Here is a 112039-nt window from a genome sequence, read left to right as displayed (position 1 = left end):
ATCCACGAATGCGTCGCGTTCGCCTGCCCGCACGCCGGCTGACGCTATATAGGTACCCGCAGGCAGAATACTACGGGCAATCGCCTCGGCGATCGGCGAGCGGATGGCATTCATGCCGCACATGAAGAGTATGGCGCCAGGCACTTTCTTCCAGTGGGTTGTCGCCGGAGCCTCCATCGCCGCTACCCACGCCAATAGAGCACGCAGACCAGCGTGAAAAGCCGCCGGGCCGTGTCGAAATCGATGCTGATCTTGCCCTGCAGCCGGTCCATGAGCGTCTGCGAGCCTTCGTTGTGGATGCCCCGGCGTCCCATGTCGATCGCCTCGATCCTGCTCGGCGTCGCGGAACGGATCGCTTCATAGTAGCTTTCGCAGATCATGAAATAGTCCTTCACGATCCGGCGGAACGGCGTCAGCGACAGGATGTGCGTGGCCACACTGCCGTCGTCCTCCGTGCTGATTGCGAAGACGAGCTTGGAATCCACCAGCGAAATCTTCAGCCGGTAGGGGCCGCCGGCATGGCCGACGGGTTCGAAACGGTTCTCCTCAATGAGGTCGAATATGGCGACGGCGCGCTCGTGCTCGATGTCGGGCGTGGAACGGCCTATCGTATCGTCGAGGACGACATCGAACAGCCGGTGATCGCCTCCCCTCGCCATTCGCTCACCTATCGAGATTGAGTCGGATCGCGACGGAGCGAGCATGCGCGTCGAGCCCTTCGGCATTGGCGAGCGCAATCGCCGCCGGACCGAGCGAGCGCAGTTGCTCCGTGCCGAGCCTGAGGATCGAGGTGCGCTTGACGAAGTCGAGCACCGAGAGGCCTGAGGAGAAGCGCGCCGAGCGTGCCGTGGGCAGCACGTGGTTGGAGCCGCCCACATAGTCGCCGATGACTTCCGGCGTGTGCCGGCCCATGAAGATCGCGCCGGCATTGCGGATGCCGGGGAGAAACGCGTCGGGATCGTCTACAGCGAGCTCCAGGTGCTCGGCGGCGATACGGTTTGCCAGCGGCAAGGCGTCGTCGAGATGCTTGACGATGATGATCGCGCCGAAATCCTGCCAGCTTGCGGCGGCGGTCTCCGAGCGGCCCAATGTCTTCAGCTGGCGTTCCACGGCAGCCTCGACCGCCTTTGCAAGCCCGACATCGTCTGTAATCAGGATGGATTGGGCGCCGCGGTCATGCTCGGCCTGGGCAAGAAGATCGGCAGCGAGCCAGTCCGGATTGTTGTCCCTATCGGCAATGACTAGCACTTCGGACGGGCCGGCGATCATGTCGATGCCGACGGTGCCGAAGACTTGGCGCTTGGCGGCCGCGACATAGGCATTGCCCGGCCCGGTGATCTTGGCAACGGGGGCGATCGTCTCCGTGCCATAAGCGAGCGCGGCGACAGCCTGCGCACCGCCGATGCGATAGATCTCCTCGACGCCGGCCATGCGGGCGGCAGCCAATACCGCAGGATTAAGGACACCGCCGCTCGTCGGCACGACCATGACAATGCGCTCGACGCCGGCGACCTTGGCCGGAACGGCATTCATCAGCACCGAGCTCGGATAACTCGCCGTGCCGCCCGGCACGTAGATGCCGACGGCCTCGATCGCGGTCCAGCGCGAGCCGAGCCCGACACCCATGTGGTCTTCGTATATGTCGTCCTTGGGCAATTGCCGGCGGTGGTGCGCATCGATACGAAGTGCCGCGACCTTCAGGGCGCCCAACACCTCGGAGGGCACTGCCTCGACCGCCGCATCGATTTCCGCCTCGCTGACCCGCATCGGAACCTTGGCGAAATCGACGCCATCGAAACGCAGGGAGTACTCGGCTACAGCCGCATCGCCACGCGAGCGCACATCGTCGATGATGCCGCGCACCACGGCATTGACGTCCTCCGAGACCTCGCGTTTGGTCGTCAGGAATGCGGCGAACCGCTCTTCAAACCCTTCCGATGCTTGTTCGAGCCAGATAGCCAAGGGTGGTGTTCCTTTCAGATGCGATGCTGACGGGCCGAAGCCGAACCTATTCCGCGTCGGGGTGTTTCGGCTTGTGGGCCGTTTCCCACGCTCCACCGATATCGGCAAGCTGAACCTCGATGCATTCCACATCGAGGGCAATGGTGGCGTCTCCGGCAAGCGCGAGTTCGATGGTGCCCTCCGGTCCTTCGCCCTTCTGCTCGAAGCTGATCGCCAGCAGGGAGAGCACGTCATCGTCCTTCCCGCGGTCGAAGCCGAGCGAACGGACGGACTGGACACGCTTGAAGACGAGAGCAGCGCGATGACGCTCAAAGGGCTTGCCCTTCTCATCGGCCGATTCCCAGACAAAGCGGTTCGCCGTTATGGAAAACTGCCCCGAACGCGGCGTCCAGGCGATATCGCCGACCTTGAGGACGCTATCCTGCATATGCGCGGAAATGACAGCGAGATCCTCGCCGTCGAGCGCCACGAGCTTGAGATTGGTCATTCCCACTTCCCCGATCACCATCGCACCTGCCTTCAAGGCACATAGCAACAGGAGATAGGACGCTGCGCGACAATACGCAACGGCGAAGTATCCGCGACGCGCCGTTACTGACGCGCAGGCGCGACAGGCAAGCGGCGCGGCGGGCGCGGAAAAGCCCCTATTCGCTGACGCGTTCGACGATCGCGCCGCAGCGGGTCAGCTTTTCCTCCAGGCGTTCGAAGCCGCGGTCGAGGTGATAGACGCGGGAAACCATCGTCTCGCCTTCGGCCGCCAGGCCCGCGATCACCAGCGAGACCGATGCCCGCAGGTCGGTCGCCATGACCGGGGCACCCTTCAGCCGGCCGACGCCCTCGATCTTTGCAGTCTGACCGGAAAGCGAGATCTTGGCGCCGAGACGGGCAAGCTCCTGCACATGCATGAAGCGGTTTTCGAAGATCGTCTCGGTGATGTGCGAGACGCCGGAAGAGCGCGTCATCAGCGCCATGAACTGCGCCTGCAGGTCCGTCGGGAAGCCCGGGAACGGATCGGTGACGATGTCGACCGGCTTGATGCCAGCGCCATTGCGCACCACGCGGATGCCGTTGTTCGTCGGCGTAATCTCGGCGCCGGCGCGGCGAAGCGTTTCGAGCGCGGTGTCGAGCAGGGAGGCATCGGTATTCTCGAGCCGGACGTCGCCGCCCGCCATGGCGACGGCCATGGCATAGGTTCCCGTCTCGATGCGATCGGGCAGCACGCGATGACGCGCGCCGGAAAGCGAGGTCACTCCCTCGATTGTGATCGTGCTCGTGCCGGCGCCGGAAATCTTCGCGCCCATGGCGTTCAGGCAGTTGGCGAGATCGACGATCTCCGGCTCGCGGGCGGCGTTGCCGAGCACGGTCGTGCCGCGGGCGAGCGTCGCCGCCATCATCAGCACGTGGGTCGCGCCGACGGATACCTTCGGGAAGGTGTAGCGGGCGCCGATCAGGCCGCCGGTCGGGGCCGTCGCATTGATGTAGCCGCCATCGATCTCCATGTTGGCGCCGAGCGCCTCGAGGCCGGAGATGAAGAGGTCGACCGGACGCGTGCCGATCGCACAGCCGCCCGGCAGCGAGACGCGTGCCTTGCCTTCGCGGGCAAGCAGCGGACCGATGACCCAGAAGCTCGCGCGCATCTTGGCGACGAGTTCGTAAGGTGCGGTCGTATCGACGATCGTGCGGCAGGTGAAATGGATGGTGCGCGAATAGCCGTCTTCCTGGCGTTCGCGACGGCCGTTGACGGCAACATCGACGCCGTGATTGCCGAGGATGCGCATCAGCAGCTCGACATCGGCCAGATGCGGAACATTCTCCAAAGTCAGCGTGTCGCTGGTCAGGAGCGAGGCGATCATCAGCGGGAGGGCAGCATTCTTCGCGCCGGAGATGGGAATGACACCACTGAGCTCATTCCCGCCGACGATCCTGATACGATCCATGTGCAGCTTACGGGCAAGGCCCGCCTTTCGTGAAAGTTCTTTACCTTAAAAGATGGAGGGTCCTTAGACGAATTCCCCGGACGCTTCAATTCGTCCGCGAAGCTTCATTACGATTCGTCCATTTTTGCGGCAGGCAGGCCATTTGCTTCATCTGCCTCCCCCGCACGCCGCGCGCGCGTCTGATGTTTGCGGCGCTGGAGATTTTCGCGCAACTTCTGTGCAGCGCGCTCGCGTCGCATGTCTGCCTGGGTGGGAGGGGGCGGCGCGGTGGTGCCCGTCGCGTCCATGTCGGAGGAAGCCGGCTCGCCGCTGCCCCTGCGGTCGTTCGTAACGTCGTCGTTCATGACCACATCAATAGCCGAAATCTCAGCTTCCCAAAAGTGGGCGCAGCTTTTCATCGTCTGTTCGGGAGAACTTCGAATTTGCAGCTTGCGCTCGGGTCCAAGCTGTGGCAATAGGCCCCCCGTTCACGCGATTTGAGCGAACCGCTCCGCGTCTGGTCCTGCTGCCGTAGCTCAGTGGTAGAGCACACCCTTGGTAAGGGTGAGGTCGGTGGTTCAATCCCACTCGGCAGCACCAGTTTTCCTCAACGAAAACAGGCCTAAAACTGGACTGGCAGCGACCGCAATCCTGAGTAAACCGACACGAGAATGCGGAACTGAACACGAATTGCACAGCAAATCCGTGCTGCTTGTTACCGTGACGCTCTCCTATTACGAACACTAAAAGAGGATTCTTCCCATATGGTTGAGCTTTCCCAGCCCCAGATCGCCGCACTGAAACTCGCTCGAGATGGGGATCTGTATCCACAACCATCAAGCAAGTGGACGCATCAGAACGCGACAGTGACCTACGCGAAATCTGATCGCTGGAAGGAGCGGCCTCAGAAAGTGAAATCGGTAACCGCCAAGACGCTGGTTGAGCTTGAGGAGCCAGGCTTCCTGGAAAGGCGGCATCTGAACGATGAGAAATCAAAAGACGTCTACGGCATCACGATGGCCGGGAAGATATGGCTTCTGAAGAACAAGTAGGCTTGCACTAGGGCCTGCAGCGAGCCCTTTTCGGAAGGGCCGCACCCACACCTCCCCTTATCCTCCGGCCTCCACGCTCCTCAGCTCAACCGCCAGCTTCGCCTTCAACGCATCCACCTCTGCCGGCGCAATCTGCGGATCGGTCACCGCGACCCACCCATCTATGTAGTGTTCGGGGGCATAGACATGGCCGTATCCCATCGGCGAGGTGGTGGCGGTCGCCATATCGAAGAGGAGCTGCAGCATCGTCAGCACGGGGATCCATCTGAGGCGCGGCGAGACGTCCGGGCCGCGCTCGCCCTTCATCCAGGCGGGCTCCCGATAGGCCGACCGCGGATCGAAGAAGGTCACGGCATCGCTGGCATATTGGAGATAGACGATCCGCACCGGTCCCCAGGTGGCTCCGGGCAAGTCGAGTTCGTTTTCCTGGTTGGTGAAGCGGATGATCGAGCCGTCCCTGAAGCGCGGCAGCCAGGCCGGGGATTGCGGGTCCCGGCCTGCGGTCACCGTCCGCCACATCGCACTTTCGAAGGGCGGGCCGCTCCACAGCGCGCCCTGGAAGGGATCGGCGATCACGTCCAGGAGGTCTGCTGTGATCTGCGAGTTCAGCGCCCCCAGGCTCAAGCCGTGTAGGTAGAGCTTCGGCCTGCTGTCGCGCGGCAGCGTCGTCCAGTAGCCATAGACCTCGCGGAACAGCGCCCGCGCCGAGTCGGCCCCGTATTCCGGCTCGACCAGCAGCGAGAGCCAGCTCGTGAGGTAGGAATATTGCATCGCGACGCTCCCGACATCGCCACGATGCAGATATTCGAGCGGGTCCATGGCCGCGGGATCGATCCAGCCCGTGCCCGTCGGGACGACAATGACGAGTAGCGAGCGCTCGAAGGCGCCCTGACGCTGCAGCTCGCGCAGGGCGAGCTTGGCGCGCTCCTCGATGGTCTCCGCATTGTTCAGGCCGACATAGACGCGGATCGGTTCGCGCGCCGCGCTCTTCCAGAAGTCGCCGATTTGCGCCGCATGCGGCCCTGTCGTGATGAAGTTACGGCCCTGGCGGCCGAGCCCGTCCCAGGCGACGAGCGACGACGGACTGCCGGTTTTTCCAGGATCGGCGGGCGTCGGCACGTCGTCCTCCAGCAACGCATCCACCCTGCGGAACGATGAGTCGGCCATATGCAGCGCGCTTCTCAAAAGCACGCCTTCGACGACCGACCAGAACAGCGCCACGGCGATCACCGTGCCGACGACCCTCGAGACCCGAGGAGGGATGAAGCGGGAGAGCCAGTCGGAAATCGCAAGGCAGGTCAGGCGGAAGAGCCGGCCGATCAGCACGGCCAGCAGGAACACGATCGCCGCGACGATGGCGAGCTTGTAGGGTTCGGCCGTATCCAGCGGTTCCATGTGCCAGAGTTCGCGGATCGAATTCTGCCAGCCGGCGGCCCGCCAGAGGAAGGCGATCGCCACGACGACGCCGAGGACCCAGACCGCCACCTTCATGACGCCTTGGCCGGTCTTCGTGACGGGCAGCTGGAGATAATTCCAGACCCAGACGAGGATCACGCCGATCAGGTAACCGACGGCGGCGCATACACCGGAGAGCGCGCCCTGGACGACAAAGGAACGCGGCATCAGGCTCGGAGTCAGCGAGGCAGCAAAGAAGGCGAAGCCAAAAAGCAATCCAATCGAGGAGAAGGAGGCAAAGAGACCGACCAGCCAGCGTTTCATGGGCTTCCTCTGCAGCGTCCGCTTCGCAAGGCCGCGGGAGCCACAGATTGATGCGACCTCCCCTTCGCCCGGCCACTAACTTACTATCAAGAGGCGCAAAATCAACAGGAAGCACGCCGCGGCGTCCGTTCTGGCGCTTGCCGTCCGTTGCCGACCCGAACAGCACGGGGCAGCATCACGAACAACATGGGTGGCCCGTCCAGCGGCCGCAGCAATTGCCAGGGAAAGGATGGCACCACTGGAAATTCGATGCACAGCGGCGATGCCAACCGGACACCTTTCCAAAGCCTGCCCGGATTGATTTCGGGTTGCATCCAAGGCGGACATCAATAGGTCTTCCATGGCCGGGGTGGCGGCGGCTCTTCCGGCCTTCGTCGTTGTTAGGTGACGAACTCTTTCTTGAAATTCGCGCAGCACGCGAGATTTGTAAGTGAGCGTGAGAGAATATATGATCGGAGCGCAACGAGGGGACTGTTGAATGAAATCGCGTCTTGCCATTGTCCTTGCCGCCGGCTTGCTGGCGGCCTGCCAGTCCCAGCCGCTGGAGCCGATTCCGGGCAGTCTCACCTATGGCGGGCAGCCGAGGACGCAGCTTACCAAATCGCCGGTCGGCTCGATCGTGCCGTACAACTTCGTCGACAGCTGGGGCAACTGGGTCGAGGAGACGTATATCATCCAGCCTGACAGGAGCCTCAAGCTGGTCAGACGCACCACCTTTGATAACTGGCCGCCTGGCAGATAGACCTATCTCTCGCGGACCTGCCCTTCCTGGGATCGAGCGAGCGCGACGCTGGTCGCGCTTACTTGCGGCTTGACAGGAATCAGCATTTGAGAACATTCAATGAACGATCCATTGCCTTCAGCGGTGCTGATTCTCTTGCGGCATCGTATGGGATGAGCCTGCGTCGCAGCTCGAAGGCGCAGGTGCGGACGACCGGATGTATCTCGAAAAGCTCAATCCCGAACAGCGCATGGCCGTGGAATACGGAACGCTCGATGGCGAAAGCCATATCGGCGGTCCCCTGCTCGTGATTGCCGGTGCCGGATCCGGCAAGACCAACACGCTGGCGCATCGAGTGGCGCATCTCGTCGTCAAAGGCGCCGATCCGCGCCGCATTCTCCTCATGACCTTCTCCCGTCGGGCGGCCACCGAGATGGCCCGTCGCGTGGAACGCATCTGCGCTCAGGTGCTCGGCGCCAATGCGGGCGTCATTTCCGATGCGCTAGCCTGGACCGGTACGTTTCATGGAATCGGCGCAAGGTTGCTGCGTGACTATGCGGAACAGATCGGCCTCGACCCCGCCTTCACCATCCACGACCGGGAAGACAGCGCCGACCTGATGAACCTCGTCCGGCACGAACTCGGCTTCTCGAAAACGGAAAACCGCTTTCCGACCAAGGGCACCTGCCTCGCGATCTATTCGCGCGCCGTCAACTCGGAGGCCGCGCTTGCGGAGGTTCTCGCCGACGCCTTTCCCTGGTGCGCCACCTGGGAGAAGCAGCTGCGCGAGCTCTTCTCCTCCTATGTCGAGGCGAAGCAGAACCAGAACGTGCTCGACTACGACGACCTGCTCCTCTACTGGGCGCAGATGGTCGGCGAACCACTCCTTGCCGAGGATATCGGCAGCCGCTTCGACCACGTCCTAGTCGACGAATACCAGGATACGAACCGCCTGCAGGCCTCGATCCTCATGGCCCTTAAACCGGACGGCCGCGGACTGACCGTGGTCGGCGACGACGCCCAGTCGATCTACTCGTTCCGCGCGGCGACGGTGCGCAACATCCTCGATTTCCCTCAGTCCTTCAGTCCGGCTGCGAACATCGTCACGCTCGACCGCAACTATCGCTCTACGCAGCCGATCCTCGCGGCCGCGAACGCGGTCATCGACCTTGCCCGCGAACGCTTCACCAAGAACCTTCGCACCGAGCGGGAATCTGCCGAGCGCCCACGGCTCGTCACGGTGCGCGACGAGGCCGACCAGGCCCGCTACATCGCAGACCAGGTACTGGAAAACCGCGAGGTGGGCACGCAGCTCAAGCGGCAGGCGGTCCTCTTCCGCGCGTCACATCACAGCGGCCCGCTGGAAATCGAACTGACGCGACGCAACATCCCCTTCGTGAAGTTCGGCGGGCTGAAGTTCCTCGACAGCGCCCATGTGAAGGACATGTTGGCTGCCCTGCGTTTTGCGCAGAACCCGCTCGACCGCGTCGCCGGCTTCCGCCTGATGCAGCTTTTGCCCGGCGTCGGGCCGTCGACTGCGCAGCGGGTCCTCGACCAGATGAGCGACCAGCCAAGCCCTCTTTCCGCCCTTGCGGACATTCCCGCACCGCCGCGCACCGGCGACGACTGGGCCAGCTTTGTTTCGACATTGAGCCAGCTTCATGCCGGCAATGCCGGCTGGCCCGCAGAAATCGGACTCGTGCGCAGCTGGTACGAGCCGCACCTCGAGCGCGCGCATGAGGATGCCGCCTCGCGTCTCGCCGACCTCATCCAGCTCGAGCAGATCGCATCGGGCTACCCTTCGCGGGAACGCTTCCTGACGGAGCTGACGCTCGACCCACCCGATGCCACCAGCGACCAGTCGGGCGTTCCGCACCTCGACGAAGATTACCTCATCCTTTCCACCATCCATTCCGCCAAGGGCCAGGAATGGACGAAGGTGTTCATGCTGAACGTCGTCGACGGCTGCATACCCTCCGACCTCGGCACCGGTACGACGGCGGAAATCGAGGAGGAGCGGCGGCTTCTCTATGTTGCCATGACGCGCGCCCGCGACAACCTAGACCTCGTCGTGCCGCAACGCTTCTTTGTCCATGGGCAGAATGCGCAGGGCGACCGGCATGTCTATGCCTCGCGGACACGCTTCATTCCCGCAACGCTGCTGCAGTTCTTCGAGGCCTGCTCCTGGCCGCCGGTGAGATCGGAGGCGGCCGTGACTGCCCAGGCCCGCCAGATGCGTGTCGATGTCGGCGCACGCATGCGCAACATGTGGCGCTAGCTCGCCGATCCCGAGCTCAAGGAAAAAGCGGAGGCTCGGGCTTCCTGAAGAAGCGTTCGATCATCGCGTCGCTGACATCCTCTATCCGCGCCGGCACCCATTTCGGGTTCCGATCCTTGTCGATGACTGCAGCCCGCACGCCTTCGAAGAAATCGGGATTGTGGAGGATCTGCATGCAGGCCCCCAACTCGCGCTCCAGGCATTCAGCAAGCGAGCGGCTTTCTCGGCCAGCTCTCAGCAGTCTCAATGTCAATTTCAGGCTTGTCGGCGACCGGCTTTCGATAGTCGCGCGGGTCCTCGCGGCAAAGTCCCCCTTCTCCCTTGCGAGGGCAGCCAGGATTTCCTCGACGCTGTCGAAGCGGAATGCGCGGTCGATCAGTTCGGCATGTGCGGCGAGCGCGCTTTCACCTGGCACGGCCGCGAATGCCGTGATGGCGGCGTTGACCTGCCTCGGCGAGGCCGTTGCGGGCAACTCGCCTATCGCCTTGAGAATCTCGGGAAAGGTGCTGGCGGAAACGCAATAGTCGGCGAGCCCTGCATGGAGCGCATCGGCCGCATTGATGTCGAGGCCCGTGAGGCCCATCCATGTTCCTGTTTCGCCACGCGCTCGCGGTAGAAGCCAGGTCGCACCTATGTCGGGGAAATAGCCGATACCGGTCTCCGGCATTGCGAGCCGCGTGCGCTCGGTCACGATGCGATGACTGCCATGGGCGGAAATGCCGACCCCGCCGCCCATGGTAATGCCGTCCATGAACACGACGTAGGGCTTCGGATAACCTGAGATGGCGTGGTCGAGGTGGAATTCCTCGCGCCAGAAGGTTTCAGCCTCTCCAGTGCCCGCCCGGCCGCTCTCGTGCAGGACGCGGATGTCACCGCCGGCGCAGAGCCCGCGATCCCCCTCGCCCAGGACGACGACGCTCGCGATGCCTGGGTCGGCCGCGAAGCGCTCGAGAGCGCCCGCCATCTCCCGCACCATCGCGGTTGTCAGGCTGTTCAGTGCCCTCGGTCGATTTAGCCGGATGACGCCTGCAGCCCCGCGCCGCTCGACGATCACCTCGCTCATGCCCGTTGCGTCATCCTGCATATTCCACCCGCTATGCCTTCTGCCGAACAATGCATAGACCGGCATGTTTCACCGATCCAGTGAACTATCGGCCAATTGACGACGGGCGCAAGGCGGTGGCGCGCAATCAGGCTCGGAGGGAGCGTCGGCCGATGGCCGTGCGATCCCGCCCAGCCGCGAAGGCGATCGCCTCGCCAAGCGGAAGCGGCCTGGAGAAATGGTAGCCCTGCGCCAGCTGGACGCCCATGCGGCGTAGCGCCTCGGCAATCTCCGCACTTTCGACGCCCTCGGCCACGGCCGCGATGCCGAGATTCTGGCAGAGGCTTGCAACCGAGCGCGTGATACTTACGCAGCGCGGCTCACGATCGAATTTCATGACGAAACCCTTGTCGATCTTCAGCTTGTCGAATTCCAGCCTGTGGATATGGCTGAGGCTTGAATAGCCGGTGCCGAAGTCGTCGAGGGCGATCGAGATGCCGGCCGCCCGCAGCACGCCGATGACGTCATAGGCCGTGTCGAAATCCGAAAGCAGTGCGGTCTCGGTGATCTCGAACTCGATCCTGTGGGGGTCGACGCCGGCCCGGCTCACCATGGCGATCAGCGCCATCGAGGTCTCGTGGTCACAGACGTCACGCGCGGAGAGATTGAACGAGAGCCTCAGTTGCGCCGGCATGACGGCAAGAGCCTCAAGCGCCTGCGCGAAGAGGATGCGCGTCATCTTGCCGATCATCGCCGTGCGTTCGGCGGCAGGGATGAAGGCATCGGGGCTGATGCGGCCGAGACGGGCGCTGTCCCAGCGGGCAAGCGCCTCGAAGGCAACGACACGGCCGCTCGAAAGGTCGACGACCGGCTGGTATTCGAGGGAAAGCTCCTTGCCGAAGTCGTTCGCCTGCAGCTCGAGTTCGATCACGTGCCGCTGCGAGAGGATCTTTTCGTGATCCGGTGAGAAGAACTCGACGCTTCCGTTTCGCTTGCTCTTGACCTGGTAGAGGGCGAAGTCCGCCTTCTCGTAGAGCTCTTCGGCGGTGTGCCGGCGCTTCTCCGGATAGACGATCCCGCAGGAGCCGGAAACGCGTACCGAGCCGCCCGGGATGTCATAGGGTTCGCGCACGGCGCTGCAAAGGGCAATGCCGAGATCCGCCACCTGCCGACGCTCCAGTCCGCGCGGAAGGATGAGACCGAATTCGTCGCCGCCAAGGCGGGCGACCAGACCGTCCTCACCAACAAGATGCAGGAAGCGGGCAGCGGTTTCCTTCAGCACATGGTCGCCGGCGGAATGGCCGAAAAGGTCGTTGACCGGCTTGAAGCCATCAAGGTCGATCAGGCCCACGATGGGCGGTTCCTCCGGCCTTTCCGCCAACATGGCCTGCAATTCGACGAAGAAGCTGCGCCGGTTGGCAAGGCCCGTCAGCTGGTCATGAAGTGCGTTCGTGCTGTTGACGACATTGAGCTCTTCAGCTTCGGCCTGCTTCTTCTTGAGCTCCTCGGCGAGATGCACGAGACCGGAGAAATTCTGGAAGTAGCTGTTGATCACGCGCACGAAGGGAACAGAAAGGAAGATGACGCTCGTCGCGGTCGCCACGAAGACGGCGTTGCCGGAAAACATGAAAGTCGCGACCATGGTCGAGAAGCAGACCGCGGTTGTCGCAATCGCTGCCATCGGCAGATGCATCAGGCAGAAAATGCAGGATGTGCCGGTGACGACGAGGAAATAGGCGATCTGGCCCTGCTGGTAGGCATCGCCATAGCGGTAAAGCGCGACCGCCCAGGCGCCGAAGGCGAACGACAACACGACGGCAAGCACGGTGGTACGCCGCATGATCACGTAGACCGTCGCGGGATCGGTTACCCGCTTGCCCTGCAGTTCCCACCAGCACAGGCGGAAGAGACAGATGATGCTCAGGGAGACGGGAATATAGAGGGCCAGCCACTGCGGCGCGGTGCCGATATGCGTGATCGCAACGGCAAGCGCGTTGATGACAAGGAGGACATAAAGGACGGGAATCTGCGAGGACAGCGCACGGTACTGCGCCATCAAGAATGTCGGATTGTCCCTTTGAAGATGCAGACCCGCCAGAAAGCTTTTCATGGTTCCCTTTTCCCCGCGCTTATGGAAGCCATAGAAAGCTTGATTTTTCCTTATGTGCCGGCATTTGCGGCCGCAAACGACCGCCCGAGAGCGTCATGGCCGGGGAACATCATAGGGCAGCCTGCGCGAGCGCCCTGCCGACCACGTGCAGGTCCGCTGCGCCCCTGCTCGCCAGATGGGCTTCCCAGTCGAGCGATGTCCGCACGATGGTCTCCAGATCGTCATATCGCGGCGTCCATTCCAGGACGTGGCGCGCAAGCGAGGCGTCTGCAACGATGCTGACAGCGTCGCCCGGGCGCCTTGCGGCCATGCTGATCCTGAAGGACCTGCCGTGGAGGCGCGTCACCATGTTGAGGACGTCGAGAACCGAGTAACCGGCGCCATAGCCGCAATTCGCCACGAGCGAACTGCCGCCCCTGCGCAGGTAGCGCAGCGCCTTCAGATGCGCGTCGACGAGATCGCTGACGTGGATGTAGTCACGCACGCCCGTTCCGTCATGGGTCGGATAGTCGATGCCGTAGACGGTGACGGCATCGCGCTTGCCCAGCGCCGCCTCGCAGGCGACTTTGATCAGATGCGTCGCCCCCTGCGTCGACTGGCCGGCGCGACCGCGCGGATCGGCCCCTGCGACATTGAAATAACGCAGTGCGGCGTAGCGGAAGTCATGGGCCGCGGCCGCGTCGCGCAGCATCAGCTCGGACATCAGCTTCGACTGGCCGTAGGGGTTTTCCGGATTGAGCGGGGCGCTTTCCTTTACCGGCTTCGTGCTCTTCTGAGGGCCATAGACGGCCGCAGTCGAGGAGAAGACGAAGAAGCGAATGCCGGCGCGGATCGCCGTATTCATCAGGATCTGCGTCTTGCCGGTATTGTTCTCGTAGTAAGCCAGCGGATCAGCGATGGAAGCCGGCACCACCGTCGAACCGGCAAAGTGGATGACGGATTCGATCTCGTTCTCTGCGAAGATCTTCTGCAGCAGCGACTGGTTGCCGATGTCGCCGAGATAGAAACGTGCGTCGGGAGCGACAGCCCAGCGCGAACCGGTCGAAAGCCGGTCGATCACGACCACGTCCTCGCCGGCCTCCAGCAGCGCCCACACCATGTGGCTGCCGATATAGCCTGCGCCCCCCGTCACCAATACTGCCATCGTCCCAGTCCCCTACGCATTCCACAGGGACCATTGGCGCCGGGCTTGTTTCAGAATTTCTTATCGAAGGGCTTCCCGCGAGCATTTCCAACGGGAAGTTTGGATCTATGGTTAGGTGGGCATTTTTCGATCGGCTAAAGTTTTATCGGTCTGCCCATGCGAGGTGCCGAAGCCCAGTTTCAGCGGCTGAGAATGTAGTCGCACAGGCGTTCGGCGGCGGTGGTGACCTGGGTGGGATCGCGCAGGAAGCAGGCACGCAGGAAGAGTTCGCCGCCCTCACCGAATGCCGTTCCGGGTGCCAGGCCCACGCCCGTCTTGTCGACGATGTCGAGTGCCGCGCGGCGGCTGTCGGTCACGCCGTCGATCTTCAGGAAGGCGTAGAGCGCGCCGTCGGGCTTCAGCGTTTCGACGCGGTTCGTCTCGATCAACGCGTCGCAGAGGATATCACGCGAACGCAGAGCCTTCTCGACGTTCGATTGAATGAAGGCGTCGCCGTGGTCCAGCGCGGCGACCGCTCCCCTCTGGGTGAACTGAGGGACGCCGGAGGTCGAATACTGCACCAGGTTCTCCAGGATCTGACCGGTCTCCGGGGGCGCCACGATCCAGCCGACACGCCAGCCTGTCATCGACCAGTTCTTGGAAAAGGAATTGACGAAGATGACCTTGTCGCCGGGCTCCATCACGTCGAGGAAGGACGGCGCGCGATGGCCACCGGAGAAATAGTAGAGTGCGTAGATCTCGTCCGCCATGATCCACAGGTCATGCCGCCGTGCAAGCGCGAGAATGTCCGCAAGATCCTGCCGGGTTGCTGTCCAGCCCGTCGGGTTGGATGGCGTGTTGACGAAGAGCGCCCGCGTCCTCGACGTAATCGCCGCGGCAAGCCGCTCGGCATCAAGCGCCCACTTTCCGCCCTCGAAACGCAACGGGACCCCTACGCGCCGGCCGCCCGCAATTTCGAGAGCCGCGGAAATGTTTGGCCAGGCCGGCGTCAGATAGACCATCTCGTCACCGGGCGAGGTGATGGCCTGCAGCCCGAGTTGGATGGCCTGCATGCCCGAGCCCGTGACGTAAAAATGCTCCGGTGGCAGCGTCGTGCCGAAATGTCGGGCGTAGTAGTCGGCAAGCGCTTGCCGCAGTTCCGGAATGCCGCGCTGCCAGGTGTAGAAGGTTTCCCCCGCGCCAAGCGCCTCCATGGCTGCCCGGCTGATGAAATCCGGCGTCGGCGTGTCGCCCTCGCCCACCCACAGCGGCAGGAGCCCCTCGCGTCCTCGAGCATAATTTACGAGTTCGACGATGCCGCTTTCCGGCGCCGCAAGCGCTCGGGGGCTCAGACTCTTCAGAATCGACATTCATATCTCCGGGTTTTGGCTTTCATAGATGAATTCCAGCCGCAAATCCCATCATTTTAGCTTAGAGACAGATCGATTCCGGTGATGGATGAGGCTCGCCCGCGAGCGGCAAGCCTCATTGGAAGCGTCAGGCCGCCGGTCGTCCCGCCAGCAGATCGCGGATTTCCGTCAGCAGCAGCACATCTGCCGGCGGCGGAGCGGCCTCTGCCGCCTTCTCCTCCTTCTTCTCGATCTGCTTCCGCAGCGTATTTACCCCCTTGATCATCAGGAAAATGATCCAGGCGAGGATCAGGAAGTTGATGACGACCGTGAGGAAGTTGCCATAGGCGAAGACCGCGCCCTGGGCGCGCGCGGCTGCGAGCGATGTCGCGTTCACGTTGGCGCTCAGTGGCAGGAAGTAGTTCGAGAAGTCGAAGCCACCGAAGATCGCGCCGACGATGGGCATGATGATGTCGTCGACCAGCGATTTGACGATCCCTCCGAATGCGCCGCCGATGATGACACCGACCGCGAGGTCCATAACGTTGCCGCGGGCGATAAAGGCTTTAAATTCGTTGAGCATCCGATCCGTCTCCCTCTGATGCGTTGCGATGAACAGGCCCTTGATTTCATTAGCTACATCTTTGGAACGAAGATTCAATTCGCAATTGGAAAAAATTCAAATCGCAATCGGTCGGGCACTTCGTCTTTGACTATAGGCCAATACCCCGGCCGATGTTCAAAGCGGCGGATTTGACCTAAGCTCATGCCGTTGCGCAATCCATTGCCGCGGCACGTATGGAGGGTCAATGCTTCCCGGCTGGGTCATACTCACTTCGTCGCTTGGCTATCTGCTGCTGCTCTTTGCAGTTGCAAGCTATGGCGACCGCAAGAGCCGGAAGGCGGGTGCGCCGAATCGTGGCCGTCCGGTGGTCTATGCCCTTAGCCTGGCAATCTACTGCACCTCCTGGACCTATTTCGGCAGCGTGGGGCTCGCCTCGCAGAAGGGGCTCGAATTCATCGGCATATACATCGGCCCGATCCTGGTCTTCACGCTCGGCATGCCGGTGCTTCGCCGCATCATCGAGCTCGCCAAGGCCGAAAAGCTCACGTCCGTCGCCGATTTCATCGCGGCTCGCTACGGCAAGAATTCCGCAGTCGCCACCATCGTCGCCCTTATCTCCCTCGTTGGCGCCATCCCCTACATCGCGCTTCAACTGAAGGCGGTGTCGAGCACGGTCACTGCAATGGTGAACCCCTCCGACTACGGGATCGGCAGCGGCAATCTCTACTTCTTCGACCTGCCGCTGATCGTCACCCTCATCCTTGCCTGCTTCGCGGTGATGTTCGGCACGCGCCACACCGACGCGACGGAGCACCAAGACGGGCTCATCCTGGCGATCGCGATGGAATCGCTCGTCAAGCTCTTCGCGTTCGTGACCGCCGGCATCTGCGTCGTCTGGCTGCTGTTCGACGGGCCAGCGGACCTCTGGCGGCAGGCGGCCGAAAACGAACTCGTCACGTCGGCGCTCAGCTACCATACGCCGATCAGCCGGTGGATCACCCTGATCGTGCTTTCGGCCTTCGCGATCATCATGCTGCCGCGGCAATTCCATGTCACCGTCGTCGAAAACCGCACGCCCAACGAACTGCGCCTCGCCGGATTGCTGCTGCCGCTCTACCTGATCGCCATCAACATCTTCGTGCTGCCCTTCGCTGTAAGCGGCATCCTTACATTCGGCGGCACGGGCAATGCCGATCTCTACGTGCTTTCGCTGCCGCTCGTCGGACAGATGCCTGTCATCTCGCTCATCACCTTTATCGGCGGCTTCTCCGCAGCGACTGCCATGGTGATCGTCGCCTCGGTCGCACTTTCGATCATGGTGTCGAACGACATCATCATGCCGATATTCCTGCGCCAGAAGCTCATCGGTCGCGGCGGCCAGCGCGACGATTTCGCAAAGACGATCCTGCATATCCGCCGCAGCGCGATCTTCGCCGTGCTGTTGCTCGGCTATGCCTACTACCGCTCCACGGACAGCTCGACCGGGCTTGCCTCTATCGGCCTGCTTTCCTTCGCTGCGATCGCCCAGATGGCGCCGGCCTTGTTCGGTGGGCTCGTCTGGCGGCGAGCGAACGCCAGAGGCGCGATCATGGGGCTAACCTCCGGTTTCGTGGTGTGGGTCTACCTGCTCTTCCTGCCGAGCCTTGGTGGACCCGACTACTCGCATGTCGCGGCGGCGGTTCTCGGCTTCATCTTTCCCGGTGCCAGCGTCTTCAGCGGTCCGGAGGCGGACCCGCTCGTCAACGCAACGGCGCTCAGCCTGCTCGTCAACACAGCGGCCTTCATCGTCGGAACGCTGACGCGCAATGCCCGCCCGCTCGAACGCATCCAGGCCGGCATCTTCGTAAAGCGTCATTCGCGCTCGCAGTTCGCCACCCGCGGATGGAAGACCGGCGTCACGGTCGGCGACCTCAAGGCCACCATCTCGCGCTATCTCGGCGAGGAGCGCATGCAACGCTCGTTCGCGAGCTACGAACAGGGCGCCGGGCGAAAGCTTCTCGACGAGCAGCCGGCTGACATGGCGCTCATCCACTTTTCCGAACAGCTGCTCGGCAGCGCGATCGGCTCATCCTCGGCGCGCCTCGTCCTCTCACTTATCATGCAGAAGATGGAGGATGCCTCGGCCGACACGGCCTGGCTGCTCGATCAGGCAAGCGAAGCGCTGCAATACAATCAGGACATGCTGCAGACGGCACTCTCGCAGATGGACCAAGGCATCGCCGTCTTCGACTCCTCGAACCAGCTGACGATCTGGAACAGGCGTTTTCGCCAGCTTCTCGACCTGCCGGAGCATGTCGGGCGAGTGGGCTTTCCGCTCGCGGACATCGCAGCAATCCTGAACGACCGAGGCGACCTTCCCGCCCGCGAGGACGATCAGCTGGTCAGCCATCTCCTGACGCTCGACAAACCATTTTCGCTCGCCCTGCGCGGAGGCGAACGCATCATCGAAGTGCGTTCCAATGCCATGCCCGACAAGGGCATCGTCGCGACCTTCACCGACGTCACCCATCGCGTCGAGGCCGACCTGGCCCTGAAGCAGGCGAACGAGACGTTGGAGCAGCGTGTCGCAGAACGCACCGCCGAGCTGACGCGGGTCAACCACGCGCTTGCCGAAGCGCGCGCCGCCGCTGACGAAGCGAATATCGGCAAGACGCGCTTCTTCGCCGCGGCAGGCCACGACATTCTGCAGCCGCTGAACGCGGCACGGCTCTACTCGTCGGCGCTCGTCGAGAGGATCGGCCATTCGGAAAACAGCACCATGGTGCGCAACATCGATTCCGCGCTCGAATCGGTGGAAACCATTCTGGGAGCCGTGCTCGACATATCCCGGCTCGATACCGGCGCCATGAAGCCTCGCGTCAGCTCGATCGCGCTTTCCGGACTGCTGGAGCGCATCGAGACCGATTTCGCGCCGATCGCACGCGCAAAGGACCTCAAGCTCGTCGTCATGCCGACCTCGCTGCGGCTGCGTTCAGACCCCAACCTGCTGCGGCGGCTCGTGCAGAACCTCGTCTCCAACGCAATCAAGTACACCATTACCGGCAAGGTGCTCGTCGGCGCGCGGCGGCGTGGCAACCGTGTCGTCATCCAGGTCATGGATTCCGGGATCGGCATTCCGTCATCGAAATTCCGCACGGTCTTCAAGGAATTCGCCCGGCTCGACGAAGGCGCGAAGACGGCATCGGGCCTAGGCCTCGGCCTCTCGATCGTCGATCGTATCGCAAGGGTCCTGAACCACCCGGTAGAACTGCGCTCCACCCCCGGCAAGGGCAGCGACTTCCGCATTTCGGTGCCGATCGACCTCACGCAGCCCCTTCAGGCAGAACCGGCGACCGGCAGCGTAGGCGACAGGAGCGAAAAAGCCCTGGGAGGCCTCAGGGTATTGTGCATCGACAACGAGCCGAAGATCCTCGAGGGCATGAAGCTTCTCATCGCCGGCTGGGGATGCGAGGCCGAGACGCTTGATTCTCTCGCCTCGGCCGTCGCCTTCGAGGCGCGAGGGGCGTTTCCGGACCTCATCATCGCCGATTACCACCTCGGCGACGGCACCGGGATCGAAGCGATCCTGAGCCTTCGGGAGAGGTTCGGCGGCGATATTCCCGCGCTGCTGATTACGGCCGACAGGACGCCGGAGGTGCGCGCGGAGGCGGAAAGTCACGGCATCGCCCTGCAGCACAAGCCGGTACGCCCGGCGGCGCTACGTGCCTTCATCACGCAGATTTCGGGCCAGCGGCGTGCCGCCGCGGAGTGAAACACGGCGGCCTGCCGCATCAACGCGTCATCAGCCGGCTTCGCGCGGCAGGTCCTTGGGAACCGACATCAGCCTTGCAGCCGCCGCCATCGGATTTTCCCCCTCCCGGACGTGCACGGTCGGATAGGGGATCTCGATGCCGTTTTCCTCGAAGGCCCGCTTGATCGCGACGAGTGCCTTGCGCCTGAGCACGAACTGGCCACCCGGCTTCGTCTTCATCTTGACGCGCAGCTCGATGCCGTAATCGCCGAAATTCTCGACGCCCTGCATCTTCAGCGGTTCGATGATATCGGCCGCAAATTCGGGATCGGCCGCGAGGTCCTGGCCGATCTTTTTCACGAGCTTGCGCGCCTGGTCGATGTCGGTCTTGTAATCGACCTTGATGCTGAACTTGTCGATGACCCAGTCGCGGCTGAGGTTCTGCACGGCGCCCAATTCGCCGAAGGGGACAGTGAAGAGTGGCCCGCGATGGTGCCTGAGCTTGACGGAACGCAGGCTGAAGGCTTCGACAGTGCCCTTGTAGCTGCCGCTGACGATATATTCGCCGACGCGGAAGGCATCGTCGAGCAGGAAGAAGACGCCCGAGATAATGTCCTTCACCAAAGTCTGCGCGCCGAAGCCGATCGCAACGCCGACAACGCCGGCACCGGCGATCAGCGGCCCGATCTCGATCCCCAGCGACGACAGGACCATGAGGATCGCGATCACCAGGATCACCGCAAAGAGCATGTTCTGGAAAATCGGCAACAAGGTTCTCAGTCGCGCGTGGTGAGCCGAAACCTGACTGTGGCCTTCTTCGACATCACCCACGTGGGTCTCGGTACCCTCGGTAAGCTTGCGCGCGATCAGCGCCTTGATAAGGCACCATCCGAAATCGGCGGCAAGCAGGATCACCAGCGCCTTGACCCCGCCACGCAGCAGGCGGGCGGCCATGGTCTCGCTCGCGGCCATCATGGATGTGTCAACGCCGGAAAGATGTGCGACGAGGGCAACGACGCCGACGATCAAGGCAACCCTGATGCCGCGATCTATGACCGCCAGGAGTACCGGCGTTACCGGCTTCTCGGTGGAAGGCGGCTCCGGTGCCCGCAGCAGAAAGTAGACTGCCCGGTGGGAGATGATGATGATCGCCGGCAATAGGAAAGCTGCGACCGCGAAGCGGAAGACCAGCGGGGCGATCAACCAAAGCAGCCAGAGCACGACGAAATAGGCAGACAGCAACCAGACCTTCGGCCCGTTGAAATGCTCGGTGCCGTTTTGGGCCGGTGCCGGCCGAAGCCATATGGCAAGTTCGACGAGGACGAGCTGCACGAAACCCACAGGGAGGCTGAGCAGCCGACGGGCATCGACATCGAATCCGAAGGTCGGCAACAACGTGAAGGTTGCCCCCACGACGGCGAACCAGGCGACATTGATCGCGATCCAGCGGTACCAATGGGCTGCACTCTCGTCGCTCATCGGAAGGACACGGAACTCCTGGGCATGGGTAAGGGGCACGCTGGGCGGGATCAGCAGCGCCCGGCCCAGCATCAAACTGCCCCGCGTGATCACCGCGGCAATCAGATATGCAATGACGACTTCGCGCAGCAGCGGCGGCCATTCGAAACTGAGGAACAGGCCCGCGCTGCCGAGCGTGAAGAGGAGCAGCATGATCGCCGCATAGGCTACGCGACCGAGGAGCGCCCGTGCCCGGCCATGCGGCGAAGACCAGGACTGGGAATTCAGCCAATGCCTGAAGCTGCCGGTCATCCGGTAGGCGACCCAGTCGAGACCGAGACCGACCAGGATGAAACCCGCGATAAGGCCGAGGATCTCGAACGATCCCCGCTCCTCGAACTCGACAGCGATGATATCGGAGGCGCGCATGGCCTGGGTCGGCAAGGTGGGGGCGGCCGCTATCATCGACTGCAGATGGCGGCGGAGCGTGGACGCGAACAGCGAAACAGCCGACCCATCGGCCGAAGGGGCCGCATTCTCGGGCGCGGGCGGCGACGCAGTCTTGTATTGCGCCTGCAGCCAGTCCCTCACCTCGGGATCGGCAAGCAGCTTGACGAATTCGTCCACCTTGGCATTGGTCGCCGGTGCGGTCTGGGCCAGGACAGGCGCCGGCCAAACGGCAAGCAGGAGCATGACCGGGGCAAGGAGGCACAAACACCTCCGCAGCCGCGAAAAGAAACGAAGCATTGCGAAGCCTGCCGACATCTTTGCCCTCTTCCGGCAAGCGCGGCTGAGGGACACTTGCGACGCAACCCCCAGACAATACAACGCATTTGCCTGTTGCGCGCAGCCTACGTGCAGAGCGGCGCCTTCGCAAACAGAATCATCTGGCGGCGGAGCCTACTGCGGCTGCAACTTGAAGTCCGGTCCGTTGCGGCTGTTCCGGCATCACCACATCGATCAGCGCGTGATAATGCGCCGGCGCCGGCACGTCGTCGAAAAGAATGCGGTACATGATGGGCGCCACGACGTAGTCCATCAGGACATCGACGTCGGCAAAGGGCTCGCCCCGCGCTTCCGCCCTTTTTGCGATGATCGCCAGTTGCTGCTTCGTAAAGGAGCAGCATTTGCCGGCGTTGGTCGCATCGGGGGTCGCCAGCACATCGCGGACCAGAGCGCGGCCCGGCGCTGACGACATCTCATCGACGAATTGCTCGACCCACGCCCGCAGATCGGATCTGCCCGTGCCGGTATCGAGCGGCTCCCCATCCGGCTGAAGCCTTTCGACTGCAACGTCGCCCAACAGTTCCTGCAGATCGCCCCAACGGCGATAGATCGTCGAGGGCGTGACGCCTGCCCGCGTTGCGACCAATGGGATCGTCAGGTCGGACCGGTCCATCTCCTTCAGCAGTTCACGCACCGCCTTGTGCACGGATGACTGAACGCGTGCGCTGCGGCCACCGGGACGAATATTCTCCTTCGCAATCATGAGGCTAACCCAGTCCTTCCTTCCTGTCGCATCGCGCCAGCTTGCACGCAATTTTCTGGCTTAACGCAAAATATTTGCTTTTAGCGGCATTCGCGGCTAAAAGCCATTAACGCAATCTCTTAGCTTTAAGGTATTTCATATATGTCTGCCACCATGAAATCCATAACGAATCCACCACCGCGAGCGGGTGGACCTGCGGCACTGGCCTTTCACGCAGCGACGCTCGGCACCTTCTTTGCAGCTTCCTCCGCCCCTACGCCCCTCTATCGGCTCTACCAGCAGGCCTTCGCCTTTTCGCCGGTCCTCATCACCATCATCTTCAGCGCCTACGCTTTCAGCCTGCTTCTGGCCCTCCTGATCGCGGGATCAATTTCCGACCATCTCGGACGCCGGCCGGTCATTTTCGTCTCGCTGATCGGGCAACTGGCGGCGATGGCGCTCTTCATCGCGGCCGACGGGCCGAATTGGCTGATTGCGGCGCGGATCGTGCAGGGGCTTGCAACCGGCATCGCCGGTGCCTCGATGGGTGCCGCGCTCGTCGATCTGGACCAGGCACGTGGCCCCGTGATCAACAGCATCGCGCCTCTCAGCGGCATGGCGATCGGAGCACTCGGCACCAGCGCACTCGTGCAATATGCACCGGCGCCCACTCAACTCGTCTATGCCATCGTTTTCGTGGTGGCCATCGTTCAGGCGCTCATCATCTGGAAGACGCCGGAAACGACGAAGCCTCGGCCCGGGCTCCTCAATTCGCTCCGGCCGGAAGTCGCCGTGCCGTCGCAGGCGAGGCGCAGCCTGCTCTCGATCACGCCGATCAATATCGGCGGATGGGCGCTCGCCGGCTTCTACCTTTCCCTCGTTCCCTCGCTCGTCAGCACCATCACCGGGAGCAAGGCACCACTGACAGGCGGCTCGGTCGTTGCGGCGCTCACGATCAGCGGTGCAGCAACCGTCTACCTGTTGCGCAAGAGGAGCGGGGCCGGCGCGCTTTCGTTCGGTGCCCCGATGCTGATCGCCGGCATCGCCCTCGTCATCATCGCCGTGCATGTGGCCTCCGTGCCGCTGCTCGTTGCCGGCACGCTTGTGGCAGGCTCGGGGCTCGGTGCCAACTTCCTCGGCAGCCTGCGCAGCATCATGCCGCTCGCACGGCCGGAGGAGCGCGCCGGCCTGCTATCCGCCTTCTACATCCAGAGCTACCTCGCATTCAGCCTGCCGGCCATCGGCGCGGGCTTCCTGGTCGGCGCCGTCGGCTTCACCTATACCGCCGACATATACGCAGCGATTGTCGCCCTTCTCATCGGAGCCGGACTGCTCGCGCTCCGCGCCGGACTGAGAACTGTCGAAGGCGCCGCCTGAGGCTCATCGCAACATCGCCAACGCCCGGCCATACTGCCGGGCGTTGGCGTAACGCACAATGCGCCTCCCCTATCCCTCGACGAGCTTTGCAAGCTGGGCCGCGACCGTGCCCCATCCATCATAAAAGCCCATCTCCGCATGCATGTTGCGGGTGGCATTGTCCTTGTGCATCACATGCGCGCTGTAATCTGTGCCCTCCGGATGGTCGGTGAAGGTGATCACGGCGGTGATGAAGGGATCCGGCGCAGGCCGCCAGCCGCCGAGCAAGGCATTGGTGAAGACGATGCGGCTGCTGTCGTCGACCGCCAGGAAACAGCCGCTGAGATGGGGCTGGAAGGCGCCGCCATCTTCGCTCATTTCGGTCTCGAAGGCGCCGCCGGGCTGCAGATCCATTACCGCAACACGGCAGCGTGCCGGTTCGGGAATCCACCACTTCTCGAAGCTCGCCGGGACGGTCCAGGCGTTCCAGACGGCAGATCGCGGCGCCTTGATGATGCGCGAGATGGTGAGATCGAGTTCCGGGTTGACCTGTCCTATCATTGCTCTTCCTCCTCCTTTGACTGGCCGTTCGTGACGAACGCCTCGAGCCGGTCGGTACGGGCCTCCCAAATCGCGCGCTGGGCGGAAAGCCAGCCTTCAACCAGGGCGAAGCGTTTTTTCTCCAGCGTGCAGGTGCGCACGCGGCCCTGCTTCCTCGTCTCGATGAGACCGGTCTCCTCCAGCACGTGGATATGCTTCATGAAGGAAGGCAAGGCCATCTCGAAGGGCCGTGCGAGATCGGTAATGCTGGCCGGGCCCCGGCCGAGCCGCCCGATGACGGCACGGCGGGTGGGATCCGCAAGTGCGAGGAAAACGCTGTTGAGCTGCTCGGAATACTTATCCATAAAGCTAAGTATCACGCCGAAACACTTAGCGCAAGGGCTAAGTTTTTCATGACGAGAAACGTGCCGCGCGGTCGGCACTTGTGTCTCTCCGCGTCGATGCCCTACCCGCGCCTGGTCGTGACGTCATTCGGCCATTTCGCGCCAGGTCGCCTGCCCGGTAAGGCGGCTCATCTCGGCGCGATATTCATCCTCCGATGTCGACCAGCGCAGCCGGGCGTATTCTTCGACATCGGGTCCCACAATATAGCGCAGGCGGTTCGAGGGATCGGTTGCCGCGCGGTAGACCGTTTCGACCACCGCCTGCTCTTCGGTCGAAGGAAAGGGATAGTCGAGCATCGACTGCAGCGCGTGATTAAAATAGTCCTTGTAGCTCTCCGGTACGGGCGCCTGCTGCGACAATGCCATGCCGCTTGCGGTGAAATTGGTGGTGCGGATTGCGCCCGACTCCACGATTTTCATGCGAATCTTCTGGGACTCCAGCTCATAGGACAGGGATTCCGAAAGTCCTTCAACGGCCTGCTTGGAGGCGACATACAGGGAAAGCAGTGGCATGGCCGCGATACCGACGCCCGAGGTGACATTGACGATCGTTCCTCCCCCCTGCTTCCTCAGCCGCGGCACCGCCTCGCGAACGACATTCATCACGCCGAAGACGTTGGTCTCGAAGATCTGTCGGACGGCACTCTCGGGCGTCGCTTCGAAAATCGAGACCATGGTGATGCCTGCATTGTTGACGACCGCATGAAGATCGCCGAAGCGCCTTGTGGCCGCGTCAAAGGCTGCTTCAACGCTGGCAGGATCGGACACATCGAGCGCCTGGACAAGGATGCGATCGGGATGTTCGCTTGCAAGGTCCGGCTGTGGCCTTCGCATTGTCGCGACAACATTCCAGCCCCGGGAGGCAAAGAACCTCGCGGCGGATTTGCCTAGTCCGGAAGAGCATCCGGTGATGAGGACGGTTTTCGTCATGTCTTGTCTCCGTTTCGTGATGGAGAATGACTAGGCTGCCCGGCACAGTTGATCTATAATGATTTGTCTCCATTTTGTTACGGATCGTCTCAATGGACGCCTTGACCGACATCATTCAACTGCTTCGACCCCAGACCGTCCTGCTTGGCAGGATGGCGGCCTCCGGGCGCTGGGGAATCCGCGTGCCGCCTCAACCGGGCCCGGTCTTCTACTTCGTGACAGAGGGAAGCTGTCTGTTTCAGGGGTGCGAGGGCACCCTGCTCGACCTGCGGGAGGGGGACTTCGTGCTTTCGGCCAGGCCGACGGCCGACGCTTTCCTCAGCGAGCCGACCGCGGAGACGGTGCTTTCCGACGAAGCCTTCAAGGCCATCCATTCCGTGGATGGCGAGGTGCGGATCGGTGGTCCGGGCGACAGGCCTACAACCAGAATCGTGGGTGGGCTGATCGTCTGCGATCCTGCAAACGCCGAACTGCTCGTCGAGTTGCTCCCCCGCTACATCCACCTGCGCGCTTCCGACGATGCGGCCACCAGACTGCGTTCGCTCGTTCACATCATCCGCGAGGAAGCCGGTGAAGCGCGCCCCGGACGCAATGCGGTGCTCTCCCGCCTTATCGAGGTGATGCTCATTGAGACGCTGCGCCGCGAGACGGAGTCGTCCTTGCCGCATCGCGGCGTATTGGGCGGCCTAGGCGACTCCAAGCTGGCCAAGGCACTTGCGAACATGCATGCCGATGTCGCCCGTGGATGGACCGTCGAAGAACTTGCCCGGCACGCCGGAATGTCGCGTGCCGTCTTCGCGCGGCGGTTTTCCCAGGCAGTGGGGTCCGCACCGGTCGAGTATCTGCTTGGCTGGCGGATGGCGCTCGCGAAGGATGCGCTGCGGCACGGGCGCGGCACATTGGAGGAGATCGCGTTCAAGATCGGCTACAAGTCTGCCAGCGCGTTCAGCACCGCCTTCAGCCACAGGGTGGGCTGCCCGCCCAGCGAATACGCCGCAACCATGCGCGCACGGGAGTGAGCGAACCGCCCAGCCCCTCACGCCCGACGAAATTTGGCCGCGCCGGCGCAAGGCAACCTGCCAGCGGTCAGGAGCGGTTTACGCCGCCTCCTTCGCGCCGGCGTAGGGATCGAACCGTCCGTAGAAGGTCTCGCCCTTGGCGGCCATATCCTTCAGAAGCGCTGTCGGCTTGAAGTGCATTCCGTAAGTCTTTGCCAACGTATTGCAGAGGTCCACGAACTTGCCCGCTCCCATGCCGTCGATGTAGGAGAGCACGCCGCCGGTATAGGGCGCGAAGCCGAAGCCGAGGATAGAACCGACATCGGCCTCACGCGGATCGGTGACGATGCCTTCCTCCACGGTGCGGGCGGCCTCCAGCGCGATGGTGGCAAGGAAGCGCTGCTTCAGCACATTCACATCGACCTCCTCTGCAGGCTTCTGCGGATAGAAAGTCTTCAATTCCGGCCAAAGCGTCTTCTTGGCCGGTTTCGGCGGATAATCATAGAAGCCCTTGGAATTCTTGCGTCCGAAGCGACCTTCCTTTTCCACCATCCGGGAGATCAGCTTCATGTGGCGCGGGTCGACGGCCTTCTCGCCCAGATCGGCGACGGTAGCCTTGAGGATCTTGAGCGACAGATCGAGAGCGACCTCGTCGTTCAGCGCAAGCGGCCCGACCGGCATGCCGGCCATCTTGGCAGCGTTCTCGATCATGGCCGGCGGCACGCCCTCGATCAGCATGTCGTAGGCTTCCGACATATAGCGCAGCACGCAGCGATTGACAAAGAAGCCGCGGGTGTCGTTGACGACGATCGGCGTCTTCTTGATGGCCGCGACATAGTCGAGCGCAACGGCGAGCGCCCTGTCGCCGGTCTTCTTGCCGAGGATGACTTCGGTCAGCATCATCTTCTCGACGGGGGAGAAGAAGTGGATGCCGATGAAATCGGCCGGGCGCTTCGAATTCTTCGCAAGGCCGGTGATCGGCAGGGTCGAGGTGTTGGAGGCGAAGATCGCCCCTTCCGGCAACACCTTCTCCACCGCCTCGATGACGGCCTTCTTGACGTCGCGATCCTCGAAGACGGCTTCGATGACGAGGTCGGCATCCGCAAGATCGGCGTAATCGGCAGAGGGAGTGATGCGGGCGAGCAGGTCTTCACCCTCCTGCTGCGTAAATCGACCCTTACCGATTGAATCCTTGACCAGCCCCTCACCGGTCGCCTTGCCCTTCGCCGCGGTTTCGAGATCTCGGTCGATCAGGGTGACGGGGATGCCGGCGGCCGCGGTGACATAGGCGATCGAGGCACCCATGAAGCCGGCGCCGACGACGCCCACCTTCTTGAGTTCTGTCTTCGGCACGCCAGCCGGGCGCCGGGCGCCCTTGCCGAGCTCCTGCATGGAGATGAAGAGCGAGCGGATCATGGCGAAGGCTTCGCGGGTCTGCAGGACCTCCGTGAAGTAACGCTGCTCGACCTTGAGCGCCGTGTCGAAGGGCAGTTGCAGGCCCTCGTAGACGCATTTCAGAATGGCAAGAGCCGCGGGATAATTGCCGGCCGTCTCGCGGCGCAGGATGGCGGGGGCAGCGGGCCAGAGCTGCGCTGCTGCCGGCGTCCAGATGCCGCCGCCGGGCGCCTTGAAGCCCTTCTCGTCCCAGGGGGCGATCGGCTTCAACCCATCCTTGACCATCTGCTTTGCGGCGGGCACCAACTGATCCGGCTCGACGACCTGATGGACGAGGTTCATCGCCTTGGCGCGCGACGCCGTCAGGCTCTGGCCGGTCGTCATCATCTGCAGGGCGGACTGGGCATCGGTAAGCCGCGAGATACGTTGCGTGCCGCCGGCACCCGGAAAGATGCCGACCTTGATCTCCGGCAACGCGATCTTTACCGACTTGGCATTGGAGGCAACGCGGCCGTGGCAGGCAAGCGACAGCTCGAACGCACCGCCCATGCAGGTACCGTTGATGGCCGAGACCCAGGGCTTGCCGCAGGTTTCGATCTTGCGGAAGAGACCGGTCATCCCGCCGACGAGATCGAAGAGCTTTTGAGCCGCCGAAAGCGGGTCTTTCGCCTTTTCCGCCTGGTATAGGCCGAACATCGACTTGATCATCGAAAGATCGGCGCCGCCGGAGAAGGAGGACTTGCCGGAGGTGAAGACGACACCCTTGACGGCGGCATCGGCGACCGTCGCGTCAACGATGGCGTCGAGCTCGGCCAGCACTTCCTCGGTGAAGACGTTCATCGACTTGCCGGGCATGTCCCAGGTGACCAGCGCGATGCCGTCCGCGTCTGTCTCGACGGTGAAGTTCTTGTAGGTCATCGTCTTTCCTCCCTCAGACGCGTTCAATGATGGTGGCCGTGCCCATACCGGCGCCGATGCAGAGCGTAACGAGCGCCGTGTTCAGGTCGCGCCGCTCCAGTTCGTCCAGCACTGTGCCGAGGATCATCGCGCCGGTGGCGCCGAGCGGGTGGCCCATGGCAATCGCGCCGCCATTGACGTTGATCCTGTCATGGTCGATGTCGAAGGCCTGCATGTAGCGCAGGACGACCGCGGCGAAGGCCTCGTTGAGCTCGAAGAGGTCGATGTCGGACAAGCTCATGCCGGTGCGCTTCAGGAGCTTCTCGGTGACGTCGACCGGACCGGTGAGCATGAGCGCCGGATCGGAGCCGATATTGGCGAAGGCCTTGATGCGAGCGCGCGGCTTCAGGCCCATCGCCTTGCCGCCGGCCTTCGAGCCGATGAGGACGGCAGCAGCGCCATCGACGATGCCGGAGGAATTGCCGGCGTGATGGACATAGTTGACGCGCTCGATTTCCGGATGGGCTTGGATGGCGACGGCCTCGAAGCCGCCCATCTCGCCCGGCATCTGGAAGGAGGGATTGAGGGCCGCCAGCGCCTGCATGTCGGTGCCGGGGCGCATGTGCTCGTCATGGGCAAGTATCGTCAGCCCGTTCTGGTCCTTGACCGGGATGACGGAATTCTTGAACCAGCCTTTTTCCCAGGCATTGGCTGCACGTTTCTGGCTTTCAACGGCATAGGCATCGACATCGTCGCGCGAGAAACCGTACTTGGTGGCGATGAGATCAGCGGAGACGCCCTGCGGCATGAAATAGGCCGGGAAATTGACCGAAGGATCCATGAACCAGGCGCCACCGGACATGCCGAGGCCGACGCGCGACATGCTTTCGATGCCGCCGGCGATGATGATGTCATCGGCTCCTTGCGCGATCTTGGCGGCGCCGAAATTCACGGCATCGAGACCTGAGGCGCAGAAACGGGAGATCTGCATGCCCGGCGCCTTCGTGGAGTAACCGGCCTCGAAGGCAGCGGCCTTGGGGATGACGGCGCCGGCATCCATGACCGGATCGACGCAGCCCATGATGATGTCGTCGACCGTTTCGGTATCGAGCCCGTTGCGGTCCCGGATCGCCTCCAGCGTTTTCGCCGCAAGGCGCACGGAGGGCACCTCGTGCAGGGCGCCGTCCTTCTTGCCGCGGCCGCGGGGCGTGCGGACGTGATCGTAAATGAAAACCTTGGTCATTGTCTCATCTCCCTGCGGCAACAGAATTGCCATAATTTTCTATCGCCGGAGGCCGGCCCTTCGCTCAAGCTTGGGGCGCTCGGATCGCTTCACCAGTCGCCAAGCGCTTCTCACCTCAGAACGCCTCGGCGGCGAGTTCCATCATCGTATCGGCACCGGTCTCGATGCGGGCGCGGCGCAGCACCGTCTCGGGCATGATGCGCTCCATGAAAAACCGCGCTGTGACAAGCTTGTTCTTTAGATAGTCCTCGCGGGCATCACCGGCGGCAAGACGGTCTTCCGCCGCCTTGGCCATCTTCGCCCACATGTAACCCAGAACGACAAGGCCGAAGAGGTGCATGTAGTCCGTCGAGCCTGCACCGGCATTGTCTGGCTTTGCCATGGCATTCTGCATGAACCACATGGTCGCCGCCTGCACGTCGTTCAAGCCCTTCTTCAGATGCTTGGTGAAGAAGGTGAGCTTCTCGTCGTCGCGGTTCTCCTCGCAGAAATCGCCGATTTCCTTGAACAGCGCCATGACGGAGCGACCGCCGTTCAGCGCCAGCTTGCGCCCGACGAGATCGAGCGCCTGAATACCGTTGGTACCCTCGTAGATCATGGCGATGCGCGCATCGCGCACATACTGGCTCATGCCGTGCTCTTCGATGTAGCCGTGGCCACCGAAGACCTGCTGGGCCATGACGGCGTGATCGAAGCCCCGGTCTGTCATCACGCCCTTGAGGATCGGAGTGACGAGGCCGAGGATATCGTCGGCGGTCTGCCGCTCCTTCTCGTCGACGGAACGATTGGCGATGTCCGATTTCAGCGCTGTCCAGAGCAGGAAGGCACGACCGGCCTCGTTGAAAGACCGGATGGTCATCAACACGCGGCGAATATCGGGATGAACGATGATCGGATCGGCCTTCCGGTCCGGCGCCTTGGCGCCCGACAGCGATCGGCCCTGGATGCGGTCGCGGGCATAGGCCGCCGCGTTCTGATAGGCGATCTCGGAAACGGCGATGCCCTGCAGGCCGACCATCAGGCGGGCCTCGTTCATCATGACGAACATAGCATTCAGGCCGCGGTTCTCCGCGCCGATCAGGTAGCCCGTCGCCCCGTCGTAGTTCATGACGCAGGTCGCGTTGCCATGGATGCCCATCTTGTGCTCGATGGCGCCGCAAGACACCGCGTTGCGCTCGCCGACGCTGCCATCGGCATTGACGAGGAACTTCGGCACGATGAAGAGCGAGAGGCCCTTGGTGCCTTCGGGTGCGCCCTCGATGCGAGCCAGCACCAGATGGACGATATTGTCCGTCAGGTCGTGCTCGCCGGCGGAAATGAAGATCTTCTGGCCGGAAATCCTGTAGCTGCCGTCGCTCTGCGGCACTGCCTTTGTGCGCAAGAGCCCGAGATCGGTGCCGCAATGCGGCTCGGTGAGGTTCATGGTGCCGGACCATGCACCCTCGACCATCTTCGGCACGTAAGTCCGCTTCTGCTCCTCGGAGCCATGGACAAGGATCGCCGCAATCGCGCCCTCGGTCAGGCCGGGATACATCATCAGCGACATGTTGGCAGCGGAAGTGTATTCGCCGACGGCAGCATGCAGCGTGTAGGGAAGGCCCTGCCCGCCGAACTCCACGGGAACTGCCAACCCTATCCAACCGGCCTCGCGATAGGCATCATAGGCCTGCTTGAAACCCTTCGGCGTCGTGACCGAGGCATCGTCGTGGCGGGTGCAGCCTTCCTGGTCGCCGGAATAATTCAACGGGAAGAGGACTTCCTCGGCCATCTTCCCGGCCTCGCCGAGGATCGCCTCGATCATATCAGGCGTGGCATCGGCAAAACCCGGCAGATTGTTATAGCGCTCCAGACCCAGCACATCATTGAGCACGAAGAGCGTATCGTTCACCGGGGCCTTGTAGACTGGCATGCTTCGAATTCCTCCAATCCGACGAGCCGGACCGCTCCGGCATGACGACAGTCTTACAAAATATTGACGTTTGCGTAAACGTAAAAAAAGCGCGTCGGAATCACTCCTGCGTGCGTGTCGCGTACTGCCTCCCGACGAACCCAAAGGAGTGATTTCCAGGCGTCCAGGCGATAGCGCAGACAGAATATCCTATCCTCGCGCCAAGCAATCGACGGGGACAACAGCGATTTTGCCTCACTTAACGGCAAGACAAGGCGAAGAGTTAAAAATTTCTCATCTGGATTAACGGGTTATTTACCACGTTTCGTGAATTGTGCGGGGTGAGCGGTGGCAATCCGTGCATCCTTCGTTCCTGCTTTCAGGGAATGCCGCCGAGCCGTCAGGTTCAGGAAAGTCTAATAAATTATTCCTGCGGAGACGGCCTCGGCAACAGGCTGGCCGCCGCAAGCGAATGAAGAAGCCGACGGGCTTTGTCCTATTGAAGCGAGCAAGAAGATGAACGGATCGCGGTCAAATATCCCTGGCACAGGCGACAGACTGTCGCTCGATGCGCTGAGCCGCACCATCGAGGGCCTCGAAGCGCGAATCGAAGGCCTGATGGGGTCCACCGCCGCACGGGATTTCCGTCAGGCGTCACCGGGCCGCGACTTCGCACAGGATCGCATGCCACGGCCCGAGCGGGAGCTCCGCCCGCGCCCCCTTCCCGAACGCCCTGTCCGACCCGAAACGACAATGCCATCCGACCCGCTCGCCGAGATTCGCCAGCGCCAGCGCGCGCTCGAGGCGAGCCGTGAGCGCGGCTACGCTCGCATGGAGGAGCCCCAGGCAGCCGACCGGCAGCCGCCGGCAGCCCGCGCCGCTAGTATGGCGCCCCGCGAGACGCCCCGGCAGCAGAGCGCGTATCGCGCCGCGCCAGACGTGATGACGGAAATCGCACAGGCGCTCGTCGGCCTTCGCCAGGACCTGAAACAGGACATCTCCGAAGGTGTCGCACGCGAGATGGACGCCCTGCGCGCCGAGTTTCGCAGCATCCGGACGAGCGCGCGCGACCAGGATCTTGCCCGCGAGGTCCGCCACGACCTCGGCCGGCTTGCCGAAAGCATCGAGGGTCTTGCCGGACACCCAAGCCAATCCGAAGCAGCCGAACTCAAGGCGGAATTCGATGAGCTGCGCTCGCTGCTCGACGGGCTGGCGCGCGAGGATTCACTGCGCAGCATGGAGCAACGCTGGGACGGTTTCGAAGACCGCCTGCAGGGCATGGAAACCGGCGGCGTGCAGGAAGAGCTCGTTGCCCTCGCCTATCGGCTCGATGACATCAAGCGCCAGCTCGGCGGCATGAGCGAAAGCCCCGCCGTGCGCGTGCTCGAGGACAAGCTGATTTCCATTGCCTCGGCGATGGAGCAGTTCGGCAACCTGATGCAGCCCCACGGGCGCGCCATGTCCGAGCAGTTTAGCGCAATCGACATGCGCCTCGACGAGATCAGCCGAGCGATCGCTGCCGCGGGCCGATCCGCGGCCAGCGGAGACACGAGCCTGCACGGCCGGCTGGAGCGACGCCTGGATGCCCTCGCCGGCCAGATCGAAATGATCGGCCAGGAATCGCGCGGCCGCGGTGATCCCGCGCAGGTATTGGGGGCACGGATCGAGGCGCTGACACTGCGCATCGAGGAACTGGCGAATGCAGAAGCGGCGACGCGGCTAGACCAGCGCATAGACGAGCTGGCGCACATGATGCAGCGCTCGCAGAAGGCGGCACACCAGCCGGAGCTGACGAGCACGCTTGCCGATATTTCCCGCAAGATCGACGCGCTGGAGAACGGCTCGGTCAACGACGTACTGGCGGAAAGGCTCGACTATCTGGCCCGGCGCATCGACGAGATGGAACTCTCGCCGCCGGCAGCGGCGCCGGCAATCGACGAAGGTGTATTCCGTCGCCTGGAGAGCAGGCTGGGCGATGTCGCCAGCCTGCTGGAGGAAAGCATTGCCGCCCCCGCCTCCGACACCGGGGCACTCCGGAACCTCGAAGCACAGATCGCCAACCTCTCGGCCCTGATGATGGAGCCGCGGGACGAAGGCGTGCCGGCGGACATCGACCGACGCGTCAACGCGCTCGAAGACTACATGGCAACCAACGATGAATACATCATCGAGGCCGCCCGCCAGGCCGCAGAGGCCGTCGTCCAGGCCTATGCGCGCGGCGGCACCCCGAGCGCCGGCTATTCGGCAGACATCCCCGCGCTTGCCGCCCTTGCCGAAGACCTGCGTCATCTCGAGGACCTGAGCCGCAGCACCGAGGAGCGCACGCACAACACCTTCCAGGCGCTGCACGAGACGCTGGTGCACATCGCCGATCGGCTGGACACGATGGAAAGCGGCGCCGGCCGCGCGGCAGTGCATCCGACGGCGAAGGCGGACTTCAACGAGGCAAGCCTCGAATATGCCGATCTCGCCATGGGCGACACGGCGTTCGGCCAGAGAGAGCCGGCAAGGGCGACGCCGGTGATCCGGACATCCGCACCGGTTGAGGAGCAGCCTGACGTTCAGGCGGTCGTCGACGCTCCGCCGCCAGCATCGAAGAAAGCCAAGAGCAGCCTCATCGCCGGTCTCGGCCGCCGCTTCCGCCCGGGCCGCAAACATCAGGCGGCGCCGACCGACCGCCCAGTGATCGACCCGGCGCCCTCGATCGACCCCGTTGACGTCGTGCCCCCGGAGGCCGCAAACGAACCTCTCGAGCCGGGCTCCGGCGCGCCGGACGTCAAAAAGATCCTGGAACGCGTCCGCGCTAGCCAGAATGCCGCCCGCTCCGGCGCGGCGAGGCCGGCGCTCGACAGCGATCGCGCCGACTACATCGCGGCCGCCCGCCGCGCCGCGCAGGCGGCAGCACTTGAAGTAGACCAGAGCGACAAGGCAACCCCGGCGCGGCAGGACAAGACCAAGCCGACTGGCAGTGCCTTTGCGCGTCATCGCCGCCCGATCCTGCTTGCGGTGGGCGCCGTCCTGCTCGCAATCATGAGCTTCCCGCTGATCAACACGCTGACGCACGGCCAGAAGGCACCGGCGCCGGCGCAGATCGCAACCCTTACCTCCGCCGTGGAGCTGCCGCCGCTGGGCGGCGACAACGGACTACCGCCCGTCGCGAAGAAAAATGTCTCGACCGCCGTTGCAAGCATGGCCGCTCCGATCGACGTCAGCGAACTCACGCCGCCGCCGGCGCCCGACATCGGGAGGGCATCACCGCCCGAACGGCTGACGGAGGCGCAGCCGATCGGCGACGGCGCGCCGGCAGTGCTTGCTCCTTCCGCGCCAAGCGTGGCGCAGAACCCCTCTACCTTCGTTGCGAAAAATGCACCCGCCCAGACGGCGCCGGCGATCGTCGTCCCCGCGGCGATAGAGCCCACCACCCTTGCCGACGCAGCACGCGGTGGCGACCCCGTCGCGTTCTTCGAGATCGCAACGCGCTTCAGCGAGGGGCGCGGCGTGGCCGCCGACGCAAAGCAGGCCGCAAGCTGGTACCAGCTCGCCGCAGACAAGGGCTTTGCACCGGCGCAATACCGGATGGGCAGCATCTATGAAAAGGGCAACGGCGCAGAACGCGACACGGCCAAGGCGAAGCACTATTACGAGCTTGCCGCCAACCAGGGCAATGCCAGCGCCATGCACAATCTCGCCGTTCTCTACGCCTCGGGCACAGGCGGCGCCGCCGATTTCGCAACCGCGGCGAACTGGTTTACCAAGGCCGCCAATCTCGGCGTGGTGGACAGCCAGTTCAATCTTGCGATCCTCTATGCACGCGGTAACGGCGTGACGTCGGACCTCGGAGAATCCTACAAGTGGTTTGCGGTCGCTGCCCGCGGGGGCGATCAGGACGCGGCACAGAAGCGCGACGAGGTGGCGAAGGCGATGAAGCCGCAGCAGCTGGACGAAGCCCGCTCTAAGGCCGATCTCTGGAAGCCGCAGCCGCTCGATAGCAGGGCGAACTCGGTCGACATCCCCGACGACTGGAGCGGCAAGGGCCCGAAGACCGCCACGATCGACATGAAGAAGGCGATCCGCAACATCCAGGCGATCCTCAACAACAACGGCTTCGACGCCGGCACGCCCGATGGCGAAATGGGCGAAAAGACGGTGACCGCGATCAAGAACTTCCAGAAATCGATCGGACAGGAGCCGACCGGAAAGGTATCCGACGCGCTGGTGAAGGAGTTGCTCGCCCGCAACAAGTGACGCATTTCGCGCACATCGGCCGCGAGGAACGCCCCTTGCGGCCCAGCGGCCGCATTTTTTCGCGCCGCCGTCACAAAATCTGAAAAAAGCCCAATTAATTCAAGAAAGTCTGCGAATACCTGCCTGAAACTGCAACCCGGATCGAAAGCCTCTGGCAATGATTGGGTTGTATGCTCATGCATTCGAGACGGGGACGTCTTGCCGCAACGCGTAAAAACCGGCCCACGATCGCGTGCGGCCGCGAGTGAACTGGGGCCTTGCCGTGACGATATATCTGCCGATTGCAGAATTGTCGGTGAACATATTCATCATTCTCGGCATGGGCGCGGCCGTGGGTTTCCTGTCCGGCATGTTCGGCGTCGGCGGCGGCTTTCTCATTACGCCGCTCCTCATCTTCTACAATATTCCGCCTGTCGTGGCCGTCGCCACGGGCGCGAACCAGGTCGTGGCGTCCTCGATCTCCGGCGCGATCACGCATTTCCGGCGCGGCTCGCTCGACATGAAGCTCGGCAGCGTGCTCCTCGTCGGAGGCCTGGCGGGTGCGACCGTCGGTATATGGATCTTCTCGCTCCTGAGAAGTATCGGCCAGCTCGATCTCTTCATCTCGCTGCTCTACGTCATCTTCCTTGGTACGATCGGCGGGCTGATGCTCTGGGAGAGCGTCAATGCCATGCAGCGGGCGCGGCGCAACGAGCCGACGACGCTGCGGAAGCCCGGTCATCACAACTGGGTGCACCGCCTGCCACTGAAGATGCGCTTCAAGAAATCGAAGATCTATCTGAGCGTCATTCCCATCGTCGCCCTGGGCTTCTCCATCGGCATACTCACCTCCGTGATGGGCGTGGGCGGCGGCTTCATCATGGTGCCCGCGATGATCTATCTGCTGCGCATCCCGACCAACGTCGTCGTCGGCACCTCGCTGTTCCAGATCATCTTCGTGACCGCCTATACGACCATCATCCAGGCAGCGACGAACTTCTCCGTCGACATCGTGCTCGCCTTCTTCCTGATGGTGGCGGGCGTGATCGGCGCGCAGTATGGCGTGCGCGTCGGCCAGAGACTGCGCGGCGAGCAGCTGCGCGCGCTTCTCGGCCTTCTCGTGCTTGCGGTCGGACTGCGCCTCGCGATCGCGCTCGTCGTGCGGCCGGAGGACATTTACTCGGTGGTGATGGGGGGCGGATACTGATGCGCCGCCTGCTTCTCTCACTGGCACTCCTCCTTCTGCCGCAGGGGCTGCAGGCCCAGGTGATGATGGACCAGCCGGCCACGGCGGCGCGCGAAGTGCTCGAGATCGGCACCTCGACCAGCGAGATCGCAATCACCTCCGACTTCCGCGGCGCGGACCTGACGATCTTCGGGGCGCTTTCCAACACCGACCAGTTGCTTCTCGCGATCGGCCAGTACGATATCGTCGTGGTGTTGGAGGGCCCGCGGGAAAACGCCACGGTCCGCAAGAAGGAGCGCGTCTTCGGCATCTGGGTCAACACGCAGTCCATGACCTTCGAGCGTGTCCCGCAATCCTATTCGCTGTCGAGCACGCGCACCGTCAACGACGTGACGACGCCGCTCGAGCTCAACGACCACGGCATCGGTACAGACCATATTCCCCTCACTCCGATCGGCTTCGTCGGAGACGGCAGCACTATCACCGAGTTCCGCGACGCGTTCCGGCGCAGGCAGCAGCAGGCGGGGCTCTATGTGCGGGATCCGACCGGCGTGCGCTTCGTCAGCTCCAACCTGTTCAAGGCGAGCCTTCGCCTGCCGGCGGACGTGCCGAACGGCGTGCACACCGTTCGCGGCTATCTCTTCAAGAGCGGCAAGTTCGTGACGGAGAAGTCGCTGCCGCTTCGCGTCATCAAGACCGGGATCGAGCAGACGATCACCGATGCGGCGCATGACCGGCCGATCAGCTACGGCCTGTTTTCAGTGCTCCTTGCGGTGATCACCGGCTGGACGGCAAGCTTCCTCTTCCGCAAGGACTGAGCGCGCGGCGGCGTTACGACGTCGCCCTGCGTCGTGCCACGACCTCCAGATAAGCCTCGGTCAACCGACCAAGCACGGAGGATGTTCCGGGAGGCAGTACCTTGCCGAGGTGAAGCGCGCGCAATTCGTCCATGAACGCCTCCCAGAGCGGCTGCCCCCCATCCTCCAACAGCTCGGCACGGATGGACAATTCCTCGGAAACGGGCAGGTGCCGACGTCCCCAGGCACCCATATGCGCGAAGAGAGGCACAAGGCCGATCGACATTTCCGTCAGGCTGTAGATTGCCTTCTGCTTATGGGTCGGGTCGTCGGCGCGTGTCAGGAGGCCACGCTCGACCAGGCGCTTCAAACGGTCGGCAAGGATGTTGGAAGCGATCCGCTCCTCCGAATGCTGCAGGAGATCGCGGAAGTGGCGGCGGTTGCCGAACATAATGTCGCGGATGAGGATGAGGCTCCAGCGATCGCCGAGGATTTCGAGCGTCAAATTGATGGGGCAACCCGAGCGATGAAGCTCTTCCATATGCTTCTCCAGAACCGCTTGCATTTTGCCATCAGTGCGATTGCTTTTTCAACCGCCGCCAGCAAGATCAATAGTTAAGCCACGACTTGACAATTGATCTGGATGCGCAATACTCAAGCCCATGCTTAAGCATTCGAACTTGGATGACATCCTGCGCGCGCTTGTGGAGCCGACGAGACGAGCGATCGTCGAGCGGCTGAGCGAAGGGCCTGCAAGCGTAAGCGAACTCGCCCGGCCTTTCGACATGTCGCTCGCGGCCGTCGTGCAGCACCTGCAGGTGCTGGAGGAAAGCGGGCTGATCCGCAGCGAGAAGACCGGACGGGTCCGCACCTGCCGGATCGAGCCCGATGGTCTCAAGGCGATCTCGGATTGGGTCGCCGACCGGCGCAACCTGATGGAGCGACGCTTCGACCGACTGGGCGACATCCTTTCGGAGACGCAGCGCGCACCCGAACACCCCAAGGAGAGCAAGCGATGAGCGAGCGACGGACCGATGCCGAGGCAACCGCGCCGGAGGTGACGCACAGCACCTTCGCCATCGAAAGGGCCTATCCCGCGCCGCCGGAGCGCGTCTTCTCCGCCTTTTCCGACGAGGCCACCAAGCGGCGCTGGTTCGCGGAAGGCGAAGGCTGGCATATCGACCGGTTCGAGTTGGATTTCCACGTCGGCGGCACAGAGACCTCTCGCTTCCGCTTTGGCGACGGCCCGGAAATCACCAATGACACGCTGTTTCACGACATCGTGGAGAACCGCCGCATCGTCTACTCCTACCGCATGACCGTGGCCGGCAAACCCATCTCCGTGTCCTTGGCGACCGTGCAGCTGGAGCCCTCCGGCGCCGGAACGGTAATGACCTATACCGAACAGGGCGCCTACTTCGACGATGCCTGCGCCGGAGCCAACCGTGAGGAAGGATCCCGCCTGCTTATGGAAGCGCTGGCTGCGGAACTAGAGAGGCAATAGGGGCGGAAAAGGCGCCACTAAACCCGGATAGGCATCGACCACTAAACCGCTTTCATTTTGCAATCGGTTTTGTTAGCCTGAAACCGATTGCAAAATGCAATTGGTCACACTGGAACGACCGACAACTGAGGAGGAATGAAATGAGAAAGCTTATCGTCTGGAACCTGATGACGCTCGACGGATATTTCGAGGGAGAAAAGCCCTGGGCGATCGACTTTCACACTCTTGCCTGGGGCGAGGAGCTTCAGCGCTATGCGCAGGAATTCGGGCGCGAGGGCGACCTGCTCGTCTTCGGACGCAAGACCTACGAAGGCATGGCCGAATACTGGCCGAGCGCCGAGGAAGAGCCGGAGATCAAGGAGTATATGAACAGCATTGCCAAGATCGCGGTGTCGCGGACGATGAAGCAAGCGGAGTGGAACAACACCCGCGTCGTCAGCGATCCGGTCGCGGAACTTTCAAAGCTGAAGCAACAGCCCGGCAAGACGATCTTCATCTTCGGCAGCGCCGAACTCGCTGACAGCCTGCTGAAAGCAGGGCTTGTCGACGAGATCCGCATCTGCCTCGTGCCTGTGATCCTCGGTGGCGGCAATCGCCATTTCAAGCCGGCAAGCGAGCAGGTGCCGCTCAGGCTTCTGGAATCGCGACCGCTGAAGACCGGAGCCGTCATCCTGCGCTACGAGCCGGCAAAGGCGGCGTAGGCCGCCTCCACTTTTCGCAGTCTGGCGCACCGGGAAAGGCGCCAGACTTACGCCGCCTGCGACAAGGCGCCGATCAGTTCCTTCGTCGTCAGGATGGCATGAGCGTAGGTCGGCCCGTTCAGCACGTGGGCCGCATGCATCATCTCCCGGCTGAAGGCCGCGGTTGCATCGCGTACCAGCGTAACGTGATAGCCGAGTTCCATCGCGTAACGCGCCGTCGACTCAATGCAGGTATTGGCGAGCAGGCCGACGGCGATGACATGGGTAATGCCGTGCTGGCGAAGCTGCTGGTCGAGGTCGGTATTGGCAAAGCCGCTCTGGGCCCAATGCTCCTTGACGACGATGTCGCCCTTCTTCGGGGCAAAGTCCGGATGCCATTCGCCGCCCCATTCGCCACGGGCGAAGGTGTGGCGCTCCATGACGCGGCGCTGCGTCGGGTTGGGATGGCACCAGCACTCGTAATCGCCGGGCTCCCAGCGTCGATGTGGCACGATGAAGACCTGGAGGCCAGCCGCGCGCACGGCCTTGTCGATGCTGCGAAGGTTGTCGAGCAGACCGACCTCCTCCGCGACATCCTTGACAAGCGGCCAGATCTTGCCGCCCTCGGAAAGAAAGTCGTTGTACGGATCGACAAACAACAGCGCCGTCTTCGACTTCTCATAGGTTTCTGTCGTCATTGGTTTTCTCCTATCTGTGCATCTTTTCGAAGGCTTCAGCGGCGGCGCGCGGCCCGTTCCAGGCTGGCGGCGAACAACGGGGTCTCGCCCTCGTTATGGGCAACCGAGACCGGCTGGCGCTGCGCCTTGAACAGTTCGAATGGAATTCCCTGACGTTCGAGGAATGCCTCGAACTCCTCGGTCGTGTGGCTGACGACGTGATTGGTGAATTCACAGCGCTGGTCGTCGATTGCCTTGACCCTCAACTCCCAGGTCACGTGAATGGTCGTGCGACCGGTCGGGGTGAAGACGTCGGAGACGGATTTGAGAACCAGATGATGGGGCTCGGCGATGTCCTCGACATAGTGCTGGACCATCGGACTTCCGCCGAGAACCTCGACATTGATCGACATGCGCCGGCCGTCTTCGTCACGGGTGAAACCGGCCGCTACGTGAGCGGGGGAGCACCGCCTGTATTCGGCGTCGGGCAGATTGAAAGCCCACTCGGGAATGTCGATGCTCTCCAGGGGAGCGTTGATGATTGCACTGAAACTCGATTCAACGATCTTCTTGCCTGTCATGGGGGCACCTCACTTTGGCGAATTGAAACAAAAGATACCTGCCCGGCGAGCCGCGGCAGCGCGACGCCGTTTGCGTGGTCAGACATGGTATTGCCGAGCGCTCTTGCGTCATCGGTAACGCAACATATATACCTATGATCATCATAGTCAATGCCTATGAAAAAGAAAGGTACTGCAAAAATGGCCATGACCGACACTGTCGACGATCATACCGCCTGCCCTGTCGCGCGGTCACAGGAAATTGTCGGCGACCGCTGGACGATCGTCATCCTTCGCGAACTCTTCATGGGCAGCCACAGGTTCGAGGAGATCCAGGCGCAGACAGGTGCAACGCCGCAGATGCTGGCGGCGCGGCTGAAGAGGCTGGAAGCGGACCAGATGATCGAGCGCCGGCCATACAGCCAGCGGCCCTTGCGCAACGAATACCACCTCACCGAAAAGGGGCAGGCCTTCTATCCGGTCATCCTGGCACTCCGCGCCTGGGGCGAGCACTGGTGCAAGTCGCCCGAGGAAGGGCCGGCCGTCACCTATATCCACAAGCTCTGCGGCAAGGATCCGGGCTTCGGACCGGTCTGCGAGGCATGTGGCGAACCAATGCGCCGCGAGGAGCTGCAGCCACAGATGAGCGCCGAATATGCGGCCGAGCGGGAAAGGCGGCACCGCCTGTTCAAGGAACAGGGAGCGACGCGCCAGACAGGCGACGGCTGACCACCGGCATCTTCCCGCGGGAACGCCCGGCCTCCTGACATGTCGAATGCTTGATTCACGTCAATGCGCCTCCTCCGATCCTGTCTCAGGCTGCGGGACATAAAGGAGGACTACCATGTACAAACATATTCTCATTCCGACAGACGGCTCGCAGCTTTCGACGGGTGCGGTCGAAAAGGCACTGGTTTTTGCCCAGGAGGTCGGCGCCAGGGCCACGATACTGACCGTCACCGAACCCTTCCGCGTCTTTTCGGCAACCATCGAGCAGCTCGAACTGACGCGCAAGGAGTACGACCAGCACTGCAAGCAAATGGCGGAGCGAATTCTTGCGGATGCGAACGGTCGCGCAAGAACGATCGGCACTGAATGCAGCACGGCGCAATTTTCCAGTGACGAGCCGGCATCGGCGATCATCGAAACCGCCGAGGAGCGCGGCTGCGATCTGATCGCCATGGCTTCTCACGGACGCAAGGGCCTTGCGGCACTCCTGGTCGGCAGCGTGACAATAAAGGTGCTTGCCCACTCGAAGACGCCGGTGCTCGTCTATCGATGAATGTCACCGCGTGAGGGCGGCTGTGGCCAGGGAGCGGTGCATGGCAGGACATCTCGCATTCGCGTAAAAACCGCTCCTTAACGTTTACGAGTCAGTAATCTCTCGAAACGAGAGGTTCCTTCCTGTCATGCGTACTCGTAACGTCACGATCATCATGCTTCTGGCGCTAATGGCGGGCTGCGCCACAGCGCCGCACCAGACCAAAAACATCTGCGCCGTGTTCGACCAGCGCGACGGGCTGTTCACCAGCTGGCAGCGCGCCGCCGAGCGCACAGAGCGGCAATATGGCGTTCCGGTGCCGATCCTGATGGCGACGATGTATACGGAATCCGGCTTCAGCCCCTATGCGAAGCCGCCGCGCACCAAGCTCTTCGGCTTCATTCCCTGGACGCGCCCCTCGACCGCCTATGGCTATTCGCAGGCACTCGACGGCACCTGGGACCACTATCAGACCGCAACCGGCAACTGGTCAGGACGGCGCAGCAACTTCTCCGACGCGATCGACTTCATCGGCTGGTACCATTACAGCAACAGCCAGGCGACAGGCATTCCGCTCAATGACGCCTACAGCCTCTACCTCGCCTACTATTCCGGCCCGACCGGCTACAAGCGCGGCGACTGGCGCAGCAATGCCCAATTGCAGAAAACGGCGCAGCGCTTCGCCAGCATGGCGGCGAGCTATCAGCAGCAATTGCAGCAGTGCAACTGATCGGCTCCCGCGACATAGCGAAACAAGCTCAGAACGGGATGACGTAGTTCATGATGGCGACCTGCCGCAGCAACACCCTGCGGATGACATGTGCTGCCTTGACGTGATCCGTGAAGATGGCTGCGTCCCCCGTGGTGCCTGCCGGCATGCGCGCGGCAAATTCCGCATCGTCCAGCCTGATCCTGACCACCAGGGGCGCGGTGTGGATCGCGCCCGGCGCGACGGCGCTGCCCGACGTCTGCGTCTGGCCGCTCGCCACCGCCTGCAGGATGCTTTCGACCTTTCCGGGATAGACCTTGCCGGGCATGAACTTGAACGTCGCCTCGACCGGCTGGCCGGGCTCGACATAGCGGGCGTCGATCTGCGGCACCTCGACACCGATGATCGTATCGGCGGTATCAATGAACGCCATGACCGGCGATAGCGGCAGGCTTGAGACACGGGCGCCGGGACGCAGGGCGAGATTGGTGACGTAGCCGCCGGCGGGCGCGCGCACGACGGTCTTGTCGAGATCCCATTTCGCCCCGACGATCTCAGCCTGCAGTTGATCGGCCTCGGCCTGTGCCTGCTCGACGTCGAAGCTCCGGCCAGCGCCGGTGGTCTGCAGCCGCGTGGTCTCGGCAACGCGCAGATTGGCAAGCTGCAACTGCGCCTCGAGCGCATCGAGCTTCGCCTGGAACGGCACGGGATCGATGCGGAACAGGACGTCACCGGACTTGAGCGGGGTATTTGCCTGCACCGGAACGTCGATGACCTCACCGGCCACATTCGGAACGATTGCGACGGAGTTTCGGACAACAAGAGCCGGTCCCTGCGGCGCACCCCAGTTCATCGGGATAAACAATCCAACCAGCAAGAAGAGGAGAACGATGACCGGCGAGACCTTCCAGAACAGATTGAAGGAAACGATGCGAAACTTCACCAGGCAGAACAGGATGACGAGATAGACGTTCAGGAGGACGACGATCACGATGCGACCTCCGACTTCGACGGGCGCGGAACGTCGACATAGGCCCAGATCAGCACGAGCGGCCAAAGCGCAAGGCCGAGAAACAAGGTTACCCAGCCGCCGACCGTCACCGCCTGCGCCCAGGGGTGGTTTCGCTTCTTCGCAATCATGCCCGGCAGCATGGCGAGGAAGACGATAACGGCGACGGTGCTCAAGACGAGCACGATCAGCACGATCCAGGCAAAAAAGTCGATGATACTCATGATGGCCGGTTCCCATGCGACTTCACGGCGGATGATCGCCTGCGCTGCGGCGGGCGCAAGTACGCAACGGTTACACGATGAGTAAAGCGGGAGACGCGCAGTGTCTCCGGAGCGCCGAAGCGCGATCAGTCAGCGTCCGCCAGACTAGCCGACGAGGTTGCCGAAGCGGACGGAATAGATCCTGTCCCTGCCGAGCAGATGGGCGATCAGGGAGGATTGGTCGAAAAGGCCGCGCATGGCCTTGTGGCGGAGATCGAGGCCCCCGGTCATGACGCCGAAGGCGGGCATCAGCAGGCGGCTGCCGTCCGTCGCGAAGCAGGGGCGGCGAACCGATTTTTCGCGGCGGCGGACTGTCGCCGAAGGGTGCAGGTGGCCGGCAATCTCGCCCTTCTGCAGCCCGTTTCGGGGCTCGTGGCGGAACGTCAGGCCGGCGTAGTGGATCTCGTCGGCGCAGGTGCCGGGAAGGTCGACGGTGCCATCCGGATCGTGGTTGCCGTTGATCCATATCCATTCGCGGCCGCGCGCCATTTCGCAGATGGCGGTGCGAAACGCCTCCGGCAGATGTTCGGAGCCGACGCGATCATGGAAATTGTCCCCGAGCGAGATCACGAGCCGCGGGTCGTAGCGGGAGACGAGCGCAGCAAGCAGGCTCAGCGTCGCGAGCGTATCGTAAGGCGGCAGCATCATGCCGCGACGAGCGAAGGCGGCACCCTTTTCCAGATGCAGGTCGGAGACGACGAGGATGCCCGCATCCTGAAGGTAGAGTGCGCCGAGCGGATCGCAGATGGCAGCCACACCGTGCACGGCGGTCTCGACGCCCGGCGGCGCGGCCAATCCATTCATCTCGCGGGCGAGCGCCAGCCGGTTCATCACGTTTGTCGTTCCCAAATTCAAGCCAAGGCTTCGGCGATCAGGTCGTCGGCGGCCTCGGCCAGCACGGCGTCATGGGCTTCTCCTGACACCGGCACCTTGCCGATCTCCAGCATCACCGGCACCGCAAGCGGCGAGATATGATCCAGCGCGCGGTGGGTGATATGCCCCTTGATTCGCTCAAGCATAGCGCCAAGCCGGCCGATATCCAAAAGACCGGTCGCAGCATCCTGCCTCGTCGCCTGCAGCAGGATGTGATCCGGCTCGTGGCTGCGCAGCACGTCGTAGATCAGATCGGCCGAGACCGTCACCTGCCTTCCCGACTTTTCCTTGCCTGGATGGCGACGCTCGATCAAGCCGGCAATCACGGCGCAATTGCGGAAGGTGCGCTTCAGGAGGAAGGATTCATCGAGCCAGGCTTCGAGATCGTCACCCAGCATGTCCTCGTCGAAGAGGTCCGAAAGGCTGAGGCGACCGTTGGCGATCAGCAGGCCCATGTCCTCCAGGCCCCAGACGGCGAGCGAATAATCGGTGGCGACGAAGCCGAGCGGCTTGGCGCCAGCGCGATCGAGCCGGCGGGTGAGCAGCATGCCGAGCGTCTGGTGCGCAAGCCGGCCCTCGAAAGGATAGGCGACCAGATAACCGCGACTGCCGCGTGGAAATGTCTCGATCAGAAGCTCGTCCCGATTCGGCAGCATGGACTTGTCCTTTTGCAAGGACAGCCAGTCGCGCACCTGATCGGGCAATCGGTGCCAGCGGTCAGGATCGGCAAGCATGGAACGGACCTGATCGGCGAGATAGGTGGACAGCGGGAACTTGCCGCCGGCATAGGTCGGGATCTTCGGATCCATCGAGAAGGCCTGGGAGGCGAGGCATTCATTCTCGCGGATGCCCTCGAAGCGCAGCACCTTGCCGCCGAACATGAAGGTATCGCCGGGGGAAAGCTGCTCGAGGAAATACTCCTCCACCTTGCCGAGGGGAGCGCCGCCGCGGCCGAGCGAACCGAGCGCGTTGCGCTTCACCAGGCGAATGTTCAGCATCGGCTCCTCGACGATGGTGCCGAGGTTCAAGCGGTACTGCTGGGCGACCTGCGGGTTGGAGATGCGCCAAAGTCCATCCTTGGTCTTGCGGATGCGGGCATAGCGCTCGTAGGTCCTGAGTGCATAGCCGCCGGTCGCCACGAAATCCACGACGCGTTCGAAGATCTCCCAGGAAAGGTCTGCATAGGGCGAGGCGCTTGTGACCTCGGCGTAGACTTCCAGCATGTCGAAGGGTTCGGCGCAGGCCATGCCCAGCACATGCTGGGCGAGCGCATCGAGCGCGCCACGGCCGACCGGCGGTGTATCCTGCGCGCCGATATAATTGGCATCGAGCGCCGCCTGGCATTCCATCACCTCGAAGCGGTTGGCGGGCACAAGGATCGCCTTCGACGGCTCGTCCATGCGGTGATTGGCGCGACCGATGCGCTGGGCAAGCCGCGAGGCGCCCTTGGGCGCACCGACATGGATGACGAGGTCGACATCGCCCCAGTCAATACCGAGATCAAGCGTGGAGGTGGCGACGACGGCACGCAGCTTGTTTGCCGCCATTGCGGCCTCCACCTTGCGGCGCTGGCCGACATCGAGCGAGCCGTGGTGGAGGGCGATCGGCAGGTTCTCCTCGTTCACGGTCCAGAGCTCCTGGAACAGCATCTCGGCCTGCGAGCGCGTGTTGACGAAGAGCAGCGTCGTCCTGTGTTCGAGAAGCTGGCGATAGACATCCGGGATCGCGTATTTCGCCGAATGACCCGACCAGGGGATATGCTCGTCCGTGGAGAGAATGGAGATGTCCGGCTTGGCGCCGCCTTCGACGATGACGAGGCCGGCGTGATGCTCCTGTTCCTCCTCCTGCCCCACCAGCCATTTCTGCAGGTCCATGGGGTCCGCGACGGTTGCGGAAAGGCCGATCGTCTGAAGGTCTGGCGCGAGCCGGCGCAGGCGGGCAAGGCCAAGCGAGAGCATGTGGCCGCGCTTCGAGGTGACGAGCGAGTGCAGCTCGTCGAAGATCACATAGCGCAGGTCCTTGAAGAAGCGCGTCGCCTCGCCATTGGCGAGCAGCAGAGCGACCTGCTCCGGTGTCGTGAGCAGGATATCGGGCGGATTGAGCCGCTGGCGCTGGCGCTTGGCGCTCGGCGTGTCGCCGGTGCGGTTCTCGACGGTCACCGGCAGGCCCATCTCGCTGACCGGCTTCATCAGGTTGCGCTCGATATCGACGGCGAGCGCCTTCAGTGGCGAGATGTAGAGCGTGTGGATGCCGGTGAAGGCAGAGCCGGGCGGCACCTTGCCGCGGCGGGTGAGATCGGTGAGCGAGGGCAGAAAGCCGGCAAGCGTCTTGCCGGCGCCGGTCGGCGCGATCAGCAGTGTGCTTTCGCCATCTTCGGCGCGCGCCAGCAGTTCCAGTTGATGAGCACGTGGCCGCCACCCCTTTTCCGCAAACCAGCGGAGGAAGGGAGCAGGCAGCTTCACACGGCTTTCAGCATCAATTTGATCCACGGGTCGTAGATTAGCGGAGGCGGGCGAAAAATGAAGCGCCGACGCGCGGTGCCAATGGCGAGGCTACGCCTTTCTCCTGTGGTGGCGATGCTTGCGGGATTCCGTGCAACCAATATATTAGTCATTACTAATTATTGGGAGCGAAGCATGCAGCGCTACAGGATTTTTCTAGTTGTGGGTGCGTCGGTGCTGTTTCTTTCGGCGCTGCCGGCGGAAGCGGCGACGAAAGTCGTCACGGCGATGCCAGTGTCGGCATCGCTATCACCTGGCGAGTCGGTGCTTTACGACGACAAGAAGTGTCCGGCCGGGCAGATCGCGAAATTCACCAAGATGAGAAACAAGGACGGGATGAAACGATCCTGCATCACCAAGTAAGCCGATCGCTTCGCCCTCAGGCGAAATGACGCGCCGGGCAGCGCCAATCCGCCCCCGGCGCATGCAGCTGCATTACCTCGTTTCCGCCGGCGCATCCATCGCCCAGATCACCCCGAAGGGATCGCGAAGCTGGCCATAACGGTCGCCCCAGAACATGACGTCCAGCGGCATGACGACCTCGGCGCCGGCCTCAACCGCGCGTTTCCACCAGGCGTCGATATCCGCATCCTTGAGAATAAGCTGGAGCGTGTAGCCCTGCGGCGTCACAGCCGGAAATCCGTGTTCCGGATAGAAATCGCACAGCATCAGCGAACTGCCATTGACGTAAAGATGGAGGTGCATGGTGCGGCCCTGTTCGTCGAGGGGCAGGCGCTCGGCCTCCTTCGCCCCGAAGGCACGCGTGTAGAATTCGGCCGCTTTCGCAGCGCCATCCACCTGGATATAGGGAAACAGCCCGCCTAGAACGGCTGCACCGGCTCGCGGCCCCTCCTGGGTCTCGACCGTGTCATTCATGACCTTTCTCCTTGTTGGATCCGAAGCCCGTCTTTTCACCGGGTCAATCCAAGGACGAACGAAGCGATTGCTTCCCGACATCGACGCGCGATTTCTTGCGGATCAGCGAGCGGATTGATACTCGAGGACTACGTTCAGAAGTCGGGGCTCGAGCGCCGCTTCATTCATCTCATCAAGCTCAGGGCCTCGCAGATCAACGGCTGCGCGTACTGCGTCGATATGCATGTGAAGGAAGCGCGTGGGCCTGAGCGAGCAGTGGATCAATCTGATGTGCGTCTGGCGGGAATCCCCGGTCTATGACGCCAGGGAACGGGCCTTGCTCGGCTGGGTCGATGCGGTGACGAACATCGCCCAGACGGGCGCGCCCGACGCGGAATACGAGGCATTGAAGGCGCAGTTCTCCGAGGAGGAGATGACGAACATCGCCGTGGCGATCGGCGCGATCAACATCTGGAACCGACTGGCCGTCGGCCTTCTCTCGCAACATCCGATCGACAAGCCGGCCCAGGCGGCCTGACGGTCAGAGCGTCCGTCGCTCCAGCCAGGCGACGGCAAATGCGGTGATCGCCGCCGCATTCACAAGAACACTCGGGGCGTCGCCGATCGGCGCCGCGACCCCTTCGCCCGAGGCAAGGAATTCGCCAACGATGGTTGCGAAGTAATCCTCGTCGAGGCCATCGACCACCGGATGGGAGGTGTCGAACTCCTCCACGATGCGCCAGCGCGTGCCGCCGTCATCGGCAAAAGGCACTTCGTAGCGCTTCACGCGCTTCCCGGGAATCCGCGCCAGATGTTCCGCGTGGTGGAGCAGCGTCATCGTATCGAGCGGCGCGCCGACCATGAGCACCTTGCCGCCGACCGACACCAGCTTTTCGAAGGGCGAGCCCTGACCGTAGCCGTAGTCCAGCGGATGATCGGCCGTGAACCATTCGGCCATCGCCCCCAAAGCCGCGACGGAGGCGCCAGGATTGCCGCTGCGCCTCGCTTGAACGCGCGTCCTCAGGAACTCCGGAAGAATGCCGTTGTCGCGTGTCGCCCGCGATGCCTGCGGGTCAAATGGCGGGATGTGATCCCGCCAGGCCGCATCGATGCGGCCTTCCGCGTCTAGAAACCCATCGTAGCGGGCATCCCAATCCGCATAGGCGAGAATGGTGCCGGCAGGAGAAACAATATCGAGAATGGCATCTATGAGCGTATCCGGGCCGTTCAGCACTGGCCCGACGCGACTGAAGGCGGCGTGAACCATGACAGCGTCGCCCGAACGCAGACCGAACCGCAGAAGATCGCCATGCAGCGACGCACGGGTATGAAACAGCGCCGGTCCCTCACCCATGCACCCCTCCTCATGATAGGTCCGCTTGTGCCGCATGATGGCTAACCGCAGAACATCCATCAAGGGAGCGAGGGGCATTGCCCGACGCCGGGCGATTTGACGTCGGTCACGGTTGGAAAGCCAGGAGGGTCAGAAGGGGGATTTCGTATCGGGGGTGCGTCAACCTCTACAAAGACCGGCCCGAACAGATCGGACCGGCCAATTAGCAATCAGGCACCGGCAGTCGCGGACCGGATAAACCGCCTATCCGAAAGATCGATGCTGTTGAAGATATCGCGCACAGTCCGCGCAATCTCGTCTGCGGAAGCGCCGCGGGCGTATTCTTCCAGCATCCGGCGTCTTACAAGCTTTTCCAACTCTGACATAACTTCACCTCATCTTTCCGGCGCAGGGCAAGTGTCGCGCCCGGCCCGATCACAGGCAAGTTACGTTTAGTTCAGATTTGGCCATTCCTGCTCATCTCTCAGAGGGCGATATAGCGGTCGGCACGGTGGTTGATGGTGAGGAAGAGGTTCAGAACCACGGCGCCGAGAACCGAGTAGAAGACGACGGTCGGCGTCGTGACGAAGAACGCCGCTGCGAGAACGCACATGTCGACCGCAAGCTGGACAAGACCGGCACGTATGCCGAAGCGATCCTGCAGGTAAATGCCGAGAATGCCGACGCCGCCGAGGCTGGCGCGGTGGCGATAAAGGGCAAGCAGACCGAAACCGAGAAGAAGGCCGCCGAGGATCCCCGCCCATGCCGGATGGATGGCCGTGATCTGCATGACCTTCGGCTGCAGGCTGGTGAGCAGCGAGGTTAGGCCGATGGCGATGAAGGTCTTCAACGTGAAGGCGACGCCGAGACGCTTCCAGGAGAGGTAGAAGAAGGGCAGGTTGAGGAGGAAGAAGGCGAGACCGAAATTGACGCCGAACGCATAGTGAAGCAGGAAGGCGACGCCGGCAGTGCTGCCGGTGAGCAGGCCGGCGCTCGCAAGGAGATAGAGGCCGAGCGCCGAGACCAGGCTGCCGGAAAAAATGCCCTGCACATCTTCCACCGGCGTGTGGCGCGCCGCGCTGGTGTTCCAGAAACCGAGGGCACTGATAAGCTGGGTCATATTGCTGCTCTCCGGACGGCAGACGAGGTGGCGCGCGCCGAGGAAATCCCCGCGCGGCGGCTAGATTGATCGTGAAGGAGGCTGGAGCGCTTCTGTCCCGGCGCCGGTCAGCTGATGGCGCGAATTATCCGGTCTTTCGCAACTGCGAGCAAGCGAAATACGTAAGCAATGCTGACCTATTTCAAATTCGCAAGAAATGTTCGCGCCGGTTCATCTGTGTGTAACGAAAAGAATGCCTGGCACCGGCTTGCCGCCATCTTTGCGAATGGCCGTGCGCTCCAGCCTCTCGACCGAAAGACCATGGCGTCCGCAAAGGGCTCGCACGTAGGTTTCGGAATGGGCGTAGCGCAGCGACGGAGCCAGGTGGTAGCCACTCCCATCACCGGCATCCTCGACCGAAAATGCGAAAGTCGCGTGCACCGCCGCCAGATCCGTGACGATGGCAAACACGCTCTCGAGATTCCCGAGATACATCAGCACGTCTGCGGCAGTGACGAGGTCGGCGCGATGCTTTGGCATGGCCTCGGAAAAGAGCCCCGAAGCCTGTGGCGACAACGACAGATCGGCTTGTCCGAGATGGTCGTAGACACGCTTTTCAGCGGCCTTGGCCAGCATATTCTGCGACAGGTCGAAGCCTTCGAGATAACCGACGCGGCTGCGGATTTCCGGCCCGAGGAGGCCGGTGCCGCAGCCGAGATCGACTGCACGCTCGAACGTCTCGCCGGCCGCACGCACGAGAGCTGCAAGCTTCTGCGGTACGACATAGTCAAGCTTTTCGACCAGCGAATTCTCGAAGCGGTCGGCATAGTCGTCGAAAAGCCGCTCGACATAGCGGCTGGGCGGCGCCTCCGGGATTGAACCGCCACCGAGGAGCGCAAGCTTGAGGCTCGCGCCAAAGATATCCTGCGGATCGAGGTCGAGGACCTGCCGGTAGGCCGCGATCGCTTCAGTCAGGACACCCGCCTTCTCGCGGTAGGTCGCAAGCCGAAACCAGCCGGCAGCCCAGTGGGGGGCGAGTTCCAGTGCCTGTTCCATCAGTTCCGCGGCGGCCTGCGGCTCGCCGCCCTCGTCCAGCATCTTCGCGTAGTCGGCGCGGCGATCGGCGATCACGTCGCCGGAGGAAAGCTGGCTGGGCTGCATGTTGGATCCCTGTTCGATCCGGGCTTCTTGCGCCGGCCACAAAAAAACTCAAGTCCTATTTCAGGGACGAGGCCTGCCGCATGATCCCTCGATTCGGAATCGAGCTGGGGAATTATGCGGCCGATTCGAAATTCTGCAGCGTGCCTGGCGTGCCATATGTGACGCGCGGTGCTGTAATGCCCCGAAAATCGCTTGCGGGCTGCGATTCGCACGCTTATCTCAGGGCAAACAGGAGATTGTGCATGTCCGACCAGGTCAATCGCTTCCTTGGGGATTCACCCGGCCGCACGCTGGTGAAGCTCGTCGTCGTTTCGCTGATCGTCGGCTTCGTGATGACCGTCTTCGGCTGGGCGCCGATGGACTTCATCTACGGCATTCGTGACTTCATACTGGATCTGTGGCATCGCGGTTTCTCCGCGCTGGGCAGGATTGGAGATTATCTCCTGCTAGGGGCGACCATCGTCGTGCCGCTCTTCGTCATCCTCCGTGTCTTCAGCTATCGCCGGTAACATGAACTCATCGCTCCTGCTTGTTTCACGCCGCGACGCCCTTCGTTTCACCGGACTTGCGCTCGTTGCAGGCGTCGCCAGCTGCGCCACTGCGCCGAAGCAGTCCTCCACGCCGTCGAGCGGCGATGACCAGACGGCAGCAGCCCTTCCCCTGGTCAATTCGCTGCGCGCGAAAAACGGCCTGCCGCCGCTCTCGGTCGATCCCGCCGCAACGGATGCGGCCCTCTTCCAGGCCAAGCGCATGGCATCGGCCGGCAAGATGAAGCATTTGATGGGGCTTACCGACAGCTTCACCACCCGCGTAAAGGCAAGCGGCGTCAGGCTGCCCGCCGCGGAAAACATCGCGGCCGGCCAGCAGAGCGTCGAAGCGGTGGTCCAGGCCTGGATAAACTCGCAGCATCACCTGGAAAACATGCTGGGACGCTATAACGGGCTTGGCGTCGCCGTCGCACACAATACCGCTTCCAAGAACGTGCCTTATTGGGCCATGGTACTTTCGGCCTGAGGCGATTCCCGTCTCGCGCGGAGACCCAGATGGATAGCATGGCACATGGCCAGAAGGCGCTTGCCTTCGATGTGACACACCGCCTCGTGCTTTCCATCGCCATTCCGATGACGCTCGGATTCATGACGACGCCGCTGCTCGGCCTCACGGCGACGGCGGTCGTCGGGCGGCTCGGTGAAGCGGACTCCCTCGCCGGCCTTGCGATCGGGGCCGTGCTCTTCGACCTGATCTTCGCGAGCTTCAACTTCCTGCGCTCTTCGACAACCGGGCTTACCGCACAGGCCTTCGGCCGGCACGATGACCGCGAGGAGCAGGCCGTCTTCTGGCGTGCGCTGATATCGGCTATCGCCTGCGGCGTACTGATGCTTGCCATCTCGCCGCTGCTGCTTGCGGGAGGGCTGAAGCTGATGGGTGCCCAAGGCGCGGTCGCCGAGGCGACGAGCACCTATTTCTCCATCCGCATCCTCGCCGGGCCGATGGCGCTTGCCAACTACGCCATCCTCGGCTTCGTGCTGGGTCGCGGCCAGGGAAGCATCGGCCTCCTGCTGCAGACGATCATCAACGGCATCAACATCGTGCTCTCGATCCTCCTGGGGCTCGTGCACGGCTGGGGCGTGGCAGGCGTCGCCTGGGGCACGGTGATCGGCGAAACGGCCGGCGCGCTCGCGGGCCTCATCATCGTTCTCTACGGCTTCGGCAGGACAAACCGCCCGGGATGGGCAGAAATCCTCTCCCGGCATCGGCTCGCCGAGCTCTTCGCGCTCAATCGCGACATCCTGATCCGCACCTTCGTGCTGCTCGGCGCCTTCACGCTGATGACGCGGATCGGTACCGGCTTCGGCGCGGTGACGCTGGCAGCCAATGCGGTGCTCATGAACTTCTTCCTGCTGTCGGGCTACTATCTCGACGGGCTTGCCAATGCCGCCGAACAGATCACGGGCCGGGCAATCGGAGCCGGCTATCGACCGGCCTTCGACCGCGGGCTGAAGCTGACGGCGGTCTGGTCATTCGGACTGGCTGCCGCCGCGACCCTCTTCTTCCTCCTTGCCGGTTCTTCCCTGGTTGCCGGGCTTACGACCTCGCCGGAGGTTCGCGAGATTGCGGGGATCTACCTGCCCTGGGCGGCAGTCACCGGGCTGACGGGCGCACTCGCCTTCCTGATGGACGGCGTCTTCATCGGTGCGACGTGGTCGAAGGACATGCGCAACCGCATGCTGCTGTCCTTCGTCGGCTATCTCATTGCGCTCGCCATCTTCGTGCCGCTCTTCGGCAATCACGGCCTTTGGTTTGCGCTGAACAGCTTCCTGCTGTTCCGCGGCTTCTTCCTGCTGGTGTTGGTGCGACCTCGCGCGGATCAGACGTTCCGCGTGGCCCAGTAGTCGAGTTTCGTATCGCGCAGTTCGCGGATGGACTTCGCGCCGTTTCTGTCGAGAAGCTGGGAGAGCCCGCGAATGATCTCTCCGGGAAGTCCAGGCCCCTCGTAGACCATGCAGGAATAGAGCTGCACCAGATCGGCGCCGGCGCGGATCTTTTCCAGCGCCGTCTCGGCCGACGACACCCCACCGACGCCGATGATCGGAAGCGTCTCGCCGACGCGGCGGCGCATCTTCGCGAGCACCGCGGTCGAGCGCGCAAAGAGCGGCTTGCCGGAGAGGCCGCCGGTCTCCTTTGCCTGCAGCTGGTCTTTCAGGCCATCGCGGGCAAGCGTGGTGTTGGAGACAATCAGCCCGTCGAGCGAGTGGGACAGCACCTCGGCGGCGATGTCGTCCATCCCCTCCTCGGTGAGGTCCGGCGCGATCTTCAGGAAGACGGGGATCTTCCTGCCGGCGCGCGTCGCCTCCTCGTCTCGGGCGGCAAGCACGGCCGAAAGCAGCGCGGAGAGACTTTCGCGCGCCTGAAGGTCGCGCAGGCCCGGCGTGTTGGGCGAGGAGATATTGGCTGTGAAATAGCGTGCGACGGAATAGAAGCGGCGGATGCCGGCCACGTAATCTGCGATGCGATCGGGGCTGTCCTTGTTGGCACCGATATTGACGCCGACGATGCCGTTGCCGCGGATCGCGGCGAGCCGGCGGAAGGCGGCCTCGTGGCCTTCGTTGTTGAAGCCGAGGCGATTGATGACGCCGTCGTCCTCGACGAGGCGGAAGATGCGCGGGCGCGGATTACCGGCCTGCGGCTTCGGCGTGACCGTTCCGATCTCCGTGAAGCCGAAGCCGAGCCGCAGCAGCGCCTCCGGCACCTCGGCGTTCTTGTCGTAGCCCGCTGCCATGCCGAGCGGATTGGCAAAGTCGAGCCCGGCCACGGTCTGGCGCAGCCGCGGATCGGGCGCCAGACGGCAGGCGGGAACAACGCCGGCCTTCAGCGCCGCAATCGACATGCCATGCGCCGCCTCGGGATCGAAGAGAAAGAGGCCCCGGCGAGCGACGGACCGGAAGGCACCCATCATGGCATAAGCTCCGGAAAGATGTGCAGGCCGGCATCGTCGAGCGGCAGAGGTTTTTCCCAGAGGACAGCGGAGAACGGTAGCGGCCGATAAAGATGCGGGAAGAGGTCGCCGCCGCGCGAAGGTTCGAAGACCAGCTTCTCGCCGAGCGCCTCGCCGTCGATCGCGACGAGCAGCAGGCCGCTCTGACCGGCGAAGTGACGCGCGGCCGTCTCCTTCACCTGGCTTGCCGTCGAGAAATGGATGAAGCCGTCGGCGAGATCAACCGGCGCGCCATGAAAAACGCCCGTTTCTCTGGCCTGTTGCCAGAGCGCGGCGGGCACGATCTTGTAAAGCGTGGGCGTCATCATCATGATCCTTGAGACATGATCCTTGAGACATGGGCGCCGCTCGAACGGCGTCACCCACGGCTTTGCCGAAAAGGCGCGCCAATGTCCACGCCCGAGTGGCGAAAAACTTGCGGCCTGCGCCAATCTGGCCGACGATAGCCGGACCGGCGGACAGCAAATTCGGGAGGATAGGATGATGAGAGCTATCGCAACCGGCCTCGCAGCGCTTCTCCTGCCGGCGGCGGTCCTTGCCGCCGAACCGGGTGGGGAGCGCTTCCAGCTGGAACGCAGCGGCGACAACTTCGTGCGCCTCGACAAGCAGACGGGCGCGATGTCGATCTGCGCGCCGAAGGACGGCGAACTCGTCTGCCGCATGGCGGCCGACGAACGCGCCGCCTATGAGGACGAGCTCGACCGGCTGTCGGCACGCGTGGCGACGCTCGAAAAGGCCGTCGGCGAAGGGGCCGGCAAGGGCCAATTGCCGACGGATGCCGAGGTCGACCGGACGCTCGGGATCATGGAACGGATGATGCGCGGCTTCATGGCGATCGTGCGCGAGCTGCAGGGAGAAGGGGAAAACGACAAAATTTTACCGCAGAAAACCTGATTTGATGTATATCAGGGAGGTCTCAATTGATGCTGGTATCATCGGAGAGAATGAAATGATCGAACTCTTGGGAGGGGGTTTTCGATGACAGAGCAGACAATCATTATCGCCGACGATCATCCGCTTTTCCGCGGTGCGCTTCGACAAGCGGTGAGCGACATGGGCGGCAATTGGCGGATCGAGGAGGCGGGAGACTTCACGGCGGCTCGCGAGGCCGCGGCACGTCATCCCGAGGCAGATCTCATGCTGCTCGATCTTGCAATGCCCGGCATCAGCGGCTTTTCCGGCCTGATGTCGCTGAGGGCAGAATTCCTTGGCCTTCCCATCGTCATCATCTCCGCGACCGACGACGCGACGACGATCCGCCGTGCGCTGGAGCTCGGAGCGTCGGGCTTCATTTCAAAGTCGGCAGGCATCGACGACATCAGGCAGAGCATCCAGGCGGTCCTCGCCGGCGATATCGCGACACCCACATCCTACCAGGGCGGGCAGGAGCAGGATCCCGACGTCGCCGACCTCATCCACCGCCTGCACACGCTGACGCCGCAGCAGGGCCGCGTCCTGACCATGCTGGCGGAAGGACTTCTCAACAAGCAGATCGCCTATGAACTCAGCGTCTCCGAGGCGACGATCAAGGCACATGTCTCCGCCATCCTTCTCAAGCTCAACGTGGACAGCCGCACGCAGGCGGTGATCCAGCTCGGCAAGATCAACATGGCCATGGTCGCATAGGCGGACGCTTTCTGTCCCAGCGCCTTCGGAACGGGAGGAAGAGGATTTTATTCCTTTCCATCTCTTTACTCGCGCGCAAGCGTCGGCTAATCTCCGCGGAGATATTCGAGAGGGCGCCGACAGGCCCGGGACGCAGGCGACGATGCTGTCACACGATCAGATATGGGAGGCGATCGATCGGCTTGCCGAGCGGCATGACCTGACGCCTTCCGGTCTTGCGCGGCGGGCAGGCCTCGATCCGACGTCCTTCAACAAGTCGAAGCGGCTCGGCCCGGACGGACGGCTGCGCTGGCCCTCGACGGAATCGATTGCCAAGGTGCTGGAGGCAACGGGCGCCAGCATGGAACAGTTCCTGAGCTTCATGCGCCCGGCGGGCGCCGGCTCGGCCCTGCCGGACGGGGCATTTCCGCCGCAGGCTGGCTCCATCCCCCTGCTGGGCTTCGCCCAGGCGGGTGCCGGCGGCTTCTTCGACGACGGCGGTTTTCCGGCGGGACAGGGATGGGACGTGGTAGAGTTTCCGGCCGCCCCTTCCCGCAAGGCCGGCGTCTACGCGCTCGAAGTGCAGGGCGACAGCATGATGCCGCTCTATCGCGACGGCGACGTCCTGATCGTCGAGCCCGGCGCGCAGGTGCGTCGCGGCGACCGCGTAGTTGTCAAGACCCGGGAGGGCGAGGTCATGGCCAAAGTGCTGCTTCGCCAGAGCGCCCGATCGATCGAGCTCATGTCGCTCAATCCGGACCATCCGAACCGGGCGCTCGAGCTTGCGGATGTGGAATGGATCGCCCGGATCATCTGGGCAAGCCAATAGGAAAGTTTTCTCCATGCGCGCGACAGCCGTCTTCACCGGATTAGGGGGAATGGCAGCGGTCGCAGTGCTGCTCACCGTGGGCGAAGCGCATATCCAGCGTGCCTCGAGCGACCCGCAAATGGAGAGCGCCGTGGGAGAGCCGACGAGCCTTCAAGATGGGCAGCGAACCCTAGAAGAGAGCGCACCCGCGAATGCGGGAACCGCAGCTCCCGCCAATGCGCCGGCGAGTGGGCAACCGGCCTCACCGATCGAGACCGCACAATCCTCCTCCCCGGCGAGCCCTCCCACGACGGGAACGGGCGGTACGCCGCCGACGAGCAGCAAGGCCGCGGCAAGCAGCAACAAGGCGGTCGAACTTCCCAGGCCGACGGTCGAGGAGGCCGGCATCCTTGTCTTCGGCGAACGGCGCCTGCAGATCAAGGATATCGTCCCCACCGAGCCGGACAAGATATGCACCGGCGAGGACGGCAATTCCTGGCCCTGCGGCATGATGGCAAAGACGGCGCTGCGGCTCTTCCTGCGCAACCGGACCGTCGCCTGCGACCTGCCGAGCGCCGACTGGCGGGGGACGGCCAACGCGGGGTGCAACATCGGCGAGCAGAGCATTGCGGCCTGGCTTGTGCAGAACGGCTGGGTCGAGGCCGTTGCGGGGTCATCGCTTGCCGGTCTCGGCGACGCGGCACGGCAGGCGCGGCATGGAATCTACGGCAACGATCCGCGCCGAAGGCGGCCGTAGCCTGAAACAGACGCCGGGCGCTCTTGCTACGCGCCGCTCCAATCCCTACGTTCGGCTGCATCAAGGAGGACATTGCCAGCATGAACAAGCCGCTTTCCACCCACGAAGCCCTGATCTACGTCATGGTGATCGCGTCCGCCGTGGACCGCACGATGAACGACTTCGAGCTTTCCCGCATCGGCCAGCTGATCCAGGTGCTGCCGGTCTTCGAAGATTTCGACGAGGAGAGGCTGATCTCCGTTTCGAGGGACTGCGCGGTGTTGCTGAACGGGCCGGAAGGGCTGGATATCGTCCTCGAGATCATTCGCGACACGGTGCCCACGCGGCTCTATGACACGGTCTATGCGCTCGCCGTCGAGGTGGCATCGGCCGATATGAGCGTCAAGGCGGAAGAACTGCGCCTGCTCAGCCTGCTGCGCGATCGTCTCGGCCTCGACAAGCTGACCTGTGCAGCGATCGAGCGCAGCGCCATTGCGCGCTACCGCAAATAGACCTCAGTAAAGTCCGTTCGGGAAATAACGCAGGTAGATTTCCTGCAACCTTCCATTGCGAGAAAGCGCCGCAAGGGCATGGTCTATCGCGGCCGTCAGCACATCGTCCTTCTGGCGCAGCATGATGGTCATGCCCTCGCCCAGAAAACGCTCGGACATGTAAGGCCCGTCGAAGAGCGTGCAGCATTTCTCCGATGCCGGCGAGGAAACCCAGAAGGACAGTTGCAGTCCATCGGCAAAGGCCGCGTCCACCCTGCCCTCCTTCAGCGCCGTCAGCATGTCGTTCCTGTCTTCGAACGAGACTGGTTTAACGGCCGGAAAGAAGGTCTTCAGCATTGTCTCATGCACCGTGTTGCCGACGACGCCGACCGGGCGCCCGGCGAGGGAGGCAGCAGTGGTTGCGGCCGGCGCCTTGGAGTTGAGCACGAAGCGCGCCGGCAGCATGAGGAAGGCCCGGGAGAAGGCGAAGTTCTTGCGCAGTTCGGGCGTGACGGCGACGCCGGCGATAACGGCATCACCCTGGGAGGCGGCCAGCGCACTCTCCAGGTCCGCGAAAGGCAAGGCCTGGATCTGGCATTTCTCGGCGATATCCAGTTCGGAGCAGATCTCCCGTGCCAGGTCGATGTGAAAGCCGGCGAGCTTGCCCGTCTGATCGGTGAAATTGAAGGGCGGGAAGTCGACGGACGTCAGGAAGCGCAACCGGACGATGGAGGACAGGTCCGGCTTTGCGAGCCTTTCCCTGGAATCGAAAAGCAAAGGCAGTGCCGGCTCATCGGCAGGCTGGGCCCGAAGTGGTGTACTGCTAAAGAATACAACCAAAATCGCGCATAACGCGAATATTCCACTAAAATCTAGGGGTGCAAGACGCGAATGCTGCATTATGATCCGACCTCGGGGTTAGGCATGGGGGAGCGTCACCGCCTAGGTGACGGTGTATCAGAGTCATGCGCATCGGGGAATATGAGGGGCGAGCCGCCACGGCGGCCGACGACGAACTGTATCTGCAAACAGGCGCCGGCGAGACGCCGGAGACGCTCTGTCCTCAATCAGAGATAGCGCTCCTGCGCGAACTCGGCATCGGAAAGCCGAGCATCGAAGCAGCGGCGCGGAAGGCCGAACGCTACGGCACCAGTATCGAGAGCGAGCTCCTGAGCAGCGGTCTCGTGACGGAAAGTTCCTACTATGCAGCGCTCGCGCGGCTGCTTCGACTGCCCTATGTCGAGCGGATCGGCGACAATCTGATCAAGGACAGTGCGCGTCTGGATCAACAGCTGCTGCGTCCGTCGATCGTGCGCCTCAACCACTCGCGCAAGGCACTGACCGTCATCGTGCCGGAGGCGCGCAAGGTATCCCATCTGCGGCGCCTCCTCGCCCAGCTTCCGGAGCTGCGAGACGCGATCGCGATCGCCTCGCCATCCACGGTGCGCGGGGCCGTCTGGACCGCCGGAGCCGCCCGGCGCGTACGAGATGCGGTGAACAGCCTTTTCGAGCGGCAGCCGCGTTTCAGCGCTCGCGTCGTCTTTTCAGGCAAGCAGGGATTCTATGCCGGAATTAGCTGCAGCCTTCTCGTGGCGGCGCTGGCGACGAGCGGGCTCGCGCTGCTCACCCTGCACATCGCAATCTCGTCGCTCTATCTTGCAGCGCTGCTGCTGCGCATTCGGGCAGTGACCTTCAGGCGCCAGCGAACAACGCCTATGCCGGCCGCCGACGACGGGGAGCTGCCGGTCTACACCGTGCTGGTCGCCTGCTATCGCGAGGCAGAGGTGGCCGCGCAGCTCGTCAAGACGCTGAAGCGTCTGAACTGGCCTCCTTCTCGACTCGACATCAAGCTCGTCTGCGAGGCGGACGACCACGAGACGATCGACGCATTCCGCGCACAGGGCCTCGGTAATCACTTCGAAATCGTCGAAGTGCCGGCGATGAAGCCGCGAACCAAGCCCAAGGCGCTGTCCTACGCGCTCGCCGGAGCCCGCGGACGCTATGTCGCGGTCTATGATGCCGAGGACAGGCCGCATCCCGACCAGCTGCGCGAGGCTCATGCACGCTTTTGCGCGGCGCCCGAGGACGTCGCCTGCCTGCAGGCGCCGCTGATCATCGCCAATGGACGCGAATCCTGGATCAGCGCCCTGTTCTCGCTCGAATATTCCGCCCTCTTCCGTGCGCTGCTGCCGATGCTGGCGCGTAACCGGATGCCGCTGCCGCTTGGCGGCACCTCGAACCATTTCCGCAAGGATGTCCTCATTGCCAACGGCGCCTGGGACCCCTTCAACGTGACGGAGGATGCCGATCTCGGGATGCGGCTCTTCCGGCTCGGCTACCGGTCAGAGGTCATCAGCCGGCAGACGCTCGAAGACGCGCCGGTGACGCTGCGTGTCTGGACCGGCCAGCGCACGCGCTGGTTCAAGGGCTGGCTGCAGACATGGCTGGTGTTGATGCGCGACCCGGGCGGCCTGCGCCGCGAAATGGGGACGCGAGCCTTCCTGATCTTCCACCTGTTGATCGGCGGCATGCTGATCTCGTCGCTGGCGCATCCGCTGATGTTTGCCTTCGTCGTCCAGGCTGCAGTCGCCATGCTGGAAGCGCCCGCGGTCGGCATTCCGCTACGCGATCGCGTGCTCTTCGTCATCGACTTCGTCAATCTCTTCGGCAGCTACGCGACGTTCCTGGTGCTTGGGATGGCGGCGATGATCGAGCACGAGAAGCGCCAGATCGGCTGGCGCTGGGCCGCGGTACCGATCTACTGGCTCATGGTCTCCTTTGCCGCCTGGCGCGCGGTGCTGGAGCTGCGCACCAACCCATTCTTCTGGCACAAGACGCCGCATCGGCCCTCCGCGCAACTCGGCGCAAAGCCGAGCTGAAGGCGCAGGGAACGGCATCGGTCCGGCGAAAAGGCAGCTATTCGCTTTACCCTGTTAGGAGCCAGTTAAACAATATGGATTCTATTGGCCAGGACGACGCCGACCCTGCCGGGCCGACCGCATGAAGCATGGTTGTCACGCCTTTCCCAGAGGTATTGCCGAATGCGCCGCCACGCTGCGAATTTTTCGCGGCGCCCGGCTGCGTTTCGATCAAACGATTTAGCCAGACGATGGGTGACAGATCCATGCTCAAGCATTCCAAGATCCGAACGAAGATCCTCTCGGTCATCATCCTGCTCGGCGTCATTTCGCTCGCAGGGCTTTTCTACGTGTCCACGGAGTTCCGGCGCGCGGACGCCACCTATGGCACCTTCATCGACCGCGAGGCGACGGCTGCCATGCAGGGCGCGCGCGCCAACTCATCGATGCTATCCTCGGTGCTGCAGGCGAGCCTTCTCCTGAACTTCGAACCCGGCACGCCAGAATTCGAGGCGGCTGCAAAGGCCGCGAGCAAGTTCGGGCAGGCGCGGGACCGCATGAAGCAGGCCGCGGAACTCGTCCCCAGCCGGCAGGAGGCGCTCAACGAGCTGATCGCCGAGACGAACGAACTGGAGGCGCTCACGCAGAAGGCGATCGACCTGCACAAGGCCGGCGACGCGAAGGGCGCCGACATGGCGATCGCGGAGGTCAGCGAAAAGGTATCGGTCATCACGCCGAAAATGATCGCTAACAACGACATCATGATGAGCCTGCTGAATGATGGTGGTGATGCCCTCTCCGTCTCCGTGAATTCGCGTATCAACTGGTGCATAGGCGCCCTCGGCGGACTGGTCCTGCTCGTCATCGGGCTTGCGACCTATATCTCCCATGCGGGCATCACGCGACCGATGGCGCTCCTGCGCGAAAGAATGACGGCGCTTGCCGAAGGTCACACCGAGGCCGAGATCGACGGGCTCGACCGCCGCGACGAGATCGGCCAGATGGCTGCCGCCGTGTCCGTCTTCCGCGACAATGCGGTCGATCGGGTCCGGCTCGAGGCCCAGGCTGAAGCCGACCGGAACATCTCCGAAGGCGAACGCCGTGAAAGGGAAGGCCAGAAGGCCGCGGAGGCCGCCAATCTGCAGCGCGCCGTCCAGGCCCTGGGTGACGGCCTGCAGCGTCTTGCGGAAGGCGACCTCGCATCCCGCATCGAAACGCCTTTCACCGAAAACCTCGAAGCGCTGCGGCAGGACTTCAACAATTCGATTGCCAAGCTGAACGAGGCCATGCGTGCCGTCGGCAGCAATGCCCGGGCGATCGGCGCCGGCGCCAACGAGATCCGTTCGTCGGCCGACGAGCTTTCGAGACGCACCGAGCAGCAGGCCGCCTCCGTGGAAGAAACGGCCGCTGCACTCGAGGAGATCACGACGACGGTCAAGGATGCGGCACGGCGCGCCGAAGAGGCAAGCCGGCTCGTCGGCCGCACGCGGACCGGTGCCGAGAAATCCGGCGAGGTCGTCCGCAAGGCCGTCGACGCCATGCACCTCATCGAGCAGTCTTCCGTCGAGATTGGCAATATCATCGGTGTCATTGACGACATCGCCTTCCAGACCAACCTGCTTGCTCTCAATGCCGGCGTGGAAGCGGCACGCGCGGGCGAAGCCGGCAAGGGCTTTGCCGTCGTCGCACAGGAAGTTCGCGAGCTCGCCCAGCGCTCCGCCAATGCGGCGAAGGAGATCAAGTCGCTGATCACCAACTCCGCGACGCATGTCCAGACAGGCGTTTCGCTGGTCGGCGAGACCGGCAAGGCGCTCGATGCGATCGTATTGGAGGTCCAGGAGATCAACCAGCATGTCCACGCGATCGCAGAAGCATCGCGCGAGCAGTCGACCGGGCTCCAGGAAATCAACACCGCGGTCAACACCATGGACCAGGGTACGCAGCAGAATGCCGCGATGGTCGAGGAAAGCACAGCCGCCAGCCACACGCTCGCCAGCGAGGCCTCCGCGCTGACCGCCCTGCTCGGCCAGTTCAAGCTGACCGGCACCGATGCCATGGCTGCTCCCGCCGCTCCGACGGCTGCCCGCAGCGTCTTCCGGCCGGTCGTTTCCGCGCCGGCGCCGGTGCGCAGCGTGGCCGATGGCAAGGCTCGCCCTGCCCCTTCACCGGCACGCGCCCTCGGCCAGAAGCTTGCCAACGCCTTCGGTGGCGCAGCACCCACCAAGGAAGCGGACTGGACGGAGTTCTGATCCTTTACGGAGCAAGCCCGAACTAACCAGGAAGGCGGGGCGATATCGTCCCGCCTTCATTCGTTGGCGACGGCTCGCGGTCCCGGCCAGCGGCAGGAGGGGTGGAACCATCCCGCGGTACGCGTGTTCATCCACGGGGAGCGCCAACGGAGGAAGATATGAAAACCATTCTTGTCGCCTCGGCGATCGTGCTGAGCTTGTCGTCGTCTGCCTGGACGCAGCAGAGCGTCATCATCACCGATCCGGCGACCACCGGCTCAACTGTGATCGTGCCGGGCGAAGTACGCACCTACGTGACGCGACAGAGCGTTCCCTCGGTGGTCTATGATGGCGATATCATCGTCGGCACGACCCTGCCGGACAGCGTCGAACTCCATGCGGTTCCCGACGCCAGCGGCTACGGCTATACGATCGTCAACGAGCGCCGGGTGATCGTCGATCCCGGCACGCACAGGGTCATCGAGATCATGGAATGAAGCCGCGAAATACGCGACGGGGCTCCGTAAGTGGCGGAGCCTTTCACATTTCTTGGCAATGAGAATCCCGGAGAAGCTGGGCGGCTGACGGCATCCCGTCGTCTACTGCAGCACTTTGACCAACTCCTCCCAGGAGTTGACGCCGAGTTCTCTGTAGATAGCCGTAAGATGCTTCTTGAGAGCTTCCTTGCTGACCCCGGTTGAGTTCAAGCAATCGGCACGCGAGCCACCCTCCGCTGCAATGAGCGCGATAGAACGCTGCAAGGGCGACAGGGAGAGATTGAGGATATTCTGGATCGTCTTCAGGCGTCTCGGCACCTCCATTTCGAGCGAAATGAGAACCTGGCTTGCAACGCCGGCGTTCGGTTCATTCATGCGTGCGGCAGTCATCCGAAGCCGCCCCCAGGGTATGTCCAGAATGTCATGAGTTACCGCCGAACTTTCCAGGCGAAGACAGAGTTCTTCCGCAAAGCGCGGCGGCAATGTGATTGATTCCGAGCGGCGCACGTCCTGGCCAACGATTGCACAAGCCTCCAGAAGCTTGGAGGCTTGGCCACACATCGCAAGCAGGCTCCTGCCGGAAGGATCGACAAGCAGGTGACCGGGCAGATCCGATCGCTCCCATCGTCCCTCGGCTAGCTGGGACTCGATGGCGCGTTGAAGATGGGGCTGAGCCTGCAGCAGGTAAGATTCGTCACCCCGCTTGAACTGTTTTCGCGGTCCACGGAATAAGACGACCACGGCGCGCGGCCGATTTTCGATCTCGACTTTCAAATTCAGGTTATGGAGGTGGTCGCCGGCTTTCATCAACAGGCTAAAGGTCTTGGCGCAAAAATAGTCACGTCTCGGATTCATCAATAGTCCGGAGGGCCGTTCATTATCGGTATCGGCCTCAGGAATGTTGTCGCCAAAAGGACTGCCAAAAAAACGGTCATAGTCATTGCCGAACAGTTCGATCGCGCAATCCGGCGTGCTCTCGTGGAACAGCCCAGCCGGCGTACCCTGGTCGTCCAGCCAGAACAGCAAAATGGCGTCGGCATCCAGCAGTTCACGCAATATCCGGGACACCGCAGGCGCAATCGGCCCAAGTCCCGCACCGGCACGGCAGAGCAGATCAAGTTCATGCCACTTGCGTTTGTTCCTGTAACTCATAGCTATTGTCCGATTGGTGGCGGCTCTTGTAGAAAACTGATGTTATTTGTAGTAAATTTCTGTGTGAGCCTTCGCTAATCATATAAAAATCCAAATATTCAAGTTCAATTCACGAATATAAGAATTACAAATATTTAAATCTTAATCGATTTATACGAACAATGCTCGCATCTCCTACTTCGACGATTTAATCGGAACGTCTGCGCGTTGCAGGCTCGATATGTCGTGGAACGGCTGTCTGGTGTCGGATCCGTCGTGGTTACGTTTGCATTCCGAGAGCACGACGCTGTCATTGCCGCCAGCAACAGTGACTGCAGCAGAAGCCTCCAAGACGTCGCTGCTGACACTCAAATATGTCGTTATCCGGCGCTGGCCGCTGTGCCAGCGCGAGACGCCTTAGTCGCCAGTTTCAGCTATTTCAAAAGGTCAGGATTATGCTCAATAGACGCACCTTCTCCGCCGCCCTGCTTGCGGGTGCCGCCGCCTCCCTCGTGTCGACGCGCGGCATGGCCGCTCCTGCTGCGCCCGTCAAGGCGCGCAACATCGTCCTCGTCCACGGGCTGTTTGCCGACGGCTCCTGCTGGTCCGAGGTGATCGGCCGGTTGCAGGCCCAGGGGTTCAACTGCACCGCGGTGCAGAACCCCTTGACGACGCTGCCCGAGGCCGTCGCGTCGGCCCAACGCGTGCTCGACCGACAGGACGGCCCGACGGTGCTGGTCGGCCATTCCTTCTCCGGCATGATCGTCACCGAGGCCGGCATCCATCCGAATGTCTCGGCCCTGGTCTATGTCGCGGCCCGGGCGCCGGACGCCGGCGAGGACTATGCCGCACTCGCCAAGACCTATCCGACGCCGCCGGCGACGGCCGGCATCGTCTTCGACGGCGACGAGGGACGATTGGGCGAGGAGGCCTTCCTGCGCGACTTCGCCGGCGACCTGCCGGAAGCGAAGGCCAAGGTGCTCTATGCCGTCCAGGAGCCGTTCCACAAGGCGCTGCTCGCCGGCAAGACGGCGAATGCCGCCTGGCGGTCGAAGCCGAGCTTCTATGCCGTCTCAACAGAGGACCGGACGATCAATCCTGATCTCGAGCGCTTCATGGCCAAGCGTATGGGTGCCAAGACGATCGAGGTCAAGTCGAGCCACCTCTCGATGATCTCCCATCCTGATGTAATCACCAACCTGATCATCGAAGCCAGCGGCCAGCAGGCCTGACAGTCCGGCTGCGGGGTGGCGCGAAAGGGCCGCTCCGCGATCACGTAATCGTCTCTTGACGCAGAAGACCATCGGGGTTTCGGGTAAGCCCTGTGGAGCTGCGAAACAATGCTGATGCCCCGACCGGCTCGGGCACAGAGTACAGGGCACATTCCACGCCGGGCAGTCGCCGCCGACAATCTCTGATCGAACTGACGACATGGTGCCAGCGGCGAAGTCGATATCCGCGTCAGCGAAATTTCATCCCTCCCTGGGGAATATTCTCGGCAGAAGCAAAGCAATAGAAGCTACTTCCGACTACCAACTCTGATTATCAAGCCACCGTCGATAAGACAGTTCCTTTTCATGCAAACCTGCGCCCGCGGCTTGTCACGCCTTGTCGGTGACAGCAGTCGCATCCTTGCCTGCTATTGGAGCCCCTCGCCATGTCGCCAGTCTTCAACCAGCCAAGCTGCTCCCGGCAGACAAGACTTGGACTTGATGCTGTACCTTGACCCTCGCTTGGCGCTTGCCGCCTGACGCGTGCCGGTTGCTTCCCATCAACCCATTCTGAGCGATGCCGTGGCATGTGGATCATGCAGCGCAAACGGTAGAGCCCGACATTTCTGATGCCGGAGACTTTGATGTTTTTGAGCCCGAGAGAATCCGACCTGGTTTCGATGCCGGAGACGTGTGGTGTCCGATACGGGGCAACGCTTCTTGTGGTTGCGGCCACCCTGCCTGTGGCGATCACTCTGGATCACCATGGCATTCCCACGGCATTTGCGGTCGTGTTGCTCGCCGTCATCTTCTCCGTCTGGAGATTCGGGACCGGACCCGGCCTACTGGCCGCTATCCTCGCGATTTTCAGCGTCAGGTTCTTCTTCTTGATGCCCAGTCAGACGATCGATCCACGCCTCCTGGACGACGAGGCGTTAAGGAGGTTTCTACTCTATGTCGAGGTGATCCTGCTTCTTTGGCTGCTCGCATCCGCCCAGCGACGCGGGCAAGAGAAACTGAAAAGAAGCGAGGCGTATCTTGCCGATGCCCAGGCGCTCAGCCGAACCGGCAGCGTCAGCTTCATCGTTCCGGAAGGGGAGGTCTTCTGGTCCGCTGAGATCTACCGCATTTTCGGCTTCGGATCTCAAGTGTCCCCCGCGGTACAAAGCATGCTTGATCGCGTTCACGCCGATGACATGATCCGGGCCAGGCGCGGTTTCTACTATCTGGCGGAGCCCAGGGAAGCCATCGAGCTCGAGCATCGGATCGTGACGCCGGATGGATGCACCAAGCATCTGAGAATATACGGCAAGGCGGTGCGGCAGCGAGACGGCAGGATTCGGGTGTCGGCCGCCATGATGGATGTTTCGGAAAGCAAGCGCATGAGCGAGTCGCTGCTGAAAGCTCAGGCAGAACTGGCCCACGTCACAAGGCTTACGACCATGGGTGAGCTGGTCGCCTCTATCAGCCACGAAGTCAACCAGCCGCTCGGAGCGATGAAACTGAGTGCGCAAGCCGGCCTGAGATGGCTCGATCGCGAATCTCCGGATTTGGAGAGGGTCGGCGCGAGCCTCAACCGGGTTGTCGACAACGCGAACCGCGCCGAAGACTTGATCTTGAAACTTCGCAACATGGCCAAGAAACATGAAATCGAAGCCGTTCCACTCAATCTCAATCGGATCGCGACCGACGTCATCGAACTTCTGCGAGGAGAAGCCAACGAGCGGGACGTCACGTGCGTGGTCGATCCCGAACCCGACCTAAAGCTAGTCGATGGCGACGAGATCCAGCTGCAGCAGATCCTTGTAAACTTCGTAATGAACGGTTTTGACGCGATGGCGGGCGCCGAGCATCGAGAGATCACCATTCGCTCTCGCAACGGCGCAGATTCCGTCGTTCTCGATGTCACGGACAGCGGCCCCGGGATTCCGGAGAATCTGAAGGATCGCCTATTCGATGCTTTCTTCACGACAAAGGCCCATGGCATGGGAATGGGCCTTTCAATCTGTCGCTCGATCGTGGAGGCCCACGGCGGGACCATCGACGCCTTCAACAACGAGGATCGCGGCGCAACCTTTCGCATTTCCCTGCCTCTGAGTGAGGAGACCTAGAGGAAGCGACCGCCACGTCCTTCGAATATCTGGAGCTTGTGGAGCGGGTGAAGGGAATCGAACCCTCGTATTCAGCTTGGGAAGCTGCTGCTCTACCATTGAGCTACACCCGCGATGCGGCCAGACTTTCAACAGAAGGTGGTCGCTGTCAAGGTGGAAACGCGTTGGTCCTCAGCCGAGAGTGCTCGGCGGGAGCCAAGCGATTTCGGAAGATGCCATTTTCCGCTTCCCAGCTTTGTCTCCCCAGATGGGCACGGTGATTGCGCTTGTCCGGAATATGTGGATCAGCACGAAGCCTGCATACATATCCGCTCTGATAGTGGTGTGCGGGCGCAGTGAATCATGCACGGCGCCGGCATCGCCATATGGACGTTTGGTGTCTCGCCACTATCTTCGCGTATACTAATTTAGATTTTCTTTTCATGGCATCCTCCCACCAGACGCCAAACGCCATCTCGCGCGACAGATAGGAACCACGATCATGTTTCAAAATTCCGCCCTTGCGGGGCTGAAGGATCCCCTCATGCTGCTCTCCCGCATTCTCATGATGCTTTTGTTCGTCGTCTTTGGCTGGCAGAAGCTAACGGGATATAGCGCAACAATTGAGTACTTTGCTCAGCAGGGCGTTCCCCTGCCCTTCCTGGCGGCGCCTATCGCGATCATCATGGAACTGGGCGTCGGCCTCGCCATCGTTCTCGGCCTGCTCACCCGCCCACTCGCATTGGTGCTCGCCGGATACACGCTCATAACCGCGCTCATCGGACATCCGTTTTGGCATTTGTCCGGAGCAGAACAGTTCGAAGCCGAAATCAATTTCTACAAGAACATCAGCATCATTGGCGGCCTGTTTCTTCTCTGCGTAACAGGCGCAGGACGCTTTTCCGTGGATAGACTTTTCAGCCTCGACAAGGCCTGAGAAAACCGCCGATTTGGGCGGCCGCCGGCCCAGATCCTGTTTGCATGCAGAGAAAATCAACGGCCGAATGCGGCTGCACGAGAGGTAGTAAATCTCTCGCGGCCACAAATCGCCGTGTCAGGCAGGGCTCCAATGGAAGGCGACCGCTGTGGAGGCGGAAACGCAGCCCTTCAATGGCGGAAGTGCTTGGAGAGTTTCAGCCCCTGAGCCTGATAGTTCGAACCGAGACCGGAGCCGTAGAGGCTCGCTGGCTTCTCCAGCATGTGCTCGTAGATAAGGCGACCGACGATCTGGCCGTCCTCCAGGATGAACGGCACCTCGTGGCTTCGCACCTCGAGAACCGCGCGGCTACCTCGCCCGCCGGCCGGCGCGTGACCGAAACCCGGATCGAAGAAGCCCGCATAGTGGACACGAAATTCGCCGACGAGCGGATCGAAGGGCGTCATCTCGGCCGCATAGTGAGGCGGCACGTGTACCGCCTCGCGGGAGACGAGAATATAGAACTCATCTGGATCGAGAATGAGTTCGGTGCGGCCGCGGCTGTAAAGCGGCTCCCAGAAGTCGAAGATGTCGTGCTGCTCTTTCTTGTCGACATCGACGACAGCCGTGTGATGCTTGCCGCGATAGCCGATGAGCCCTTCCTTGTCCCCGGTCAGATCGATCGAGAGCGCGATGCCGCCGCCGGTGATGTTCGGCCGCTTGCTGGCAACCAGCGTCTCGCTTTCGTGCAGCGCAAGCAGTTCAGGTTCGCTCAACAGGGCCTGGCCGACACGGAAACGGATCTGCGAGAGCCGCGAGCCGCGGCGCACGACAATCGGAAAGGTGCGCGGGCTGATTTCGAGATAGAGCGGTCCCGAATAGCCAGCCGGAATCTTGTCGAACTCCTGGGCATAGTCGGTGATGACGCGGGTGAAGATATCGAGCCGGCCGGTCGAACTCTTCGGATTGGCCGAAGCCGACATATCTTCAGGGAGGTCAAGACGCTCCATCAGCGGAACGATGTAGACACAGCCCGTTTCAAGGACAGCACCCTCCGACAGATCGATGACATGCAGGCTCAGCCGGTCGAGCTTGTCGGAAACGAGGTGCGAGGGGCCGGGCATGAAGCTGGCGCGCACGCGAAAAGCCTTCGCACCGAGACGCAGGTCGAGGCTCGCCGGCTGGATCTGGTCGCGATCCAGTTCGCGGTCCGTCATCAGACGCCCTGTTTCGAACAACGCGGCGATCGCGCGATCCGCCAGAATTCCAGTTTCGCGAGCCATCATGCTCCATCCATAATTAGCCGCCGACAAAACCAAAATCGGGGAATTGACGCAAGCCGGGAACCGCAGTATTGCAAATTTATCCCGTGGTGATTTGGCCGGTCGGCTTGCAGCCACGTTAAACAAGTGGCTAAAAGGACCGGGTGCGAAACCGGTCTGCTTTTTGCGACCGGTTTTTTTGTTGTTTGAAAGTGGTGATTCATGAGCAAGACTTGGCGCCCGGCAACCCAACTCGTACATGGCGGAACGCTGCGCTCGCAATATGGCGAGATGTCCGAAGCAATCTATCTCACCCAAGGCTTCGTCTATGACACGTCCGAAGCGGCCGAAGCTCGCTTCAAGGGCGAGACGGAAGGCTTCATCTATGCCCGTTACGGCAGCCCCACCAACGACATGTTCGAGAAGCGCATGTGCGGGCTCGAAGGCGCCGAGGACGCGCGCGCCACCGCTTCCGGCATGGCTGCCGTCACCGCTGCGATCCTCTGCCAGCTGAAGGCCGGCGACCATATCGTCGCTGCCCGCGCCCTCTTCGGCTCCTGCCGCTGGGTGGTGGAGACGCTGGCCCCGAAATACGGTATCGAGTGCACTCTTGTTGACGGTCGCAATCTCGAGAACTGGGAGAAGGCAATCCAGAAGAATACGAAGGTCTTCTTCCTGGAGAGCCCAACCAACCCGACGCTCGAAATCGTCGACATCGCCGGCGTCGCCAAGCTCGCCAACCAGATTGGCGCCAAGGTCGTCGTCGACAATGTGTTTGCGACCCCCCTCTTCCAGAAACCGCTGGAGCTCGGAGCGCACATCGTCGTCTATTCGGCCACCAAGCATATCGACGGCCAGGGCCGCTGCCTCGGCGGCGTCGTGCTTTCGGACAAGAAGTGGATCGACGAGAACCTGCACGACTATTTCCGCCATACCGGTCCGGCCATGTCGCCCTTCAACGCGTGGACGTTGCTGAAGGGCATCGAGACGCTGCCGCTGCGCGTCGCGCAGCAGACGAAGAACGCATCGAAGATCGCTGACTTCCTGGCCGAGCAGAAGCAGGTCGCTCGGGTGATCTATCCCGGTCGCGCCGACCATCCGCAGGCCGATATCATCGCCAAGCAGATGACGGGCGGCTCGACGCTGGTCTGCTTCGAGCTGAAGGGCGGCAAGGAGGCGGCCTTCAAGCTGCAGAACGCGCTCGACATTGTGACCATATCGAACAATCTCGGCGACACGCGCAGCTTGATCACGCATCCGGCAACAACGACGCACAAGAACCTGACCGACGAAGCGCGAACCGAACTCGGCATCTCGCCGGGCACCGTCCGCCTCTCGGCTGGGATCGAGGATACCGACGACCTCATCGAAGACTTCGCCAAGGCCCTGGGGTCGATCGCATCCTGAGCGTCAAGCGATCCGCCCGGGCGCGTCTTTCGGCCGGACGGAAACGGCATTCGAGCGCCCAAGACGCGGCGGCGAATGCGCCTCCGCACCGGTCCGGGACTGATAAGTCCCGGATTTATCCATAATATTCACATAAACGCATATTCACTTCCGGCCGACCTATTCGGCGCTCCATTCCTTGACGAAGCGGGCTGCCTGTAGGATACCGGTAATATATCTTGACTAAGGTGCTAGCCATGTATCGGGCGCTCACACGAGATATAGAAGTCGTCGTCGAACCTTTTTATCTGGAGGAGCAATCCGATCCGGACGACGATCGCTATGTCTGGGGCTACCGGATCGTGATCAGCAATCACTCGCGCATCACAGTGCGGCTGATCAACCGCTACTGGAACATCACCGACCAGAACGGCCTGGTGGACGAGGTGACGGGACCGGGTGTCATCGGCGAGCAGCCACGCCTTAGCCCCGGAGAGACTTACGAATATTCCTCCGGCTGCCCGCTCGACACGCCGTCTGGATTGATGTTCGGCCACTACCAGATGGAAACCGACGACGGGGAACTCTTCAATGTCGAGATCCCCGCCTTCTCACTGGATTCACCCGGTCTTCTGCGGGTGCTCAACTAGCCTTGATCAGGCGCCGACAATTTCCGACGGGTCGTAGCGATAGGTCGTGGAGCAGAATTCGCAGGTGACTGCGACCTCGCCGTTCTCCTCGCTCGCCTCGATCTCCTCGGCCGTGAAGCCCTTCAGAACGCCCTTGATCTTCTCGCGCGAGCAGTTGCAGCGATCGAAGACGGGCTGCGGGGCATAGACGCGCACGCCCCGCTCATGGAAGAGTCGGAAGAGGAGCCGCTCGGCACCGACCTGGGGATCGGTGAGTTCGTCCGCGTCGATGGTTTCGACAAGGCTGCGCGCCTCGGCCCAGGCGTCGTCCTCCATATGCGCTCGCGTGCCTATATCGCCATCCCCGCCATGCAGATCCGGCAGGCGCATGCGCTCCGGAGCCTGGGGCAGGAACTGTGCTACGAGCCCGCCTGCCCGCCAGCGATGGCGTGGCTTGCCGGCTTCGTCGCGGTCATAGAGTTCGGCGGCGCTGAGGCGCACGCGCGTCGGTATCTGTTCCGACTGCCGGAAATAGAGGCCAGCAATCTCCTCGAGCGACGTTCCGTCGAGCGGCACGATGCCCTGATACGGCTGGCTGAAGCGGCCCTGGTCAATCGTAAAGGCCAGCACGCCCTTGCCGAGCAACTGTTCCGGCGCCGTCTCGCCAGCCGCGACCGCCTTTGCCAGCGCCTCCTCGTCGAAACGCGCATAGGCGCGGACGTTTTCCGGCGTGGAGAAATCGGCAACGAGGAGGTCGACCGGGCCATCGCCCTTCGTCTGCAGGGTGAACTTGCCGTCGAACTTCAGCGACGTGCCGAGGAGCACCGTCAACACGATCGCCTCGGCAAGCAGCCGCGCGACAGGCGCCGGATAGCTGTGCCGCTCCAGGATGGCGTCGAGCAGCGAACCGAGCTGCACAGCGCGGCCGCGGACATCGAGGCCTTCCACCTGAAAGGGAACGACATGATCATCGCCGGCAAAATCGAATTCGCCCAGCGCTGCAGTTTCGGCCATGGCTATCTCCTAGTAGGTCCGCCGGGAACGCCGGCAGAGGTGGGGCGCCCCTTCCGTTTCCCGCCCGCGCAAACGCGAGCTTCTCCGCCGCGTCGCAGGTTGATTTTTAGATCGCGCCCAGGCACCAGGCAAGAATCGACTTCTGCGCGTGAAGGCGGTTTTCCGCCTCGTCGAAGACAACGGATTGAGGACCGTCGATCACTTCGTCCGTCACTTCCTCCCCGCGATGGGCGGGCAGGCAATGCATGAACAAGGCGCTTTCCCCGGCCTTGCTCATCAAGGCCGCGTTAACCTGGAACGGCTGGAAGACGTTGTGACCGCGAGCCCTGTGCTCCTGATTCATGGATACCCAGGTATCGGTTACCACGCAATCGACGCCGGCGACCGCACGGTCGGCATCATGGCACAGCATGATCTCGGCGCCCTCATTGCGGGCCCAGTTCAGATAGTGATCCTTGGGCTCGGAACCAAGGGGTACGGCCATGTTCATGCGATAGCCGAAACGGGCGGCACCTTCGACCAGGGAATGCAGCACATTGTTGCCGTCGCCGGTCCAGGCGATCGTCTTGCCCTTGATGGGTCCGCGATGTTCCTCGAAGGTCATGATGTCGGCCATGATCTGGCAGGGATGGGTGTCGTCCGTCAGGGCGTTGATGACGGGCACTGTCGCATGCTCGGCAAGCTCCAGCATCCGGGAATGCTCGGTGGTGCGGATCATGATGGCGTCGACATAGCGCGACAGGACCTTTGCCGTATCGCCGATGGTCTCGGCGCGGCCGAGCTGCATCTCGGTGCCCGAGAGGAACAGCGTCTCGCCGCCGAGCTGGCGCATGCCGACATCGAAGGACACGCGGGTACGCGTCGACGGCTTCTCGAAGATCATGGCCAGCATCTTGCCCGCTAGCGGCTTGTCCCCGTCGCCGGCCTTGAAGGCCTGCTTTCGGAGGATCGCGTCATCCATGATCGTCCTGAGATCGGACGCCGCGACCGCCGAGAGATCGAGGAAATGTTTGGGAGAAGCCATGTGTTCGTACCTGCTTTGCCCAGCGGGCCCTTATTCCTTCAAGCCGTCTTTCTTGCCCGGGCTGCGCGAACGCTTTCGGCAGCCTTCTCGAGCCGCGCAATGCCCTCGCGCGCCTCCTCGGAGGTGATGACGAGCGGCGGCAGGAGCCGGAGCACGTTATCTCCGGCCGGGATGGCGAGCATGTGCGCAGCGCGGATCGCCTGCAGCAGTTCCGTCGACGGGACGGCAGCCTTGATGCCCACCATCAGCCCCTCGCCGCGGATGTCCTCGATGACATCCGGGAAGCGGTCCTTGAGCGAGGCGAGCCCTTGGCGCAGCACGAGCGCAACCTCGCTTACGTGAGCGAGGAAGCCTTCCGCAAGGATGACGTCGAGCACGGCGTTGCCAACTGCCATGGCGAGCGGATTGCCGCCATAGGTGGAGCCGTGTGTGCCGGCCTTCATGCCGGATGCGGCCTCGGCGGTCGCAAGGCAGGCGCCGAGCGGAAAGCCGCCGCCGATGCCCTTGGCGATCGCCATGATGTCAGGCGTGACGCCTGACCATTGGTGCGCAAACAACCTGCCTGTGCGGCCCATGCCGCTCTGGACCTCGTCGAGGATCAGAAGCAGGCCATTCTCGTCACAGATCTCGCGAAGCGCCTTCATGAACTCCTTGGTCGCTGGGCGTATGCCACCCTCGCCCTGCACCGGCTCGATGAGGATCGCTGCCGTCGCCTCGGTGATCGCCGCCCGAACGGCGTCGAGATCGCCGAACGGAACCTGATCGAAGCCAGGAGCCTTGGGGCCAAAGCCCTCCAGATACTTCTCCTGGCCACCGGCAGCGATCGTCGCGAGCGTGCGCCCGTGAAAGGCACCCTCGAAGGTGATGATATGGAAGCGCTCGGGATGGCCCTTGGAATACTGGTAGCGGCGCGCGGTCTTGATCGCACATTCCAGCGCCTCGGCACCGGAATTGGTGAAGAAGACCTTCTCGGCGAACGTCGCTTCCGTCAGCCGCTTTGCAAAGACTTCCTGTCCCGGGATCTCGTAGATGTTGGACAGGTGCCAGACCTTGTCGGCCTGCTCCTTGAGCGCCGCAACGACATGGGGGTGGCTATGACCTACCGAGGTGACTGCGACGCCCGCGCCGAAATCGAGGTATCGCTCGCCATTCTCCGTGATCAGCCACGCCCCCTCGCCTCGCTCGAACCGCAACGGGGCACGAGAATAGGTGTCATAGAGCGGCGCGGCTTCAGCCATGGCGCAGGCCTCCTCAATCAGAGCTATATGGAGCGACCGGCAACCGTTGCCACGGGCGCCGGAAAACTAAAATGCCGCCTCGCGGCGGCGTGGGCAATATTCCCTTTTCGCGGTGCAATGTCAACAAAACAGAGTGCATTGCACCTGCGGCATGGCTAGGGGCTCCCTGGGGCCATCATATTGCAGAAATGACACGTCCCGGAAGCAAGTTGGGGAAAACCCTGAAATCGATTCAGCAAGATTCTACAGACTCTTGTCACGGAGTCAGGCTCACACTAGGTTAAAGTTCAATTACTAGACTGCATGCGGCGGAACTAGTCACCAAAATCAGCAGGCGTTTTTTGTCTCGGATGTTTCCGAGGCAGCGGTGAGGGATTCTGCCATCACCAACGCGATAGGCGGAGACAGGGCATGAATTGGACAGATGAGCGTGTCGAGAAACTCAAGAAGCTATGGTCCGAAGGATTGAGCGCAAGCCAGATTGCGGCTCAACTTGGAGGCGTAAGCCGTAACGCAGTCATCGGCAAGGTTCATCGCTTGAACCTGCCGGGCCGCGCCAAGGCGGGCGGCACGAGTTCGTCGGCGCGCACCGCCAAGCGCGCACCCTCCGCCCCCCGCGCGCCGAGCTTCGCCCCCCGCATGGCGACCCGTACGGTCACGCGCGCGGCCGGTGCGACGATGCTCAAGGAAGAGATCGAGATCAACACGGCGGACGAGATCGAATACGTACCCGCTCGCAACGTGGTCGTGCCGATCTCGCGGCGCCTCGGCCTGACGGAACTCACCGAACGCACCTGCAAGTGGCCGGTCGGCGATCCGCTCAAGGACGATTTCTACTTCTGCGGCTGCGACTCCTCCGACACTTCGCCCTACTGCAACTACCATCAGCGGTTGGCCTACCAGCCCGTTGGCGAGCGCCGCAAGGCGGTGTCGGCACCGCGGCAATAAGGCCACTGCGCCGTAGAATACGAGTGAAGAGCGGGCCAAACGGCCCGCTTTTTGTTATGGAGCGACTGGACAGAACGCTGCCGCACGTTTCAGCCTTGCAGCAGGCTCGATCGCAGTCTTATAAAAACGGGCCGTAGCGGCCTCGACGACGGTCGCGGCGGACCGCGGTGCAACCAGAGCCCTTATTCAGCACGACATGGCCACTGCATCGCATGTTGCGCACTCCAATCATGACAGGAGCAGAGAATGCCCTCGGCCGGACTGTTTCTTGCATTTCTCGCAACGACCGCCGTCTTCGCATACATCCCCGGCCCGGCCATGCTCTACGCAGCTGCGCAGACGGTTGCCCGCGGCCGATGGTCGGGCCTGATGGCAGCGCTCGGCATCCATATCGGCGGATACGCGCATGTCGTGGCCGCCGCCGCCGGGCTCTCGATCCTGTTCCACGCGGTGCCCGTGCTCTACATGGCGGTGAAGCTTGCCGGCGCCGGCTATCTGGTCTGGCTCGGCATCTGCCTTTTCCGTGCCAGGGGGAAAGGTGACCTCTCCTCTGCGGCCACAGAGGCGAAATCTGGCCGACGCGCCTTCATAGAGAGCGTCACCATCGAGGTTCTCAATCCCAAGACGGCCATATTCTTCATGGCTTTCCTTCCGCAGTTCATCGACCCGGCAGCGGGGCTTCCGATCTGGGCGCAGTTCGCGTTGCTGGGGACCATCGTCAACATGATCTTCTCTTCAGCCGACATCGTCTGCGTGGCCCTGGCGGGCGCCGTGGTGAACAGATTGCGGCGGTCGAGCGGCGCGCAGCGGCTGATGCAGCGCGCCGGTGGCGTGATGCTCATCGGGCTCGGCACACACCTTGCTCTGCAGAGGGGCTCCTGAGAGCAACGGCGAAGCGCAAAAACGAAAAACGGGCCGAGACGGCCCGTTTTTTTCGTTGAGGTATGACGTGCGTTCAGGCTTCCATCGAATAGCCCGCCCCGCGAACGGTACGGATCACATCCTGCATGTTCGAGAAGTTGAGCGCCTTGCGCAGGCGGCCGACATGGACGTCGACGGTACGCTCATCGACGTAGATATCGTGGCCCCAAACGCCATCCAGAAGCTGCGAGCGCGAGAAGACGCGACCAGGCGAGGACATCAGGAACTCCAGCAGGCGGAACTCCGTCGGCCCGAGGCGAACTTCGCGGCTCTTGCGATGAACCCGGTGGGTTTCTCGGTCGAGCTCGATGTCGCCGCACTTGAGCACGCTGGAGAGCACTTCCGGGCGTGCCCGGCGAAGCATGGCCTTGACGCGCGCCATCAGCTCCGGCGTCGAGAACGGCTTCACGACATAGTCGTCGGCGCCGGTGGAAAGGCCACGGACGCGCTCGCTCTCCTCACCCCTCGCCGTCAGCATGATGATCGGCAGGCGCTCGGTTTCCGGGCGCATGCGCAGGCGGCGGCAGAGCTCGATGCCGGAGACGCCCGGCAGCATCCAATCCAGGATCAGCAGGTCGGGAGTCCGCTCCTGGAGGCGGATTTCCGCCTCGTCTCCCCTAAGGATGGTATCGACCTCGAAGCCTTCCGCCTCAAGGTTGTAACGCAAAAGAACGCTCAACGCTTCTTCGTCTTCTACGACAGCAACTTTCGGAACCATTATTTCGGGCTTCCTTCAGATCCGCAATGATTACTCGGTGATCGCGCCAACGGTGTTGGCCGTGTCGTCCTTCGGGCGTTCGCCCTCGGGCTGCGCACCGGTCGCCATGTAATAGATCGTCTCGGCGATATTGGTGGCGTGATCGCCAATGCGCTCGATGTTCTTCGCGCAGAAGAGGAGATGCGTGCAGGAGGTGATGTTGCGCGGATCTTCCATCATGTAGGTCAGGAGTTCGCGGAAAAGCGACGTGTACATCGCGTCGATTTCCTCGTCACGCTCACGGATCGACTTCGCCTTGTCGGCCGATCGGTTCGTGTAGACGTCGAGCACTTCCTTGAGCTGCACGAGTGCGAGCTCGGAGAGATGCTCCAGACCGCGGGCGAGCTTGCGCGGGACGCCGCTGCCCTGAACCGCGATCACGCGCTTGGCCGTGTTCTTGCCAAGGTCGCCGACGCGCTCCAGATCGGAGGCGATACGGATCGAGCCCATGATTTCGCGCAGGTCGGCCGCAACCGGCTGACGGCGGGCGATGGTAACGATCGCCTTGTCGCCGATCTCGCGCTCGGCATGATCGAGAATGACGTCGTCGGAAATGACCTTCTGCGCGAGGGCGGTGTCACCGTTGACCAGCGCGCGCACGGAGTCGCTGACCATCTGTTCCGCAAGCCCGCCCATCTCCGAGACGCGGCGGCTCAGGAACTTCAGATCGTCGTCGTAAGCCGAGAGAATATGTGTCGATACCATTATGGTGTCCTCGATTTGAAGAAGTGAACCCGGCGCGGTCTGGTGAGGGATCAGCCGAAGCGGCCCATGATATAGTCCTGCGTGCGCGGGTCGTCCGGATTGGTGAACATCTTGTCGGTGTCGTTTTCCTCGACCAGATTGCCAAGATGGAACATGGCGGTGCGCTGGGAGACGCGCGCGGCCTGCTGCATGGAGTGCGTCACGATGACGATCGTGAAGTTCTCGCGGAGTTCGTGGATCAGTTCCTCGACCTTTGCCGTGGCGATCGGATCCAGTGCCGAGCAGGGCTCGTCCATAAGGATGACCTCAGGGCTGACGGCAACGGCGCGGGCGATGCAGAGGCGCTGCTGCTGGCCGCCGGAAAGGCCGGTACCGGCTTCGTGCAGGCGATCCTTCACCTCGTTCCAGAGTCCGGCGCGCTGGAGGCTCATCTCGACGATGTGCTCGAGATCGGCCTTCGACTTCGCAAGGCCGTGGATGCGCGGGCCGTAGGATACGTTCTCAAAGATCGACTTCGGGAACGGATTGGGCTTCTGGAACACCATGCCGACACGGGCGCGCAGTTCGACGACGTCGATCGAGGTATCGTAAATGTCGCCGCCATCGAGCGAGATCTTGCCGGTCACGCGGCAATTGTCGATCGTGTCGTTCATGCGGTTGAGGCAGCGCAGGAAGGTCGACTTGCCGCAGCCGGACGGGCCGATCAGCGCCGTGACCGTGTTTTCGCGGATGTTCAGGTTGACATCGAAAAGCGCACGCTTTTCGCCGTAGTAGACCGACACATCCTGGCCGATCATCTTGTAGGGAACGTTGCTCATCTTCTGATCAAGGGCCTTTTCCACGGCTGCTTCCGACAACATATTCATCTGATTTGCTCCTTGTTACCAGCGACGCTCGAAGCGACGCCGCAAAAGAATGGCTCCGATATTCATGGCAATGAGGAACAGCAGGAGAACGATGATCGCACCCGAGGTCCGTTCAACGAAGGCGCGCTCCGCCTCATTTGCCCACATGTAGATCTGCACCGGAAGCGCGGTGGAAGGGTCGAGCGGCGTCGCCGGAAAGTTGGCGACGAAGGCGACCATGCCGATCAGAAGCAGCGGCGCCGTCTCGCCGAGGGCGTGCGCGAGGCCGATGATCGTGCCGGTCAGGATGCCGGGCATCGCAAGCGGCAAGACGTGGTGGAACACCATCTGCATCTTCGAGGCGCCGAGGCCAAGAGCGGCCGCACGGATAGAAGGCGGGACGGCGCGGAGAGCTGCACGCGTCGCGATGATGATGGTCGGCAGGGTCATTAGCGTCAGCACCAGGCCGCCGACAAGCGCGGCCGAGCGCGGCAGGCCGGCGAAATTGATGAATACCGCCAGGCCGAGAAGACCATAGACGATCGAAGGCACTGCCGCCAGGTTGTTGATGTTGACCTCGATCAGGTCCGTCAGCCGGTTCTTGGGCGCGAATTCCTCAAGATAGATCGATGCGGCGACACCGATCGGCAATGACAGGACGAGAACGGTCAGCATCAGATAGAACGAGCCGACGATCGCCACGCCAAGACCAGCGGCTTCCGGGCGGCTGGAATTGCCGTTGACGAAGAGCCCGGTATTGAACTCCTTGAACAGGGCGCCCTTCGTCTTCAGTTCGCCCATCCAGGCGACCTGCTTGTCGTTCACCTTGCGGTTCTGCTCGGCAACGCCAAGATCGATCTGCCCTTTGTTGGCAGAGTCGATATTCGCGTCCGCAAGCACCGTGACGTTGACGGTCTTCCCGATAAGCGAGGGATCGGCGACGACCATGTCGCGCAATTGGATCGGTGCGCCCTTCGAGATCATACTGGTCGCGTCGCGCACGTCGGGACGGCTTGAAGGATTGATGCCGAGCTCCCTGACGAGCGCATCGCGCAGCAGCACCTGATAGTTCGCTGCCACCAGAACCGATGGGTCGGTTGCCCGCTTGTTGTTCGGATCGAGAACCTTCTCGCTGAACTCGATCGGCAAGGTGATCGCTGTCTGCTGGAACGCGCTGTAGCCGTTGCGAATAACGGTGGAGAGCAGAACGGCCAGGAAGAAGATACCGAAGCAGATCGCGGCGATGCCATAGGCACGGAAGCGGCGTTCGGCGGCGTAGCGACGCTTGATGCCGATATCGCGGCGTTCTGGTGCCTTGGAAATGACGCCGCCGGCGACGGGAGAAACAATGTTGGTCATTCGTACTGCTCCCGGTATTTGCGCACGATGTAGAGTGCGTAGATGTTGAGGCAAAGCGTGATCACGAAGAGCGTGATACCGAGTGCAAAGGCGACCAGCGTCTGCGGCGACGTGAATTCCAGGTCGCCGGTCAGCTGGTTGACGATCTTCACCGTCACCGTCGTCATCGGCTCAAAGGGATTGATCTGAATGCGGGCGGCGACACCGGCCGCAAGCACGACGATCATGGTCTCGCCGATGGCACGCGACGCCGTCATCAGAAGGGCGCCGACGACGCCCGGCAGGGCTGCCGGCAGGATGACCCGCTTGATGGTCTCCGAGCGGGTGGCGCCGAGGCCGAGCGAGCCATCACGCAGCGCACGCGGCACCGCGGTGATGATGTCGTCGGACAGCGACGAGACATATGGGATCAGCATGATGCCCATGACGATGCCTGCGGTGATGACGCTCTGTGCCTGGATGAAGTTGGCATAGTTGCCGGTGAGCAGGCCGTTGATGGCAGCCGAGATATCGCGCAGGAACGGTCCCACCGTCACCAGGGCGAAGAAGCCGTAAACGATCGTCGGAATGCCGGCCAGCACTTCCAGCAGCGGCTTGGCGACCGAGCGTACCTTCGGGGCAGCATACTCAGCCATGTAGATGGCGGCGAAGAGGCCGACGGGCACCGCAACCAGCATCGCCACAAAGCCGATGTAGAGCGTGCCGGCGAGAAGCGGAACAAGGCCGAAGGAACCGAATGTGTTGCCGCCTGCGCCGGCAAAACGAGGATCCCATACGGTTCCGAAGAAGAACTCGTTGGCCGGAACCATCGCAAAGAAGCGCGCCGCCTCCGACAGCATCGAAAGCACGATGCCGACAGTGGTCAGGATTGCGATCGACGAGGCACCCAAAAGCGCCCAGAGGATAACGCGCTCAACCTTGTTGCGTGCGCGGAAGGTGGGGGCGATGTTGCGCAGTGCGAGGGCCGCGCCAGCGAGCGACAGCAGGATCACGACCGCAGTCATGACCGCGCGGCTCGTTGCACGGAGCGCGTTGAGGTGCGCTGCAGCCTCGACCATGTAGGGCTCGCTCGGCCCCGCGAGCGGCACACCCTTTTCGGCAAGCTTTGCCTGCAGGTCGAGCGAACCATCGCGAGCGCCGGCCAGTTCCTGCTCGGTCAGAAAGGGAAGGCCGCGGGCAATCGCCGAGACCATGCCAAAGGCGAGGCTCTGCGTAGCGGCCGGCTGCGACCGGACATTTTCCGGGAAGGCGCCGCGAACGGAAGAATCGACAATGGAGGGGCTGATCGCGAGCCAGAGGCCCAGGACGATCAGAGCCGGAAGAAGAGCCCAAATGGCAGCATAGGAGCCATAATAGCCCGGCCGCGAATGCAGGCCGGAGGATTTTCCGCCTGAGACGGTATTGGCGCGCGTCCGGCCGAGAACGTAGGCGGCGGCACCGATGATCAGCAGGCACAGCAATATAAGCGATGTACTCATTCGTGCTTCCCCCGGGCAAGCAACAGAAACGGCGCACGGCTTCGCCGGACGGACGGTTCGAAATCTTACGGTCGCCGATCACCGGTCTCCGCCATACCCCGGCGATGGTCCAGATCGGCGAACTGCCGGCGCGGTGGTTTCCCGCCGCGCCGGCAAAGTCAATTACATGGTCTTGCCGTCTTCGACAGACTTGCGGATTGCGTCGCGCTCTGCGTCCGGAGCGGCAACGAGGCCGTATTCGACGAGCGGGCTGTCAGGGCCGATCATCTGCTCGGAAACGAAGAAGTTGACGTATTCCTTCAGGCCCGGGATGACGCCGAGGTGAGCCTTCTTGACGTAGAAGAACAGCGGACGGGAAACCGGATAGGTGCCGTCAGCGATCGTCTCGGTGGACGGAACGATGCCGCTCATGCTCGCAACCTTGAGCTTGTCGGCGTTGTTTTCGTAGAAGGACAGGCCGAATACGCCTACGCCGGTCTTGTTGGCAGCGATACGTGCCAGCGTTTCCGGATAGTCGCCGTCGATGTCGACTGCAACGCCGTCCTTGCGGACTGCGACGCAAGCCTTGGTCTGGGCAGCCTTGTCGGCAATTTCCTTGGCGATGATGTCGGTGGCGCCAGCGGCCTTGCAGCCAGCAGCGAGAACGTTCTGTTCGAAGACTTCGCGCGTGCCGTGCTTTTCGCCCGGGATGTAGGCAGCGATATCAACAGCCGGAAGCTTCGGGTTGACTTCAGACCACTTCTTGTACGGGTTGGCAACGAGCTTGCCGTCAACGACAACCTGGGCCGCGAGCGCCTTGTAGATGTCTTCCGGAACGTAAGCGACGTCCGGGTTGGAAGCGTCGGTAGCGAAAACGATGCCGTCGTAGCCGATCTTGACTTCCTGGATGTCCGTCACGCCGGCAGCCTTGCAGGCTTCAAGTTCGTTCTTGTTGATCGGACGCGAAGCGTTGGCAACATCGATCGTGTCTTCGCCGACGCCCTTGCAGAACTCCTTCAGGCCAGCGCCCGTGCCACCCGATTCAACGATCGGCGTCTTGAAGTTGGTGAAGGTTTCGCCGAAGGTCTCGGCAACGATCTTTGCGTAAGGCAGCACGGTCGACGAACCTGCAACCTGAACCTGGTCACGAGCAGCCGCAGCGCCTGCGAAAGCGGCAGAAGCGGCGAGGACTGCTACCGTAAGCTTAAAGGTTTTCATTAGAATTCTCCCGTGATGGGCTAGTGTGAGTGCGACCCCCCAAGAGGCGCTCGCTTTGCCGTTGCCGGCACCACTTCTTAGCGGCTTAAGCACCGTCCTTTTATGTCAGGTGCATGAAACATTTATGACAGGCTATGTCATTGATATTCATGAAATCTCTTGTCGTCGGGAGGAATTTTTGACGCGTTTATGTCAAAAGCGCACAGTGAAGTCCGTACCCTTGCCGATCTCCGACTTTACAATGAGGCGGGCGCGATGGCGCGTGAGGATGTGCTTGACGATCGCAAGCCCGAGACCGGTACCCTTCTTCGAGCGGCTATCCTCAACGCTGACGCGATAAAAGCGCTCGGTAAGTCTCGGAACGTGCTCGGCCGGGATGCCCGGCCCCTTGTCGGAGACGGTCACCTCGACGGGCTGGCCGGGGCCGTTGCGCAGCCAGACATCCACGACCTTGCCTTCCTGGCCGTATTTGCAGGCATTCTCCATCAGATTTTCGAAGACCTGGACGAGTTCGTCGCGGTCCCCGGCGACCTCCACCGTGCCCTCCGGCACATGAAGGTTGATCGCGACATCAAGATCGTTGGCGAGAGGCAGAAGCGAATCGCGCACATGCCCCAGCAGCGGCACCAGATCGACGGTCTCGTCGGGGGCGATGTGCGACTTGAGTTCCAGGCGCGACAGCGAAAGCAGGTCATCGACCAGGCGGCTCATGCGCGTCGTCTGGTCCAGCATGATGCCGAGAAAGCGCTCCTGCGCCTTCGGATCATTGCGGGCCGGCCCCTGGATCGTCTCGATGAAGCCGCGCAGCGAGGCAAGCGGCGTCCTGAGTTCGTGGCTGGCGTTGGCGACAAAATCCGAGCGCATCCTGTCAATGCGGCGAACTTCGGAAATGTCGCGGAAAGACAGCAGAAAGAGCTTTTCGACCGACGCGCCCGCATCCGGCACCTCGATTGGCGCGATCCGCACGATATAGACACGCTCGGAGGGCAGCCTTTCCGAATGCTCGATCTGGTTCGGCGCATTGGTGGCGATCGTCTCGCGCACCATGTCGAGGATACCGGGAGAGCGGAGGCGTGCAGAAATGTGGGCGCCGATCGTCATTGCGCCGAATGCCTTTTCGGCGGCGCGATTCTGGAAGAGCACCGAGGCATCGCGCCCCAGCACGAGAACGGCGACGTCCAACGCCCCAAGCACTGCCGATACCTGCGGAAGGGCGCTCTGGTGCGTTGGCGCCTCTTCCTCCGCGGGCGCTGCAGGCTTGATCTCGACGAGCAGCGGCGAGCGCGCCAGCGCAACGAGCGCCATGGCAACCCACAGGGCGAACACCGCCCATTTGTCCATGCCGGCGGCAATGGCGACAAAGGCGATCACCGCCGCGGCGAGGAGGACCGGACGCTCCTGCCCGAGACGGCTCGCCAGCCGCTTCCAGAACTGCTCTTTCTCTTCCAACCTAATTTCGCCTCGCCGCATGATTCGCCGTCCAGATGCCCGGAACTCTGCCTGATAGCGCGAATTCATGACAGAAGTTTTCCACTTGCCATTGGTTCCGGGAACCAATCCTGTCTTTAGCGACTTTCTCCCCAAGTTCGTGCGACAAGCTTGAATTCAAAGAATAAATATGCACCCTTTGGCGCGCCTGGGATATTGCCGTAGAGCGGCAGGGCCGAAGATCACGTCAGTAGGAGGAACGACATGGCAGAGGGTGTTGAAGGCCGAGCCGTGCAGCTCGAAATCGGCGGCAAGACGCGGATATTCGACGTGGACGATCCCGTGCTGCCGGACTGGGTGGAGCAGGAGGCGCTTGCCTCGGGCGATTATCCGCACAGCAAGAAGATCAAGGAAGAGGAATACGAAGCCGAACTCAAGAAGCTGCAGATCGAGCTCGTGAAGGTCCTGTTCTGGCAGCAGGCTACGGGAACGCGCGTCATCGCGCTCTTCGAGGGCCGAGACGCCGCCGGCAAGGGCGGTACGATCGCCGCGGTCAGCGCCTACATGAATCCACGGTCCGCCCGCATCGTCGCCCTGACCAAGCCCACCGAGACGGAGCAGGGGCAATGGTATTTCCAGCGCTATATTTCCCGCTTCCCGACCGCCGGCGAGTTCGTGCTCTTCGATCGCTCATGGTACAATCGGGCGGGCGTCGAGCCCGTCATGGGTTTCTGCACGCCGGAGCAATACGAGCATTTCCTGAAGGAGGTGCCGCGCTTCGACAAGATGATCGTCCACGACAAGATCTCCTTCTTCAAGTTCTGGCTCGATACCGGTCGGGAAATGCAGCTGAAGCGCTTTCATGACCGGCGCCACGATCCGCTGAAGGTGTGGAAGCTGTCCAACATGGATATCGCGGCCCTGAACAAATGGGATGACTATGGCGCAAAGCGCGACCGGATGCTCAAGGAAACGCATACGGACAAGGCACCGTGGACGGTTGTGAAGGCGAACGACAAGCGTCGCGCCCGGCTCAACGTCATCAGGCACATACTGAAATCGCTCGACTATACGGGCAAGGATGCCAGCGCCATCGGCGAGATTGACGACAAGATCATCGGGTCGGGCCCGGATTTCCTCAAATAGCGCCGGGAGGAGTGGCCTTCGCCATTCCTCATTGACCCGGCAGGATACGGATCGCGTAAAGATTGATACCGCGAGCCTTTCCATCGACATCACTGTTGAGGATCAATCGCCCCGGGGCATTGGGCGTCGTTGACCGATCGAAGCTCACCTGGAACAGGGCGTCGGTCTTCTCGCGCGTGACGTTGAAACGATGGCGGGCGCAGTTGCCGAGCGTCTGGAAATCGCACTGGACGGTGATCTGCGTCGGCTCGTCCGTCGTCGACTGTAGCGTAAGCGCGATGGTGGACGACTTGCCGCCAAGCTGCTGCAGGACCTCGGCGGGGACCTCGATCGCGATGTTGCCGTCCTCGTCGTTGCTCGTGGAGATCAGCCGGACGCTCGGGCCGTCATTTCCGGCCGCGCTCTCCACGCTCGTCTGGGTACCGGCCTGAATTTTCGATGTGTCCGACGGAGTGAAGACCTCGATCCACTCCTCGGAGAAGCCATTCTGCGGGTCGATGACCGCCCCTGCGCCCGCGCTCGTGCTTTCGCTCTCCTGGTCATCGGTGCCGGTGAAATCCTCCGACTCCGTGCGGGCGGGCGGATTGGCGACGCTGGTGTCGCGTTCGGCCGGACTGAGGAGCAAGCCCGAGGAATAGACCCACCAACCTCCCATGCCGAGGAAGGCGAGAAGAACGCAATAGACCAGCAGGCGCGAGAAGAACTTCCGCGGACGACGGCGGACGACCGCCCGTTCCGGCTTGAAATCCATCGCCCCCCTCGGCGTTGCCATTTTCGGCTCGTCGGCGACCGGCGCTCCGAGATGATCTGCCGGACCGGCGCTCATGCCATCGAAGGCCACATCCCGCTCGGGCGCCGTGCGCCCGGGTCGATCTCGCGTTTCGCCGCGCACGTCCATCGTCGCGCCATTCGCACCCGCCTCCGATCGTGCCGAAGGGGTCGGCATTTCGACAACGGGCGGCACCATGCCGGCCCGCGCCTGGGAATGAGCCTGAGACTGAACCTGAGGATTGGGATTGACATGGGGGTTGGCATGGACATGGCCGCGCTCCTCCCCTTCGATCATGCGTATCGTCGACTCAAGCCTCTGGCGCTGCGCGGATACGGTCGCTGCGTCTGTTATGTCCTGCTTGCGCAAACCAGCTTCCAGCGCCTGACGTGCCGATTGATAGATGCGGGCGCGCACCTCCGGATTGGCGCGATCTGATCGCTCCAGAGCGTTTCTGATGGCCGTTTCTAGTCCGCTCACATCCGGTCCTTGCTCATTGCGTGGTATCACTCAGCTTCAATCTATACGGAAGCTTGTTCAAGTTCGGTAGCGCCAAGCCCCCAAATCCGCAAGCTTGGCCTTGTTCTGGCGGCCAATGGGCCGGGGATAAATTCTAATGCCGCGCCAAGGAGTTGCAATAGGCCACGCGGTACTTCCATCGTCGCGGCGTCAAGTCACCCCGTCCAGATAGGCAAAAGGCAGGCGGCATCTTCCGCACAGAGGCGCCTTCTGCTATCGCTTTGACGTTTTCGTAAACGTTAGATCTGATTGGTATCCTTATGGCGCTTCCCTCGATACTGACCGAAAGGCTGAGGCTTCCGGTCGTCGCCTCGCCGCTCTTCATCGTGTCGCATCCGGCGCTTACACTTGCGCAATGCAAGGCCGGTGTAATTGGTGCCTTCCCCGCGGTGAACGCGCGGCCGGCAAGCCAGCTGGACGAGTGGCTGGCGATGATCACCGAGGACCTGGCCGCCCACGATGCAGGCAATCCAGAGCGGAAGGCGGCGCCCTTTGCGGTGAACCAGATCGTCCACACCTCCAACAAGCGCCTCGAGCACGATCTTTCCCTCTGCGTCAAATACAGGGTTCCGATCGTCATTTCCTCGCTTGGTGCCGTTCCTGAAGTCAACGACGCCGTGCACTCCTATGGCGGTATCGTACTGCACGACGTGATCAACAACCGTCACGCCAATTCCGCCATCCGCAAGGGCGCCGACGGCCTGATCGCGGTCGCAGCCGGTGCCGGCGGGCATGCGGGAACGCTCTCGCCCTTTGCCCTCGTCCAGGAAATCCGCGAATGGTTCGACGGACCGCTGCTGCTTGCCGGGGCGATTGCGACCGGAGGAGCGATCCTCGCGGCACAGGCGATGGGCGCGGACATGGCCTATGTCGGCTCGCCCTTCATCGCAACCGAGGAGGCACGCGCCGCGGACGCCTACAAGCAGGCGATCGTCGAGAGCCGGTCCGACGACATCGTCTATTCGAACTATTTCACCGGCATCCATGGCAACTATCTCAAATCCTCCATCCGTGCCGCCGGCATGGATCCCGACCGGCTGCCACATGCCGATCCCTCCAAGATGGATTTCGAAAAGGCGGAGACAGGGGCAAAGGCGTGGAGGGATATCTGGGGATCAGGCCAGGGAATCTCCGCGGTGAAGGCCATCGAGCCGGTTTCGAAACTCGTCGACAGACTGGAAAGCGAATACCTGAAGGCGCGTGCGCGGCTTGCGCTCTAGGACCGGCATCGCCCCGGGGTCCGAAGAAAATTCCTGCCAGCTCGGCTTTTTTCCCGAAGGGCAAACAGAGCGCTTGAAATCCGCCGCCATTGCCTGTATCAGCGCCATGCAAATCGGCTGGCACGAATTCGCGCCGCCCAAATTGCCGCTTTAGCTCAGTCGGTAGAGCACATCATTCGTAATGATGGGGTCACGTGTTCGAGTCACGTAAGCGGCACCATTCCTCAAAATCCATAGTCAGGAACTTAGGGCCCGAAGATGCATGCGGGTCGCCCGGTTCCTACGCGACAGCGACTTTCCTCCGCTTAAGCGTCGACAGCGGCTTCTCGATGAATTCGTAGGACAAGGCCGCAAGGGCGATCGAGATCGACGCGACGATCATCAAGGTCACGAACGGGTTCATGTCGTCCCTCAGCCACCGCGCAATCGGATAGTGCCAGAGGTAAATCGAATACGAAATCGATCCCAGATAGACCAAGACTGGTTTCGACAGCACGCGGGATGTCGAAGTCTCATGTCCGCTCGCGAGGCTCAGCAACAGGCACGCCGATGCAAGATCGGCGACTAGGACTCCCCAATCGAGGGACGATGTCGTTTTGATGCGCAGCAAAACGACGGCGAGAGCCAGGATGTAGAGGGCAGCCTTGCCCATAAACTCTGCTGTCTTAGCTTCAGGGCGCCACGGCAGCACAGCGATCAACCCACCGAGCACAAGTCCACTCAGCCGCGTGTCAAAGCGATAGTAGCTCCAGTACCAGTCCTGCCAGAGATATACGTCGATCATCCGCCAAGTGGTCGCCGCGACGAACAATGTCATCAGGATGATCGCAAGCTTCTCATCGGCAAGTCTTCTGGTGGCAAGCAGGAGCAAGGGCCAGACTAGATAGAAGTGCTGCTCGACGGCGAGCGACCAGGTGTGATTGATGTTGAGAGGGCTGCCCCATATCGCCATCGTATAGTCTGAAAGGTACAAACCAGCGGCCACAACATCGGAAACCACGTCGGCGCCGCTGAACATCAAGGAGCCAACCGCTGCGTACGCGGTCAGCATCACTATTAACGCGGGGCAGAGCCGTAGCATGCGGCGCCAATAGAATGACGTAAGTGAAATTGTCCCGGACTGGTGGAATTCGCTACGGAGAATGGTAGTGATGAGAAGGCCGCTCAGTACGAAAAACAGATCGACGCCGATCATCCCTCCATGAGCAAATGGAATGTCGCAATGAACCGCGACAACCGAAAAAGCGGCTATCGCCCGGACGCCATCAAGAGCTGAATTATATCGCATCTGGCTTTCGCACCGACAATCGCATCGGGCGGCAAATTGGGACGCGTGCCCGCGGGCCTGAACACTACCGGAAATTGATTACGCAATCGTAGCCGCAAACCAACGGCATTCGACCAGGTTTGCGATCGCCGCCGAGGTCATGACCGGCCTTGCTCATTCCGCGCTTGAGACTACTTTCCCCATCGTCGCCATGATTGCAAACCACAAGCTCGGGTATTGATATGACTGCTCGCAGACTCTCAGAACAGGACGCTGTCGAATTCGAGAGCATTGGCAGAGAATACGACGCGATCGAGACCGAGATCAAAGCAATCATCGCCAAGAAGGAGCATCTGACCGACGAGCAGTTGGCGTCGCTCCGTGCCTTGACCGAAAGACAGGGCGCGTTGCATGCAGATCGCTTGAAGTTGCTCGGATAACGCTGTCGAGAATTGCCGCACTCATCCCAGGAGCATCCCGGACGCGGAAATGGCCTTGTTATCCGACCGCATCGTCGACGCGATCGACCAGCAGGCGGCATCGTCTGCCGCTTTCTCGACCCGTCACCCTGATGACACGTTGTTCTGTGTGCTGGCGGGGCGCCATCGCTCGCCGTGCTCCAACTTTCCAAGCTCCGGTGCGGCGGACGTGATAGATTGGACTTATCGGAGGCGTCGGCGGGCAGCGCCAATGCCTTCCAACATTATCATCTCATTGCCCGTCGGAGGGTGAAATGGATCTGCAAGACCTGCGCTCTGATTACCAGCTGAAGATCATGGAATATGAGGACCAACTAAGGACAATGGAGGAGAACGGCGTTCAGCATTTCCGGCAGGAGGGCGACGGTCCCCTTGCGAACATCACCGAGCACATTGTCGCCGAGTATCGCCGCCACATCGAAACCTATGCGGCGCTCATTGCGCAAATCGACGCGATGCTTGGCGTATAGACCAGACAATCTGCTCCTTGCCGCCGGAAACGGGGCTGTACGCAAACTCAAAAGTGCCAGTCAGTCGGGATCTGTCTCGTAGCGCGTTATGCCCGGCGGCAGTTGCACCCAGGGGTGCCGGCGCGAGTCATAGACCGAGTCCTCCGGCGGCGGGAACGTCGGGTCTGCAAAAGCGCCCACTGCAACGCTTACATATCTATCCTCGTAGCCTTCTTCGGTGTGGAAGACGCTGGTGCCGCAGACGGGGCAGAAGCGAAAGGTGAACTTGGCGCCCCGGTCGCCGACGCGAACATATTCGGTTGCGGCGCCCGAGACCTTGTAGGGTGGCGCGAAGCCGGCAAGAGCGGCAAAGACGCTCCCGGTGCGACGCTGGCAGGCGAGGCAATGGCAGACACCGACACCACGCGGCTCTCCGTGGACTTCGATCGTCAATTGACCGCAGGAACAAGAGGCTGTCCTTGAATGCATCCGGCATCTCCTCTGGCCCTGCTCGAAAGCGCACCCATTCTTTTTGGCGCTTTCCCATAGCCTAAGCCTTCCCGAAATTGCACGCCAGCGTACATCGAACGGCGATTTGTCCGCGGAATCAGCGCCCGCAGACGAAGCGTCACCCGAAATAATTAGATCGATTGTCACATATTGGTTCCATCGCAAGGAAAACCCTAAATATCTACGATTTCGCCAAGTTGTATTCCGCCCTATCCTGCAATTGTCATGTACGGCGCCTTGCCGGGTCGCCGTCCTGGCTCCCCTGATCAGCACTCCTCCCGGTCGCCCCGCTTCCCCAGAGCGGGGCGTTTTCTATCAGGTATCGGCCAGGACAGGACCCAGTACGGCACAGAATCGCTTCGTGGCGGAACTTTTCGCTGCGCTCGAACGTTTGAGAGGCGACAGGAGTGACCGGCATGCGAAATAGAACGATATATGCCGTCGGCTATGCAGTCGCTGCGACTGCGATGATCGCGATCATCCTGAACCTTCATATTTGGGACAGATCGGAGAAGACATCGCGTCTGCCGCTGCCTGCGAACAGCTTCGAGATGGCACGCTTCGGCGAGTGACCCAGCAACACTATAGTCGATGCGCTTTCTCAGCGAGGATGCGCAAATGCCTTTCCGCGCGCGTAATTGCCTTGTAAAGCATTCGCCCGCGTAAAGGAGAATGCCATGGCGGCACGCGACCGTTTTTCGAAGAAGCTTACCTGCCCACAATGCGGAAACATGGGCTTCGCAGAAGCCTCGGAGGATGACCATTCGTCACGCCCTCATCCGGCCTTTGCCGTCGACCGGATGCCAAGGGGCTTTTTTCCGCAGCGCGCTTCGAACTTTCAGGAAACCTACATCATCCGCTGCGAATGCGGGCGCAAGTTTCCGTTCCGCTCGAGGAGCGAGGCGCAGAATTGAGCGCAATCGCCGTCATGGACTTGACGGAACTTGGGTTACCGCTATTTTTTTCGCGGGGCTGGGCACAAGGGGGGGTGCCCATGGAAGACGCTGGAAATGACATGGCTAAAATCCAGGCCGAGCTTCTGAAGCTGACGGAGCAGATTGCCCGTATCAACGAGACGCCACTCGATATTCTCTGCGAAAACGTCGACTCAGAATCCCCCTCGCCCGACACGACCTCCTCCACGGAAGCTTAGCCTCGGGATAGCGAAACGCGAAAGCGCTTCGCCGCGGTCAGCCTTCCTGGCGCTCTTCGGCGGCGCTTGCGGGAATCGACTGCAGCAACGTCTGTCGCGCCGAAGTAAGGTGCGTGCGGCAGGTTCTGTCGATCCTTGCCGTATCACGTGATTCCAACGCCTCGATATAGTCGAGATGCTCATGCAGTGCGCGCTCGTTGCGCTGGCGCGCAAAGGCCTTGTTCCACTGGTAGTGATAGTGGAAGACGACGGCGATGGCGTCATAGAAGTCCGCGATGAACCGGTTCCTCGACGCCCGGTGGATCAGGAGATGCAGGCGTTCGTCGAGCGTGGAAAAATCCCGGTAGCGCGCGTCGAGATCGGCAAGAAGCTCGCGGTGCTCATGCTTGATTTCCGCAAGGCTCGCCCAGGCCGGATGGTCCGGAGGCAGCCTGCCGAATTCGGCCGCGGAATGGAGCTCGAACATCTCGCGGACATCGGCGAGTTCGAGGGCGAATTCACGGGTAAAGCCCTTGAGTGTCCAGTGACTGTTCGGTCGCTTTTCGATGAGCCCGAACCGGCTGAAGCGGATGAGGAATTCGCGCACGCTGGTGGTGCCGATGCCGATCTCGCGGGCCAGTTCCAGCTCATTGATCTGCATGCCGGGTTCCGCATCGTCGGAGAGAATGCGCAGCATGAAAGCGCGCTCGATGATGTCGTGGAGCGAATCGGTCTCTTCTGCGGGAAAGAGTTCTTCGCTGCGCGGCTCACGCAGGACGATCTTCTGCCGCTTGTTCCAGCGGATGATGCCGACGTCGCTGAGGCGGGTCAGAATCGCGCGCGCCGTGCTCCGGCTGACACCGAGCTGCGCCGCGATCTCGGGCTCGGAGGGAAGAGCGGCATCCGTCTTCAACACGGCGGCGTAGCGGTTGAACGCCTCCTTGAAGACCGTGTTCTGCCTAGCCATCCGTAAACCTCGCCTTTCGCTCCCGGTTCGGCCACCACTTGCGAAGCATGTCAGGACGACAGCCATGATCCGGGCACATTTTCCGGATTGCCTGTCCTTCCGTGCGGCGCTTTGCCTCTCCGGCCCCTCAACGAAACTTTCATCGTTGACTTGAAAATGTTTATTGTAGATAAAAAACAAAATCAATGCGGCCACACCCTGAACAACGTCGGCCGCGTAGGGAGAAGAGATTGAACAGGCAGCCCTGGATCATTCTGTCGGCCGGCGACAACGTCGCCGTGGCCACCGCCGCGATCGAGCCCGGCACGGTGATCGCGAATGGAATTTCGGTTCTGGACAAGATCGACCCCGGCCACAAGGTGGCGCTCACCGACATTCCGAATGGCACGCCGGTCGTCAAATACGGTCAGGCGATCGGCCGCACGACGGCGGACGTGAAGGCCGGCAATCACGTGCACAGCCAGAACCTGCACTTCGAGAACGATCGTCTTGCCGCAACGGCGGCAGCCACGCCCGAAGTCGCGACCGCCGAAGACAAGGCGCGCACCTTCATGGGCTACAGGCGTGCCGACGGCCGCGCGGCGACCCGCAACTACATCGGCATCGTTGCCAGCGTGAACTGTTCCACCACTGTTTGCCGGGCAATCGCCGAACAGGCAAACCGGACCATCCTGCCGCACTATGAGGGCATCGACGGCTTCGTGCCGATCGTCCATGACCAGGGCTGCGGCATGAGTTCGACGGGCGACGGCATGGCCGTGCTGCACCGGACGCTGGCCGGTTATGCCCGCCATGTGAATTTCGGCGGCGTGCTGATGATCGGGCTCGGATGCGAGGTCAACCAGTTGACGCTCTACGGCCAGAGCGGCGCAGGCGCCGCAAAGCGGCACTTCAATATCCAGGACGCCGGCGGCTCGCGGCGCGCGGTCGCGCTTGCCATGGGCGTCCTGCGCGAGATTGCCGAGGAAGTGGGTCGGGCACGGCGCGAGCCGATTTCCGTGAGCGAGATCATCATCGGCCTGCAATGCGGCGGATCTGACGGCTTTTCCGGCATCACCGCCAACCCGGCGCTCGGGGCAGCCTCCGACATCCTGGCGGCTGCCGGCGGAACCACCATTCTTTCGGAAACCTCCGAGATTTACGGCGCGGAGCACCTTCTGCGCAGCCGTGCCGTCAACGACGAGGTCGCCGCCAAGCTCGACGCGAAGATCGCCTGGTGGGAAAAGTACGTGGCGATGCACGGCGCGTCGCTCGACAACAACCCCTCTCCGGGCAACAAGCGCGGCGGGCTCACCACGATCCTTGAAAAGTCGCTCGGCGCCGTCGCCAAGGGCGGGCGCTCGCCGCTGACAGCCGTCTACGGATATGCCGAGCGTGTGACCGAACACGGCCTCGTCTTTATGGACACACCCGGCTACGATCCGGTCTCGGCGACGGGCCAGGTTGCAGGCGGCGCCAACATGATCGCTTTCACCACCGGGCGGGGCAGCTGCTTTGGCTGTCGTCCGGCGCCGTCGATCAAGCTTTCCAGCAACTCGGCGCTCTACAACTCGATGGAAGAGGACATGGATATCGATTGCGGCACCATCGCCACGGGCGACGCCACGATCAGCGGCAAGGGCCGGGAAATCTTCGAACTGATCGTCGAGACTGCCTCGGGCAGGAAGACCAAGAGCGAAGAGTTCGGGTACGGAGACAACGAGTTCGTTCCCTGGCACCTGGGAGCCACGCTCTAAGACAGGCCGCCAACCGTCATCGAGGAGGGATGATGAGGAAGAGACAGATCGGCCGCACCGCGCTGGCCGTGACCGAATTCAGCTTCGGCGCGGCAGCCCTAGGCGGTCTCTATCGCGCATGTCCGCGCGAGCAGGCAATGGATACCTTGCAGGTGGCCTGGGATACTGGCATCCGCTATTTCGACGTAGCGCCCTGGTACGGTCTTGGGTTGGCTGAGCGGCGCGTCGGCGACTTCCTGCGCGACCAACCCGAGAATGAGTACGTGCTTTCGACGAAGGTCGGTCGGCTGCTGCGGCCCGTTCCCAGCGGAACCGTTCCGGACTACAGCTATGTCGACCCGCTCTCCTTCGATGCCGACTACGACTATTCCTATGACGGGATCATGCGGTCGGTCGATTTCAGCTATGCGCGCCTCGGCCTCAACCGTATCGACATTGTCTATGTCCACGACATCGGCGGATACACGCATGGCGCGGAAAGGAATGCCTTCCATCTGAAGCAGTTCCTTGATTCCGGCGTCAGGGCCCTGGAGGAGTTGAAATCGTCAGGCGCGATCCAGGCATTCGGTCTTGGGGTCAACGAGGTGCCGGTCTGCCTCGATGTGATGAGAAATGCCGATATCGACTGCATCCTGCTAGCCGGGCGCTACACCCTGCTCGACCGCTCGGCTGTCGCCGAGCTCCTGCCGCTTTGCGAGAAGACGAAAACCTCGCTCGTCATCGGCGGCGTGTTCAATTCCGGCATCCTCGCGACTGGCCCAGTCCCGGGAGCGCCTTTCGACTACATGCCGGCTACGCGGGAGGTGCTCGCGAAAGTCGGGGCGATGGAAGAGATCGCGAAACGCCACGGCGTGCCACTTGCCGCCGCGGCCCTGCACTTCACGCTTCGCCACCCCGCCGTCGCGTCGGTGCTTATAGGAACCGCAAAGGCCTCGAGCCTCGAGCGCAACATGGCACTCGCCGCGCAACCGCTGCCGGACGACCTCTATGACGCTTTCGAGGCGTTCACGCTCGTAGCGCCGCCGCTTGGCGAAGAGGCGGTGAGAGTTTGATGAAGATCGAAGGAGCAAAGAAATGCTGAAGGGAATTCACCCACTGCTTGGCCCGGACCTGCTTTTCGCGCTTCGCACCATGGGTCATGCGGACGAGATCGTAATCGCCGACGCCAATTTTCCGTCAACCTTTCTCGGGCCCGAGGTCATCCGCGCCGACGGCGTGGATGCAGTCGCCATGACCGAGGCGATCCTCACGCATATGCCGCTCGATACCTTCGTTCCCGATGCGGTCTGGCGCATGGAGGTGGTCGGAGATCCGGCGGCGGTCCCGGAGATTTGCGTTGAGTTCCAGGATGTTGTTTCCAAGCGCGCCGGCGATTTTCCCATCGTGCCGCTCGAAAGGTTCGCCTTCTACGAGCGCGCCCGCAACGCCGCCTATATCGTCGCGACCACCGAATTCCGGCTTTACGGAAATCTCATCCTGAAGAAGGGCGTCGTGCACCCACACGAGGTCTATTCCGGTTAGGGATCCCACGGAATGAAGGGCATCAAACACAGATACTTGGAGGTATTTCGCCCGAAAATCTAGCCCGAAGGGTACCCTTGCAATTTGATGGAGCCTCGGCTAGCTTCGCGCCAAAATGTTTTTTATCGATAAAAATCGTCCGCATGCGTTCGGCGGTGCGATTTACTTGGAGGAGAGAACGCACCTGAGAGGAGAACCACTAATGAGCATGAAATCCATTCTTTCCCGTCGCACCTTCACCGGTCTTGCGGGCGCGGCAGTTTTCGCATCCATGATGCCTGCCGCATCCTTTGCGCAGGACGTGACGATACCGATCATCGTCAAGGATACGACGTCCTTCTACTGGCAGATCGTGCTCGCTGGTGCCCGCAAGGCCGGCGCAGATCTCGGCGTCAACGTGCCGGAACTCGGCGCGCAGTCCGAAGCAGACATCAACGGCCAGATCAGCATCCTTGAGAACGCGGTCGCCGGCAAGCCCGCAGCAGTCGTGATCTCGCCGACAGAATTCAAGGCGCTCGGCAAGCCGATCGATGAGGCCGCCAAGTCCGTTCCGATCGTCGGCATCGACTCGGGTGCGGATTCAAAGGCCTTCAAGTCGTTCCTGACGACCGACAACGTCCAGGGCGGCCGCATTGCCGCTGACGGTCTGGCCGCAGCCATCAAGGAAATGACCGGCAAGGAAGAGGGCGAAGTCGTGATCCTCACCAACCTTCCGGGCGTCGGCTCGCTCGAGCAGCGCCGCGAAGGTTTCCTGGATCAGGTCAAGACCAAGTATCCCGGCCTCAAGGTCATCGCCGACAAGTATGGTGATGGCCAGGCAACGACCGGTCTCAACATGATGACCGACCTGATTACCGCCAATCCGAACCTCATCGGCGTCTTCGCCTCGAACCTGATCCTGGCGCAGGGCGTCGGCCAGGCGATTGCCGAGAACAAGCTTGGCGACAAGATCAAGGTCATCGCCTTTGACAGCGACGACAAGACGGTCGGCTTCCTGAAGGAAGGCGCGCTGGCGGGTCTCGTCGTGCAGGATCCCTACCGCATGGGCTATGACGGCATCAAGACCGCGCTCGCCGTCTCGAAGGGTGAAACGGTGCCGGCAAATGTCGATACCGGCGCGAACCTCGTCACCAAGGCGAACATGAGTGATCCGAAGATCGATGCTCTGATCAATCCGAAGATCAAGTAAGGACAAGCAATAGCCGCGCGAGCGAAATCCCGCGCGGCCTTTTCTTCACCTGTGCTATCGTCTGTCTGGGGAGACGGATGACGGGTGGAGAGACCGGCATTCGCCAGAGGAGGAGAAGCCCATGAGCGGACTCGAAGAGGTCGCCCACCGCCATGACGACAGCGCCACGCTGCGCGAGGCAAACCGCGTTCCCGCAGGGGCGCCGATCCTCGAACTCAGGGGATTGCAGAAGAATTACGGCTACGTCCAGGCGCTCAAGCCCGCGACTGTCACCTTCCTGGCAGGCGAGATTCACGCGATCGTCGGCGAGAACGGTGCCGGCAAGTCCACCCTCATCAAGCTGCTGACCGGTGTCATCACCAGGACCGCCGGCGAGATTTTCTGGTGCGGCCATCCAGTTGCGCTTGCGACGCCCAACGAGGCGATCGCGCGTGGGATCAACGCCGTGCACCAGGAGGTCGTGCTCTGCCCGCACCTCACCGTCGCAGCCAATCTGTTTCTCGGCGACGAGGTCAACCGGTACGGCCTGATGCGCAAGAAGCAGATGGAAAAGATGGCGCAGGCCGTGCTCGACGATCTTGGCTTCGGGCTGCCCGCCGGTGTGCCGCTGAGCGACCTGACGATCGGCCAGCAGCAGCTTGTCGCTACCGCCCGCGCCGCCATGCGCGGCACCCAGTTCCTGATCTTCGACGAGCCGACGGCCTATCTCACGCGACAGGAATCGGCGCAGCTCTTCAAGCTCATCCGCCGTCTGCAAGGCGAAGGCGTCACGATCGTCTACATCAGCCACCGCATGGAAGAGGTGTTCGAGCTTGCAGACCGTGTCTCGGTGCTGCGCGACGGCACCCATGTGGGCACGCGGGCGATAGGCGAAACCAACGAGGCGGAATTGATCGCCCTGATGATCAACCGCTCCATCGAGCAGATCTACCACAAGGAGGAGATCCCGATCGGAGAGACGATCCTCGACGTCCGCGGGCTCTCCGGTCCCGGTTTCGACGATGTGTCGCTGACTGTAAAGGCCGGCCAGATCGTCGGGCTCTATGGACTGATCGGCGCAGGACGAAGCGAGTTCGCTCTCGGGCTCTACGGCCGTGAAAAGACGACAGCCGGCGAGATCCACTGGATGGGCCAGAAGGTCGACATCAGGAACGAGCGCACGGCGATGGAGCTCGGTATTGCGTTGGCCCCGGAAAGCCGGCGCGACCAGGGGCTCTGCCTCAATCTGCCGATCGGCCTCAACATCAACCTGCCAGTCTTCAGAAGGCTCAGCAAAGGCCCGGTCATCAGCCACCGCGATGAATCGCAGAACGCCGACCAGCAGATCCGTGACCTCTCGATCAAGACCCCGAGCCGCCGCGTCCTCGTGTCGAGCATGTCCGGCGGCAACCAGCAGAAGGTCGTCATCGGGAAGTGGCTCAGCCATGGCGCGCGGCTCTTCATCTTCGACGAGCCGACTGTCGGTGTCGATGTCGGTACGAAGGCCGAAATCTACCGCCTCTTCGCCAAGCTGCTGAAGGGCGGCGCGGGCATCATCCTGATCTCGTCCTACCTGCCTGAAGTTTATGAACTTGCCGACCGACTGCATGTGTTCCGTCGCGGCCAGCTGGTGGCAAGCCACGATTACCACGCGGCGACACATGAAGAAGTGCTCAGCGAAGCGATCGGCGTCTGAATAAGAGAATGAGAGGGAGAGAGAGCCAATGACCGCAACCCCCACAGAGATCGCCGCACCGCCACCGCGCCGGAAAGTAAACATCCTTTTCGGCCTGACCTTGATCGGCCTGCTTCTCTTCCTCTGGGTCCTGCTCGGCATCGTCACCGCGAGCTTCTGGACGCCGCTCAACATCAGCAACCTGCTTCGGCAGGGGGCGATGACCGCCATCCTCGCCCTCGGTCAGACCTTCGTCATCATCACCGCCGGCATCGATCTGTCCGTCGGTGCGATCGTGGGCTTCTGTACCGTCATCATTGCGTGGCTCCTGCAGGCCGGCGTACCGCTCTGGGCCGCGATCCTGATCACGCTGATGATCGGCGTCGCAATCGGTTCGTTCCATGGCTTCGGCATCGTGAGCATGGGCTTGCCGCCCTTCATCATCACGCTCGCAACGCTGACGTCGCTACGCGGCCTCGGTCTGCTCATCACCAACGGATCGACGATCAACATCGTCAACGAGCCCTTCACGAACTTTGCCCGTGCGGACTTCCTCGGCGTGCCGAGCCTGTTCTGGATGGTCATATTGGTGGCCGTGCCATCCTACATCTTCCTGCATCTCAGCCGCTGGGGCCGCTACCTTTTCGCGGTCGGCTCCAATCGCGAAGCTGCACGTCTGTCGGGCGTTCGCATCAACGCCATCATCTACATGGCCTACATCCTTTCGGCGACCTTCGCGGCCTTCGTCGGCGTGTTGCTAGCCTCTCGTATCGCGATCGGCAACGCCACGCAGGCGGATGGCTGGGAGTTGCAGGCAATTGCCTCCTCGGTCATCGGCGGAACCAGCCTGTTCGGCGCCGTCGGTTCGGTCCATGGCCCGCTGATCGGCGCCTTCATTCTGGCGACCATCAACAACGGCGCCAACCTGCTGAACGTCAACTCCTTCTGGCAGCGCATCATCACCGGTCTTCTGATCATCGTGATCGTCTACTTCGACCAGCTGCGCCGCCGCCGTAACCCCTGAGGGCACGCCAGCATAGGAAGCCGGCGCTGAAGAGCCGGCTTCTTCAATTTGAAATGCGAGATCCATCATGAAAGCGGTGCTTTGCAGAGAACCCGGCGTCCTCGAACTCGTGGAGCGCCCCTCCCCCGGCGCGCCCGCGCCCGGCTGGGTGCGACTGGCGGTAAGCCATGTCGGCATTTGCGGAACGGACTATCACATCTTCGAGGGCAAGCATCCCTTCCTCGAATATCCGCGCGTCATGGGTCATGAAATCTCGGCGACGGTTATCGAAGCGGGAGACGGCGTCGACCTCCCAGCCGGAACTGCGGTCGTCGTCAATCCCTACCTCGCCTGCGGAAAATGCGTCGCCTGCCGGAACGGCAAGCCCAACTGCTGCACGGCGATACAGGTGCTCGGCGTTCACCGGGACGGCGCCTTCTGCGAGGAGATCAGCGCCCCGGCGACCAACCTGTACCCCGCCAGGGGCCTGAGCCTCGAAGCGGCGGCGACGGTCGAATTCCTGTCGATCGGCGCCCATGCCGTACGGCGCTCCCTTGCAGGTGCTGGAGCACGCTCGCTGGTGATCGGCGCAGGCCCGATCGGGCTGGGGACAGCGCTCTTCTCACGCATTGCCGGCCATGACGTCACCTTGCTCGACACGAGCGCCGAAAGGCTGCAGATGGCCGCGGAGCGTTTCGGCTTTTCTTCCGGCATCGTTGCCGATGGCGGTGCCGCGGACGCAGTGAAGGCAAAAACCGACGGCGAGGGATTCGACGTCGTCTTCGACGCAACCGGATACGCCCCCTCCATGGAGAAAGCCTTCGGCTATGTCGCCCATGGCGGAGCGCTGGTCTTCGTGAGCGTCGTCAAGGAAGAGATCCGCTTCTCCGATCCCGAATTCCACAAGCGCGAAATGATGGTGATTGGCAGCCGCAATGCGCTTCGCGCAGATTTCGAGCATGTCATGAATTCGATCGCCAGCGGGCTCATCCCTGTGGACAGGCTGATCACACACCGCACGACGCTCGAAGACACACCGCCCGACCTCGCACGGTGGACCCATGAAAAAGGCGGCCTCATCAAGGCCGTCATCAAAGTCGGCGGCTAGAGCGCGTCGATCGCCTGGCGCATTTGCCTGACTACGGAGATGTCGGTGCGGTTTGAGATCGGCGGCTCGAAGCCGAATGATGCCGCGCGCGGATCCTGGCTGGCGACCGGCGAACTGCAGGAACCGTGAACCTCTGTGGCGCCGGTGGCGCGCAGGATTTCAGCGACGTTGCCCGGCCGGATGCCGCTGCCGGGCATGATCGAAATACGGCCCGCCGCCCTGGCGGAAATCCGCTTCAGCGTTTCCAGGCCGTCGATTGCCTTCGGCACGCAGCCGGAGGTGAGGATGCGCTCGCAGCCGAGTTCAACCGCCTGTTCCAATGCAGTATCGGGATCCGGCACTAGGTCGAAGGCGCGGTGAAGCGTCGCGCCGAGGCCGTTCGCATGGGCCTTCAGGCGACGGATCAGCGGCATGTCGAGCGTGCCATCCGGGCGGTTGGCGCCGATCACCACGCCGGCAAGGCCGAAGGCACGCACGGCATCGATATCGGCCAGCATCGCCTCCTCATCGGCAGCATCGAAAATGAACGGCCCGGCATGCGGGCGGATCATTGCATAGATCGGAATGGGTGCTGCGGCCGCGGCCTTCATGAGGCCGGCAACCGGCGTCAGCCCGCCGAGTTCGAGAGCCGAGCAGAGCTCGATACGGCCGGCGCCGCCGGCGATGGCCGCTACCAAGCCCTGAGGGCTGTCCACGCAGACTTCCAAGAGCACGGTCATTGCGCCTCCCCCTGACGGCCGAGCACGGCAGCACCGAGAAGCCCGCCATCGTCGAGCCGCTCAGCCGGCACGACCAGGGGCTCATTCCTGCGATGCAGGATCCGGCGGCGCACGGCCTTGTCGATTTCCTCTATCAGCGGCGTGACCGATGCGAGCCCGCCTCCGACGGGAACGATCGAAGCACCGGTCAGATTGACTGCCAGTGCCAGAGGATCCGCCATCAGGTCCAGATAGACGGCGACGGTACGCGAGGCTGCCTCATCCCCCTGCTGCCAGCTTCCGAGAATAGCATGGCTACTCTCGTCCTTGTCGTGGAGAAAGCGGTGCAAGCGCTCAATGCCGCGCGCACCTCCGATCGTATCCGCGCAGCCCGCCTGGCCGCAGCCGCAGGAAAAGCGTGGAATGAAGATGCGGCCGTTGCCGTCCTCCAGATCGACGGTGGTATTGAGGATCGGCCCGTGACCCCATTCGCCGGTAACGCCGCCGGCGCCGCGCACCAACCTGCCATCGACAGCAAGACCGCCACCGACACCGGTGCCGAGAACGGCGCAGAAGACGACGCTATGGCCGCGACCGGCTCCTTCGTTGGCCTCTGCAAGCGTCAGACAGTCCGCATCGTTGCCGGCAAGGACCGGCCGTCCCATGAGCTCCGTGAGCTCTTCGCTCAACCGATGGCCGGTCACGCAAGGAATATTGGCAGAAGTGGCGGCGCCCGTCACCGGATCGACAAGCCCCGCGATGGAGAGCGCAAATGGCGAGAGCGCGATGCCCGATCCGGCATTGCGCTGGATGAGGTCGCAAAGGGTCCCGACGAAACCGTCCCACGAGGTCGATGGCGTCGGAATCTTCTCGAGCAGGACCAGCCGGCCCGGCGCCGGCGAGACGCCGAACTTGATGAACGAGCCGCCGATGTCGGCGCAGAAGACAGGCTTTTCCCCCTGCGGCTCCTGGAGAAGCGGAGCGGTGATTTCGAGGGCGCTCATCGACGTGGATCCAGAAGGTCTCGCAGGCCATCGCCGAGTATGTTGAAGCCGAGCACCGTCAGCATGATGGCGAGGCCTGGAAAGAGAGACATGTAGATGTTGAGACCCAGATAATTGCGGCCGTCACTCATCATCGCGCCCCATTCCGGAAGCGGAGGCTGCGCGCCGAGGCCGAGGAAGGAAAGGCTCGCCGCCGAGAGCACGACCGTGCCCGCCGTCAGCGTGGACTGGACGATGATCGGCCCGATGGCGTTGCGAAGGATATAGCGCGTCATGATGCGGTACTGGGATATCCCGAGCGAGATCGCCGCCTCGACATATTCCATGTTCTTGAGGCTGAGCGTGATGTTGCGGCTCAAGCGGGCATAAACCGGCACGGAGAAAATGGCAATTGCAATCAACAGGTTGACGAGGCTAGTGCCGAGGACGCTGACGATCAGGATTGCAAGCACGATGCCGGGAAAGGCAAAGAGGATATCCATGCACCACATGATAGCCTGGTCGACATAGCGACCCGTCATGCCGGAGATGATGCCGAGCGGCACACCGACAAGGACGGCAAGACCGACGCTGAGGACCACTTCGAGCAATGATATGCGCGCGCCGTAGAGGACTCGCGCAAAAATGTCCCGGCCATTGTCATCCGTGCCGAAGGGGTGCTCCCAGGAGGGCGGCAACATCGTCGACATCAGGTCCTGCGCATAGGGATCGGCCGCGGTGACGAGCGGCGCGAAGGCCGCCAGCAGCACGACGATGCCGATCAGCACTGCGCCGATCGTCACGCTGCGGTGCTGGAGCATCCATCGCAGGGCGCTGCGGGAGCGGCTCCTGCGACCGATGGCCTCGCCGTTTGAATGCGCCACCGCCATCAGTCGAACCTTATCTTCGGGTTGAGCACCGCGATCAGAATCTCGGCAAGGAAATTCATCAGGACCACGCCGGTGACGGCAACCAGGGTCACCCCTTGGATCACGGGATAGTCGCGATAGCGCACGGAATCCACCAGCAAGCGGCCGATGCCCGGCCAGTTGAAAACCGACTCCGTGACCACCGCCCCGCCTATGAGGCTGCCGAAATTGAGGCCGACGATCGTGACGATCGGGATAAGCGCGTTGCGCAGCGCATGGCTCCAGTAGATCGAATGGGCCGGTACGCCCTTGGCGCGTGCGGTGCGGATATAATCCTGCGCCAGGACCTCGATCATGCTGGAGCGTGTCATGCGCGCAATCACCGCCATCGGCAGGACCGCAAGTGTGATCGAGGGAAGCACGAAGCTCTTCCATGAGGTCGCGCCGAGGAGCGGCAGCCAGCCGAGACCGACCGAAAATGTGTTCATCGCCATCAGCGCCAGCCAGAAATTGGCGATCGAGGCGCCGGCAATGGCAAGCAGCATGACGGCCTGGTCAGGCCAGCCGTGCCGGTAGATGGCTCCGATCATGCCGGCCGGCACACCGATCGCGATCGCCAGCAGATAGGCGGTAATCGCAAGACCGATGGTGAAGGGCATGCGCTCGGCAATTTCGGCGACCACCGGAAGCTTCGACTTCAGCGAGGTGCCGAGATCGCCGCGGACCGCGCCATAGGCAAATTGCGCATATTGCTCCGGGATGCTGAGGTCGAGACCGAGGCGGGCGCGCATGTTGTCGACGGCTTCCTGCGTCGCCTCGGGGCCTGCCATCATGCGGGCCGGATCGCCCGGCAGCGCACGGATGGCAACGAAGACCAGCAGCGACACGCCGATCAGGATCAGCGGCAACGCGAGCAGTTTCTTGGCGACGTAGGCTTTCATCAGACCGTCATTTCCACCGAAGCGGAGGGGCGGCGATTGTCGCCCCTCCCACTCATCGGTTCTACTCTTTCGTTGCTTCCTTCGCGATAACCAGGCCGCCGGGAACGAGCCATGCGCCCTTCACGTTTGCACGGGCCGCATAGAGGTCCTGCGTGGTGTAGAGCAGCACATGCGGAGCCTGTTCGTTGACCTCTTTCTGGGCATCGACATAGATCGCGTTGCGCGCCTGCTCGTCCAGCGTGGAGGCAGCCTTGTCGACCAGTGCGTCGAGCTTCGGATCGTTGAAGAAGCCGAGGTTGGCGCCGGCCGGAGAAGAGCTTGCCGAATGGTAGAGCGGACGGAACTGCAGGTCAGCACCGTTCACCCCCGAAGACCAGGAGGCGATGACCGAGCCGATATTGTCGGCCTGCTTGCCCGCGGGGTCCGCGAAAGCGGCCTTCGACCAGACGCCGCTTTCCATGCGACGGACATCGAGCTTGACGCCTGCCTTGGCCCACATGGCCTGCAGCAGTTCGCCGATACGCGCCTCAGGCTCCTGCACGATCGTCGACATCTCGAAGCCGTCCGGATAGCCGGCCTCGGCGAGGAGCTGCTTCGCCTTCTCGATATCGTAGCTGTAGGGCGCCAGCGACTTGTCGTAGCCGGGCGTTACCGGTGCCAGCGGCGAGTTGGCGGGCGTTGCGTAGCCCTGCATGATCGCGCGGACGAGGCCCTCGCGGTCGGTCGCATAGTTCAGCGCCTGACGCACGCGGACATCGTCCAGCGGCTTCAGCTTCGTGTTGAGCGAGACCCAAAAGACGGCCGAGCCGTCGGACTTGTTGAGCTTCATCTCCGGGTTGGCATCGACCTGGGCAGCGAAGGCCGGCGGCAGCGGGTTAACGATATCGGCATCACCCGTCTGCAGCGCCATATTCATGACAGAGGGCTCGGACGTCCAGGTCCACTTGATCTCGTCGGCACCCTTCGGTGCACCACCCCAGTAGTTCGGGTTCTTGTCTTCCAGCACATACTCGCCGGACTTGTATTCAGCGAGCTTGTAAGGACCGGTGCCCACGGCCTTGCTGCCGATCGTGCCGGCCGCATCGGCCGTCGGGCTGACCATCAGGCAGGGGCCGGTGGACAGCAGCGCGAGGAAAGCAGGATAGGGCTTCTTGAGCTTGAACTGCACGGTCTTGTCGTCGACGGCAGAGACACCGTCGATGAAGGTGCGCAGACGACCGCTCGCGGCCAGGCCGCGCTTGGTATCGAGGTGACGGGCGAAATTCTTGACGACGGCGTCCGCATTGAAGGGCGTTCCGTCATGGAAGGTGACGCCTTCGCGCAGCTTGAAGGTCCATACGAGGCCCGCGTCATCGCTCGACCACTCGGTCGCGAGCGCCGGCTTGAGCGAAAGATCGGACGCGCGAGCAAGCAGGCCCTCATACATCGGGTCCAGCACGGCCGCGGTAAAGGTGGCGGTCTGATCGCCCGGATCCATCGAGCGCGGTGCTTCGGTCTGCATGACCGTCAGCGTGGCTGCCATTGCCGAGACCGGTGCCAGAAGCGCTCCCGCGACGGCACAGCTCAGCGCAAATCTGCGACTTTTCATTAGGTTTTTCTGGAAAATCATCATTGCGTTCACCCTTTAGTTGGTCTTTCATCCAAGGTTCGACAACAGCGGACTTAGATCACTTTTGTAATTTATTGAGGTTGATTTGTTCACTTTCTGAACTTAATGTCAAGCCGAAATAGCGACCGAGCGAGTCATCGTCCATGCTCACTTCCACCCAACGCCAGCTTCTGCGCGTCATCAGCGGGTCCGGCCCGCTGAGCCGGACGGACCTTGCGCTCCAGATGGGCCTCAGCAAGGCAGCGATGAGCGGACTTGCCCGAGACCTCATCGATCTCGGCGTCCTGCACGAGACGGAGACCGTGTACGGCCAGGGACGCCCCTCCGTCCTCCTCGATCTCAGGCCGGAATGCGCCTTCTTCGTCGGCGTGTCGCTGCTGGAAGATCCCGCACCGATGGTCCTCAGCGACCTTAACGGCAACATCATCGCCCGCCAGACCATGCCCTTCTCGAGGGATCCGGTCGCGATCGCTAACCTCATCAAGGAATGCCTGCCGAAGCTTCTCGACGGGCGACCCGACATCGCCGAAAAGCTCTCCGGCATCGGGATTGCGCTCTCCGGTTTTGTCGACGAAAAGCAGGCAAACTGCGTTCAGTCGACCCTGCTCGGCTGGCAGGATGTGCCGCTCGCAAAGATCGTCAGTGAAAAGACCGGCATCGAGACCTTCATCGAAAACGATGCCAAGGCGATTGCGGTCAGCGAGAAGCTTTTTGGCACGGCCCGCGAGATGCAGAACTTCAGCGTCGTCTCGCTCGGTGACGGCATCGGCTGCGCCCATTTCGTCGACGGCAAGCTCTATCGCGGCAATCACGGCGGCGCCGGCGAAATCGCCCATTGCACGATCGAGCTCGGTGGCCTGCCCTGCCGCTGCGGCAAGCGCGGATGCCTCGATACCATCGCCTCGATGAAGGCGATCAAGGAAATGTCGCGCGCCGAGGGGCTGTCGTGCACCTCCATCTCGGAGCTCGAGGAGGTGGCGGCCGGCGGCACCGCATCGGCGATCCGCATCCTGCATAAGTCGGGTGCAGCGCTCGGGCTCGCGATCGCGCACCTGATCCAGATGAACGATCCCGGCATGATCCTGATTACCCACGTCGAGGGCTCCTTCGACGGCCTGTTCGGTACGGTCATGCAGCAGTCGATCGAGGCGAACGTCCTGCCGCGCTATGCGGGCCAGACGCCGATCCGCACGCGGCTGGTCGACACGGATATCTGGTCGCGGGGCGCGGCCAGCATTGCTGCCCATAATTTTCTGATCGGTCCCAATTTGAACTGAGGTTTCCCATGCGAATTGCCGTCGGCGGCATTCATATCGAATGCAGTACCTACAATCCGGTCCTGAACGAGGAGAAGGACTTTCGCGTGGTGCGCGGTGCAGGCCTCCTGGCGGCACCCTATTTTGCCTTCCTCAAGGACTACGACGCCGAATTCCTGCCGACCGTCCACGCGCGCGCCATCGCCGGCGGCCCGGTCGCCCGCGCCACCTATGAGGCCTTCAAGACGGAATTCCTGGAAGGGCTGAAGGCACTCCTGCCGCTCGACGGCCTCTATCTCGCCATGCACGGCGCCATGTATGTGGAAGGCATGGAAGATGCCGAGGGCGACTGGATCAGTTCAGCGCGCGAAGTGGTCGGCGACGATTGCACCGTCTCGGCGAGCTACGACCTGCACGGCAACGTCACCCAGCGCATCATCGATGCGCTCGACATGTATTCGACCTATCGCACGGCCCCGCATATCGACGTCGAGGAGACGATGCGCCGCTCCGTCGCTATGCTGGTCGAGAGCCTGAAGACGGGGGTGAAACCGCTGCTTCTCTGGGCACCGATCCCGGTCGTGCTTCCGGGCGAGCGCACCAGCACCGTCGATGAGCCGGCAAAGAGCCTCTACGCCATGATGCCGGAGATCGATGAAATCGACGGCATCTGGGATGCGTCCCTGATGGTCGGCTATGTCTGGGCGGACGAACCGCGCGCAACCGCGGCCGCAATCCTGACCGGCACCGACCGCGCGGTGCTGGCGCGCGAAGCCAGACGTGTCGCCAAGGCCTATTGGGACGCGCGCGAGGAATTCGTCTTCGGCTGCGAGACCGGCTCGCTCGAGGAATGCGTCGCAAAGGCGGTCGCCAGCAAGACCGGACCGGTCGTGCTCGCCGAATCCGGCGACAACCCGACCGGCGGCGGTGTCGGCGATCGGGCGGACGTGCTTGCCGAACTGATCGCGAAAGGGGCCGAAGGCGTTGTCTTCGCCGGCATCGCCGACAAGGCTGCGGCGGAAGCATGCTATTCGGCGGGTGTCGGCGCGAAGCTCACGCTCACCGTCGGTGCGTCGCTCGACACCGAGGGCAGCAAGCCGGTGACGGCCGATTTCACCGTCAAGTTCCTCCTCGACACCAGCGAGCCCTCGGATCGCCAGGCGGTGGTTTCGATTGGCGGCATCGATCTCGTGCTCTCCGCAAAGCGCCGCCCCTACCACAACATCGTCGACTTCACCCGGCTCGGCCTCGACCCGCAGAAGGCGAAGATCATCGTGGTGAAATCCGGCTATCTTTCGCCGGAACTGGCGCCGATCGCCAATCCGAACCTCATGGCGCTTTCGCCTGGCGTCGTCGACCAGTTCGTCGAGCGCCTGCCGCGCCTGCGCAAGCAGCGCCCGACCTACCCCTTCGACAAGGATTTCTCGTTCGAGCCGAAGATAACCCTCTCCGCACGCTCCGTGGCTCGGGCGGGCTGAAAGAACTGACCGGAGCGGCCTTGGGAAGCCGCTTCGGAACGGGCCAGACGGCAAAGCCGCGGCCCGGAGAACAAGAAGAACAAGGGAACGTCATGAACACCACCGCCATCTCCCCCGAAGGACAACCTGCGCCCGCGACGCCAGTTTTGTCTGTCTCGCATCTGACGACGTCGTTCCTGGTGGACGGGGAGTGGCGGCCGGTGGTGAGGGACGTGTCGTTTGCGGTGATGCCGGGCGAGACGGTGGCGATCGTCGGCGAGAGCGGCTCGGGCAAGAGCGTCACCTCGCTCTCGGTCATGCGGCTCTTGTCGAAGGGTGCGAGCCGCATCGAGGGCGAGATCCGTTTGGGCGGCCGCGACATCCTTGCGCTCTCCGACCGCGAGATGCGCGCCGTGCGCGGCAAGGACGCGGCGATGATCTTCCAGGAACCGATGACCTCGCT

General features: G+C 62.4%; 106 protein-coding genes, 3 tRNA genes, 2 pseudogenes and 1 riboswitch (1 of these 112 cut by a window edge). Of the genes and pseudogenes, 54 read left to right on the top strand and 57 right to left on the bottom strand.

Annotated features, from left to right (window positions below):
- The 6 genes from EV286_RS00545 to EV286_RS00520 all read right to left on the bottom strand — a co-directional run.
- Positions 1-177, bottom strand: partial view of a low molecular weight phosphatase family protein gene (locus EV286_RS00545; RefSeq protein ID WP_132955049.1) — the 5' portion only. Its footprint begins 300 nt before the window's first position; only the first 177 of its 477 coding nucleotides appear in the window; the start codon lies at positions 175-177; the stop codon falls past the left edge of the window.
- A 5-nt stretch (positions 178-182) separates the two neighbouring features.
- On the bottom strand, positions 183-659 hold the full coding sequence (locus tag EV286_RS00540) for a UPF0262 family protein (protein ID WP_132955048.1): 477 nt from the start codon (positions 657-659) through the stop codon (positions 183-185).
- 4 nt (positions 660-663) lie between these two features.
- A complete protein-coding gene (hisD, locus tag EV286_RS00535) occupies positions 664-1962 on the bottom strand; it encodes a histidinol dehydrogenase (protein ID WP_132955047.1) in 1299 nt (432 codons plus the stop codon).
- Positions 1963-2008: 46 nt separating this feature from the next.
- On the bottom strand, positions 2009-2449 hold the full coding sequence (locus tag EV286_RS00530) for a DUF2948 family protein (protein WP_132955046.1): 441 nt from the start codon (positions 2447-2449) through the stop codon (positions 2009-2011).
- A 157-nt stretch (positions 2450-2606) separates the two neighbouring features.
- Positions 2607-3899, bottom strand: coding sequence for a UDP-N-acetylglucosamine 1-carboxyvinyltransferase (gene murA, locus EV286_RS00525; RefSeq protein WP_132955045.1), 1293 nt, complete (start codon positions 3897-3899; stop codon positions 2607-2609).
- A 107-nt stretch (positions 3900-4006) separates the two neighbouring features.
- Positions 4007-4186 (bottom strand): hypothetical protein, encoded by a 180-nt coding sequence (locus tag EV286_RS00520; RefSeq protein WP_132955691.1) that lies wholly within the window; start codon positions 4184-4186, stop codon positions 4007-4009.
- A gap of 217 nt (positions 4187-4403) precedes the next feature.
- Between EV286_RS00520 and EV286_RS00515 the strand changes: the two genes are divergently transcribed.
- Together EV286_RS00515 and EV286_RS00510 are read left to right on the top strand one after the other, a co-directional pair.
- Positions 4404-4478: transfer RNA gene (locus EV286_RS00515), tRNA-Thr, on the top strand.
- Positions 4479-4642: 164 nt separating this feature from the next.
- Positions 4643-4930 (top strand): hypothetical protein, encoded by a 288-nt coding sequence (locus tag EV286_RS00510; protein WP_132955044.1) that lies wholly within the window; start codon positions 4643-4645, stop codon positions 4928-4930.
- A 57-nt stretch (positions 4931-4987) separates the two neighbouring features.
- On the opposite strand, the gene EV286_RS00505 is transcribed toward EV286_RS00510, so the two are convergent.
- A complete protein-coding gene (locus EV286_RS00505) occupies positions 4988-6649 on the bottom strand; it encodes an alpha/beta-hydrolase family protein (RefSeq protein WP_132955043.1) in 1662 nt (553 codons plus the stop codon).
- 478 nt (positions 6650-7127) lie between these two features.
- On the opposite strand from EV286_RS00505, the gene EV286_RS00500 reads away from it, so the two are divergent.
- Complete coding sequence (locus tag EV286_RS00500) at positions 7128-7391, top strand: hypothetical protein (protein WP_132955042.1); 264 nt, start codon at positions 7128-7130, stop codon at positions 7389-7391.
- 196 nt (positions 7392-7587) lie between these two features.
- Positions 7588-9648 (top strand): ATP-dependent helicase, encoded by a 2061-nt coding sequence (locus EV286_RS00495; RefSeq protein WP_132955041.1) that lies wholly within the window; start codon positions 7588-7590, stop codon positions 9646-9648.
- Between the two features lie 16 nt (positions 9649-9664).
- Here EV286_RS00495 and EV286_RS00490 read toward each other — a convergent pair whose 3' ends face one another.
- From EV286_RS00490 to mscL, 5 genes are all read right to left on the bottom strand, one after another.
- The gene (locus EV286_RS00490) at positions 9665-10732 is read right to left on the bottom strand and encodes an enoyl-CoA hydratase/isomerase family protein (protein WP_132955040.1); all 1068 of its coding nucleotides are present in this window, start codon (positions 10730-10732) and stop codon (positions 9665-9667) included.
- A 106-nt stretch (positions 10733-10838) separates the two neighbouring features.
- Positions 10839-12800: an EAL domain-containing protein gene (locus EV286_RS00485; RefSeq protein WP_132955039.1), complete on the bottom strand. Its 1962-nt coding sequence runs from the start codon at positions 12798-12800 to the stop codon at positions 10839-10841.
- Positions 12801-12909: 109 nt separating this feature from the next.
- Entirely contained in the window at positions 12910-13944 is a 1035-nt protein-coding gene (gene galE, locus EV286_RS00480) for a UDP-glucose 4-epimerase GalE (protein WP_132955038.1), read from the bottom strand.
- Between the two features lie 179 nt (positions 13945-14123).
- Entirely contained in the window at positions 14124-15293 is a 1170-nt protein-coding gene (locus EV286_RS00475) for a pyridoxal phosphate-dependent aminotransferase (RefSeq protein WP_132955037.1), read from the bottom strand.
- 127 nt (positions 15294-15420) lie between these two features.
- Positions 15421-15855, bottom strand: a complete 435-nt coding sequence (gene mscL, locus EV286_RS00470; protein WP_132955036.1) for a large conductance mechanosensitive channel protein MscL — start codon at positions 15853-15855, stop codon at positions 15421-15423.
- Positions 15856-16081: 226 nt separating this feature from the next.
- Between mscL and EV286_RS00465 the strand changes: the two genes are divergently transcribed.
- Complete coding sequence (locus tag EV286_RS00465) at positions 16082-19588, top strand: PAS domain-containing hybrid sensor histidine kinase/response regulator (protein WP_132955035.1); 3507 nt, start codon at positions 16082-16084, stop codon at positions 19586-19588.
- Between the two features lie 30 nt (positions 19589-19618).
- On the opposite strand, the gene EV286_RS00460 is transcribed toward EV286_RS00465, so the two are convergent.
- Positions 19619-21790 carry a mechanosensitive ion channel family protein gene (locus EV286_RS00460; protein ID WP_132955034.1) on the bottom strand — a complete coding sequence of 724 codons (2172 nt, stop codon included), beginning with the start codon at positions 21788-21790 and terminating at the stop codon, positions 19619-19621.
- Positions 21791-21908: 118 nt separating this feature from the next.
- Positions 21909-22514 carry a TetR/AcrR family transcriptional regulator gene (locus EV286_RS00455; protein ID WP_132955033.1) on the bottom strand — a complete coding sequence of 202 codons (606 nt, stop codon included), beginning with the start codon at positions 22512-22514 and terminating at the stop codon, positions 21909-21911.
- A 153-nt stretch (positions 22515-22667) separates the two neighbouring features.
- On the opposite strand from EV286_RS00455, the gene EV286_RS00450 reads away from it, so the two are divergent.
- Positions 22668-23870 carry an MFS transporter gene (locus EV286_RS00450; RefSeq protein ID WP_132955032.1) on the top strand — a complete coding sequence of 401 codons (1203 nt, stop codon included), beginning with the start codon at positions 22668-22670 and terminating at the stop codon, positions 23868-23870.
- A 69-nt stretch (positions 23871-23939) separates the two neighbouring features.
- Here EV286_RS00450 and EV286_RS00445 read toward each other — a convergent pair whose 3' ends face one another.
- From EV286_RS00445 to EV286_RS00435, 3 genes are all read right to left on the bottom strand, one after another.
- Complete coding sequence (locus tag EV286_RS00445; protein WP_132955031.1) at positions 23940-24410, bottom strand: SRPBCC family protein; 471 nt, start codon at positions 24408-24410, stop codon at positions 23940-23942.
- The gene (locus EV286_RS00440) at positions 24407-24754 is read right to left on the bottom strand and encodes a metalloregulator ArsR/SmtB family transcription factor (RefSeq protein WP_132955030.1); all 348 of its coding nucleotides are present in this window, start codon (positions 24752-24754) and stop codon (positions 24407-24409) included. The genes EV286_RS00445 and EV286_RS00440 overlap by 4 nt, the downstream gene beginning before the upstream one ends.
- 123 nt (positions 24755-24877) lie before the next feature.
- The gene (locus EV286_RS00435; protein WP_132955029.1) at positions 24878-25723 is read right to left on the bottom strand and encodes an SDR family oxidoreductase; all 846 of its coding nucleotides are present in this window, start codon (positions 25721-25723) and stop codon (positions 24878-24880) included.
- 92 nt (positions 25724-25815) lie between these two features.
- Between EV286_RS00435 and EV286_RS00430 the strand changes: the two genes are divergently transcribed.
- A complete protein-coding gene (locus EV286_RS00430; RefSeq protein ID WP_132955028.1) occupies positions 25816-26742 on the top strand; it encodes an AraC family transcriptional regulator in 927 nt (308 codons plus the stop codon).
- Positions 26743-26820: 78 nt separating this feature from the next.
- On the opposite strand, the gene EV286_RS00425 is transcribed toward EV286_RS00430, so the two are convergent.
- The 3 genes from EV286_RS00425 to EV286_RS00415 form a co-directional block, all read right to left on the bottom strand.
- Positions 26821-29034, bottom strand: a complete 2214-nt coding sequence (locus tag EV286_RS00425) for a 3-hydroxyacyl-CoA dehydrogenase NAD-binding domain-containing protein (RefSeq protein WP_132955027.1) — start codon at positions 29032-29034, stop codon at positions 26821-26823.
- Between the two features lie 13 nt (positions 29035-29047).
- Complete coding sequence (locus tag EV286_RS00420) at positions 29048-30256, bottom strand: acetyl-CoA C-acetyltransferase (protein ID WP_132955026.1); 1209 nt, start codon at positions 30254-30256, stop codon at positions 29048-29050.
- A gap of 115 nt (positions 30257-30371) precedes the next feature.
- Positions 30372-32165: an acyl-CoA dehydrogenase C-terminal domain-containing protein gene (locus EV286_RS00415; RefSeq protein WP_132955025.1), complete on the bottom strand. Its 1794-nt coding sequence runs from the start codon at positions 32163-32165 to the stop codon at positions 30372-30374.
- Between the two features lie 495 nt (positions 32166-32660).
- Between EV286_RS00415 and EV286_RS00410 the strand changes: the two genes are divergently transcribed.
- From EV286_RS00410 to EV286_RS00400, 3 genes are all read left to right on the top strand, one after another.
- On the top strand, positions 32661-36389 hold the full coding sequence (locus EV286_RS00410; protein ID WP_132955024.1) for a peptidoglycan-binding protein: 3729 nt from the start codon (positions 32661-32663) through the stop codon (positions 36387-36389).
- 262 nt (positions 36390-36651) lie between these two features.
- Positions 36652-37575, top strand: a complete 924-nt coding sequence (locus EV286_RS00405) for a sulfite exporter TauE/SafE family protein (RefSeq protein WP_132955023.1) — start codon at positions 36652-36654, stop codon at positions 37573-37575.
- Entirely contained in the window at positions 37575-38372 is a 798-nt protein-coding gene (locus tag EV286_RS00400) for a TIGR02186 family protein (protein WP_132955022.1), read from the top strand. Before EV286_RS00405 ends, EV286_RS00400 begins: the two co-directional genes overlap by 1 nt.
- A gap of 13 nt (positions 38373-38385) precedes the next feature.
- Here the strand turns inward: EV286_RS00400 and EV286_RS00395 are convergent, their stop codons facing one another.
- Positions 38386-38892, bottom strand: a complete 507-nt coding sequence (locus EV286_RS00395; RefSeq protein ID WP_132955021.1) for a helix-turn-helix domain-containing protein — start codon at positions 38890-38892, stop codon at positions 38386-38388.
- Between the two features lie 121 nt (positions 38893-39013).
- On the opposite strand from EV286_RS00395, the gene EV286_RS00390 reads away from it, so the two are divergent.
- The 3 genes from EV286_RS00390 (at position 39014) to EV286_RS00380 (ending at position 40556) form a co-directional block, all read left to right on the top strand.
- Positions 39014-39370, top strand: a complete 357-nt coding sequence (locus EV286_RS00390; RefSeq protein ID WP_132955020.1) for a metalloregulator ArsR/SmtB family transcription factor — start codon at positions 39014-39016, stop codon at positions 39368-39370.
- Positions 39367-39855 (top strand): SRPBCC family protein, encoded by a 489-nt coding sequence (locus tag EV286_RS00385; protein WP_132955019.1) that lies wholly within the window; start codon positions 39367-39369, stop codon positions 39853-39855. The genes EV286_RS00390 and EV286_RS00385 overlap by 4 nt, the downstream gene beginning before the upstream one ends.
- 140 nt (positions 39856-39995) lie before the next feature.
- Positions 39996-40556 (top strand): dihydrofolate reductase family protein, encoded by a 561-nt coding sequence (locus EV286_RS00380; protein ID WP_132955018.1) that lies wholly within the window; start codon positions 39996-39998, stop codon positions 40554-40556.
- Positions 40557-40603: 47 nt separating this feature from the next.
- Here EV286_RS00380 and EV286_RS00375 read toward each other — a convergent pair whose 3' ends face one another.
- Together EV286_RS00375 and EV286_RS00370 are read right to left on the bottom strand one after the other, a co-directional pair.
- Positions 40604-41233, bottom strand: coding sequence for an isochorismatase family cysteine hydrolase (locus EV286_RS00375; protein WP_132955017.1), 630 nt, complete (start codon positions 41231-41233; stop codon positions 40604-40606).
- Between the two features lie 35 nt (positions 41234-41268).
- A complete protein-coding gene (locus tag EV286_RS00370) occupies positions 41269-41793 on the bottom strand; it encodes a hypothetical protein (protein ID WP_132955016.1) in 525 nt (174 codons plus the stop codon).
- A gap of 186 nt (positions 41794-41979) precedes the next feature.
- Here EV286_RS00370 and EV286_RS00365 point away from each other — a divergent pair, with 186 nt between their 5' ends.
- The 3 genes from EV286_RS00365 to EV286_RS00355 all read left to right on the top strand — a co-directional run bounded on the left by EV286_RS00365 (position 41980) and on the right by EV286_RS00355 (position 43763).
- A complete protein-coding gene (locus tag EV286_RS00365; protein ID WP_245500579.1) occupies positions 41980-42501 on the top strand; it encodes a helix-turn-helix domain-containing protein in 522 nt (173 codons plus the stop codon).
- Between the two features lie 115 nt (positions 42502-42616).
- Entirely contained in the window at positions 42617-43054 is a 438-nt protein-coding gene (locus tag EV286_RS00360; protein WP_132955014.1) for a universal stress protein, read from the top strand.
- A 127-nt stretch (positions 43055-43181) separates the two neighbouring features.
- Positions 43182-43763, top strand: a complete 582-nt coding sequence (locus EV286_RS00355) for a transglycosylase SLT domain-containing protein (RefSeq protein ID WP_132955013.1) — start codon at positions 43182-43184, stop codon at positions 43761-43763.
- Between the two features lie 28 nt (positions 43764-43791).
- Here EV286_RS00355 and EV286_RS00350 read toward each other — a convergent pair whose 3' ends face one another.
- The 4 genes from EV286_RS00350 to EV286_RS00335 form a co-directional block, all read right to left on the bottom strand.
- Positions 43792-44733, bottom strand: coding sequence for an efflux RND transporter periplasmic adaptor subunit (locus tag EV286_RS00350; RefSeq protein ID WP_132955012.1), 942 nt, complete (start codon positions 44731-44733; stop codon positions 43792-43794).
- Entirely contained in the window at positions 44730-44975 is a 246-nt protein-coding gene (locus EV286_RS00345) for a DUF3302 domain-containing protein (RefSeq protein ID WP_132955011.1), read from the bottom strand. Before EV286_RS00345 ends, EV286_RS00350 begins: the two co-directional genes overlap by 4 nt.
- A gap of 144 nt (positions 44976-45119) precedes the next feature.
- Positions 45120-45848, bottom strand: coding sequence for a ligase-associated DNA damage response endonuclease PdeM (pdeM, locus tag EV286_RS00340; RefSeq protein ID WP_207909707.1), 729 nt, complete (start codon positions 45846-45848; stop codon positions 45120-45122).
- A 17-nt stretch (positions 45849-45865) separates the two neighbouring features.
- Positions 45866-48376, bottom strand: a complete 2511-nt coding sequence (locus EV286_RS00335) for a ligase-associated DNA damage response DEXH box helicase (RefSeq protein ID WP_132955010.1) — start codon at positions 48374-48376, stop codon at positions 45866-45868.
- Between the two features lie 147 nt (positions 48377-48523).
- Here EV286_RS00335 and EV286_RS00330 point away from each other — a divergent pair, with 147 nt between their 5' ends.
- The gene (locus tag EV286_RS00330; protein ID WP_132955009.1) at positions 48524-48751 is read left to right on the top strand and encodes a DUF6719 family protein; all 228 of its coding nucleotides are present in this window, start codon (positions 48524-48526) and stop codon (positions 48749-48751) included.
- A 72-nt stretch (positions 48752-48823) separates the two neighbouring features.
- Here the strand turns inward: EV286_RS00330 and EV286_RS00325 are convergent, their stop codons facing one another.
- Positions 48824-49264: a VOC family protein gene (locus EV286_RS00325; RefSeq protein ID WP_132955008.1), complete on the bottom strand. Its 441-nt coding sequence runs from the start codon at positions 49262-49264 to the stop codon at positions 48824-48826.
- A 66-nt stretch (positions 49265-49330) separates the two neighbouring features.
- Between EV286_RS00325 and EV286_RS00320 the strand changes: the two are divergent.
- Positions 49331-49781: pseudogene (locus EV286_RS00320) on the top strand (carboxymuconolactone decarboxylase family protein).
- A 3-nt stretch (positions 49782-49784) separates the two neighbouring features.
- On the opposite strand, the gene aac(3) reads toward EV286_RS00320, so the two are convergent.
- From aac(3) to EV286_RS00305, 3 genes are all read right to left on the bottom strand, one after another.
- Complete coding sequence (gene aac(3) / locus EV286_RS00315; RefSeq protein WP_132955007.1) at positions 49785-50597, bottom strand: aminoglycoside 3-N-acetyltransferase; 813 nt, start codon at positions 50595-50597, stop codon at positions 49785-49787.
- A gap of 463 nt (positions 50598-51060) precedes the next feature.
- Positions 51061-51696 carry a YitT family protein gene (locus tag EV286_RS00310; RefSeq protein WP_132955006.1) on the bottom strand — a complete coding sequence of 212 codons (636 nt, stop codon included), beginning with the start codon at positions 51694-51696 and terminating at the stop codon, positions 51061-51063.
- A 210-nt stretch (positions 51697-51906) separates the two neighbouring features.
- Positions 51907-52836 carry a methyltransferase gene (locus EV286_RS00305; protein WP_132955005.1) on the bottom strand — a complete coding sequence of 310 codons (930 nt, stop codon included), beginning with the start codon at positions 52834-52836 and terminating at the stop codon, positions 51907-51909.
- 242 nt (positions 52837-53078) lie between these two features.
- On the opposite strand from EV286_RS00305, the gene EV286_RS00300 reads away from it, so the two are divergent.
- From EV286_RS00300 to EV286_RS00290, 3 genes are read left to right on the top strand one after another with little or no spacing between them, the layout of a single operon-like run.
- On the top strand, positions 53079-53345 hold the full coding sequence (locus EV286_RS00300) for a DUF6460 domain-containing protein (RefSeq protein ID WP_132955004.1): 267 nt from the start codon (positions 53079-53081) through the stop codon (positions 53343-53345).
- 1 nt (position 53346) lies between these two features.
- Positions 53347-53850, top strand: a complete 504-nt coding sequence (locus EV286_RS00295) for a CAP domain-containing protein (RefSeq protein ID WP_132955003.1) — start codon at positions 53347-53349, stop codon at positions 53848-53850.
- Positions 53851-53879: 29 nt separating this feature from the next.
- Positions 53880-55229 (top strand): MATE family efflux transporter, encoded by a 1350-nt coding sequence (locus EV286_RS00290; protein WP_132955002.1) that lies wholly within the window; start codon positions 53880-53882, stop codon positions 55227-55229.
- Here EV286_RS00290 and EV286_RS00285 read toward each other — a convergent pair.
- Positions 55205-56293: a quinone-dependent dihydroorotate dehydrogenase gene (locus EV286_RS00285; protein WP_132955001.1), complete on the bottom strand. Its 1089-nt coding sequence runs from the start codon at positions 56291-56293 to the stop codon at positions 55205-55207. The genes EV286_RS00290 and EV286_RS00285 overlap by 25 nt on opposite strands.
- Entirely contained in the window at positions 56290-56643 is a 354-nt protein-coding gene (locus EV286_RS00280; RefSeq protein ID WP_132955000.1) for a DUF952 domain-containing protein, read from the bottom strand. The genes EV286_RS00285 and EV286_RS00280 overlap by 4 nt, the downstream gene beginning before the upstream one ends.
- A 172-nt stretch (positions 56644-56815) precedes the next feature.
- Here EV286_RS00280 and EV286_RS00275 point away from each other — a divergent pair, with 172 nt between their 5' ends.
- The 5 genes from EV286_RS00275 (at position 56816) to EV286_RS00255 (ending at position 59993) form a co-directional block, all read left to right on the top strand.
- Positions 56816-57226 carry a hypothetical protein gene (locus tag EV286_RS00275; RefSeq protein ID WP_132955689.1) on the top strand — a complete coding sequence of 137 codons (411 nt, stop codon included), beginning with the start codon at positions 56816-56818 and terminating at the stop codon, positions 57224-57226.
- An 84-nt stretch (positions 57227-57310) separates the two neighbouring features.
- Positions 57311-57958, top strand: coding sequence for a response regulator transcription factor (locus tag EV286_RS00270; RefSeq protein ID WP_132954999.1), 648 nt, complete (start codon positions 57311-57313; stop codon positions 57956-57958).
- Between the two features lie 142 nt (positions 57959-58100).
- Positions 58101-58766, top strand: a complete 666-nt coding sequence (locus EV286_RS00265; RefSeq protein WP_132954998.1) for a helix-turn-helix transcriptional regulator — start codon at positions 58101-58103, stop codon at positions 58764-58766.
- 13 nt (positions 58767-58779) lie between these two features.
- Positions 58780-59502, top strand: a complete 723-nt coding sequence (locus EV286_RS00260; protein WP_132954997.1) for a thermonuclease family protein — start codon at positions 58780-58782, stop codon at positions 59500-59502.
- Positions 59503-59582: 80 nt separating this feature from the next.
- Positions 59583-59993, top strand: a complete 411-nt coding sequence (locus EV286_RS00255; RefSeq protein WP_132954996.1) for a tellurite resistance TerB family protein — start codon at positions 59583-59585, stop codon at positions 59991-59993.
- A gap of 3 nt (positions 59994-59996) precedes the next feature.
- Here EV286_RS00255 and EV286_RS00250 read toward each other — a convergent pair whose 3' ends face one another.
- The gene (locus tag EV286_RS00250) at positions 59997-60872 is read right to left on the bottom strand and encodes a transporter substrate-binding domain-containing protein (protein WP_132954995.1); all 876 of its coding nucleotides are present in this window, start codon (positions 60870-60872) and stop codon (positions 59997-59999) included.
- 65 nt (positions 60873-60937) lie between these two features.
- Here EV286_RS00250 and EV286_RS00245 point away from each other — a divergent pair, with 65 nt between their 5' ends.
- From EV286_RS00245 to EV286_RS00235, 3 genes are all read left to right on the top strand, one after another.
- Entirely contained in the window at positions 60938-62851 is a 1914-nt protein-coding gene (locus tag EV286_RS00245; RefSeq protein ID WP_132954994.1) for a glycosyltransferase family 2 protein, read from the top strand.
- 245 nt (positions 62852-63096) lie between these two features.
- On the top strand, positions 63097-65079 hold the full coding sequence (locus EV286_RS00240; RefSeq protein ID WP_132954993.1) for a methyl-accepting chemotaxis protein: 1983 nt from the start codon (positions 63097-63099) through the stop codon (positions 65077-65079).
- Between the two features lie 158 nt (positions 65080-65237).
- The gene (locus EV286_RS00235; protein WP_132954992.1) at positions 65238-65555 is read left to right on the top strand and encodes a DUF1236 domain-containing protein; all 318 of its coding nucleotides are present in this window, start codon (positions 65238-65240) and stop codon (positions 65553-65555) included.
- Positions 65556-65657: 102 nt separating this feature from the next.
- Here the strand turns inward: EV286_RS00235 and EV286_RS00230 are convergent, their stop codons facing one another.
- The gene (locus EV286_RS00230; RefSeq protein WP_132954991.1) at positions 65658-66611 is read right to left on the bottom strand and encodes a hypothetical protein; all 954 of its coding nucleotides are present in this window, start codon (positions 66609-66611) and stop codon (positions 65658-65660) included.
- A 527-nt stretch (positions 66612-67138) separates the two neighbouring features.
- Here EV286_RS00230 and EV286_RS00225 point away from each other — a divergent pair.
- Positions 67139-67918 carry an alpha/beta hydrolase gene (locus tag EV286_RS00225; protein ID WP_132955688.1) on the top strand — a complete coding sequence of 260 codons (780 nt, stop codon included), beginning with the start codon at positions 67139-67141 and terminating at the stop codon, positions 67916-67918.
- 623 nt (positions 67919-68541) lie between these two features.
- The gene (locus EV286_RS00220; RefSeq protein WP_165932759.1) at positions 68542-70008 is read left to right on the top strand and encodes a PAS domain-containing sensor histidine kinase; all 1467 of its coding nucleotides are present in this window, start codon (positions 68542-68544) and stop codon (positions 70006-70008) included.
- A gap of 39 nt (positions 70009-70047) precedes the next feature.
- On the opposite strand, the gene EV286_RS00215 is transcribed toward EV286_RS00220, so the two are convergent.
- Positions 70048-70121 (bottom strand) — tRNA-Gly (locus EV286_RS00215).
- 410 nt (positions 70122-70531) lie between these two features.
- Here EV286_RS00215 and EV286_RS00210 point away from each other — a divergent pair.
- Positions 70532-70924, top strand: a complete 393-nt coding sequence (locus EV286_RS00210; RefSeq protein WP_245500578.1) for a DoxX family protein — start codon at positions 70532-70534, stop codon at positions 70922-70924.
- Between the two features lie 170 nt (positions 70925-71094).
- Here EV286_RS00210 and EV286_RS00205 read toward each other — a convergent pair whose 3' ends face one another.
- Positions 71095-72189: a 2'-deoxycytidine 5'-triphosphate deaminase gene (locus tag EV286_RS00205; protein ID WP_165932758.1), complete on the bottom strand. Its 1095-nt coding sequence runs from the start codon at positions 72187-72189 to the stop codon at positions 71095-71097.
- A 73-nt stretch (positions 72190-72262) separates the two neighbouring features.
- Positions 72263-72341, top strand: a riboswitch (SAM riboswitch).
- A gap of 46 nt (positions 72342-72387) precedes the next feature.
- Between EV286_RS00205 and EV286_RS00200 the strand changes: the two genes are divergently transcribed.
- Positions 72388-73572: an O-succinylhomoserine sulfhydrylase gene (locus EV286_RS00200; protein WP_132954988.1), complete on the top strand. Its 1185-nt coding sequence runs from the start codon at positions 72388-72390 to the stop codon at positions 73570-73572.
- Positions 73573-73808: 236 nt separating this feature from the next.
- Complete coding sequence (gene apaG, locus EV286_RS00195; RefSeq protein WP_132955686.1) at positions 73809-74201, top strand: Co2+/Mg2+ efflux protein ApaG; 393 nt, start codon at positions 73809-73811, stop codon at positions 74199-74201.
- A gap of 6 nt (positions 74202-74207) precedes the next feature.
- Here the strand turns inward: apaG and EV286_RS00190 are convergent, their stop codons facing one another.
- From EV286_RS00190 to EV286_RS00180, 3 genes are all read right to left on the bottom strand, one after another.
- The gene (locus EV286_RS00190) at positions 74208-75194 is read right to left on the bottom strand and encodes an Hsp33 family molecular chaperone (protein ID WP_132954987.1); all 987 of its coding nucleotides are present in this window, start codon (positions 75192-75194) and stop codon (positions 74208-74210) included.
- A gap of 106 nt (positions 75195-75300) precedes the next feature.
- Positions 75301-76218 (bottom strand): ornithine carbamoyltransferase, encoded by a 918-nt coding sequence (gene argF / locus EV286_RS00185; RefSeq protein ID WP_132954986.1) that lies wholly within the window; start codon positions 76216-76218, stop codon positions 75301-75303.
- A gap of 38 nt (positions 76219-76256) precedes the next feature.
- Entirely contained in the window at positions 76257-77456 is a 1200-nt protein-coding gene (locus tag EV286_RS00180; RefSeq protein WP_132954985.1) for an aspartate aminotransferase family protein, read from the bottom strand.
- A gap of 411 nt (positions 77457-77867) precedes the next feature.
- Between EV286_RS00180 and EV286_RS00175 the strand changes: the two genes are divergently transcribed.
- Positions 77868-78404 (top strand): GcrA family cell cycle regulator, encoded by a 537-nt coding sequence (locus EV286_RS00175; RefSeq protein ID WP_132954984.1) that lies wholly within the window; start codon positions 77868-77870, stop codon positions 78402-78404.
- A 246-nt stretch (positions 78405-78650) separates the two neighbouring features.
- A complete protein-coding gene (locus EV286_RS00170; RefSeq protein ID WP_132954983.1) occupies positions 78651-79286 on the top strand; it encodes a LysE family translocator in 636 nt (211 codons plus the stop codon).
- A 73-nt stretch (positions 79287-79359) separates the two neighbouring features.
- Here the strand turns inward: EV286_RS00170 and phoB are convergent, their stop codons facing one another.
- From phoB to phoR, 7 genes are all read right to left on the bottom strand, one after another.
- Positions 79360-80043 carry a phosphate regulon transcriptional regulator PhoB gene (phoB, locus tag EV286_RS00165; RefSeq protein WP_132954982.1) on the bottom strand — a complete coding sequence of 228 codons (684 nt, stop codon included), beginning with the start codon at positions 80041-80043 and terminating at the stop codon, positions 79360-79362.
- Positions 80044-80073: 30 nt separating this feature from the next.
- The gene (gene phoU / locus EV286_RS00160; RefSeq protein WP_132954981.1) at positions 80074-80787 is read right to left on the bottom strand and encodes a phosphate signaling complex protein PhoU; all 714 of its coding nucleotides are present in this window, start codon (positions 80785-80787) and stop codon (positions 80074-80076) included.
- A 50-nt stretch (positions 80788-80837) separates the two neighbouring features.
- Positions 80838-81653: a phosphate ABC transporter ATP-binding protein PstB gene (gene pstB, locus EV286_RS00155; RefSeq protein WP_132954980.1), complete on the bottom strand. Its 816-nt coding sequence runs from the start codon at positions 81651-81653 to the stop codon at positions 80838-80840.
- Positions 81654-81668: 15 nt separating this feature from the next.
- The gene (pstA, locus tag EV286_RS00150) at positions 81669-82991 is read right to left on the bottom strand and encodes a phosphate ABC transporter permease PstA (RefSeq protein ID WP_132954979.1); all 1323 of its coding nucleotides are present in this window, start codon (positions 82989-82991) and stop codon (positions 81669-81671) included.
- Positions 82988-84469 (bottom strand): phosphate ABC transporter permease subunit PstC, encoded by a 1482-nt coding sequence (pstC, locus tag EV286_RS00145; RefSeq protein WP_132954978.1) that lies wholly within the window; start codon positions 84467-84469, stop codon positions 82988-82990. Before pstC ends, pstA begins: the two co-directional genes overlap by 4 nt.
- A gap of 162 nt (positions 84470-84631) precedes the next feature.
- The gene (locus EV286_RS00140) at positions 84632-85666 is read right to left on the bottom strand and encodes a substrate-binding domain-containing protein (protein ID WP_132954977.1); all 1035 of its coding nucleotides are present in this window, start codon (positions 85664-85666) and stop codon (positions 84632-84634) included.
- 192 nt (positions 85667-85858) lie between these two features.
- Positions 85859-87136, bottom strand: a complete 1278-nt coding sequence (gene phoR / locus EV286_RS00135; protein WP_245500595.1) for a phosphate regulon sensor histidine kinase PhoR — start codon at positions 87134-87136, stop codon at positions 85859-85861.
- A 222-nt stretch (positions 87137-87358) separates the two neighbouring features.
- Here phoR and ppk2 point away from each other — a divergent pair, with 222 nt between their 5' ends.
- The gene (ppk2, locus tag EV286_RS00130; RefSeq protein ID WP_132954975.1) at positions 87359-88240 is read left to right on the top strand and encodes a polyphosphate kinase 2; all 882 of its coding nucleotides are present in this window, start codon (positions 87359-87361) and stop codon (positions 88238-88240) included.
- A 28-nt stretch (positions 88241-88268) separates the two neighbouring features.
- Here ppk2 and EV286_RS00125 read toward each other — a convergent pair whose 3' ends face one another.
- Positions 88269-89489 carry a hypothetical protein gene (locus EV286_RS00125; protein WP_132954974.1) on the bottom strand — a complete coding sequence of 407 codons (1221 nt, stop codon included), beginning with the start codon at positions 89487-89489 and terminating at the stop codon, positions 88269-88271.
- 299 nt (positions 89490-89788) lie between these two features.
- Here EV286_RS00125 and EV286_RS00120 point away from each other — a divergent pair, with 299 nt between their 5' ends.
- Together EV286_RS00120 and EV286_RS00115 are read left to right on the top strand one after the other, a co-directional pair.
- On the top strand, positions 89789-90748 hold the full coding sequence (locus tag EV286_RS00120) for a nitronate monooxygenase family protein (protein ID WP_132954973.1): 960 nt from the start codon (positions 89789-89791) through the stop codon (positions 90746-90748).
- A gap of 144 nt (positions 90749-90892) precedes the next feature.
- A tRNA-Thr gene (locus EV286_RS00115) sits at positions 90893-90968 on the top strand.
- A 60-nt stretch (positions 90969-91028) separates the two neighbouring features.
- Here the strand turns inward: EV286_RS00115 and EV286_RS00110 are convergent.
- Positions 91029-92036: an acyltransferase gene (locus EV286_RS00110; protein ID WP_132954972.1), complete on the bottom strand. Its 1008-nt coding sequence runs from the start codon at positions 92034-92036 to the stop codon at positions 91029-91031.
- Between the two features lie 221 nt (positions 92037-92257).
- Between EV286_RS00110 and EV286_RS00105 the strand changes: the two genes are divergently transcribed.
- Positions 92258-92455, top strand: a complete 198-nt coding sequence (locus EV286_RS00105; protein WP_132954971.1) for a hypothetical protein — start codon at positions 92258-92260, stop codon at positions 92453-92455.
- Between the two features lies 1 nt (position 92456).
- Here the strand turns inward: EV286_RS00105 and EV286_RS32350 are convergent.
- Positions 92457-92638, bottom strand: a pseudogene (locus EV286_RS32350) (hypothetical protein); the annotation flags it as partial.
- A gap of 110 nt (positions 92639-92748) precedes the next feature.
- Between EV286_RS32350 and EV286_RS00095 the strand changes: the two are divergent.
- Complete coding sequence (locus EV286_RS00095; RefSeq protein WP_132954970.1) at positions 92749-92964, top strand: hypothetical protein; 216 nt, start codon at positions 92749-92751, stop codon at positions 92962-92964.
- 60 nt (positions 92965-93024) lie between these two features.
- Here the strand turns inward: EV286_RS00095 and EV286_RS00090 are convergent, their stop codons facing one another.
- Positions 93025-93432 carry a GFA family protein gene (locus EV286_RS00090; RefSeq protein WP_132954969.1) on the bottom strand — a complete coding sequence of 136 codons (408 nt, stop codon included), beginning with the start codon at positions 93430-93432 and terminating at the stop codon, positions 93025-93027.
- A 437-nt stretch (positions 93433-93869) separates the two neighbouring features.
- On the opposite strand from EV286_RS00090, the gene EV286_RS31840 reads away from it, so the two are divergent.
- The 3 genes from EV286_RS31840 to EV286_RS31835 all read left to right on the top strand — a co-directional run bounded on the left by EV286_RS31840 (position 93870) and on the right by EV286_RS31835 (position 94606).
- Positions 93870-94025: a hypothetical protein gene (locus EV286_RS31840; protein ID WP_165932757.1), complete on the top strand. Its 156-nt coding sequence runs from the start codon at positions 93870-93872 to the stop codon at positions 94023-94025.
- 105 nt (positions 94026-94130) lie between these two features.
- Positions 94131-94367: a hypothetical protein gene (locus EV286_RS00085; protein ID WP_132954968.1), complete on the top strand. Its 237-nt coding sequence runs from the start codon at positions 94131-94133 to the stop codon at positions 94365-94367.
- A gap of 101 nt (positions 94368-94468) precedes the next feature.
- Positions 94469-94606 (top strand): hypothetical protein, encoded by a 138-nt coding sequence (locus EV286_RS31835; protein WP_165932756.1) that lies wholly within the window; start codon positions 94469-94471, stop codon positions 94604-94606.
- Between the two features lie 37 nt (positions 94607-94643).
- Here EV286_RS31835 and EV286_RS00080 read toward each other — a convergent pair whose 3' ends face one another.
- On the bottom strand, positions 94644-95552 hold the full coding sequence (locus EV286_RS00080; RefSeq protein WP_132954967.1) for a GntR family transcriptional regulator: 909 nt from the start codon (positions 95550-95552) through the stop codon (positions 94644-94646).
- Between the two features lie 230 nt (positions 95553-95782).
- Here EV286_RS00080 and EV286_RS00075 point away from each other — a divergent pair, with 230 nt between their 5' ends.
- The 7 genes from EV286_RS00075 (at position 95783) to EV286_RS00045 (ending at position 103763) form a co-directional block, all read left to right on the top strand.
- Positions 95783-97288 (top strand): altronate dehydratase family protein, encoded by a 1506-nt coding sequence (locus tag EV286_RS00075; protein ID WP_132954966.1) that lies wholly within the window; start codon positions 95783-95785, stop codon positions 97286-97288.
- Positions 97289-97320: 32 nt separating this feature from the next.
- Positions 97321-98340 carry an aldo/keto reductase gene (locus EV286_RS00070; RefSeq protein WP_132955685.1) on the top strand — a complete coding sequence of 340 codons (1020 nt, stop codon included), beginning with the start codon at positions 97321-97323 and terminating at the stop codon, positions 98338-98340.
- Between the two features lie 22 nt (positions 98341-98362).
- Positions 98363-98809 (top strand): RbsD/FucU domain-containing protein, encoded by a 447-nt coding sequence (locus tag EV286_RS00065; protein WP_132954965.1) that lies wholly within the window; start codon positions 98363-98365, stop codon positions 98807-98809.
- 202 nt (positions 98810-99011) lie between these two features.
- On the top strand, positions 99012-99998 hold the full coding sequence (locus tag EV286_RS00060; RefSeq protein WP_132954964.1) for an ABC transporter substrate-binding protein: 987 nt from the start codon (positions 99012-99014) through the stop codon (positions 99996-99998).
- A 121-nt stretch (positions 99999-100119) separates the two neighbouring features.
- Positions 100120-101673, top strand: a complete 1554-nt coding sequence (locus tag EV286_RS00055; RefSeq protein ID WP_132954963.1) for a sugar ABC transporter ATP-binding protein — start codon at positions 100120-100122, stop codon at positions 101671-101673.
- A 28-nt stretch (positions 101674-101701) separates the two neighbouring features.
- Complete coding sequence (locus EV286_RS00050; protein ID WP_132954962.1) at positions 101702-102676, top strand: ABC transporter permease; 975 nt, start codon at positions 101702-101704, stop codon at positions 102674-102676.
- Positions 102677-102743: 67 nt separating this feature from the next.
- Complete coding sequence (locus EV286_RS00045) at positions 102744-103763, top strand: zinc-binding alcohol dehydrogenase family protein (RefSeq protein ID WP_132954961.1); 1020 nt, start codon at positions 102744-102746, stop codon at positions 103761-103763.
- Here the strand turns inward: EV286_RS00045 and EV286_RS00040 are convergent.
- The 5 genes from EV286_RS00040 to EV286_RS00020 all read right to left on the bottom strand — a co-directional run bounded on the left by EV286_RS00040 (position 103760) and on the right by EV286_RS00020 (position 108842).
- Positions 103760-104482 (bottom strand): copper homeostasis protein CutC, encoded by a 723-nt coding sequence (locus EV286_RS00040; RefSeq protein ID WP_132954960.1) that lies wholly within the window; start codon positions 104480-104482, stop codon positions 103760-103762. The two genes, EV286_RS00045 and EV286_RS00040, sit on opposite strands and share 4 nt — an antisense overlap.
- Positions 104479-105465, bottom strand: coding sequence for an ROK family protein (locus EV286_RS00035; RefSeq protein WP_132954959.1), 987 nt, complete (start codon positions 105463-105465; stop codon positions 104479-104481). The genes EV286_RS00040 and EV286_RS00035 overlap by 4 nt, the downstream gene beginning before the upstream one ends.
- Positions 105462-106334, bottom strand: coding sequence for an ABC transporter permease (locus tag EV286_RS00030; RefSeq protein ID WP_132954958.1), 873 nt, complete (start codon positions 106332-106334; stop codon positions 105462-105464). Before EV286_RS00030 ends, EV286_RS00035 begins: the two co-directional genes overlap by 4 nt.
- Complete coding sequence (locus tag EV286_RS00025) at positions 106334-107254, bottom strand: ABC transporter permease (RefSeq protein ID WP_132954957.1); 921 nt, start codon at positions 107252-107254, stop codon at positions 106334-106336. The genes EV286_RS00030 and EV286_RS00025 overlap by 1 nt, the downstream gene beginning before the upstream one ends.
- A 61-nt stretch (positions 107255-107315) precedes the next feature.
- The gene (locus tag EV286_RS00020) at positions 107316-108842 is read right to left on the bottom strand and encodes an ABC transporter substrate-binding protein (RefSeq protein ID WP_165932755.1); all 1527 of its coding nucleotides are present in this window, start codon (positions 108840-108842) and stop codon (positions 107316-107318) included.
- Between the two features lie 164 nt (positions 108843-109006).
- Here EV286_RS00020 and EV286_RS00015 point away from each other — a divergent pair, with 164 nt between their 5' ends.
- The 3 genes from EV286_RS00015 to EV286_RS00005 all read left to right on the top strand — a co-directional run.
- A complete protein-coding gene (locus tag EV286_RS00015) occupies positions 109007-110140 on the top strand; it encodes an ROK family transcriptional regulator (protein ID WP_132954955.1) in 1134 nt (377 codons plus the stop codon).
- An 8-nt stretch (positions 110141-110148) separates the two neighbouring features.
- Positions 110149-111597 (top strand): M81 family metallopeptidase, encoded by a 1449-nt coding sequence (locus EV286_RS00010; protein WP_132954954.1) that lies wholly within the window; start codon positions 110149-110151, stop codon positions 111595-111597.
- A gap of 92 nt (positions 111598-111689) precedes the next feature.
- A partial coding sequence (locus tag EV286_RS00005) for an ATP-binding cassette domain-containing protein (RefSeq protein WP_132954953.1) occupies positions 111690-112039 on the top strand: 350 nt, incomplete at its 3' end.

The organism is Rhizobium sp. BK251, from assembly GCF_004345245.1.
GTDB lineage: Bacteria > Pseudomonadota > Alphaproteobacteria > Rhizobiales > Rhizobiaceae > Rhizobium.
This window is presented reverse-complemented; position numbering and strand designations above follow the sequence as displayed.

Excerpts from the sequence above, each read along its gene's own strand:
- EV286_RS00380 (WP_132955018.1), top strand. The coding sequence starts at position 39,996 with ATGAGAAAGCTTATCGTCTGGAACCTGATGACGCTCGACGGATATTTC.
- EV286_RS00370 (WP_132955016.1), bottom strand. The coding sequence starts at position 41,793 with ATGACAGGCAAGAAGATCGTTGAATCGAGTTTCAGTGCAATCATCAAC.
- EV286_RS00255 (WP_132954996.1), top strand. The coding sequence starts at position 59,583 with ATGAACAAGCCGCTTTCCACCCACGAAGCCCTGATCTACGTCATGGTG.
- EV286_RS00025 (WP_132954957.1), bottom strand. The coding sequence starts at position 107,254 with ATGAAAGCCTACGTCGCCAAGAAACTGCTCGCGTTGCCGCTGATCCTG.
- EV286_RS00485 (WP_132955039.1), bottom strand. The coding sequence starts at position 12,800 with ATGAAAAGCTTTCTGGCGGGTCTGCATCTTCAAAGGGACAATCCGACA.
- EV286_RS00490 (WP_132955040.1), bottom strand. The coding sequence starts at position 10,732 with ATGCAGGATGACGCAACGGGCATGAGCGAGGTGATCGTCGAGCGGCGC.
- EV286_RS00495 (WP_132955041.1), top strand. The coding sequence starts at position 7,588 with ATGTATCTCGAAAAGCTCAATCCCGAACAGCGCATGGCCGTGGAATAC.
- EV286_RS00095 (WP_132954970.1), top strand. The coding sequence starts at position 92,749 with ATGGATCTGCAAGACCTGCGCTCTGATTACCAGCTGAAGATCATGGAA.
- EV286_RS00295 (WP_132955003.1), top strand. The coding sequence starts at position 53,347 with ATGAACTCATCGCTCCTGCTTGTTTCACGCCGCGACGCCCTTCGTTTC.
- EV286_RS00415 (WP_132955025.1), bottom strand. The coding sequence starts at position 32,165 with ATGCCAGTCTACAAGGCCCCGGTGAACGATACGCTCTTCGTGCTCAAT.
- EV286_RS00240 (WP_132954993.1), top strand. The coding sequence starts at position 63,097 with ATGCTCAAGCATTCCAAGATCCGAACGAAGATCCTCTCGGTCATCATC.
- EV286_RS00510 (WP_132955044.1), top strand. The coding sequence starts at position 4,643 with ATGGTTGAGCTTTCCCAGCCCCAGATCGCCGCACTGAAACTCGCTCGA.
- galE (WP_132955038.1), bottom strand. The coding sequence starts at position 13,944 with ATGGCAGTATTGGTGACGGGGGGCGCAGGCTATATCGGCAGCCACATG.
- EV286_RS00170 (WP_132954983.1), top strand. The coding sequence starts at position 78,651 with ATGCCCTCGGCCGGACTGTTTCTTGCATTTCTCGCAACGACCGCCGTC.
- EV286_RS00055 (WP_132954963.1), top strand. The coding sequence starts at position 100,120 with ATGAGCGGACTCGAAGAGGTCGCCCACCGCCATGACGACAGCGCCACG.
- EV286_RS00365 (WP_245500579.1), top strand. The coding sequence starts at position 41,980 with ATGACCGACACTGTCGACGATCATACCGCCTGCCCTGTCGCGCGGTCA.
- EV286_RS00385 (WP_132955019.1), top strand. The coding sequence starts at position 39,367 with ATGAGCGAGCGACGGACCGATGCCGAGGCAACCGCGCCGGAGGTGACG.
- EV286_RS00300 (WP_132955004.1), top strand. The coding sequence starts at position 53,079 with ATGTCCGACCAGGTCAATCGCTTCCTTGGGGATTCACCCGGCCGCACG.
- phoR (WP_245500595.1), bottom strand. The coding sequence starts at position 87,136 with ATGCGGCGAGGCGAAATTAGGTTGGAAGAGAAAGAGCAGTTCTGGAAG.
- EV286_RS00010 (WP_132954954.1), top strand. The coding sequence starts at position 110,149 with ATGCGAATTGCCGTCGGCGGCATTCATATCGAATGCAGTACCTACAAT.
- pstB (WP_132954980.1), bottom strand. The coding sequence starts at position 81,653 with ATGAATATGTTGTCGGAAGCAGCCGTGGAAAAGGCCCTTGATCAGAAG.
- argF (WP_132954986.1), bottom strand. The coding sequence starts at position 76,218 with ATGGCTTCTCCCAAACATTTCCTCGATCTCTCGGCGGTCGCGGCGTCC.
- EV286_RS00260 (WP_132954997.1), top strand. The coding sequence starts at position 58,780 with ATGCGCGCGACAGCCGTCTTCACCGGATTAGGGGGAATGGCAGCGGTC.
- EV286_RS00520 (WP_132955691.1), bottom strand. The coding sequence starts at position 4,186 with ATGGACGCGACGGGCACCACCGCGCCGCCCCCTCCCACCCAGGCAGAC.
- EV286_RS00030 (WP_132954958.1), bottom strand. The coding sequence starts at position 106,334 with ATGGCGGTGGCGCATTCAAACGGCGAGGCCATCGGTCGCAGGAGCCGC.
- EV286_RS00110 (WP_132954972.1), bottom strand. The coding sequence starts at position 92,036 with ATGCGATATAATTCAGCTCTTGATGGCGTCCGGGCGATAGCCGCTTTT.
- EV286_RS00360 (WP_132955014.1), top strand. The coding sequence starts at position 42,617 with ATGTACAAACATATTCTCATTCCGACAGACGGCTCGCAGCTTTCGACG.
- EV286_RS00065 (WP_132954965.1), top strand. The coding sequence starts at position 98,363 with ATGCTGAAGGGAATTCACCCACTGCTTGGCCCGGACCTGCTTTTCGCG.
- EV286_RS00475 (WP_132955037.1), bottom strand. The coding sequence starts at position 15,293 with ATGTCGATTCTGAAGAGTCTGAGCCCCCGAGCGCTTGCGGCGCCGGAA.
- EV286_RS00540 (WP_132955048.1), bottom strand. The coding sequence starts at position 659 with ATGGCGAGGGGAGGCGATCACCGGCTGTTCGATGTCGTCCTCGACGAT.
- EV286_RS00330 (WP_132955009.1), top strand. The coding sequence starts at position 48,524 with ATGCAGCGCTACAGGATTTTTCTAGTTGTGGGTGCGTCGGTGCTGTTT.
- EV286_RS00080 (WP_132954967.1), bottom strand. The coding sequence starts at position 95,552 with ATGGCTAGGCAGAACACGGTCTTCAAGGAGGCGTTCAACCGCTACGCC.
- EV286_RS00345 (WP_132955011.1), bottom strand. The coding sequence starts at position 44,975 with ATGAGTATCATCGACTTTTTTGCCTGGATCGTGCTGATCGTGCTCGTC.
- EV286_RS00420 (WP_132955026.1), bottom strand. The coding sequence starts at position 30,256 with ATGACCAAGGTTTTCATTTACGATCACGTCCGCACGCCCCGCGGCCGC.
- EV286_RS00245 (WP_132954994.1), top strand. The coding sequence starts at position 60,938 with ATGCGCATCGGGGAATATGAGGGGCGAGCCGCCACGGCGGCCGACGAC.
- EV286_RS00090 (WP_132954969.1), bottom strand. The coding sequence starts at position 93,432 with ATGCATTCAAGGACAGCCTCTTGTTCCTGCGGTCAATTGACGATCGAA.
- EV286_RS00280 (WP_132955000.1), bottom strand. The coding sequence starts at position 56,643 with ATGATGATGACGCCCACGCTTTACAAGATCGTGCCCGCCGCGCTCTGG.
- EV286_RS00455 (WP_132955033.1), bottom strand. The coding sequence starts at position 22,514 with ATGATTGCGAAGGAGAATATTCGTCCCGGTGGCCGCAGCGCACGCGTT.
- EV286_RS00375 (WP_132955017.1), bottom strand. The coding sequence starts at position 41,233 with ATGACGACAGAAACCTATGAGAAGTCGAAGACGGCGCTGTTGTTTGTC.
- EV286_RS00505 (WP_132955043.1), bottom strand. The coding sequence starts at position 6,649 with ATGAAACGCTGGCTGGTCGGTCTCTTTGCCTCCTTCTCCTCGATTGGA.
- EV286_RS00120 (WP_132954973.1), top strand. The coding sequence starts at position 89,789 with ATGGCGCTTCCCTCGATACTGACCGAAAGGCTGAGGCTTCCGGTCGTC.
- EV286_RS00200 (WP_132954988.1), top strand. The coding sequence starts at position 72,388 with ATGAGCAAGACTTGGCGCCCGGCAACCCAACTCGTACATGGCGGAACG.
- EV286_RS00270 (WP_132954999.1), top strand. The coding sequence starts at position 57,311 with ATGACAGAGCAGACAATCATTATCGCCGACGATCATCCGCTTTTCCGC.
- EV286_RS00060 (WP_132954964.1), top strand. The coding sequence starts at position 99,012 with ATGAGCATGAAATCCATTCTTTCCCGTCGCACCTTCACCGGTCTTGCG.
- EV286_RS00180 (WP_132954985.1), bottom strand. The coding sequence starts at position 77,456 with ATGGCTGAAGCCGCGCCGCTCTATGACACCTATTCTCGTGCCCCGTTG.
- EV286_RS00465 (WP_132955035.1), top strand. The coding sequence starts at position 16,082 with ATGCTTCCCGGCTGGGTCATACTCACTTCGTCGCTTGGCTATCTGCTG.
- EV286_RS00035 (WP_132954959.1), bottom strand. The coding sequence starts at position 105,465 with ATGAGCGCCCTCGAAATCACCGCTCCGCTTCTCCAGGAGCCGCAGGGG.
- EV286_RS00285 (WP_132955001.1), bottom strand. The coding sequence starts at position 56,293 with ATGATGGGTGCCTTCCGGTCCGTCGCTCGCCGGGGCCTCTTTCTCTTC.
- EV286_RS00265 (WP_132954998.1), top strand. The coding sequence starts at position 58,101 with ATGCTGTCACACGATCAGATATGGGAGGCGATCGATCGGCTTGCCGAG.
- EV286_RS00250 (WP_132954995.1), bottom strand. The coding sequence starts at position 60,872 with ATGCAGCATTCGCGTCTTGCACCCCTAGATTTTAGTGGAATATTCGCG.
- EV286_RS00290 (WP_132955002.1), top strand. The coding sequence starts at position 53,880 with ATGGATAGCATGGCACATGGCCAGAAGGCGCTTGCCTTCGATGTGACA.
- EV286_RS00045 (WP_132954961.1), top strand. The coding sequence starts at position 102,744 with ATGAAAGCGGTGCTTTGCAGAGAACCCGGCGTCCTCGAACTCGTGGAG.
- EV286_RS00450 (WP_132955032.1), top strand. The coding sequence starts at position 22,668 with ATGAAATCCATAACGAATCCACCACCGCGAGCGGGTGGACCTGCGGCA.
- EV286_RS00220 (WP_165932759.1), top strand. The coding sequence starts at position 68,542 with ATGTTTTTGAGCCCGAGAGAATCCGACCTGGTTTCGATGCCGGAGACG.
- EV286_RS31835 (WP_165932756.1), top strand. The coding sequence starts at position 94,469 with ATGGCTAAAATCCAGGCCGAGCTTCTGAAGCTGACGGAGCAGATTGCC.
- EV286_RS00530 (WP_132955046.1), bottom strand. The coding sequence starts at position 2,449 with ATGACCAATCTCAAGCTCGTGGCGCTCGACGGCGAGGATCTCGCTGTC.
- EV286_RS00205 (WP_165932758.1), bottom strand. The coding sequence starts at position 72,189 with ATGATGGCTCGCGAAACTGGAATTCTGGCGGATCGCGCGATCGCCGCG.
- EV286_RS00435 (WP_132955029.1), bottom strand. The coding sequence starts at position 25,723 with ATGACGAAAACCGTCCTCATCACCGGATGCTCTTCCGGACTAGGCAAA.
- EV286_RS00085 (WP_132954968.1), top strand. The coding sequence starts at position 94,131 with ATGGCGGCACGCGACCGTTTTTCGAAGAAGCTTACCTGCCCACAATGC.
- pstC (WP_132954978.1), bottom strand. The coding sequence starts at position 84,469 with ATGAGTACATCGCTTATATTGCTGTGCCTGCTGATCATCGGTGCCGCC.
- EV286_RS00445 (WP_132955031.1), bottom strand. The coding sequence starts at position 24,410 with ATGATAGGACAGGTCAACCCGGAACTCGATCTCACCATCTCGCGCATC.
- EV286_RS00190 (WP_132954987.1), bottom strand. The coding sequence starts at position 75,194 with ATGGCCGAAACTGCAGCGCTGGGCGAATTCGATTTTGCCGGCGATGAT.
- pstA (WP_132954979.1), bottom strand. The coding sequence starts at position 82,991 with ATGACCAACATTGTTTCTCCCGTCGCCGGCGGCGTCATTTCCAAGGCA.
- EV286_RS00460 (WP_132955034.1), bottom strand. The coding sequence starts at position 21,790 with ATGTCGGCAGGCTTCGCAATGCTTCGTTTCTTTTCGCGGCTGCGGAGG.
- EV286_RS00210 (WP_245500578.1), top strand. The coding sequence starts at position 70,532 with ATGCTGCTCTCCCGCATTCTCATGATGCTTTTGTTCGTCGTCTTTGGC.
- EV286_RS00355 (WP_132955013.1), top strand. The coding sequence starts at position 43,182 with ATGCGTACTCGTAACGTCACGATCATCATGCTTCTGGCGCTAATGGCG.
- EV286_RS00015 (WP_132954955.1), top strand. The coding sequence starts at position 109,007 with ATGCTCACTTCCACCCAACGCCAGCTTCTGCGCGTCATCAGCGGGTCC.
- EV286_RS00440 (WP_132955030.1), bottom strand. The coding sequence starts at position 24,754 with ATGGATAAGTATTCCGAGCAGCTCAACAGCGTTTTCCTCGCACTTGCG.
- EV286_RS00305 (WP_132955005.1), bottom strand. The coding sequence starts at position 52,836 with ATGCAGCCCAGCCAGCTTTCCTCCGGCGACGTGATCGCCGATCGCCGC.
- EV286_RS00020 (WP_165932755.1), bottom strand. The coding sequence starts at position 108,842 with ATGAAAAGTCGCAGATTTGCGCTGAGCTGTGCCGTCGCGGGAGCGCTT.
- EV286_RS00275 (WP_132955689.1), top strand. The coding sequence starts at position 56,816 with ATGAGAGCTATCGCAACCGGCCTCGCAGCGCTTCTCCTGCCGGCGGCG.
- phoB (WP_132954982.1), bottom strand. The coding sequence starts at position 80,043 with ATGGTTCCGAAAGTTGCTGTCGTAGAAGACGAAGAAGCGTTGAGCGTT.
- EV286_RS00175 (WP_132954984.1), top strand. The coding sequence starts at position 77,868 with ATGAATTGGACAGATGAGCGTGTCGAGAAACTCAAGAAGCTATGGTCC.
- EV286_RS00235 (WP_132954992.1), top strand. The coding sequence starts at position 65,238 with ATGAAAACCATTCTTGTCGCCTCGGCGATCGTGCTGAGCTTGTCGTCG.
- EV286_RS00140 (WP_132954977.1), bottom strand. The coding sequence starts at position 85,666 with ATGAAAACCTTTAAGCTTACGGTAGCAGTCCTCGCCGCTTCTGCCGCT.
- EV286_RS00400 (WP_132955022.1), top strand. The coding sequence starts at position 37,575 with ATGCGCCGCCTGCTTCTCTCACTGGCACTCCTCCTTCTGCCGCAGGGG.
- EV286_RS00395 (WP_132955021.1), bottom strand. The coding sequence starts at position 38,892 with ATGGAAGAGCTTCATCGCTCGGGTTGCCCCATCAATTTGACGCTCGAA.
- EV286_RS31840 (WP_165932757.1), top strand. The coding sequence starts at position 93,870 with ATGCGAAATAGAACGATATATGCCGTCGGCTATGCAGTCGCTGCGACT.
- EV286_RS00390 (WP_132955020.1), top strand. The coding sequence starts at position 39,014 with ATGCTTAAGCATTCGAACTTGGATGACATCCTGCGCGCGCTTGTGGAG.
- EV286_RS00050 (WP_132954962.1), top strand. The coding sequence starts at position 101,702 with ATGACCGCAACCCCCACAGAGATCGCCGCACCGCCACCGCGCCGGAAA.
- EV286_RS00410 (WP_132955024.1), top strand. The coding sequence starts at position 32,661 with ATGAACGGATCGCGGTCAAATATCCCTGGCACAGGCGACAGACTGTCG.
- phoU (WP_132954981.1), bottom strand. The coding sequence starts at position 80,787 with ATGGTATCGACACATATTCTCTCGGCTTACGACGACGATCTGAAGTTC.
- EV286_RS00310 (WP_132955006.1), bottom strand. The coding sequence starts at position 51,696 with ATGACCCAGCTTATCAGTGCCCTCGGTTTCTGGAACACCAGCGCGGCG.
- murA (WP_132955045.1), bottom strand. The coding sequence starts at position 3,899 with ATGGATCGTATCAGGATCGTCGGCGGGAATGAGCTCAGTGGTGTCATT.
- EV286_RS00430 (WP_132955028.1), top strand. The coding sequence starts at position 25,816 with ATGGACGCCTTGACCGACATCATTCAACTGCTTCGACCCCAGACCGTC.
- ppk2 (WP_132954975.1), top strand. The coding sequence starts at position 87,359 with ATGGCAGAGGGTGTTGAAGGCCGAGCCGTGCAGCTCGAAATCGGCGGC.
- EV286_RS00425 (WP_132955027.1), bottom strand. The coding sequence starts at position 29,034 with ATGACCTACAAGAACTTCACCGTCGAGACAGACGCGGACGGCATCGCG.
- EV286_RS00105 (WP_132954971.1), top strand. The coding sequence starts at position 92,258 with ATGACTGCTCGCAGACTCTCAGAACAGGACGCTGTCGAATTCGAGAGC.
- EV286_RS00325 (WP_132955008.1), bottom strand. The coding sequence starts at position 49,264 with ATGAATGACACGGTCGAGACCCAGGAGGGGCCGCGAGCCGGTGCAGCC.
- apaG (WP_132955686.1), top strand. The coding sequence starts at position 73,809 with ATGTATCGGGCGCTCACACGAGATATAGAAGTCGTCGTCGAACCTTTT.
- EV286_RS00070 (WP_132955685.1), top strand. The coding sequence starts at position 97,321 with ATGAGGAAGAGACAGATCGGCCGCACCGCGCTGGCCGTGACCGAATTC.
- mscL (WP_132955036.1), bottom strand. The coding sequence starts at position 15,855 with ATGCTCAACGAATTTAAAGCCTTTATCGCCCGCGGCAACGTTATGGAC.
- EV286_RS00040 (WP_132954960.1), bottom strand. The coding sequence starts at position 104,482 with ATGACCGTGCTCTTGGAAGTCTGCGTGGACAGCCCTCAGGGCTTGGTA.
- EV286_RS00500 (WP_132955042.1), top strand. The coding sequence starts at position 7,128 with ATGAAATCGCGTCTTGCCATTGTCCTTGCCGCCGGCTTGCTGGCGGCC.